Genomic DNA, 85,409 nt, shown 5'->3' with positions numbered 1-85,409 from the left:
TGCCGAACTCAGAAGTGAAATGTCGTAGTGCCGATGGTAGTGTGGAGTTTCTCCATGTGAGAGTAGGAAACTGCCAGGCATTAATTATCTAATACATTAGTTTTGTTTGAAATTTTTATTAAGATAAATTAAGATGAAGATAGTTTTTTAAATCTAAAGGGGTATTTATATTGTAGAAAAGAAATTCATTATCTACAAAATAGACCGGATGTCCACCATAAGATTTAAAGAAATCAATTAAATTATATTGATTAAAATGTTTTGGTTTATTCATATATAGTTCTACTATTTTTTTTTGAATTAATACCATAGTTGGATGATCTCTTTTTTTTGAACGTACCCATAGTATTTGTGAATCATTTTTTTTTTCTAATAGTTTTTTTACATAATTTAATGGTATATTAGGAGTATCACAAGAGCAAAATACTGCCCAATTACTCTTGATTAATAATAATGTACTTAATATACCGCATAATGGACCTAAAACATCTCTAAATGAGTCCTTAATGACTTCATAGCCGCTTAATTTATAAATATTAATATTACGATTAGCACTGATTATTATATTATCTACTTGAGGTTCTAGCTTTTGAATAATATGTTGATACATTGGTTTTCCATGTAATAATATTAAACCTTTATCTTTACCATTCATACGCAAACCCTTTCCACCAGCTAAAATTACTCCAGTTAATGTATGCATAATTTAAAAACAATCATATAAATAATCCTGTATTATACTTGAATTTGCTTTAACTGAAAAATTAACAATATTATATAAATAAATCTAAATCAGGGTATAATTTTTTTGATGATTTGCAAAGGAAAATTTTAGTATGAAAAAATGCTATATTATATTTTTTGGGTTAATTATAACTTTTAATACATATGCTACACAATTTATTGATGGTAAACATTATATTACCTTATCTAAACCAATTTTAAATCAACCTCAAGTTGTAGAGTTTTTTTCTTTTTCTTGTCAGTATTGCTATAAATTCGAAAATCAATTTAGAATTCATCAATTACCAAAAAATATTAAATTAGTTAAATATCATATTGATTTTATAAAAAAAGGTTCTATATTAACTCATGCATGGGCTATTGCAATAGCTTTAGGTGCCGAAAATAAACTAATTAAACCAATTTTCAGTAGTGTTCAAAACATGAAAAATCTTGTTAACAAAAAAATATTAAAAGATATTTTTATAAAAAAATTGAATATTTCTTCTGAAGAATATGAAAAATTATGGACGAGTTTTTCAGTAAAGCTATTGATTGAAAAACAAATAAAAGCAGCTATAGACTTTAATGTCAGTACTATACCTGCTGCATTTGTCAATGGGAAATATATGATAAAAATTGATAATTTAGATATAGAATCACAAGATGCTACCATAAATTATTTTGATATAATTAATTTCCTATCTAAAAAATAATTTTTAGGTAGAAGCATTGTGCTAATTTTTAATGAAACATTTAATTTTAATTGATGGATCATCTGTTCTTTATAGAGCCTATCACGTTTTTCCATCATTAACGAATAGTAAAGGTGAACCAATTGGTGCAATTTTTGGTTTTATTAATGTATTAAAAAGCTTAATAAAAAAATATAATTCAACTCATATAGGTATCGTATTTGATATATCAAAAAAAACATTTAGAAATAAGATATTTGTAAATTATAAATGTAATAGATCACCGATGCCTAGTAATTTAGTTATACAAATTGAACCACTGTATGATATTATATCAGCAATGGGTTTAAGAGTTATTACAGTCACCGATGTTGAAGCAGATGATGTTATCGGAACTTTAGTAGTTAAGTATACTAAATTAGATTTTTCAATATTAATTAGTAGTAACGATAAGGATATGGCACAATTAGTAAGATCAAATGTTAATTTAATTAGTAATACCAAATCAATATTAGGTCCATATGAAATTGAGCAAAAATACGGTGTTTTACCTGAATTGATTGTAGATTTAATAGCTATTATGGGTGATCGATCAGATAATATTCCTGGAATACCAAGAATAGGACAAAAAACAGCAATAAATTTAATAAAAACATTAGGTAACATTAAATCTATATATTCTAATTTGAATAAAATATCATCTCTTTCTTTTCGTGGTGCAAAAAATACTGCTATTAAACTAGAACAATATCGTGACTTAGCTTTCTTGTCATATAATTTAGCAAAAATTAAAACAGATGTTGTAATACATTTAGATTATGAAGATTTAGCCATTAAAGATATAAATATTGTTGCTTTAAAAAAAGCATTTAATCGTTATGAATTTAGAAGTTTTTTGAATTATTTAATATAAAATATAGATTTATTGCTTTTTAAATAATCTTATGAAAATAAGTTGTTTGATTATTTTTACAATATATGCAACTGAATAATATAAATATCCTATTTTATATACTAAATATTTCCATAAATTAAATATTATATTTTACTTAGCAAAGTATTAATCTACAATTAGTATTGTTAGAGTATGAAATTGTATTAATTATTTTTGAAACCATACATTTAATTTTTGATAAATTGTATCAATACCTATACCTTTGATTGATGAAAATAATTCGACTTGAATACTAAATATAAATTTTGATAGAATTTCTCTGGTTGTAACTAATTTTAATTTTTGTTGAGATAAACTTAATTTATCTGCCTTTGTTAATAATATAAGTAAAAAAATATTTCCTTTATTTGCTAAGCGAATTATTTCTTCATCAAAATCATTTATTGAAGTCTTAATATCTACTAGTAATACTAATCCTTTTAAGTTGTTATTATTTTTTATGTATTCTATGAGAATATTTTTCCATATGTTTCTATTTTTTTTAGATGTTTTAGCATAACCATATCCTGGTAAATCTACTAAATATTTGTTATGTATCACTTCAAATAAGTTAATTAGTTTTGTACAACCTGGGTTTTTACTAGTACGTGCTAGATGTTTCTGATTTGTTAATTTATTTAATAAACTAGATTTTCCAGAATTAGAACGACCAATGAACGCTACTTCAGTCGTATTACTATTCAGAGGCAAATATTTTATACTGGGAGCGCTTATAACAAAACGTGTACTATTGTAATTCAAAGTAAATTTCCTTAAAAATTAATATGATAATAAATTATATGTGATATATAGTGAAAAATCATAAATGTTGTAATTCAATAGATTTATCATATTTGTTACTAACACTGCAATAATAATCAAAAAAATCATTTTTGTATATATCGATTTTAATTAATACTTTTATATATTTAATTTAATTTATTAAAATAATTAATATCCTTCAATGTAAATAGTGTTTAACGCTGAATAAGCATACAAAAAATTTATTTTTACGTAAGAATTGATTTTAGTTTAAAGGATGTAATTTATCATTAATATTCAAAAATATTTAAACTATAATTAATATTTTTAATAATTTATTGTAAATAAATTATTTTATTAGTTAAAGAGGTAAAATTGTGATTAATAAATTACGTAATATAGCAATTATCGCTCATGTTGATCACGGAAAGACCACATTAGTTGATAAATTACTTCAACAATCTGGTATTGTTGATGTTAACCATGCAAATATTGATCGTATAATGGACTCAAATGAGCTAGAAAAGGAAAAAGGAATAACAATCACATCAAAACATACTGCTATTAAATGGAATGATTATCGCATTAATATTATTGATACTCCAGGACATGCTGATTTTGGAGGTGAAGTTGAACGCATTTTATCAATGGTAGATGCAGTTTTGTTACTTGTAGATGCTATTGATGGACCCATGCCTCAAACACGTTATGTAACTAAAAAATCATTATTATACAATTTAAAAATTATAGTAGTTATTAATAAGATTGATAGAAATGGTGCACGTCCAACTTGGGTTGTCAACAAAGTATTTGATATGTTTTTTAATCTTGATGCTAACGATGAGCAGTTAGAATTTCCTGTTATCTTTACTTCAGCGTTAAATGGTACTGCAGGATTAGATTATAATAACATGTCCACAAATATGACTCCTTTATATCAAGCAATTGTTAAATATACACCACCACCTACAGGTGAAACAGATGCTCCGTTACAAATGCAAATATCCCAATTAAATAAAGATAATTACCTAGGATTAATGGGTATTGGACGTTTAAAAAATGGTACAATCAAACCAAATCAAAACGTTGTTATAACTAACAACAATGGAAAAATAATGCATGGTAAAATTCATAATATTTTAGGTTATCTTGGATTAAAACAAATCAATATTGATATAGCTAAAGCTGGAGATATAATAACAATTACCGGTTTAAATGAATTAAATATTTCAGATACTATTTGTGATCCAAAACATATTAAATCACTTCCTGATTTAAAAGTTGATGAACCAACAGTTAGTATGTATTTCAGCGTAAATACTTCACCATTTTGTGGTAAGGAAGGTAAATACTTAACTTCACGTAAAATTTTTGAACGTCTGAAAAAAGAATCTACATATAATATAGCCTTACATGTTAAAGAAACTGATAATTCTGATGTTTTTTGTGTGTCTGGTAGAGGAGAATTACATCTTTCTATTCTAATAGAGAATATGCGTCGTGAAGGTTTCGAATTTGCAGTATCTCGTCCAAAAGTAATTTTTCGTGACGTTAATGGTTGTAGGCAAGAACCATTTGAAGAATTGATATTGGATATTGAAGAAATACATCAAGGACCAATAATTCAAGAGATAGGAATACGTAAAGGTCATCTTAAAAATATGGATTTAAATGGTAAAGGACGTATAAGACTCCATTATATAATGCCTAGTCGTAGTTTAATTGGATTTCGTAACAAATTTATGAAAATGACTTCAGGTAGTGGTAATTTATATGCTACTTTTAGTCATTACGATGAGTTATGTACCTGTGATATTAGTCGACGTAAAAATGGTGTTCTAATTTCTAATAGTCAAGGTAAAACAGTTGCCTTTGCACTATACAATCTCCAAAATAGGGGTAATTTATTTGTTAATCAAGGTATAGAAGTATACGAAGGACAAATAATTGGCATTCACAATCGTTCAAATGATCTAACTGTTAATTGTTTAGCTAGTAAAAAATTAACTAATATGCGAGCTTCGGGTAGTGATGATACTATCACTCTTATTCCTCCATTAATAATGACACTAGAACAAGCAATTGAATTTATTGATGATGATGAACTTGTAGAAGTAACTCCTAAATCAATTCGAATTAGGAAAAATTATTTAAAAGAAAGTGAACGAAAAAAAGCCATACGTAATAACTATTAATATGAAAATTTTATTAAAAATTCTATTTTTATAATTTCCATAAAATAACTAGCATATTATTGTTTTTTAATTTTTATTAAAAAATAAATTTAATATCAAATATTAGTATCAATAATTTTTTTTGATATCCAACGTTCAATTATACTATTAGCCTTTTTAGGATGATATTTATGCATATAGCATGCTGCCTGCTGTACTTCAGATATCATCATTTGGTCACGTAAAAGATCTACTATTTTAAAATTAACAGCACCTGTTTGTTTTGTACCAAGTATCTCGCCTGGACCACGAATTTCTAGATCTAGTTGTGCAATCATAAACCCATCATTAATATTTCTTATTGCTTCTAATCTTCTGATAGCAATTTTATTAAGAGGTGGTTTATACAACAAAACACAGTAAGATACTGAAGATCCTCTTCCTACACGACCTCTTAACTGATGCAATTGTGCTAAACCTAAACGTTCTGCATTTTCTATAATCATTAAACTTGCATTAGGCACGTCTACACCAACTTCTATTACAGTTGTAGTGACTAATAATTGCAATTTATTATTTTTAAAATTATTCATAATCACTTGTTTTTCTGATAATTTCATTCTACCATGAATTAATCCAATCTTTATATTAGGCAAGGATTTATTTAACAATTTCCAATTAACTTCTGCTGCTTGCGCTTCTAGCAATTCCGATTCTTCAATAATAGGACATACCCAATAAACTTGACGACCTTCTAAACAAATATTTTTAACACGTTTAATAATTTTATTTCGGCGAATATCTGGCACTACTATGGTTAGTACTGGATGACGACCTGGAGGAATTTCATCAATAATAGAAATATTAAGATCAGCATAAGCAATCATTGCCAAAGTACGTGGAATAGGAGTTGCTGTCATTATTAATTGATGAGGCCTAATATTTTTTGCTTCACCTTTTTTCCATAATGCTAGACGTTGATGAACGCCAAAACGATGTTGTTCGTCTATTATTATTAGTGCTAATCTTTTAAATTGCATATGTTTTTGAAATAATGTATGAGTACCAACTACTATAGCTATATCTCCATTAGCAATCATATCCTTTTGTATTTTTCGTTCTTTATATTTTTGTTTTCCAACTAACCAACCAATTTCAATACCAAGTGGTGAAAACCATTGACGAAAATTATCCGCGTGTTGTTCTGCTAACAATTCAGTTGGCACCATAAAAGCCACTTGTTTACCTTGAGCTATAACATTTAGTGCTGATAGAGCAGCTACTAAAGTTTTTCCAGAACCTACATCACCTTGTAATAAACGTGTCATTGGATAATTTTTAGATAAATCTTGTTCTATTTCTTGTAAAACCTTATTTTGAGCATTTGTTAAAGAAAAAGGAAGAGTAGATAATAATTTATTAATTAACTTATGATTTTTAGGTATTGGCATAGCATTATAACTATGTATAGTATCACGTGCTGCTAGTATTCTAAGATTATGAGCTAATAGTTCTTCAAAAATTAATCTGTAGTTTGCTAACTTAATCTTATTCTCTAGTTTCGCTAGATTTATACCCAATGAAGGATGATGTATGGTATGTAAAGCTTCAGAGAAGCTAACTAAACTTTTATTTATAGTTTTAGGAATTAATTCATCAAGTTTATAATCATTTAATATAATTAATGCCTGGTCTATTAAATTACGTAAAACTAATTGACTTATACCTTCAGTTGTAGAATAAACAGGAGTTAAAACTTTTTTTATTTTTATATTTTTTTCTATTTTGTAAGCAGTGTATTCAGGATGTATAATTTCAATACCATATTTGTGACCTTTAATTTCTCCATAAGCAACAATATAGTAACCTGGAATAAAAATATTTTTTATCTTATTATTAAAATTGAAAAATTTAATTGTTAAAATGCCACTTCCATCTGTGATTTGACATGACATAATACGACGAGAATTATAAATTATTTTTGTTTTTATTACTTTCCCTATAACTGTGGCATACGTGCCAAATACTAGATTTTTAATAGAACATACCTGTGTACGATTTTCATAACGTATAGGGAAATGAAATAATAGATCTTGGACAGTTTGCAAACCCATTTTAGCTAATTTTTTTATTTGCAAAAAATTAACTTTATTTAATGTCTTTATAGATATATGGTTTAAAAAATTTTCGTTCATATTTAATCATTACTTCTATTGTAAATAGGTTTTTATCTATGAAGATTATTTTTCATTTTGATTGAGATTAATCATATATGTTGATATAACGCATAATATTTTATAATACATATTATGTGGTTTATTATTAATCACAAACATAAAATAATGATCTCCTATTCAATTTATTGATATTACAGAAATTAATTTAAATAATTCTATTAGGATAAATGCAACTGTTTTCGTTGTTTTTGATGGTCATATATATTTTTTATAATTATTTAAAAAATATATATATTTTATTAATGAAGACAAGAAGAGATAAATACATATTAAAATTTAGATTTTTATTATTTAAACATCTTAAAAATTTTTAGTTAATTCAGATTATCTACAATATGATAAAGATAATATACGTTTATAAACAACAAAAATATTATTACAATTAGACAACAAACATTACATAAAAATTACTTAATTTTATTAATTTTTTAAGTAGAATCATCTGAAACAACTAATAATTTTTTATTTTTGTTTTTTTTGATGATCACAAATATCTAAAATTTGTTTTGTAATCAAATTTTTTTCTATTTCACGTAGTGCAATCACAGTAGGTTTATCATTTTCCGGTGGAACTAAAGGTTCTTGTCCTCCTATTTGCATTTGACGTGCTCGACGTGCAGCTACCAATACCAAATCAAATCGATTACCAATTTTTTCTACTGCTTTTTGAACTGTTATACGTGCCATTTTAATATTAACTCATTCATAATTATTACGTTATCTAGTATTATATTAAATTATTTAACAAATTACCAATTAAATTACTATAACGTATTGTTTGACTTGATATACTCAAACGTGTAGCATGAATAATTGTTTTAAGGTCATTTAAAGCTATATTAAAGTCATCATTTATTATTAAGTAATCATATTCTTTATAATGACCTATTTCTTCTATTGCTTTTTCTAATCTATGCGTAATTACGTCTTTATTATCCTGACCACGTTTACATAATCTTGTTTTTAATTCATGTTGTGATGGCGGTAAAATAAAAATACTTTTTGTATTAGGTATTTTATTTCGAATTTGTTTAGCTCCTTGCCAATCAATATCTAGCACAACATTAAATCCTTTAGAAAGAATTTGATTGATTTCATTGTAAGAAGTTCCATAATAATTTTCAAATACTTTTGCATATTCGAGAAAATTATTTTCATCAATCATTTTTTTAAATTCATATCTCTTAATGAAGTAATAATGTTTTCCATGAATTTCTCCTGGACGCATATTACGTGTAGTATATGATACTGATAAACGTGTTGAATTCAATAACATATGTGTTTTTAGTGCTGCTTGAATTAAACTAGATTTTCCTGTTCCGCTAGGAGCAGAAACTATATGTAATATACCTTGAGACATTATATTATTAAATATTTTATTTTGTTTTTTGTATAATATTTATATTACTTAATTCTATAATATTAAGTATATATCTATAACGTAAAAATGATTTTTTCTTAAAAATAGAACGGCTAAATTACAAGTTATTTAATTAAAATTCTATCACAAAATTGTAAACAAAAAAACACATTGTAACTATTTATTGTATTATATCAAACTAATTAATATATATTATTAATATTATATTAACATTATTAATGTATTAAAGATAATCTTTAATACATTAATTAATAATGTTCATTTTATAGATAATTATTTAAAAAAATAATAAAACTTATTGATTATCATAATTTTATTGTTTAAATATTTAATATACATCTATTTTATAAAATATATAATATCTGAATAATCCTTAAAAGAAGGATTTGTATCATTAAATTTTTTCAGGAAATATAATACTATGACTAACCCATTACTTAATCCTTTTATATTACCACCTTTTTCTAAAATTCAATATAAGCATATTATGCCTGCTATTATTCAAATTTTAAAAAATCGTCAAATAATAGTAGAAAAAATATTATCTCAACAAATTAATTATAATTGGGATAATATGATGTATCCTATAGAAGAAATAAATGATTGTCTTAATAAAGTATTTTCCTTAATTAGTCATTTAAATACAGTTATAGATAATCCAGAATTACGTGAAATTTATAAACAAATTTGCGCACTAATTCTGCAATCAGATACCTGGATGTTACAAAATAAAAAATTATATGAAGCATATTTATTTTTAAAAGAAAAAAATTATGCATTATTAGATGATATTCAAAAAAAATATATAACAAAAGTATTAAAAAATTTTAAATTATCTGGAATTGATTTAGACAAATATGAACAGGAAAAATATTGTAAGATAGTTAATCGTTTATCAGAAATAGAAATAATTTACAGTAATAATTTATTAGATGCTAGTATGGGCTGGGAAAAGTTAGTTGTAAAAAAGAAAGAATTATCTGGAATATCTAAAAATATATTAACGAAAATACGTGAAAAATCGAATAATAAAGAAGGATGGGTATTAACATTAAATTTTCCAATCTATCTATCAGTATTAACATGTTGTAATAATAGTAAATTACGTAAAGAAATATATTTAGCATATTCAACACGTGCTTCTGATCAAGGACCTAATGCTCATCAATGGGATAATAGTGATATTATTAATGAACAATTATTACTTAGATATAAGTTAGCAAAATTATTAGGTTTTAAATCATTTGCTGATAAATCTCTAGTTGATAAAGCAGCTAAAAAACCAAAGAAAGTAATTAATTTCTTATATATCTTATTAGATAAAATATATAAGAAAGCAAAAGAAGAAATAGCAGAACTAAAATTTTTTATTAAAAAAAAATATGGCGTCCACAAGTTAAATCCATGGGATTTCGCCTATTATAGCCAAAAACAAAAAAAGTATCTTTATAAATTTAAAGATGAAGAATTACGTTCATATTTCCCTGAAACAATTGTTTTATCTGGTTTATTTGAATTAATAAATCGTCTTTACGGAGTAACCGTTATTAAACGTACTAATGCAGATGTATATCATCCTGATATAGTTTTATTTGATATACTCAATAAACAAAAAGATTTATTAGGTAGTTTTTACATTGATATATATGCGCGTAAAAATAAGTGTAGTGGTGCTTGGATGAATACTTGTGTTAATAGAATGCGTAAAATCAATGGAAATATACAAAAACCTGTAGCATATATTATATGCAATTTTAATCATCCAGATCAAAACAAACCAGCACTTTTGACTCATAATGAAGTGATAATTTTATTTCATGAATTTGGTCATTGTCTTCATCATATTTTGACAACAATAGATGTTCCAGGTGTTTCAGGTATAAATGGAGTACCATTAGACATAATTGAATTTCCTAGTCAATTTATGGAAAACTGGTGCTGGGAACCTGAAATCATTTCACTAATTTCAGGACATTATAAAACTGGTAAACCAATACCCAGTAATATTTTAAATAATTTATTAAAAACAAAAAATTATCAAAAAGCTATATTTATTTTACGTCAATTAGAATTTAGTTTATTTGATATTAATATACACTATAATTTTCATCCTCAAAAAAATAAAAATGTTTTAGAGATATTAAAAAATATAAGAAATAGGATTTCAATTCTACCATATGTAAAAGAAGATAGATTTCCTAATTCTTTCAATCATATTTTCAGTGGGTGCTATGCTGCAGGTTATTATAGTTATTTATGGGCTAGCGTTTTAGCTGCAGATGCGTATGCTCGTTTTAAAGAAGATGGTATTTTTAATAAAGAAACCGGTAAATCTTTTTTAGAAAATATATTAATGCGTGGTAGCTCAGAAGATTTTGATAATATGTTCAAACGTTTCCGTGGTCATGAACCAAGTATTCAATCATTATTGAAACAATATGAAATTTCATTATAAAAATTTTTTATTATATCAAAACTATATTCTACCATGGCATGGTTAAAATATAAACATGCCATTAATATTAAATTAGATTAATAATAACTTTAACATAATCCAATATACCAAACCAGATAACAAAACACATATTGGAATAGTTAATATCCATGCCATTAGAATATTTTTAATAGTGCGCCAGTGTAATCCTTTTCCATCTACTAACATGGCGCCTGCTACTGACGAAGAAAGGATATGTGTAGTAGATACTGGCATTCCAGTATAACTTGCAATACCAATAGAAAGTGCTGCTGTTATTTGTGCAGACATTCCTTGAGCATATGTCATACCTTTTTTACCTATCTTATTTCCTATTGTAGCAGCTACACGACGCCAACCAATCATAGTACCAATTCCTATAGCTAAGGCGACTGTGATTATAATCCATAACGGTGCATATTCAATAGTACTTAACAAATCTTTTTTCAATTTGTTAAGTAAGCTTTTATCGTCTATAGATATGTTTGGTAATTTTACTACTTTATCAATAGTGTCAGCCATACATAATAACAAATAACGAATTTGTATCCTTTTATTAACTGACAGTTCACTATAATTCTGCAAATGATTTAATAGTATCTTAGTTTGTTTTATTGTGTTAAATGCATTAATTGAATTACAGTGAAATCTTTTGTAATCCATAGGATAGATATTAGTTGATATTAATTTGCTATATTTATTTAATTGATTTATATCTTCTAAGAAATTTTTATGTTGTTTATAATAATTTTCAAGATTAATAATTGCATCGTGAGTACGTGTAATTTCATAATTTGAAGAATGAATATTTACTACAAATCCTGCAGGTGCAACACTAATTAAAACTAACATAATTAAACCAATTCCTTTTTGTCCATCATTGGAACCATGAGAATAACTTACACCCATAGCTGATATCACTAGAATCACTCTAGTCCAAAATGGAGGTTTTTTCTTTCCATCAATTTTCTTGCGATTAAAAGGAGTCATGTGAATGCGTGCTTGTTTTTTATTATTACTATAGCAATGACGTAAAATAAAAATGAGTCCACCTGAAATTACTAAACCAATAATTGGAGATATTATTAATGAGCTAAAAACATTTATAATACGAGAGATATTTAGCACATTAAATAACGAAGTATTAGTTCTTATTGTATTAGTTAAAGCTATACCAATAATGGTACTTATTAAAGTATGAGAACTGGAAGTGGGTAATCCTAAATACCATGTACTAAGATTCCAAATAATAGCTGTTAGTAACATGGAAAATATCATGATGAGTCCATGAGATGATCCTACATTTAACAGTAAATCTGTAGGAAGTAAATGGACTATTGTATATGCTACGCTTAATCCTCCTAATAAAACACCAAAAAAATTAAATATTCCAGACATAATTACAGCAAGTTGAGCACGCATAGTACGTGTATAAATCACTGTTACAACTGCATTAGCTGTATCATGAAAACCATTAATTGCTTCATAACACAATACAAATATTAAAGCTAAGATCAATAACAATGCAGTATTTATATTCATACCAGTGAATAAATGTAGCATAAATTTTACGCCGTTTTTTAGAAAACATGAACAATATTATATTATCCGTAACAGACTTCTCCATCTGCAAAAAAGACAAAATTAAAATTAATTTAAAGATTAGTTATAACTATTTTAAATATAGATTGTATATAATGCTATTATGTTAATAATACAATAAAAATTAATTAAAAATTTTTAAAATTTAACTAATATTTATTATCAGGATTATAGATCAAATTATTATAATATCATCTAATACAATTCGTTTTTCAAAATTCCTACTTTATCAATTTTTTCCCATGAAAATTTTTCTCGACCGAAATGACCATAAGATGCTGTTTTTTTATAAATTGGATGTAATAGATCAAGCATCTGTATAAGTCCATAGGGACGTAGATCGAATAAATCACGTATTACTAAATTTAGTTTTTTTATAGAAGTTCTTTCGGTGCCAAAGGTATTGATCATAATAGATGTAGGATTAGCAATCCCTATAGCGTAAGATAATTGAATTTCACAACGATCTGCAAGGTCAGCAGCAACTATATTTTTAGCTATATAACGTGCAGCATAAGCTGCTGAACGATCAACTTTTGATGGATCTTTTCCTGAAAAAGAACCACCACCGTGTCTAGCCATACCACCATAAGTATCAACAATAATCTTGCGACCAGTCAAACCACAATCTCCCATAGGACCACCAGTGACAAATCTTCCAGTGGGATTGATATAATATTTGGTATTACTATTTAACCATTTTTGAGGTAATACTGGTTTGATAATGTTTTCCATAACTGAATCTTGTAAATCTACTTGACTAATATCTTTTGCGTGTTGAGTAGATAATACAACATTATCAATTCCAATAATTTTATTATTTTCATATTTAAAAGTAACTTGACTTTTTGCATCCGGACGTAGCCATGACATTGTACCATTTTTTCTTAATTCAGCTTGACGTTTAACTAAAAGGTGTGCATATGTAATAGGTGCTGGCATAAATACGTCAGTTTCATTCGTAGCATAACCAAACATTACGCCTTGATCACCTGCACCTTGATCTAAGGGGTTGTTGCTGTTAATAGCATTATTAATATCTTGAGATTGTTTTCCAATACCATTTATAACAGCACAGGAATTTGCGTCAAAACCCATATCTGAACTTGTATATCCAATCTCACGAATTGTGTTACGAATAATTTCTTCTATATCAACCCAAGCATCAGTAGTAATTTCTCCTCCAACTAAAACCATACCAGTTTTAATATATGTTTCGCATGCTACATGGGATTTATTATCTTTTTCAATAATTGCATCAAGAATTGCATCAGAAATTTGATCAGCAATTTTATCTGGGTGACCTTCTGATACAGATTCAGATGTAAACAGAGTTATAGTCATTTTATTCTTATCTATGCCTTATAAAATAGTTTTCATTTAATCTAATATTTCAAAATAAAATTTAAGTAACTATCAACAAATTTATTTTTTGGTATATTTTTTATATATAACACCACAATAATAATTATTTTCAATTAATTGAGTTCTAAATAAGAATCATTATTAACAAGTAAGCAATAGTATCAATCATATCATATATAATTGTATTTTTCACATTAACAAGTAAAAAATAATTAAGATGTTTAAAATAATTATATTATTAAATTTATATACCTTAATATAAGTTTTTGTTGATTACTAATGTTAAGAAAATAAATTAATTAAGTCTATATTTAATATTTATATATTTTTTATCGCAACAATAATAATATACAAGTTAATTAATAAATAACTATAAATTATTAAAATATATATTATTTAAAGTAGGCAAAACATAGAATATTAGTTAATATTTGTTTTCTAATTTATTATAAATAAAGATAATGCATTATTAACTATGATGAAATACTACATTTTAAATAAAAAATATTTAAAATATAATAAATACAACATATTATTCTTAATAAAAACTTTTATTATTGATGAAAATATTTAATTTATAACACATTTATAATCTTTATCTAAAAATACATAAACATGATTAATGATTACACTAAATTGGAGTATGATATGCCCACTCATAAAGAACTTGCTAATGCTATTAGAGTACTAACAATTGATGCAATACAAAAAGCTAATTCTGGTCATCCTGGTACCCCTATGGGTATGGCAGATATTGCTGAGGTATTATGGAGAAATTATTTCAATCATAATCCAATTAATCCACTTTGGTTTAATCGTGATCGTTTTGTATTGTCTAACGGTCATGGTTCAATGCTAATTTATAGTCTTTTACATCTTACTGGTTATAATCTTTCAATAAATGAATTAAAAAATTTTCGCCAATTAGATTCAAAAACTCCTGGTCATCCTGAATATGGTCATACAGTAGGAATTGATACCACAACTGGTCCATTAGGACAAGGAATTGCAAATGCAGTAGGTTTTGCAATTGCAGAAAAAACCTTAGCAGCACAATTTAATCGTCCTGGTTATGATATTGTAAACCACAATACTTATGTGTTTGCTGGTGATGGCTGTATGATGGAAGGTATATCTCACGAAGTTTGCTCATTAGCTGGAACTTTAAAACTAGGTAAATTATTATTGTTTTATGACGATAATGGTATCTCCATTGATGGCAATACTAAATATTGGTTTACAGATGATACTGCTAAGAGATTTGAAGCTTATAATTGGCATGTAATAAAAGATATTGATGGACATAATTCACATAATATTATGACATCAATAGAAGAAGCTAAAAATATTAAAGACAAACCCTCAATATTAATATGTAAAACTACTATCGGTTTTGGATCACCAAATAAGGGAGGAACACATCATTGTCATGGTGCACCTTTGGGTGACAATGAAATTTTATTAACTAGAAAGTATCTAAATTGGCGACATCCAGCTTTCATAATTCCACCAGAAATATATAGTGCTTGGGATGCAAAAGAAACTGGTCGAAATTTGGAAGAAAAATGGAATGAAAAATTGTCTTCTTATTTAAAGTCATATCCAACAATGGCTAATGAATTTAAACGCCGTTTAAGTAATAATCTTCCAAATAATTGGAATAAGCTAACAAAAAATTGCATAAAATATTTGAAACAAAATCCAGAACATATAGCTACTAGGAAAGCCTCACAAAAAATTATCGAATTATTTGGTAAAGGTATACCAGAATTTATTGGTGGTTCTGCAGACTTAACACCTAGCAATCTTACTACGTGGTCTGCTTCTAATCCAATCAATAAAAATACAGAAGGTAATTATATTCATTATGGTGTAAGAGAATTTGGTATGACTGCAATTGCTAATGGTATTTCATTACATGGTGGTTTTTTACCATATACTGCTACTTTTCTTATCTTTAGTGAGTATACTCGCAATGCCATACGTATGGCAGCATTGATGAAAATTCGTCATATTATGATTTATACGCATGATTCTATTGGGGTAGGAGAAGACGGACCAACCCATCAGCCAATTGAGCAAATATCTAGTTTACGGATTATACCAAATATAAATTTATGGCGTCCTTGTGATCAAATTGAGTGCGCAATAGCATGGAAATTGTCTATAGAAAGAAAAAATGGTCCAAGTATTTTAATATTATCTCGTCAAGATTTAATACAGCAATATAGAACATCTGATCAAATAGGAAATATAGAACGAGGTGGTTACATATTAAAAGATTGTGATACAAAAGAAATAGATCTAATTTTAATTGCTACAGGTTCAGAAGTAGAATTAGCAGTTTCTGCTTACCATAAATTATCTAATAGTTTAAAAGTTCGTGTAGTATCTATGCCATCAACTAATATATTTGATCAACAAACAGAACATTATCGTGAATCAGTTCTTCCAAAGAACATAACAAATAAAATTGCTATAGAAGCTGGTAGTCCTGATTTATGGTTTAAATATGTTGGACACGAAGGTGCAATTGTAGGTATAAATAGTTTTGGTATATCTGGAACAACTGGTAAAATATTTGAGAAATTCGGTTTTACTGTTGATAACATTATATCAGTTGCTAATAAACTATTAACTAAAAAAATAAATAACCATTTATTATAATATTCAGTAAATAGTATTATTTTTAGTAATAGTGAAACATTCATTATAAATAATCTAATTAATATTAATATAATTTTTAATTATTAAAATTATACATTGTGTCTTTCTTTAAAAAGAATATATATCAAATATTCATGAAAATATATTAAACGATACTTAAAATATAATTACCTTTTAAATGTTTATTGGCATAAAATATGATCTATAGAATAGCAATTAATGGTTTTGGTCGTATTGGACGTAATATAATTCGTGCATTATATGAAACTAATCGCCATAATAAAATTCAAATAGTAGCTATTAACGAAATAGCGAATTCAATTGCAATGGCTCACTTATTGAAGTATGATAGCACTCATGGGATTTTTCCTTATGATGTATATCAGAAAAAAGATACAATTTGGGTTAATAAAGAAGCTATAAAAATTTTCCATTACAATGAAATAAGTAAATTACCATGGCGTAAGTTAGATATAGATATTGTATTGGACTGTACTGGAATTTATGGTTCACGTAAAGATGGTGAAGCTCACTTAAAATCAGGCGCTAAAAAAGTGCTTTTTTGTCATCCTGGATTTGATGATCTTGATAATACCATAATATTTGGAATCAATGAAAAAACAATTACATCAAGACATCGCATTGTTTCCAATGGTTCTTGCACTACGAACTGTGTTATTCCTGTTATTAAATTATTAGATGATGAATTAGGAATTAAATTTGGAACGATAACTACAATACATTCATCAATGCATGATCAAAAAGTAACTGATATTTATCATAGTGATTTACGTCTTTCGCGTTCTGCTAATCAATCTATCATTCCAATAAATACATATTTAGAAAAAAGTATTTCTAAAATTTTGCCTAAATTTAATAATTGTTTTAAGGCAATATCTATACGTGTGCCAATTGTTAATGTTACTGCAATTGATCTTAATATATTAGTTAGCAAATCAACTAATTTTACACAAGTGAATACATTACTTAAGCATGCTGCACAAGGATCACTTCGAGGTATTATTGAGTATAATGATTTACCCTTAGTTTCGATAGATTTTAATCATAATTCACACAGCGTTATTATAGATGGAACTCAAACTAAAGTTAGTGGTTGTCATCTTATTAAAAATTTACTTTGGTGTGATAACGAATGGGGTTTTTCAAATAGAATGATAGATACAGCAATTTATATGGCTTTGAGTGGTTTTAGTTAAATTAATTATTTTTTAATTATTATATCATTAAGTATCAGGATATATTTTATTTATGTTAAAAATGAATGAATTAGATCTCAGAAACAAACGTGTTTTAATAAGAGTGGATTTTAATGTACCAATCAAAAAAGAAAAAATAATATCAGATACACGCATTATTGCTTCATTACCTACTATAAAAACAGCTTTAAAGAGAAATGCAAAAGTCATAATTATGTCTCACTTCGGTCGTCCACCTGAAGAATCTTATGATTATAGATTTTCTTTGTTTCCAATAGTTAAATATTTAAAAAATAAATTACCTGATATCCAAATAAACTTAGTAAAAAATTATTTAGGAGGTATTAAGGCAAATATTGGTGAATTAACAGTATTAGAAAATGTTCGATTTAATCAAGGAGAACAGGAAAATGATGAAGTTTTAGCAAAAAAGTATGCTAAGTTATGTGATATATTTGTCATGGATGCATTTGGTATTGCACATCGTTCTCATGCATCTACTTGTGGATTAGCTAAGTTTGCCGAAATTTCCTGTATTGGACCGTTATTTTTTAAAGAATTAGAAGTTTTGACTAGAGTTATGAAAAATCCTAGTCGTCCGTTAGTTGCTATTTTAGGTGGTTCTAAAATTTCTACTAAATTTAATTTATTAAATTCTTTATCAAAGATTGCAGACTCGATAATTGTAGGAGGAGGTATTGCAAATACTTTTTTAGCTATACACAATAATGTTGGTAAATCCTTGCATGAACCAAATTTTGTTAAATCAGCTAATATATTGCTTAATAAACACAATATTCAAATTCCTATTGATGTACGTGTATCAACGGAATTTTCTGAAAATACTGTAGCAAAGATAAAACAAACTAATAATATCTCAGATAATGATTTTATCTTAGATTTTGGTGATAAGACAATAAATTCTCTAATTTTATTATTAAATCAAGCTAAGACCATTTTATGGAATGGTCCAATAGGAGTATTTGAGTTTCCAAATTTTCGTAAAGGTACTGAAATGATTGCGCAAACTATTGCTAATAGCGATGCTTTTTCCATCGCTGGTGGTGGAGATACATTAGCTGCTATTGATTTATTTGGTGTCAAAAACAATATATCTTATATTTCTACTGGTGGAGGTGCATTTTTAAAATTTATTGAAGATAACAATTTACCTATAATTTCTATAATAAAACAGCGAGTTAAATAATGTGTTTTTTATATTGTTAAGAATATAATCCTTTTTACAAAGAACAACTATAAAAATAGTAAGTATTATTATCATAGGGTGCACTAATGTCTAAAATTTTAGATTTTGTCAGTTCTGGTGTTGTTAAAGGTGATGATATAAAAAAGATCTTCAAATTTGCAAAAAAAAATAAATTTGCTTTACCAGCAATAAACTGTATTAATACTGATTCTATAAATGCTGTTTTGGAAGTTGCATCTAATGTTAGATCTCCTGTTATTATTCAAATTTCTAATAATGGTGCAGAATTTTTTTCTGGTAAAGGTTTAATAACTAATAAATCACAAAACAAAGCAATTTGGGGAGCTATTGCTGCAGCTAATTATGTGCATTTTATGGCAGAAAAATACGAAGTACCAGTTATTTTACACACTGATCATTGCACAGAAAATTTATTGCCTTGGATAGATGGATTAATAGAAGCTGGTAAACAACATTATTCAAACACTGGTAAACCATTATTTTCTTCTCATATGATTGATCTTTCAAAAAAACCATTAAAAAAAAATATTGAAATTTGTAGTAATTATTTAATAAAAATGTCAAAAATCAACATGATTTTAGAAATTGAATTAGGTTGCACTGGTGGTGAAGAGGATGGAGTTGATAATAGCAATATATGTATTGCCGAACTTTATACAAACCCCGAAGATGTAAATTATGCATATGAAAAATTAAGTTGTATTAGTGATAAATTCATTATTGCTGCATCATTCGGTAATGTTCATGGTGTTTATAAAAAAGGAAATATTCAATTAAAGCCAACTATATTATACGATTCTCAAAAATTAATTTCTAAAAAACACGGTTTACCTGGTAATACAATAGATTTTGTTTTTCATGGCGGTTCTGGTTCATCAGATAAAGAAATAAGAGAATCCATAAATTATGGTGTAGTTAAAATGAATATAGATACAGATGTTCAATGGGCAACATGGAAAGGTATTCTTCAATACTATAAAAATAATATTGACTATCTTCAAAACCAATTAGGTAATCCGAAAGGAATAAACTTACCTAATAAAAAATATTATGATCCAAGAATATGGTTACGACATACTCAATTATCATTAAATTCTTGTTTAGAAAATTACTTTAAAAAACTTAACTCTATTAATATATTTTAAATCTATTAAATATATTTATATATTTTTTTGATATTATAGCTGATTACTATACATGAGTATGTTGTATTATTATAAGATAATTATTATTAAATTAATTTTCTATTTTTAGAATGAATATATTTCAATTATGATAAATTCATATATACTTAATAAAATCAATGATTTAAACAATTGGATTTCAAACAATCAAATCATTATTTATATTAATGTTTTTAATGCAATTGCAGCTATGGCAATAATTATAGTTGGAGTATTAATTTCTCGTATTCTATCAAACGGAATTAGACATATATTATTAATACGTAATATTGAAATAACTGTTGCAGATTTTATTGCTGGCCTAACAAGATATGGTATTATTGCTTGTGCTATTAGTGCAGCACTAAGTCGAATTGGTATACAAGCTACATCGATAATCACTGTGCTAGGTGCTGCTAGTTTAGCCATAGGTTTAGCTTTACAAGGTTCATTATCTAATTTAGCTGCGGGTATTTTATTAATAACATTTTATCCAGTGCGTTCTGGAGAATTTGTCGATATAGGAGGAATAGCAGGTAATATTATAAATATTCAAGTTTTTTCTACTACATTAAAAAGTGCAGATGGTAAGATTATTATTTTACCTAACAGTAAAATAATAAGTAGTGTTATTATTAATTTTTCAAGAGAACAATTTAGATGTAATGAATTTGTTATTACAGTAGCATACGAAGCGAATGTAGACGAAGTTATTCAACTACTAAAAAATGTTATTGAAATAGATAAACGAGTAATAAAAGATAAAGAAATTCAAATTGGTTTAAATGAAATTAATACATCATCTATTAATTTCATCGTTAGATGTTGGTGTAAAACTAGTGATTTACAAAATGTTTATTGGGATTTATTAAAAAATTTTAAATCAGTATTAGATTCTAAAAAAATTAGTGTTCTTTTTTTAAAAAACACTAAAAATTAATATCGAGTCTTAATATTATTAATAATTTCATGTTAAAATTAATTGATGTGTAATTTTTATAAAATATACAAATATTTTATATTGATATCTTGAATATATTTTAATAATTATTATTTTTAAATTCATTCGGTACATAAATTAAAGTTTTATAATGATTGTTAAATATATTAAATAGTAATACATTCGATTTACTTTAGGTAAGTATTAAATTTTATCATTTATTGGATTTTTAAATACATCATGAATCAGAATAGCTTAAAGAAAGCTGTTAGTCAGGCTGCTATTGATTTTATAAAAACTAATAGTGTTATTGGAATCGGTACTGGATCAACCATTGGGTATTTGATAAATGCATTGGGTTCTATCAAACATCAAATTAAAGGTGTTGTTTCTAGCTCAAAACAATCAACAAAAAAATTAAGAAAAATTGGAATAAATATCTTAGATTTAAATGAAATTGATTACTTACCAATTTATATTGACAGCGCAGATGAAATTGACAGTCAAATGTGTATGATTAAAGGTGGCGGTGCAGCCTTGACACATGAAAAAATTATAGCATCAGTGGCAGATAAATTTATATGTATTATAGATATTTCTAAAAAAGTAAAAACACTTGGAACGTTTCCATTACCTATTGAAGTTATTCCTATAGCTCGTAATTTTGTGACTTATGAGTTAGAGAAAATAGGTGGTATTGCAAAATATCGTCAAAATGTTATAACTGAAAACGGAAATATTATTTTAGATATACATAATCTACTTATTTCAAATCCTATTTTATTGGAACAATATATTAATTCTATACCTGGGGTTGTCACTGTTGGAATTTTTGCATCTCGTAGGGCAGATATTTTATTGGTTGGTAATTACAATGGCATTGACATTATTGTAAAATAATCGTTTAAAATATGCGAAATTATTTTATCAGAAAGATAATTTATTTACTGCAATACTTACCATTTTTAACATAAAATTAATATTAGTTTTATTTTTTATAAAAATTTTAAATAATATGTACTATGAAAAAAGATCACATTAAATTTTTATTATTAGAAAATATATATCAAAATACAGTAAATAATTTACATTCTGCTGGATATTCTAATATTGAATTTTATGATACTGCACTTAATGTTAAAAAGTTAAAAACTTCTTTGAGTAATACTCATTTTATTGGAATTAGATCTAGATCTCAAGTTAATGAAGATATTTTTTAAATATCAAAAAAATTATTAGCTATTGGTTGTTTTTGTATAGGTACTAACCAAGTGCACTTACATCATGCGACTATAAGAGGTATTCCTATTTTTAATGCACCATTTTCTAATACCAGCTCTGTTGCAGAATTGGTAATCGGTGAAATGTTGATAATGTTGCGTGGAGTTCCTAAAGCAAATGCAAAAATGCATTGTAATATTTGGAACAAAATTACAAAAAATTCTTTTGAGGCGCGTGGTAAAAACATTGGAATTATTGGTTATGGTCATATTGGAATGCAATTAGTTATATTAGCTGAATCTTTAGGTATGCATGTTTTTTTTATGATATTCAGAATAAACTTCCTGTAGGTAATGCCATTCAAGTTAGTAATATATATGAATTAATTAAAATAAGTGACATATTAAGTCTACATGTACCAGAAACAACATCTACTTATAATATGATTAGCCTAAAAGAAATTTCTTATATGAAACCAACAGCATTATTAATTAATACTTCCCGTGGCAGTGTAGTCGATCTTACTGCACTATATGATGCTATACTAAATAAAAAGATATCTCGTGCAGCTCTTGATGTATTTCCTTATGAACCAAAAAAATAATATTTCTTTTGTTTCTTCTTTTAGTAAATTTAATAATGTTATTCTTACTCTTTATATTGGTGGTTCTACAGAAGAAGCACAGGAAAATATTGGAATAGAAGTTAGCAGTAAATTAATAAAATATTTTGATAATGGTTCTACATTATCAGTAGTAAATTTTCCAGAAGTAACGCTTCCAGTACATAAAAACAATGATAGTCGCTTTATTCATATACATGAAAACCGTCCAGGAATAATGAAAGATATAAATCAAATTTTTGCAAACGAAAATATTAACATTTCGTCGCAATATCTTCAAACTTCTCCATCTATAGGATATGTAGTAATAGATGTTAATGCTAATAAAAAGGTATTGAAAAAAACTTTAGAATTAATTTGCTCTATTCAAGGAACTATTAGAACTCGTTTGTTATCTTAAACAATAAAATATTATTATATTACCACTGCCATATTTTTGAGGGTGTTATTATAACAGGTAATGGTATATCCCATTTTTCATTTGGCAAATTATTTACTAATTGAAAATCATATGCTATTCCAATAGGTAAAAAATTATTCCTTTTCCAGTTGTTCAAGGTGCGATCATAAAAACCACCTCCTAGACCTAAACGATTACCTTTAATATCAAAAGCTACTAGTGGGACTAACATAATATCAATTTTATTAAGTGATATTGATTTATATATATTTATCTCAGGTTCTAAAATTTTAAATTTATTTAAGACTAAATTAGTTTGTGATTTATATTCTATAAATAATAGATGGCCAGAAATATTAGGATCTAATACTGGAAGAAAAACCATTTTTTTTTGTTTCCAGAAATTATTAATTGCGAGGCTACTATCTATTTCACCATCTACTGATAAAAAAAAAGATATGTTTTTAGCTTTTATCACTGGATGATAATTCATTAAATGTTCCGTTATTTGATTGGCTGATTTTTTTTTTGTTGTTCTGTAATTGAACGTCTTAAATAACGCATTTGTTTTCTAATATACTTACGCTTTAACAATTTATCTTCGAACATATTAATTTCCATTTCTATAAAAAATATTAAAGATATCTTTTAAAAACTTCACATTATCAATAAAGTTATTTAATTGTAAAATTTATTTGCAAAATAATATATTTTTGATTAAATAATTTCTTATATTTTTTTAATGAAAGTTATAATAATATATTATTATTTATTAAATATTAAATTTTTATAAAAATATTATTTTAATTATAAATATAACTGAAATACGTATCGCTTAGAGACTTATATATTATGATTTCAGTAAACATACTAAAGAAACGTCGTGATATACTTATATCAAAAATGGTTGCTAAAAGTGCCATATTAATATTTGCAACACCGGAAAATATTAAAAGGCAAAATGAATACCAATTTCGTCAAAATAAAGATTTTTGGTATTTTACTGGTTTTAATGAACCAAATGCATTATTTATTATAGTAAAAAAAGATGACAAATTTACTCAGAAAATATTATTTAATAAACCAAAAGATCCTGATAATGAAATTTGGTTTGGCAGTAATTTAGGTCAAGATTCTGCTTTAACTAAAATAGATGTTGATTATGCTTTGCCATGGAATGTTATAAATGAAAATATTTATAGGTTTTTAATTGGTTTAAATACAATATATTATGCATGGGGAGAATATGTTGAAGCTGATACATTAGTTTTTGATGCACTTAATAATATTCGCAATGATAAATCGCATAGTTCAATTATTCCTAGTACTATTATTGATTGGCGTCCATTAGTGCACGAGATGCGTTTATTTAAAGGACCAGAAGAAATTGAATTATTGCGTATTGCTGGTAAAATAAGTGCATTAGCACATACTAGAGCAATGAAAGCATGTCATGCTAATATGTTTGAATATCAATTAGAAGGAGAGATTCACCATGAATTTAGTTATCATGGAGTCAAATTTCCATCTTACAATACTATTGTTGGTTCCGGAAATAATGCTTGTATTTTACATTATACAAAAAATAAAAATAAAATGTGTGATGGAGACTTAGTATTAGTTGATGCTGGATGCAGTTTTAAAGAATATGCTAGTGATATTACTCGTACTTTTCCAGTAAATGGAAAATTTAATAAACAACAACGAGAGTTATATAATATTGTATTAACTGCATTAAAATCTGCATTATTAATGCTAAAACCTGGTATTATTATTGATGAAGTGAATAATGTTGTAATAAATATTATTGTAAATAATTTGGTTAAAATAGGAATATTAAAAGGAAAAGTAGATGAATTAATTAGTGAAGGTACATATCAACAATTTTTTATGCATAATTTAAGTCATTGGTTAGGTCTTGATGTTCACGATGTTAGTAGATACGGTAAATCAATGAAAAATCAAATATTACAACCAAATATGGTGCTAACAGTAGAACCAGGATTATATATCTCACCATATGCAAATGTACCTATTGAATATCGTGGTATTGGTATTCGCATAGAAGATAATATTCTTATTACTGAGACGGGTAATGAATGTTTTACTAATGGTGCAGTGAAAGAAATTGAATTAATTGAAGATATAATGAAACTAAAAAAAATAAATTAATATATTTGATAAAGTAAATTTTATTTTAAGGAAAATTAATATTTAAAAATACTATTTAGTATATTCTAATAAATAAGGTAAAGATTTAATCTTTAAATATCCAGTATTATCTTGTTGAGCTCGCAAAACATTACCAACATGAACATTTTTATCTAATACTGCTTGTATCCAACTTAAGTTATTATCTAGTTTTACTGAAGCTAAAACTTTACCAGTACATCGCCAGATATTATTAGCTTTAATTTCCAATTGATCATTTGCTGAAGGTAAATTTTTACATTGTCCTGTTAACCAACACAACCTATATTTATTAATTCCAAGATATTTAGCACGAGCTATTGTTTCCTGTCCTATATAACAACCTTTATTGAAACTAATAGCATTTAACATATGTAAATTGGTTGCTTGTGGTATAAATTTACCACTATTTTTTATATCTATTATAGGAATACCAGATTCAATATCTAATGCTAACCATTGTTGATTATCACTAAATTGCGTTTGATAACACATTAAATGTTTTTTCAGAACGTTAATTTTATTAGAATTAGTAACTATCAAGAAACGTTCAATCGGATTTTTAAACCATAAAATAGCAGTATCATTATTTTGTACTACGGGTATCTTATGATTAGGAACTTTTTCAAATACATGTTTTAATATTTTTTCTGATTTATATCCGGCAAAACCTAACAATAATTTATCACCGTATGAAAATTTTATTTCTGAAAATATTGCATATTTTTTAAGTTCTGTTAATTGAAATTTAAGTAATTCTTTACGTATGATATATGTGAGTGTTTTACCAAAATAAAAAAGACGTAAATTACTTAACATTTTTCCAAAAGAATTACAATGTGCTGCCATATAATGCTGATTTTCATTGATACTTGTTAAATCTAACGTTAACTGACTTTGTAAATATTTAATTGTATCACGACCAGATATTGAAACAGATATCCAATCATCAAGATACATTAAAGTTGATGTTAGATATTTAGATTCTACAGGTTTTTTTATAAACATCTTAGTAGTTAACCTTAATATTTTTTAATATATTCCTTGATTGTAATAATTTATCAATTATATTATTCAATCAAAAATATTTATACTGTTAATTTAAAAAATTTAATATTTTATTTATATTATTTCTGTAATAATATTATTTATTAAATAAGACATTAAAACTAATACAAGTACTTTCTTGAAATATCAATATAAATTAGATATTTTTACTAAAATTTAATAATGATATGGTATGATTAAGAGATATTAATAAAATAAGTTAATAATCATCAAAGTAAATATCTTAACATTCTATTTTTAATAATTTATTAATGTTATTAAAAATAGCATTATGAATATAAATAATTATATAAACAATATTTAAATAATAGTTTTTTATAAAAACATTATGGATATTTTATTTAATAAAAATTTTTTAAATATAGTGAATAAAAAGTGTTAAATTATAAAATTGAATTACGTAGGCGTAAAATCACCGTTAAAGATAGTTTACCAACAGATTTAGCACCATTAATAAAACGTCTTTATTTAAATCGTGGATTATGTTATCCAGAACACTTGGAACGTAGTACAAAATATTTATCTTCATTTAGATCATTATCTGGAATTGATAAAGCAGTTTTGATATTATATAACATGTTAACAAAAGATCGCAAAATCATAGTAGTAGGAGATTTTGATGCCGATGGTGCAACCAGTACTGCATTAACAGTATTAGCTCTAAAAAGTATGGGTAGTAAAAATATACAATATCTAATACCAAATCGGTTTGAAGATGGATATGGTTTAAGTGAAAAAATGGTAAAACATTTATATATGATAGGTGCTGAAATGATACTTACTGTAGATAATGGTATTTCATCTCATGAAGGGATAAAATGTGCAAGAAACTATGGTATACCTGTAATAATTACTGATCATCACCTGCCTCCTGAAAACCTTCCTGATGCTTCAGTGATTATTAACCCTAATATTTCAAATTGTTCTTCTCAATTATGTTCATTAGCAGGGGTAGGTGTTGCTTTTTATTTAATGATCGCTTTAAGAACTTATTTGCGGGATAAAAAATGGTTTAAGCAACAAAACATTGTTGAACCAAATTTAGCTATTTTATTAGATCTAGTTGCTATTGGCACTATTGTTGATGTAGTTCCTCTTGATATAAATAATAGAATTTTAGTATGGCAAGGATTAAAACGTATTCGTTCTGGGATGTGTCGTCCAGGTATTACAGCTCTTTTAGAAAAATCTAAATGTAATAGAAAAGATCTTTCTACAGATGATATTAGTTATGTATTAGGACCTCGTCTTAATGCAGCAGGAAGATTAAATGACATGTCAATTGGAGTTGCATTATTATTAACTGATAATTTAATGCAAGCACGTATTTTAGCTAATGAATTAGACAAATTAAATCAAAATCGTAAAAAAATTGAAAAAGTTATGCAAAATGATGCATTAAAATTATGTAATACACTACAACAAAAAGATAATAACTTACCTTTAGGTCTTACTGTATATCATCCCAAATGGCATCAAGGAATAGTTGGTATTGTAGCATCACGTTTAAAAGAACGTTTTCATCGTCCAGTAATTGCATTTGCACCTACTGGTATAGGAGATGGTATTTTAAAAGGTTCTGGTCGCTCTATTGAAAATTTTCATTTAAGAAATATACTTGCACATCTAAACTTGCTGCAACCACAGTTAATTATAAAATTCGGTGGTCACGCTATGGCTGCTGGTTTATCTATTAAAGAATCACATTATGAAGAATTTAGTCAGCATTTTTCAAATATAGTACAAAAATCATTTAAAGATAATATAATTTCAGATATTGTCTGGTCAGATGGATCTCTGGAACCTTCTGATTTTTCTGTTAAAACAGTAAATTTATTACGTGAAGCAGGACCATGGGGGTCATCTTTTCCTGAACCTACTTTTGATGGTAAATTTGAATTAATTCAACAACGTTTAATAAATAAAAAACATCTACATGTTTTATTAAGGATTGTTAATAACGGTCCATTAATTAATGGGATATTATTTAATGTAGATACAAAAAGTTGGCCAAACAAAAATATCAATAAAGTTGAATTAGTATACAGATTAGATATCAATAAATATAGTAATAAACATTTTGTTCAATTATTAATTGAATGTTTATGGCCTATAAATTGATGCAATACTAAATTTTATTGTAAAATTGTTATATTGTTTACATAATAAATAATTTTAATTGTTTTTTTTCATAAAAAATTAATTATGACCTAAATATAATTATAAGTCTTACATAAGTATGTTAAAATTCTAAATTTTTAATTTTAAATATTAAGAGGTATTGATTTATGACTGAAATACAATTAGTAAGTAATATCATTAGTGATCTTAATGAACGAAATAATCAAGTTAGGAGGTATGTTTGATTATAATAATAAGAAAGATAGAATTAACGAAATCAATATTGAATTAGAAAAATCAAATGTTTGGAATGATCATAAACGTGCACAAAAATTAAGTAAAGAAAGATCTTTTCTAACAATGATTATTAGAGATTTAGATCAAATTTCAGTGAAATTAAATGATATTCAAGATTTATTTGAATTAATTATCAATATTAATGATTATAAAGAAATTAAAGAAATCATAATAGAATTAAAAATTATTGAAAACGATTTAAAAAAATTAGAGTTTAATAGTATGTTTTCCGGTGAAAATGATCAATGTGATTGTTATATTGATCTTCAATCTGGTTCTGGAGGAATAGAATCCCAAGATTGGACAACTATGTTAATGCGTATGTATTTGCGTTGGTTAGAATATAAGGGATTAAAAACTCAAATAATTGAAGAATCCCCAGGGGAAATAACTGGAATAAAATCTGCTACAATTCATGTATCTGGAAATTATGCTTTCGGATGGTTACGTACAGAAACGGGAATTCATAGATTAGTACGCAAAAGTCCTTTCGATTCAGGTCATCGTCGACATACTTCTTTTAGTTCAGTTTTTGTTTATCCTGAAATAAATAATTATATCAATATTGACATTAATATATCAGATTTGCGTATTGATGTATATAGAGCATCAGGTGCTGGTGGTCAACATGTTAATCGTACGGAATCAGCTGTGCGTATTACTCACATTCCTACTGGTATTGTAACTCAATGTCAAAATAATCGTTCTCAGCATAAAAATAAAGAACAAGCAATTAAACAAATGAAAGCAAAATTATATGAAATTGAAATAAAAAAGAAAAACGATGAAAAAAAATCTTTGGAAGATAATAAATCTTGCATAAGTTGGGGTAGCCAAATTCGTTCTTATATACTTGATGATTCTCGTATTAAAGATTTAAGAACTGGTATAGAAATGCGTAATATACAAGAAGTATTAAATGGTAATTTAGATCCATTTATAAAAGAAAGTTTAAAATTAGGTTTATAGGAAGCAAATATGGATGAGAAAAAAAAATATGTTTATAAAAGTAAGTTTAAATCGAATAGCAATCATCATGATGAAATAAAATTACGTAGAGAAAAATTAAAAATATTACGTAATAATGGTATAGCTTTTCCTAATAATTTTAGACGTAATTTCATTTCCGATGACTTACATCGTAAATATGATAGTAGCATGAGTAAAGAGCTAGATCTGTTAAATATTGAAATAAGTGTTGCTGGTCGCATGATTACACGTCGTATATTAGGTAAAGCTTCTTTTGTTACCCTACAAGATTTTGGTGGTCGTATTCAATTATATATAAATTGTCAAAATATATCTTATGATATTTATAACAATAATTTTAAAAGATGGGATATTGGCGATATTATTGGTGCTAGCGGTAAATTATTCAAAACAAAAACTGGAGAGTTATCCATTAATTGTTTTAAGATTTATTTGTTAACTAAATCACTACGTCCTTTACCAGATAAATTTCATGGTCTTAACAATACAGAGTCGCGTTATCGTCAACGTTACTTAGATTTAATTGTAAATAATAGATCTTTTAATATATTTAAGATACGTTCTCAAATAATAAATGTTATTCGTAAATTCATGTTTGAATCTAATTTCATAGAAGTAGAGACTCCTATGATGCAGACTATTCCAGGAGGTGCAATAGCTCGTCCATTTGTTACTCATCATAACACATTAAATATCGATATGTATTTGCGTGTTGCACCAGAATTATATTTAAAACGATTAGTCATAGGAGGATTTGAACGTGTATTTGAGATAAATAGAAACTTTCGTAATGAAGGAATATCAGCACGTCATAATCCAGAATTCACTATGATGGAACTATATATGGCTTATTCTGATTATAAAGATCTAATTAAATTAATAGAAAATTTATTTCGTTTAATTGCTATTAATATTATTGGAGACACTACTATTTCTTACGGTAAAGTGCAATTTGATTTTGGTAAACCATTTGAAATATTGACTATGCATAATGCAATAAAGAAATATTGTTCTGAAATAAATATAAATAATTTAAACAATTATGAAGAAATAAAGACAATTGCTAAATTACTAGATATTAAAATTGAAAATAATTGGGGCATAGGTAGTATAACAAATGAAATATTTGAAAAATATGTTGTACCACATCTAATTCAACCTACTTTCATTACTGAATACCCATCAGAAGTTTCTCCTCTTGCACGTCGAAATGACATAAATTCTGAAATAGCTGATAGATTTGAATTGTTTATTAATAGTTATGAGATTTGCAATGGTTTTTCAGAACTTAATGATCCAGAAGATCAAGCAAAAATATTTATGGAACAATTTATAAATAAAAATAATAACGATAGTTCATCAATATTTTATGATCAAGATTACATTACAGCTTTAGAATACGGTCTACCGCCTACTGCTGGATTAGGCTTGGGTATTGACCGTATTACTATGTTATTTACTAATACTCATAACATTCGAGATGTTATATTATTTCCTACACTTCGACCAAAACAATAAACCATCAGATTTATATAATGATATATTATAGAAAAATTATATTTCACTGATACTAATTTGGTCTTTTAGGCAAGTATTATTCATATTTAACATTTTAAATGTACAGGAGATTAATTATGCCAAATCCTTTAAATAATCTAGATACTGCACTTAATTATAATAATTTATTGCCATTAGCACATCGTTACAAAAGTCCTTTTTGGGCTTACGATGCTCAAATTATAAGATCTCGTATTGCCCAGTTACGTAATTTTGATATTATACGTTTTGCCCAAAAAGCTAATTCAAATATTCATATTTTAAGTTTAATGCGTTCAGAAGGTGTTAAAGTTGATTCGGTTTCTTTAGGCGAAATAGAACGAGCATTAGTAGCTGGATATAAAATTCATAATGATGATATAATATTCACTTCAGATATATTAGATGAAATTACATTGAAACGTATTGTTGAATTGAAATTACAGGTGAATGTTGGATCCATTGATATGTTAAAACAACTTGGTTCTATATCTCCTAGACATGAAATTTGGTTACGTGTAAATCCTGGTTTTGGTCATGGTTTTAATCAGAAAACAAACACTGGAGGGGAAAACAGTAAACATGGCATTTGGTATGAACATTTATTTTTAGCGTTATCATTAATCAGGCAGTATCAATTACGTCTATTAGGTATTCATATACATATAGGTTCTGGAGTAAATTATGATCACTTAAAGTTAGTGTGTAACTCAATGATTCGTATAGTGATGGAATTAAACCACGACTTAGAAAGTATTTCTGCAGGTGGAGGACTGCCCGTTCCTTATCATTATGGTGAAAAAAAAATTGATACTGATCGTTATTTTTATATTTGGAATAAAACTAGGGAATATATTTCCAATTATTTAGGTCACTCAGTTCAATTAGAAATTGAACCTGGTCGTTTTTTGGTTGCTGAATCAGGTGTATTAGTAGCTCAAATACGTGCAATAAAAAATATGGGCAATAAACATTTTATTTTAGTTAATGCTGGTTTTAATGATTTAATACGTCCGTCAATGTATGGTTGTTATCATCATATATCTCTAATGACTCAGGATAATCGTCTTATAGATGAGAAAAATACAACTAATAGTGTAATAGCTGGACCGTTATGTGAATCTGGCGATATATTCACGCAATCAGAAGGATCTATATTACAAACGCGTGTTATTCCTTCAGCACAAGTAGGAGATTATTTAGTATTTCATGATTCTGGTGCATATGGTGCATCCATGTCTTCTAATTATAATAGTCGTCCTTTAATTCCAGAAGTACTATTTGAAAATGGTCAATATAGGGAAATTCGCAAAGCTCAAACTATTCAGGATTTGTTATCTTTAGAGTTAATTTAAAAAAAAATACATTATTAAGAATAATAGTAATTATCATATAATATGATGACTCGACATTATTATTTTTGTAAAAGATCTTTTTAAGTAAAAAGATCTAGTTGTACTTAAAATATTTCTGATTTTACTATCAATATTTTTAATTAACATTTTATTATTATTTTTAGTTTTTATCTGTAATAATGTTCCTTGATATGTAGTAACATATCTCATTTTACCAAAAACAATCATATCTATAATTTCTTCCCAATCTTTACGTAACATTATTTTTTCTTTTATGTTAGGACTCCACAGCAAAGGCTTACCAATTTTACGTATTTTTAAAGGAATACTGACTGTTCCTTCTATGGGAATCCACAATATATTTGATAATTTATTATAAATATTACTATCTTCCCAATTGACAGCAATATTATTAATCGAAGCTGTGCAAATAAAAGTATTTTGTATAGGATGACCAAATGAATCTATTGGTATAGTTTTTAATTCTATTCCAAGATTAATAAAATCTTGTTGTGCTTTATTTTTTGAATTTGCACCTAAATAAAGTTCTATTAATTTCCCTATCCAGCCTTTATTATTTTTTAAATTGTCAGGAACTAACAAACCAGCATTATATGCTAGATTTTCTATTGTAAACCCTGCTAAAGCATGAGCTCTTGCTAATAAAGTAATTATATTTTTTGGTGTATTTGGTAAATATCTCATGATGTAAATTTAAATAGTTATAAATAAATTATAGAATCAATTAATTATTAGATTAGATATTAAATTAACATTTTATTAATTTAATATCATTATATCAGCTTATAAATAAAAAAATAATAAAAATTAATTATTTAGTATTTTTTTAAAATCAACTATATATAAATAAAATACATCTTAAAATTATGAAAGAATTATCTTACATGATTAATTATATAATATTATAATAGTGAAACATGCATAACATAGATGTTTTGCTAAAATAATGTACATTTCAAATGTATAAAAATCATAGAATTTATATTACTAATATTAAATATATAAATTATTAAGCATTTTTAGTTTAATAAAATATCTAAAAATATTATATAAATTAGTAAAAAGAGACTATATCATATAACATATTTTATTTACTATTTTATTTAAGTCTAAAATGAATACAAAATGTATAATTCTACCTAAAATTGATCCTATTATTTTTTCTATTGGTCCGATTTCTTTTCGTTGGTATGGTTTGATGTATCTAATAGGATTGATATTTGCTTTATGGTTAGCTAAGCGTCGTATAAATAATAATAACAATTGGAAAATAACAGAAATAGAAAATTTAATATATTACTGTTTCTTTGGTGCAGTAATAGGCGGTAGAATAGGTTACATGTTATTCTACAATTTGCCATTACTTATAAGACAACCCATATATTTGATTAAAATTTGGGATGGTGGAATGTCTTTTCATGGAGGATTAATAGGTGTTATTTTGACAATCTCTTTCTTTGCTCATAAAAATAAACTCAATTTTTTTAAAATATCAGATTTTATAGCTCCATTAATTCCATTTGGATTAGGTGCAGGTCGTTTAGGTAATTTGATTAATGGTGAATTATGGGGTAGAGTGGATCCAAATTTTCCAATAACAGTATTATTTCCTAATGCATATCAAGAAGATTTAATATTTTCAATGGATCATTTGGAATATTATTCATTATTAAAAACTTATGGTGGCTTACCACGTCATTTTTCTCAATTATATGAGTTTATTCTTGAAGGTGTAGTTTTATTTTTTATACTAAATATATTTATTCAAAAAAATAGACCTATAGGAAGTACATCTGGTTTATTTTTATTATGTTATGGTGCATTTCGTATTTTAGTAGAATTTTTTCGTCAACCAGATATTCAACTAGGACTATTTTATGATAAAATTAGTATGGGACAGATGTTATCTTTACCAATGGTGGTAATAGGTATAATAATTATTATTTGGTCTAATTCTGGGTTAAAGCGTAAGAATTAAATAAATGCAACAGTATTTGAAACTAATGAAATATATTTTAAATAAAGGAACATTAAAACCTGATCGTACTGGTGTTGGCACTATTTCTATTTTTGGTTATCAAATGCGTTTTGATTTAAATAGTGGTTTTCCGTTAATTACTACTAAAAGGTGTCATTTTAGTTCAATAGTACATGAATTATTATGGTTTCTTAAAGGAGATACTAATATAGGATATTTAAATAAAAACAATGTCTCTATTTGGAATGAGTGGGCTGATCAGAAAGGAGATTTAGGTCCAATTTATGGGAAACAATGGCGTAACTGGAATACAAAAAAAGGCAAGATTGATCAAATTAAACAAGTTATTAATCAATTAAAGTTTAATCCACATTCCCGTCGTCTTGTTGTTTCATCTTGGAATGTGGGTGATTTAAGTGATATGGCATTACCACCTTGCCATGTTTTATTTCAATTTTATGTGGTAAATAATAAATTATCTTGTCAATTATATCAACGTTCTTGTGATGTTTTTCTAGGTTTACCTTTTAATATTGCAAGTTATGCTTTGTTAGTTCACATGATAGCACAACAATGTTGTCTAAAAGTAGGGGAATTTATTTGGAGTGGTGGTGATGTTCATTTATATAAAAATCACTTAAATCAAGCTAATTTACAATTAACTCGTATACCACGTGTAATGCCTAATTTAATTATAAAAAGGAAACCAAATAAAATATTTAACTATAATATTAATGATTTTGAAATTAAAGGTTATTATCCTTATCCAATAATTAAAGCTCCCATAGCTATTTAATATTTTTTAGTACAGTAAAATTTGAAAAAAATACATAACTTAATATAAAATAAAAATTTTAGATATCTAATATTTTTATTTTTTACTTCGAAATATAATTATTCGAATATGTATATTTTTAAATTAAAATTAATATTTACATTGTAACAATGCAATAAATTTTAATGTTGTACTAAAGTAAATAACAATCAGGAATTTCATGTTTTATATATATCATTCTAATCAACTTGATGTTCTTAAAACTTTATTAAACTCAGTAATAAATTATAATGCTAACGATAATCCTCTTGAAACAGATTTAATAATTGTAAATAATTTAGATATGGCAAGGTGGTTAAAAATAGGAATAGCCTCAGATTTAGATATTGCTGCAAATATTAAATTTTACATATTTGCTGATTTTATATGGGATATAATTTATAAAATAAAACCAAATATTTCTATTAATAAATTTTTTGATAAAAATATTGTTTGTTGGATGATTATTTCTCGTATGCCAATAATTTTAAAAGATAATAAATTTAATTTTATTTCAAATTATCTTGATAATTGCCAACATGAAAAGAATTTATTTGAATTTAGCTTAAATATTGCAAATATTTTTGAAAAATATTTGATTTACAGGCCAGATTGGCTTGATATTTGGGAATCTGGCAAATTAATTAAGAATATTGGAGATAAACAATTGTGGCAAGCTGCAATTTGGAGAGATTTAATATTTAATTATGGAAATTACTCAGAATCATCTAAATCTAACTTAGATAACTTTTACTCTGTTTTTATTCAAAAAATACATCAAGATAAAAGAGTACTAGCATTTCTACCGTCACGTCTATTTATTTTTGGTATATCTTCCTTTCCTCCATATCATTTACAAGTTTTAAATACGATTAGTAATTATATTGATATTCACTTATTTTTTTTTAACCCTTGCCGTAGTTATTGGGGAGATATTCAAGATCAATCTAATAAATACACATCAGAATATTTTAAAGAAGAATATGATAGTCATCTTAGTAATTCACTTTTAGTATCATGGGGTAAACTAGGTTCCGATAATTTATTAATTTTAAATCAATTAGAACCTAATAACCAAATAGAAGCTTTTATTGATATTAATGAAGATAGTTTACTACATAATATTCAAAATGATATTCTTCATTTAAAAAATAGTGTTCCTATTGAGTTAATTTATAAAAAACCTAAATGCAATATCAAAAAACGCTGTATTGATATTCATGATAAATCTATTTCAATTAATATTTGTTATAGTATTCAGCGAGAAGTTGAAGCATTAAAAGATTATTTGATAAGATTAATGAATGCTGATTTAGAGCTTAAACCAAGCGATATTTTAGTGATGACCACTAATATTGATACTTACATACCATTTATTAAATCAACATTTTCTCATATATCAGATAATTTAGATTTACCTTTTACAATTTCAGATAATTCTTTGAGTAAAGAACATTCGATTATTATTGTTTTTTTTAAACTTTTAGCGATTGATGATAATTGTTCTACTATTGAAGATATACTGGCGTTATTAGATTTAAAGTGTTTAGCAAATCATTTTTTGATTGACTGTAATCAATTGATTTTATTACAAAATTTGATTGATAATACATATTGTTACGAAAAATTAAATGAATTAAAAATATTGTTAAAAAACAAAGAAAATGAAGTTATAATCTGTGAGTTAAAAGCTAATTTATTGGTCTATATATATAAAAATAAAAATAATTTTTTTCCAGATATGTTACAAAAAAAAGAAATAGAAAATATACTAGATAATTTGTTATTAAATTTAAGTAAAATTATAATGAAATTAAATAAATGGAATATAATTTTACAAAAATCTTATTTACTGAAAGATTGGTTACCCATATGCGGAAATATAATTAAAGATTTTTTTAATATAAACAATGAATCTAAAATAATTTTATTTCTATTAGAAGATTATTGGAGTAAAATGATAAAGTCCGGTATAAATATATTTTTTCGTAAGTTATCAATAAAATTAATAAAAAATATTTTTTATGATCGCCTTGCTCAACATCGTATTAGCCAATTTTTTCTCGCTGGAAAAATTAATTTTTGTAATTTAATGGCTATGCGTTCCTTTCCTTTTAAAGTGATATGTTTATTAGGCATGAATAATGATTTATATCCAAGAAAATCAAATCTTCATGAACTAAATTTAATGTATAAACAACCACGTCAAGGAGATTATAATCTCCTTGACGAAGACCGTTATTTGTTTCTTGATACCATAATTGCTGCTCAAAATAAAATATATATAAGTTACATTGGTAAATCTATACATGACAATACAGAATGTCATCCATCTAATTTAATTACAGAATTAATAGAATATATTGGACAAAATTTCTATCTAAAAGGAGATGAAGATACTGAAATCAATGAAAGTCATAAAAATATCAAAAATCATTTATTACAATACCATAGTATAGCACCATTTTCTCAAGAAAATTGCCAATTAAATTATAATAAACAAAGTTTTGCTATAGAATGGCTATCAGTAGTACAAAAAACAGGCAAGGTACAACCTAGTTTTATTAGTATATTAAATGTTCATAAAATACCTTTTATAAATATAAAAGAATTATTACATTTTTGGAGTCATCCAGTACGTGCTTGGTTTAATAATAGGTTAAATATATATTTTCCTATACAACAACTTTCAATAAAAAATAAATATTACCATTGCGATAATTTACAATTATTGCGAATTAAATCTAAATTACTTAACGCATTAATAGAAAATGATGTTGGGTTTATTAATGATATGTATATGTTTCATAAAAAAATAGGTAATTTACCTCCAGGTGTTTTTTCAGAATTATTTTGGTTATCTCAAAAACAGAAAATGCAAGAAATAGCAATAAATGTAGTTAACAATATTAGAAATAATAAACATTGTAAAATTCAATTAAAATTTCATAAATCAACATTAACAGGTTGGTTAACAACAATACAAGAAAATGGTTTATTACGTTGGCATCCAAATGTTCTTACTATTAGAGAAGGATTGTTATTTTGGATAGAACATCTAATATATTGTGCAGTAGGTGGTTCTGGTACTAGTAAGATGTTTGGTTTATCTAAAAGTTATTGGTGTTTCGATAATTTATCTCAAAATAAAGCTATTAATCTTTTAAATAATTATATCAATGGTTATATTCATGGAATGAGCCAACCTATACCATTGTTAAAAAAAAGCGGAAATGCTTGGTTAATGTGTTGTTATGACCAAAGAGATAAAAAATTAATTACTGATCATCATACTATTATGAAAGCAAACAATCGTTTAGTAGCAGCTTGGAATGGACAATATAAAATATCAAGAGGAGAAAATACAGATCCTTATTTACAACGTTTATATAATATTTTGGATGATACAAAAATCAATCAAATTATTAAAGCTGCAAAACGCTGGTATTTGCCAGTTCTTATAGCTAATAAAAAAATGAAATATTAATTAAATATTTAATTTATATTATTTTTTTAAGATTATCTCTATTTATAGTACATATTATTTACTATAAAAACATTAATTAAAGGAATAAGCAATATTCAATGAATAAAATAAATATCAATCCATTGAATCCTATAACAATTCCACTTCAAGGTAGCAAATTAATTGAAGCTTCAGCAGGTACAGGTAAAACTTTTACAATTAGTTTATTATATTTAAGATTAATATTAGGATTAAAAAATGAAAATGCATATTACAAAATTTTATCTATTGAAGAAATTTTAGTAGTAACTTTTACTGAAATTGCTACAATTGAGCTACGCAATCGTATACTTAATGATATACGTCAGTTACGTTTAAGTTGTATACGAGGAAGAAGCGATAATCCTATGCATCAATTATTAATTGAACAAATTGATGACATTAATCAAGCTATTGAAATATTATTATTTGCAGAAAATAATATATGCAATGCGGCTATATATACAATACACGGTTTTTGTAGAAAGGTACTAAAGTTTTTTAATTATGAATTAAATATATTATTTCAAAACAAAATATTATCTGATGAATATACTTTATTTAAAAAAATTACATTGGATTTTTGGCATCGTCGTTGTTTTTTAATGTCATTAGATGTAGCGCGTATCATTTCAAATGAATGGAATAGTGCCGAGGATTTCATATCCACTTTATATCCTTTATTTCAAAAAAAAATGCAATTTATTGATTTTTCATCTTGTTTTAACGAAAATTTAGAACTAAAACATGTTAAAAATATATCTGATATTATTTCAATAAAAAATATGTGGATAATGTTTCATAAAGATATATTTCAAATTATTAATTCTATGAAAATTAATAAACGTATTTATAGTAATAAAAACTTAACAAATTGGATTAATAAAATAACAACATGGTCTAAAAGTGAAACTTTAGATTATCAAATACCAAAAGAACTTACCAGATTCAGATATTCTGTAATTGAGATACATCAAACAGGTGTAATTAATACATTTAAATTATTTGAGGAAATAGAAAAATTTTTAGTTAAACATTTGTCTTTAAGAGATACTTTCATCAAACAAGCAATAATTGAAATTACTGATTCTATAAATAAAGAAAAATATCTACAAGGATTACTAAGTTTTGATGATTTATTATATTATTTGGATAAGGCTTTAAAACAGCCGAATGGTGATTATTTAGCTGAGAATATTAGAAATAATTTTCCAGTGTTATTAATTGACGAATTTCAAGATATAGATCCACAACAATATCGCATTTTTCATAAAATATATATAAATCAACCTAATCAAGCAATAATAATTATTGGTGATCCTAAGCAAGCTATTTATTCATTTCGTGGTGCAGATATATCCACTTATCTTAATATGCGTTATGAAATTAATGATATCTATACTTTACAAACAAATTGGCGTTCATCATCGGAAATGATTGAAAGCGTAAATTGTCTCTTTTCGCAAACAAATTTACCTTTTATATATCCAGAAATTCCCTTTATACCGATTAAATCGGCCATTAACAACAAACAATTAAAATTTATTTTTAATAAAAAAAATTATCCTTCTTTACGTTTTTGGGTACATCCTAGAGATAGAATTAGTCTAATTGATTACAAATACGATATGGCAAAGCAATGTGCTATTGAAATAAATAATTGGTTGATAGCTAGCAAACAACAACAAGCTTTTTTAAGAAGATATGATGAATTTCACATACTACAAGCTTCTGATATAACTATACTAGTTCGTAATCGTAGTGAGGCAAATTTAATACGTAATGCACTTAATGCATTTTATATTTCATCAGTTTATTTATCTGATACTGATAGTGTTTATAATACTGTTGAAGCACGTGAATTATTATATTTGCTAAAAGCAATACACTATCCAACAAAACTAAAATTATTACGTACTGCACTAGCAACTTCTATTTTTTCAATTAATTCAAAAGATATTGATACAATAACAAGTGATAACAGTAAGAAAATAAATTTAATAGATAAGTTTTCAAAATGGAAAGAAATATGGCAAAAATATGGCATATTAACTATGTTACGTACTATCCTATCAAAAGATAGTATAGCAGTAAATATTTTAGCTTCAAAAAATGGTAAGCGTAGATTGACAAATTTGATGCACATTGGGGAACTACTACAAGTAGAATACACATCATTAATTGGTCCCAATGATCTTTTAAATTTTTTTTCAAAACAAATTCTTAAACAAGATAATCAAATTATTGATCAACAAATACGTTTAGAGGATCTAAATGTTATACGTATTATCACCATACATAAATCAAAAGGTTTAGAGTATCCATTAGTATGGATACCTTTTGCTACAGGTTTTGGTGAATATAGTAATATGCCTTATTATAAGGACAATATTTTATCGTGTAATTCAAATGTTAACAATTTAATAAAAATAAATAAAGAAAGATTTAGTGAAGAATTACGTCTTTTTTATGTAGCAGTTACTAGAGCTGTTTATCACTGTAGTATTGGTATTGCAACTTTTATAAAAAATTCAAATAAAAAAGAAAACTCCAATAATTTATATAAAAGCGTACTTGGTTACTTATTGCAATGTAATAAAAATATTAACTTACAAACATTAAAAAATTGCATTAACAAACTAAATGGCATAGATATAAATTATATAGATATTAATGAAAAACAAAATAAAAATAATAAATCACAAAAACAAGTAAAAATTAATACTGCATTAAATATTCTTAAAATTAATCGTATTTTATATGATAGTTGGTTGATTACAAATTATTTGAATATTGAAAATAAAAATGATATGAATATTTTTGATATATCATCTAAAAAAGATTTGTCATTAACAAATAATGAGTTTCCATATACCTTAAAATTTAATAAATTTATAATTGACTTACTTAAATCAATAGATTTTAATAAGTTAAACCAAAAAGAATGGTTAAAATATCAATTAAATATAAATGGATATTCTTTAAATCTATTAAAACCCATATATAAATGGCTGAAAATAATATTATATAAAAAATTGGATTCAAAAGGACTTAATTTAATAGCTATTAAAAATATCAATTATGTAGAAGATATGAAATTTTTTATTCCCATTAGAAATACTTCAGTAATATCAGATTTGAGTGTACTCCTTGATAGTAAAAACATATTATTTATACAAGAAAATCAATTTAGTTGTAATGAAGTAAAAGGAATTATTCGAGGTTATATAGATTTAGTATTTATGTGGAAAAATAAATATTATTTATTATATTACAAAATAGATAGATTAAAAAATTATTATTGTCGTAATATATGTTCTTTAAAAAATAAAAGTTTTCACTTACAATATCAATTGTGTACATTAGCATTTCATCGTTATCTTAAATTAAGAGTTAAAAACTATAGTTATGAAAGATATTTTGGAGGTGTGTTTTATTTATTTTTAAGGAATATTAATGAAAACTCCAATAATGGTATCATGAATGTACTACCTAATAGACATTTAATTGAAAAATTAGACCAGTTTATTGGCAAAAAACCATAAAAAATTTTTTTACATTTACAAAGAATAAATTCAATTATTTAAATCTATCATAAGTACTTTCGATTTTCTTTGATAATTATACATTTCTTTCTTAATTTTTGGTAAGTATTCAATACTTACTGGTTTAAAACCACGTTCTTGAAACCAATGAATACTTCTAGTGGTTAGAACAAATATTTTTTTTAATCCTATTTTACGAGCCTGAATTGATATATTTTGTAATAACACATCACCACGCGATGAATTACGATAATCAGGATGCACTGCTAAACAAGCCATTTCACCTATTTTTTCATTTATAAAAGGATATAGCGCTACACAAGCAATAGTTAAATTATCCCTTTTAATTATTGTAAATTTATCAACTTCTATTTCTAATTGTTCCCGAGATCTCCTAACTAAAATACCTTGTTGTTCAAGAGGATGAATTAAATCTAGAATTCCACCAATATCATTTATATTAGCTTTTCTTATCTGTTCTGCTGATTCCATAACTATCTGTGTACCAACACCATCACGTGAAAATAATTCTTGTAATAAAGCACCATCATCTTGATAACTAATTAAATGACATCGATATACTCCACTACGGCAAGCTGTAATTGCAGCTCGGAGAAAAAGTGTAATTTCTGATAAATAATTATTTTTACTTTCTATCTTATCTATATATAATTGAGCATTTTTTGGAAATAATTCAGAAATAATATTACCTTTATTATCAATAACTCCTTTTCCAGAACAAAAGCCTATTATTTTTTCTGCTTTAAGTTTAATAGCTAATTGTGTAGCTATTTCTTCTGAATTTAAATTAAAACTTTCTCCAGTTACAGAAACTCCTATAGGTCCTAATAAAACAATAGCATTATTATTTAGTTGATAATGAATTGCTTTTATGTCAATACGACGAATTTTACCAGCATGACAATAATCAACTCCATCATCTATACCCAATGGTTGAGCGGTAATAAAGTTGCCGCTGACAACATTTATATTTGCTCCTTGTAAAGGTGTATTATTTAGAGACATAGATAATAAAGAGGTAATATCCAATTGAAGACGACCGGCGACTTGTTTTATAATTTCAAGCGATTTTTTATCAGTAATACGATTAAATTTATGATAGATTGATTTAATATTGTATTCTAATAAGTATTTATCTATTTGTGGACTTGCGCCATAAACTAATACTAAACGAATTCCTAAGCTATGAATTAAACCGATATCGTTAATAATATTATAAAAATTATTATGAGCAATTGATTGGCCACTCAGCATAATAATAAATATTTTGCCTCTATGTGTGTTTATATATGGTACAGCATGTCGAAAACTACGAACCAATGCATTACTGCTTTTCTTCACATATAACCTTTTTTATTAAATGTAATTACAATTAAAACAGAAATGGTTTTAAGTACTATTTGCTAAAATTTAGTAGAAAAGATAACAATGAAAACAAGAGCAAATGATATTACACATGTTTATAGTTATTTTAAAAAAAAGATTTGAAACCATTAATGACAAGGATCATATTTATATATTTATATAAATAGTTAGTAATTTTAAATATCAAAGAAATGGTTGCGGGAGCTGGATTTGAACCAGCGACCTTCGGGTTATGAGCCCGACGAGCTACCAAACTGCTCCACCCCGCGATAAATAGTATTATACTTATTATTAAATTTTATTGCAAATCTTTTAGATATTTTAAATACAAATATTTTTATTTATTTTTTTAATTAATTAGTGATGGCAATATAAAATCTTAAAAAATTTGATGATAATATATATTTTATTTAAAAATAACTATTTACATTTAAATATTATTAATTGATATTTAAATGTAAATATACTACTATCATCTATTATATTTTTAATTTATACTAGTCCAGTTATTATATAAATTAATTTTGATTTAATATATTATTGACGTACTAAACGTAAACATGTTGGCGCAAAAGGTATATTACTACGCCAAGGATTGATATCTATACCTCCTCGACGAGTATATCTTGCATAAACAGTTAATTCTTCTGGATAACAAAAATATGATATATCATTAAATATTCTTTCAACACATTGCTCATGGAATTCGTTATGATTACGAAAAGAAATTAAATAACGTAAAATTGCCTCATAATTTATACTCAATCCTTTATAAGAAATCATAATTGACGCCCAGTCTGGTTGATTGGTAATTGGACAATTTGATTTGAATAAGTGACTAACTAAAGTCTCTTTTACCATTTTATTACTCGCTGCACCACATAAATAATTAGAATTTATGCAATAATCTTTAATTTCTATATCTTGTTCATCAATGCAATAACCATTAAAGTGATTTATAGACTGTACCTTTATTTCATTTAAACGAAATAATGAGACATAAACTTTACTTTCAGTACAAATACTTAAATCATATTCTAAAATCTGACGAATATCACTCCAATTATCGAATTTCATTTTATTAAAGCTATGCAGATATAATTTTAAACTTTTTGATTCTATAATATTTTTACTATCAGCATTAAAGATTACTTTTCCTATGCTAATCTGTGGTAATCCCTTACTATTTAACCAAGATAATTCATATAAAGTCCAAATATCATTACCTAAAAATGGCATTTTTGGAAAAGATAAACCAATAATTTCACGATGAATATTACGTGGTATTACTTTTAATATATTACGATTCCTTTTTTTTGTATAAATTACATTTTTATTTAACATGAAGTTATTTTTTATTTTGTTTTTTTTATTTATAGTCATCACTATTTCCAATCATCATAAATTATATAAAATATATATTTTTATACTATTTTAAATATGATTTAAAAAATATATTATCTGTTTTTTAAATAACATGCACTCAATATTTTTTGAAAAAGAATATATAGTATTTATATTATGAATTATAATTATTTTGTACCAATTAATATATTTTTTTATCGCAATAACTACTCTAAATAGTTTAGAAATTAACTAAAAATTCAAATTTATTAATAACTTTATTTTATTTAAAAAATAAAATATTTCGAAAATAATAAATATTAAATAGCGCTAAACAAAATAGTAATTAATTGTGACTAAAATATATTTGATATATAATATTATCCCGTCTTGGTTATCACACTTTTTTAACTCTAACTTTTAAATATTTATTATGATACAACATTATATTTTTATAACCGGCGGAGTTATTTCTTCTCTAGGTAAAGGTATTACAACAGCATCTATTGCAGCTGTACTTGAAGCTCGTTCTCTTAACGTAACTATAATAAAATTGGATCCATATATTAATGTGAATCCTGGAACTATGAATCCTAATCAGCACGGTGAAGTATTTGTTACAGAAGACGGAGCTGAAACTGATCTAGATCTTGGTCATTATGAACGATTCATTAATAGTAAAATGTCATGTAAAAATAATTTTACTACTGGTCAAATATATTCAGAAGTTTTATTTAAAGAACGTAGAGGAGATTATTTAGGATCTACAATTCAAGTAATTCCTCACATAACTAATACTATTAAAGAAAAGATCATTAATGGAGGAGAAGGTTATGATATTATCTTAGTTGAAATTGGTGGTACTGTAGGTGATATCGAATCTTTACCGTTTTTGGAAGCAATTCGTCAAATGTCAGTAGATATTGGTCGTGAGTGTATTATGTATATACATCTTACTTTAGTACCTTATATATCTACAGCTAATGAACTAAAAACCAAACCAACACAACGTTCTGTTAAAGAATTACTTTCAATTGGTATTCAACCTGATGTTATTATTTGTCGTTCTAATAAGAGAATACCCGAAAATGAACGATCTAAAATTTCTTTGTTTTGTAATGTACCTAAAAAAGCTATTATTTCTTTAGAAGACGTTGATTCTATTTATAAAATACCTGGTATGATAAAATTTCAAGGATTAGATAATTATATATGTAAATTTTTTAAATTAAAAGTACCAGAAGCAAATTTATCAGAATGGGATCGAGTAATTCGTGAAGAATCTAATCCTTTAGGTCAAGTTACAATTGGAATTGTAGGTAAATATGTTGCTTTACCAGATGCTTATAAATCAGTTATCGAAGCACTAAAACATGGCGGATTAAAAAATAAAGTAACTGTTAATGTAAAATTAATTGATTCTAAAGATATTGAATTATATGGTATATCATTGTTAAAAAATTTAGATGCAATTTTAATACCAGGTGGTTTTGGTTATCGTGGAATAAAAGGGAAATTGGTCACTATAAAATATGCACGTGAAAATAATATCCCTTATTTAGGTATTTGTTTAGGTATGCAACTAGCAATCATGGAATTTGCTCGTAATGTTGCTGGCATTAAAGGAGCAAATTCTACAGAATTTGCTCCACATTGCAAATACCCAGTAGTATCAATGATAAAACACTATAATAAAAAAAATAATAATTTTGGTATAAAAAACAGTATATTGGCTGGTAATATGCGACTTGGTAGTAAGCAATGTATATTGCTACCAAATAGTCAAATAAGGCAAATTTATAATTCTGATATTATTTTTGAACGTCACAGACATCGTTATGAAGTAAATAATTTGTTGTTAAGTAAAATTGAAGCAGCAGGTTTACAAATTACTGGACGTTCCAAAAATAATAAACTAGTTGAAGTAATAGAAATTCCGAATCATCCTTGGTTCATTGCATGTCAATTTCATCCTGAATTTCAATCAAATCCACGTTACTGTCATCCATTATTTAAGTATTTTATTAAGGCAGCTTACAAATATCAAAATCAATAAACAATATTATTTTGTTTGTTTTTATCGTTTTAATACTAAGGAATACTATAATGTCTAAAATAATAAAAGTAATCGGTCGTGAAATTATAGATTCACGCGGTAATCCTACTATAGAAGCAGAAGTACATTTAGAAAACGGTTGTTTTGGTTTAGCCTCAGTGCCATCAGGTGCTTCTAAAGGATCAAGAGAAGCTTTAGAATTACGTGATGGTGATGCATCTCGTTTTTTTGGAAAAGGTGTTGTAAAGGCTGTTTCTTTAATTAATAGCGTTATAGGAGGATCGATAAAGCATAAGGATGCTAGAGATCAAGCAAACATTGATAATATTATGATTAGCTTAGATGGTACAGAAAACAAATCCAATCTTGGTGCCAATTCTATTTTAGCAGTTTCATTAGCTACAGCTAAAGCTGCTGCTGCTTCAAAAGGATTATTACTTTATGAATATATTGCTGAATTAAATAATACTCCAAAACAATATTCCATGCCTGTTCCTATGATAAATATAATTAATGGTGGAAAACACTCTGATAATAATATAGATATACAAGAATTTATGATTCAACCTATTGGAGCTAAAAGTATTAAAGAAGCTATTCGTATAGGTGCAGAAATATTTCATAAATTATCTATTGTTCTTAAGAAAAAAGGTATGAGTACGAATGTAGGAGATGAAGGAGGATATGCGCCAAATTTACAGTCTAATAATGAAGCTTTAGAAATTATAATTGAATCAGTAGAAATTACTGGTTATACTTTAGGTAAAGATGTTACTTTAGCTATAGATTGTGCAGCTTCAGAATTTTACAAAGACGGTTTGTATTATTTAAAAGGTGAAAATAAAATATTTGATTCTAATGATTTTACTGGTTTTTTACAGAAACTGACTGAAAAATATCCTATAACTTCAATTGAAGATGGATTAGATGAGTCTGATTGGAAAGGATTTGCTTATCAAACAAAAATTTTAGGCAATAAAATTCAGTTAGTAGGTGATGATATATTTGTAACCAACACTAAAATTCTTAAAGAAGGTATAAATCAGGGAATTGCTAATTCTATATTAATAAAATTCAATCAAATTGGTTCATTGACTGAAACCTTAGCAACTATTAAGATGGCAAAAGATTCTGGTTATAAAACAATAATATCTCATAGATCAGGTGAAACAGAAGACACAACAATTGCTGATTTAGCTGTAGGTACCTCAGCAGGTCAAATCAAAACTGGATCATTAAGTCGTTCAGAACGTATAGCTAAATATAATCAGTTAATTCGTATTGAAGAAAATATAAATAATCATGCTAGCTATAGCTATTAATTGTTATACTTCAAAAAACAAACACTATTTTTGTTATATCAAAGTAAATAATGATTTATTCAATTAACGAAGTATTTCATACTATACAAGGAGAAGGTTTTTATACAGGTATTCCAGCTATTTTTATTCGTTTTCAAGGATGTACTATACATTGTAGATGGTGTGATACTAAATATACCTGGAAAAAGTTAAAAAATAAAACAGGTTTGTTAAAAGATATTTTATTTAAAGATAAAGAAAATAATATTTGGTGTAATGTAGATTGTTTAACTTTAGTACAGACAATAAAACAACAAAAATGGAATACAAATCATATAGTTATTACAGGAGGTGAACCTTCAATTTTTGATCTTCGTCCATTAACAATCGCTTTAGAAAAAGATGGATTTTACTGTCAATTAGAAACTAGTGGTACTTATAAAATTTATTGTTCAAAAAATACTTGGGTGACTGTTTCACCAAAATTAAATACACATAATGGTAATAAAATATTAATGCAAGCAATTAATAGATCTAATGAAATTAAATTTATTATAGAAAGAGAAAGTGATATTAATATTTTAGATACATTATTATCAAATATAAAAAATAATAAAAAGCGGATTATTTCTTTACAACCTGTTAGTTGTAGTAATACAGCAACTAATATTTGCATACAATATTGTCTAATACGCAATTGGCATCTATCCATTCAAGTACATAAGTACCTGAATGTTAAATGATATTTAGAACTATTCGATCAAATATAACACTTATAATCTAAATAAATTATAAGTGTTATAAAGTATTAAATAATTACAATATAATTTTATTATTAAAATTATATTGTATGTTTATTATGATTAAAACCTTTTAGATATATTAAAATTAAATATAAATTTATAAATTAATCTCTTTTTAATAAAAGGATAATATCATGATATTATCCTCTATATATACATCCTGATGTACATGTTTCTTTTATTATAACTGCACTTAAAATAGGGAAATTTGGTTTTGTTTTATTCCAAATCCATTTTGCTAATATTTCACTCGTAGGATTTTCTAATCCTGGTATTTCATTGAGATAATGATGATCGAGGATTTTTAAAATTGGCTGAAACACATTTTTTATTTCAGAAAAATCTACTACCCATCCTGTATTCTTGTTTATTTCTCCAGTAATTTCTAATTTTACTACAAATGAATGTCCATGTATCCTGCTACATTTATGTTCAATAGGAACATAAGGTAGAGAATGTGCTGCTTCAAATTTGAATTGTTTAAATAATGTTATTGACATGTATGATACTTATCTTGTTAATAGTAATTGATGCTAAATATAATTATTATATGTTAAAAATTTAATTGCATAATATATAATTAAATATCTGTGAATACAATTATTCAGATAATTAATAGTAAATTATTTTATTAACATTTTAGTTATTTAATATATTTAAGGCTTATTTAAATATTAAATTTTAATTTGCTAATTTTAATTTTATTATATCAAACTTTGCAATTAAATTTAATAAATAGTGAAGCTTTTAATTCAATGAATAATAAATCACTAACTTCAAATATTACAACTCCAATTAACTTAGAACAATTAAATCAATTAAATTCAATTATAAAAGATTTATCAGATAACCAGCTACTATGGGTTTCAGGTTACTTATGGGGTGTAGTTAATCAAAATATAAATAAAAAAACAAATATAATTATACAACAAGAAATATCAACTATAACAATTCTATCCGCATCACAAACTGGTAATGCTAGAAAAATATCAGAATGGCTTTATAAAGAACTTCAATTAAATACATTTAATGTAAATTTGATTAATGCAGGTAATTATAAGTTTAAAAAGATTAATCAAGAAAAAATATTATTGCTTATAATCTCTACTCAAGGTGCAGGTGAACCTCCAGAAGAAGCAGCGGCATTATATAAATTTTTAATGTCAAAAAGAGCTCCAAAAATGAACAGTACTTATTTCGCAGTATTTGGTTTAGGAGATAGTTCTTATGAATTTTTTAGTCAAGCAGGAAAAGATTTTGATCATAGGTTTGCAATATTAGGTGCAAAACGTTTAATTGATAGAGTTGATGCTGATATTGACTACGAAGATAAAATAAAAATATGGTTTAATTTGTTAAAAAAAAATCTTAAGAACAAAATAAAAAACAACTGTTTAGATCAAAAAAAAGAAAATTTAATAAACCAACAAAAAATACATATTAATAATTACAACAGAAAAAATCCTTTCAATGCTTTTTGTTTATTAAATCAAAAAATTACAGGCCGCAATTCAGATAAAGATGTTCGTCATATTGAAATTGATATAAATAATTCCAAAATGGTTTATCATCCAGGTGATTCAATCGGTATATGGTATGAAAATGATGATAATTTGATTACAGAAATATTAAATTTTATTTGTTTAAAGGGTGAAGAAACTGTTAAAGTTAATGATAATATTATATCGATTAAAGAAGCTTTAAAAAATCATTACGATTTAACAAAAAATAGCAGTAAAATAGTTGAAAGATACGCTATTTTAACACATGATAAAAATTTATTGTCTATCATACATGATAGACATAAATTACATAAATATGTAAGTAATTATCCAATTGTAGATATGATGCGTTTAACACCTGTTAAATTAACAGCAGAACAGTTAACCAAAATATTACGTCCTCTAACCCCCAGACTATATTCTATTGCTTCTGCACAATCTGAAGTTGAAAACGAAATACATATTACCGTTAATATAGTTAATTTTAAAATTGATGATTATATTCGCGGTGGTGGTGCATCTACTTGGCTATCTAATCGCATAGAAGAAGATAATATGAGGGTTTTTATTGAAAGCAACAACAATTTTCGATTGCCACTAGATAAAACAGTACCAATAATCATGATTTGTACTGGTACTGGTATTGCTCCCTTTCGTGCATTTATGCAACAACGTGCATATGATAATGCTTCTGGTAAAAATTGGTTGTTTTTTGGTAATCCTCGTTTTACAGAAGATTTTCTATATCAAATAGAATGGCAAGAGTATGTAAAAAAAGGTTTTTTAAATAAAATCAATCTAGCATGGTCACGTGATCAATCTGAAAAAATTTATATACAAGATAAAATTCGTATTAACGGTATGGATATATGGTATTGGATTAAAGAAGGTGCATATATTTATGTTTGTGGAAATGCTAATAATATGGCGAAAGATGTTGAAAAAGTGTTATTAGAACTTATTGTTAATTATGGTAAAATGAGCATTGAAAAAGCTGAACATTTCTTAAGTGAATTACGTATTCAACACCGTTATCAACGAGACATTTACTAATGACTGCAAATTTTTTAGAAAATCCTTTAATTATTAAGGGAAAATTAGAAGACGCGGAACGCGTAAAAGAACAAAGTAATTACTTACGTGGTACTATTGTACAAGATCTTGAAAACGAAATAACTGGTGGTTTTAGTGGAGATAATTTTCTATTAATTCGTTTTCATGGTATGTATCAACAAGATAATAGAGATATTAGAACTGAACGTATAAAACAAAAATTAGAACCATTACATTCTGTAATGCTTCGTTGTCGATTACCTGGGGGAATTATTTCATCACAACAATGGCTAGCTATTGATGCATTCGCTAATGATAAAACTATTTACGGCAGCATTCGTTTAACGAATCGTCAAACGTTTCAATTGCATGGCATTCTTAAAAAGAATATTAAACTAAGTCATAAAATATTGCATCAAATAGGTCTAGATTCATTAGCTACCGCTAACGATGTGAATCGTAATGTACTCTGTACTTCAAATCCTCTTGAATCAAAATTGCATCAAAAAGTTTATAATTTAGCAAAAAAACTTTCTGAACATTTATTACCTCGTACTAAAGCTTATGCAGAAATTTGGTTAGATAATAAAATGATAGATACAACAGATGTAGAACCTATCTTAGGTAAAACATATTTACCTAGAAAATTTAAAACTACAATAGTCATTCCTCCCTATAACGATGTTGATTTACATGCAAATGACCTTAATTTTATAACTATTATACAACATGGTAAATTAATTGGTTTTAATGTATTGATAGGAGGTGGTTTATCGATAGAACATGGTAATAAAGATACTTATCCTCGTACCGCTACTGATTTTGGTTACATTTCAGTTGACAATATACTAGAAGTAGCTACTGCAGTTGTTACCATTCAACGTGATTGGGGTAATAGAAGTAATCGCAAAAATGCCAGAACAAAATATACGTTAGATCGTGTAGGTATTGAAAAGTTTAAAAAAGAGATAGAAATACGTGCTAATATGGAGTTTAAACCAAGTTACCCTTATAAAATAATTAGTCGTGGTGATAGAATTGGTTGGATCAAAGGTATAGATAACAAATGGCACTTAACTGTATTTATTGAAAATGGGCGTATCCTTGATTATCCAGGATATCATTTAAAAACAGGTATTAATGAAATAGCAAAATTTCATAACGGTAATTTTCTTTTAACTGCCAATCAAAATCTAATTATCACTGGTATATCAGAAGACAAAAAACAGAAAATAGAATCAATTGCATACAGATATGGATTAATAAATAATATATCTTTGCAGAGAAAAAATTCAATGGCTTGTGTATCATTTCCTACATGTCCTTTAGCTATGGCAGAAGCTGAACGTTTTCTGCCAAGTTTTGTAACGAAAATTGAAAATATCATGCAATCTTATGGTGTAGGAGATAAATATATAATATTACGTGTTACTGGTTGTCCTAATGGTTGTGGACGTGCTATGTTGGCTGAAATTGGTTTAGTAGGAAAAGCAATCGGTCGCTATAATTTACATATTGGAGGTAACAGGATAGGTACAAGAATTGCACGAATGTATCGTGAAAATATCAATGAAACTGAAATCATTGCTACTATTTCTGAATTAATAGAACAATGGTCTAAAGAAAGCTATCATGAAGAAGATTTTGGTGATTTTGTAATAAGAGTTGGAATAATAAAACCAGTATTAAATCCAGCAAATGATTTTTGGGAATAAAATAAATGCTTCAATTAGATCTTTCAGTGTTTAATAAAATACCACAAGCAGAGTGTAAAAAAAAATTAGATGATATTAATATACAATTAGAAACTATTGTAGCGAAAGATCGTATTATTTGGGCGTTAGAAAATTTACCAGGTACATATGCATTGTCTTCTAGTTTTGGTATTCAATCTGCTGTTTCTTTACATTTAATTACAAGTTTAAAACCTAATATTCCAATAGTACTAATAGATACTGGATATTTATTTCCGGAAACATATCAATTTATTGATGAATTGGTTGATAAACTTAATTTAAATTTACATATTTTTCGATCTGAAATTTCACCAGCTTGGCAAGAAATGCGTTATGGTAAATTATGGACACAAGGTATAAAAGGTATTAATAAATATAATCTGATAAACAAAATAAAACCTATGAATTATGCTATTAAATCTTTAGGTATAAAAACTTGGTTTTCCGGATTAAGGCGTACTCAATCCATTAGTAGATCAGATTTATCTATATTACAAATTCAACGTGGTATTTTTAAAGTATTGCCTATTATAGACTGGGATAATCGACAAGTTCATAAATATTTGAAAAAGTATAACCTGAAATATCATCCTTTGTGGGATAGAGGTTACTTATCAGTAGGTGATGTACATATGACACAACCTTGGAAACCAGGTATGAAAGAAGAAGAAACACGTTTTTTTGGAATAAAGCGTGAATGCGGGATTCACGAAGATTAAAATCCTATTTATTAATAATGTATTAGGATTATTTGAATTAAAGTATCTCATCAATTTAGGATATTCCCATTTATTCTCTTCAGTAACTACTAATGCTAATTCATCATTTAATTTCAATAAATACATATAAGTATAATTTAAATTAACAAAATATTTTAATATTAAGGTTAAAGTGAATTATTTACCTATTTTTGTTAATTTAAATTGTCGTCCAGTCTTAGTAATTGGTGGAGGAATTATTGCTAAAAGAAAAATTGAACAATTACATCGTGCTGGTGCACATATAAAAATAGTTGCTAGTAATATTTGTAATGAACTAAGAAAATTAATAACAATATATAACATCGAATGGATATCTACTAAATTTGATCCTATACAAATAGATAAAGTATTTTTAGTAATAGCAGCAACTAATGATAACGTTCTTAATAAAAAAATTTATCAAGAGGCTAATATTAGATATAAATTAGTTAATATAGTAGATGATAAATCTAATTGTAATTTTATATTTCCTGCTATTGTCAATCGTTCTCCAATATTAATAGCAATATCTTCAAGTGCAACATCTCCTGTACTTGCAAGAATATTACGTGAAAAATTAGAAGCCTTATTACCTAAAAATATTAGCGAAATAGCATTAATAGCAGGTCAATATAGAAAAAAAATTAAAGAACGTTTTACCTATTTATCAGACAGACGTCGTTTTTGGGAACGTATGTTTAATGGAGCATTTATTTATCAAATATCGCAAGGCAATTTAAATAAAGCAAAATTTATTTTACATAATGAATTACAAAACAAATTAGATAATCAAGGAAAAATTGCCCTGGTAGGTGCTGGACCCGGAGATAGTAGTTTATTAACTTTACGTGCATTACAGATAATCCAATTAGCTGATGTAGTACTATATGATAATTTAGTTAGTAAAGAAGTATTAGAATTAGTACGTAGAGATGCTGATCTTATCAGTGTAGGCAAAAGTTTCGGTGCCCATATTGTGTCACAACAAGAAATTAATGTAATGTTAGTAAAGTTAGCATTGCAAGGTAAATATGTAGTTAGATTAAAAGGTGGAGATCCATTTATTTTCGGTAGAGGGGGTGAAGAACTTCAAGCTGCAAAAAAAGCTGGTATTCCATTTCAAGTTGTTCCTGGAATAACAGCAGCTATAGGTGCTACTGTTTATGCGGGCATTCCTTTAACTCATCGTGATTATGCACATAGTGTAGTATTTATTACAGGTCATTGTAATTTAAAGAAAAATATTATTAATATTGATTACTCCATGCAAAAACGACAAACATTAGTAATTTATATGGGTACTATAAAAGCAAGCGAAATTAGTAGTGTTTTAATCGACAAAGGTTTTGTCAAATCTACTCCTGTGGCTGTTATTAGTAAAGGAACAAGCAATGATCAGCAAGTGTTAATTGGTACTCTAGAACAATTAGGATCATTAGCAGCATCTGCATTTACTCCGGCGCTCATAGTAATTGGAGATGTAGTTAGTCTTCATAAACAGTTAGCTTGGTTTGATGGCATCGTTCAATATAAACTTCGTGAATCTTCTATTATTAATTTATCATGAGGCAATAGCATGGATTTTAAGAAACTAAATCATATATATCAATTAGAAGCAGAAAGCATATATATAATTCGAGAAGTGATAGCAGAATTTGTAAATCCGGTAATGATGTATTCTATCGGTAAAGATTCTTCTGTGATGTTACATTTAGCACAAAAAGCTTTTTATCCCTCGACTATTCCGTTTCCTTTATTGCATATAGATACTGGTTGGAAATTTAATGAAATGTATGATTTTCGTGATCGTACTACAAATTCAATAGGAGCTGAGTTAATAGTATATCGCAATATAAAAGGTGTGGAAATGGGTATAAATCCTTTTATACATGGTAGTACAAAATATACTGATATTATGAAAACAGATGCACTAAAACAAGCATTAAATAAGTATAAATTTGATGCAGCATTTGGGGGTGCACGCCGTGATGAAGAAATGTCTAGAGCAAAAGAGCGTATTTATTCTTTTAGGGATAGATTTCATCGTTGGGATCCAAAAAATCAGCGACCTGAAATGTGGAATAATTATAATGGACAAATTAATAAAGGTGAAAATATTAGAGTATTCCCTTTGTCTAATTGGACTGAGTTAGATATTTGGCAATATATTCTTTTAGAAAAAATTGAAATTGTACCACTTTATTTTTCTGCATTACGTCCTGTAATTAAAAGAGATAATATGCTTATTGTAATAAATGATAATAGAATTAATCTTAAAGAACATGAATTAATAGAAAAAATTATGGTACGTTTCCGTACACTAGGATGTTGGCCTGTAACTGGAGCTATTGAATCTAAAGCACAAACATTAGAAGATATTATAGAAGAGATATTGTTATATAAAACTAGTGAACGTAAAGATCGTTTAATTGACATAGATCAATCAAATTCAATGGAACAGAAAAAAAAACAAGGTTATTTTTAAGGAATATTATATGAGCACTATAGTTGAAGATACAAAGCAGATAATTAAAAAAGATAGCATAAAAGCTTGGTTATTTTCACAACAAAGTAAAGATTTATTACGTTTTCTTACATGTGGTAGTGTAGATGATGGTAAAAGTACTTTGATTGGTCGTTTATTACATGATTGTTGTTATATATATGAAGATCAATTATCATTACTTTATACTGATAGTAAACGTTATAATATTCAAGGTGAACAACTTAACTTAGCATTACTTGTTGATGGATTACAAGCTGAACGTGAACAAGGAATTACAATTGATGTAGCATATAGGTATTTTTCTACAGTAAAACGTAATTTTATTATTGCGGATACACCAGGACATGATCAATATACACGCAATATGGTAACAGGTGCATCAAATTGTCAACTAGCAATTATATTGGTAGACGCACGTAAAGGAATAATAGATCAAACTCGTCGTCATAGTTTCATATCTACTCTATTGAATATCAAACACTTAATAGTAGCTATTAATAAAATGGATTTAGTTAATTATAATTCAGACATATTTGATAATATCACACAAGAATATCTAAATTTTGCAAAAAAAATATCACAAAATTTAGATATAAATTTTGTTCCAATTTCAGCTCTTAGAGGTGATAATATAGTAGTTAAGAGTGAAAAAATGTCTTGGTATAATGGTTTTTCTTTGTTGGATATATTAGAAAATATCAATATAAATAATTGTATGAAAAACCAATCTATGCGTTTTCCAGTTCAATATGTGAATTATGTTAGAGCAGGTTTTCGTGGTTATTCTGGTACTTTAGCATCTGGAATTATAAAAGCTGGACAAAGTATTAGAGTACTTCCATCTGGTATTAAATCAACTATAGAACGCATTGTAACTTTTGATGGTGATTTAAAAGAAGCTACCGCAGGTAAAGCAATTACTTTAATTTTAAAAAAAGAAATTGATATTAGTAGAGGAGATTTAATTGTAGATGTTAATACTAATATCATGTCAGCAAAGTCTGCTATTGTTAATGTTGTGTGGATGTCAGAAAAATGTATGAAAGAACAGCAAAGTTATTACATTAAAATAGCTGGTAAAAAAGTCGTTATTCATGTAGAAAATATAATACATAAAATCGATATAAATTCTTTAGAAACATACAAAGTTAATAGCTTATCATTAAATAGTATTGGTTTAGTGAAAATACTTTTTGAGGAACCAATAGTTATAGACAGATATGATCAAAATCCAATAACTGGAGGTTTAATTTTTATAGACCGTATCAGTAATGCTACTACGGGTGCAGGAATGATTATCGAACCTAAATATGATTTGAATAATTACAAAGATAAATATAGCAATTTTGAAATAGAATTAAACTCTTTGGTGCGTAGCCATTTTCCACATTGGCATGTACGTGATTTATTGGCGAAATAAACATAATGCAACAAAATAAAAATACATTTTGGCGCCAGTATATTATTACTAGAGAATTAAGAGAAAAGAAAAATGGACATAAAGGAATATTATTATGGTTTACTGGACTATCTGGATCAGGCAAATCTACTATTGCATGTTATTTAGAACAAAAATTATACCAAATTGGTATTAACACTTATTTATTAGATGGCGACAACTTACGTCATGGATTATGCAGTGATCTTGGTTTTAATAATTTTGATCGTAAAGAAAACATACGTCGTGTAGGTGAAGTTGCAAAATTAATGGTAGATGCTGGTTTATTAGTTCTTGCTGCTTTTATTTCTCCTTGTCGGAAACAACGTAGAATTGTAAGAAATTTATTCAATAAAAATCAGTTTATTGAAATTTTTGTAAATACTCCTCTATCTATTTGTGAATCTAGAGATCCCAAAAAGTTATACAAACTAGCTCGTTCTGGAAAATTATTAAATTTTACTGGTATTGATAGTAGTTATGAAATTCCAGAGAAACCAGAAATTCAATTAAACGGTGAAGTACCAGTTAGCACATTAGTTGATAAGTTAATAAAATTCCTTAATAGTCGTAATATTATTTAATTTTAAATAAAATATATAAAAACTATTATAATAATATTTGATATTTCAGTATTAATTAATACAAACTTTTTTAATTAAACAATTTTATTAAAAGATATTGTTAAATTTAATGTTTGAAAAATCATTTGTTAACTATCAAAATAAAAATTACTACTATTGAAAAAATGAAAAATTTATTTAGTAAAAAAGATATTGTAGCTATAGTACCGGCTGCTGGTATTGGTAAACGTATGAAAATCAAATATCCAAAACAATATGTAATTATTGGTCAATATACTATTATTGAACACTGTATTCTTAACTTGCTTGCTAATCCTCATATTAAACAAATTATTGTTGTCTTAAATTATAATGATCAATATTTTTATAAACTACCTTTATCTCATAATAATCAAATAATATGTGTTATAGGCGGTAAAACTAGAGCTCAATCGGTATTATCAGGACTAAAGGCTGCATATGGTACTACAAATTGGGTATTAGTACATGATGCATCAAGACCTTGCTTACATATAAATGATCTAACTAATTTAATACAAATACGTGAAAAAAGTAATATTGGCGGTATTTTAGCTACACCTGTAGTTGATACACTAAAACTTAGTCAACATAATAAAAATATTATTAACAAAACAGTAAAACGCAAAAATTTATGGCGCGCTTTAACACCACAATTATTTTCTTATTCATTATTAAAATTTTGTTTAACAAAAACTTTAAAAGAAGGTATAAATGTTAACGATGAATCTTCTGCATTAGAATATTGCGGTTATTACCCTATGTTAATTCAAGGACGTAACGATAACATAAAAGTAACTTATCCAGAAGATATATTATTAGCAGAGTTTTATATTAATAAAAATTTTTCACAGGATATTAAATAATGCGTGTTGGTCATGGTTTTGATGTTCATGCTTTTGGTGGTGTTAAACCCCTTATTCTTGGAGGGGTAAATATAAATTTTAAATATGGCTTGATAGCACATTCTGATGGTGATGTTGTTTTACATTCACTAATCGATGCTCTTTTAGGAGCTTCTTCTATGGGAGATATAGGAAATTTATTTCCAGATGATAACTTACGTTTTAAAGGAATTAATAGTTGTTATTTATTGCGTGAAACTTGGAAATATATTGTTTTAAAAGGTTATTTTATAGGAAATATAGATTTAACAATAATAGCACAGGTTCCAAAACTTTTACCTTATATTAATCAAATGTGCATTAATATTTCAAAAAACCTTAATTGTCAAATAGATAAAGTGAATATTAAAGCTACTACAACTGAAAAATTAGGTTTTATAGGTCGTGGTGAAGGAATTGCATGTGAGGCAATAGTTTTGTTATTAAATAATTGATATCAATAAAAAATATTTTTATTATATTGTTTATCACTAGTTTTTTTCAGCTAATAATTTTTTATACGTCTTAATAATATATCATCTTTTTTATCAATGTAAATTTATTTATCATTTCAGACAAGCAGATTTTAAATACTATCTAATTAGTATTTTAATAATTTTTATATAAATTTATTAAAAAATTTATATAAAAAATCATATAAATTTTAATTCCAATAAAGTCTAACGATAACTATAATTAATAATTTAATAGTTATAGAATATTAATCACGATTACTTGTATTTAAAAAAAAATAATTATAAAATGAACTGGCGTATCATTTTATATAGATATAAATTATTAAACAAATTTAATCATAATTAACAGTCTAAATATTATAAAACATGTAAAATTTACATTAATAAAATAAAAAAAGCTTGTATTTAATTTTATTAAATACATTTGTTAGAATTTTATTAATTTAAAATATTTTTATTACAAAATGGATTGTTTAATACAATTAATTTTTTCTTAAAATATTGATGTAGATAAATTATATAGATAATTGATGTTGTAAAAATAAAATTATTAAATCGGTATTGTAAATTATTTATTTAATAAAGGATAATGTATTTATATTATGAATAATATTATGTTTACATAGTATCCTAAAAATTATTTGATGAATTATTGATAACCCTTAATCTTCTTTTAAGAATTATTAACAATAATATGGGTTAGAAAAATATAAAAATTAAGTTCTATAAGGATATTGCTATTATGAATAATTTAGTTAAAAGCCTAAAAGGAAAAATCCGTAAATCGTTGTTTTAATTATTACAGCGTTAATCGGGCAAAAATAGTTTTTTGCCTTACCACGGGTAGGACCTAGTTATGAGTCAGGATATACTTAAATTAAATAAAATACATGAACATCATGAACATATAGAGATTGAAGAAGTAATCAAAAGTGAAATTTTTGATGATAATAATTTTATTGAAACTGAATCAGGAGATGAAGAAATTCTTGAAGAAGAAATATTACCAGGAACTACTCAACGTATTTTAGATGCAACACAGCTATACCTTGGTGAAATAGGTTATTCTCCTTTGTTAACTGCAGAGGAAGAAATTTTATTTGCACGTCGTGCAATAAAGGGTGATGTTCCTTCTCGTCGTCGCATGATTGAAAGTAATTTGCGCTTAGTAGTTAAGATTGCTCGTCGTTATAGCAATAGAGGAATGGCATTACTAGACTTAATTGAAGAAGGTAATCTCGGTTTAATTCGTGCTGTGGAAAAATTTGATCCAGAACGTGGTTTTCGCTTTTCAACATATTCTACTTGGTGGATTCGTCAAACTATAGAAAGAGCAATTATGAACCAAACTCGTACTATTCGTTTACCTATTCATATTATGAAAGAACTAAATGTTTATTTACGTACCGCACGTGAACTTTCTCATCAGCTTGATCATGAACCAAGCGCAGAAGAAATTGCAGAGAAATTAGATAAACCAGTTGATGATGTAAATCGGATGTTAAAACTAAATGAACATATTACTTCAGTTGATATGCCTTTAGGTATAGATTCTGAAAAAGCATTGTTAGATGTTTTAGCAGATGAAAAGGATAATGGTCCTGAAAATGCTACTCAGGATGATGACATGAAGCAAAGTATTATTAAATGGTTATTTGAACTGAGTATTAAACAAAGAGAAGTGCTATCACGTCGTTTTGGTTTATTAGGATATGATGCATCGACTCTTGAAGATGTTGGTCGTGAAATTGGCTTAACTCGAGAAAGAGTTCGCCAAATTCAAGTCGAAGGGTTACGTCGTCTTCGTGAAATATTGCAATCTCATGGTCTTAATATTGAATCTTTATTTAGAACATAATATATTTAATTATTTTAATAACATATACATTATTGCATATATTATTTAAGTATTAACAATATAAGTATATAAGTCAAATTATTGATTTTAAAATATAAATCAAATCAAGAGCTTCATGTGGCGTTAAATTATCTGGATTTATTTGTTTTATTATATTTGTGATTGATGTACTTTTTTCTACTGTTTGTTTTTGAAGGTTACTAGTTGTTGAGTTAGAGTGAAAATGATAATTTTCCATCTCTAACTCATTTAATTTATCTTTTGCCAACTTAATAAGTTCCTTAGGAATACCAGCTAATAAAGCAACAGAAAAACCATAACTTTTATTCATGCTTCCCTTTTTAACAGTATGCATAAATGCTATATTATCTTCATATTCTATAGCATCAAAGTATACATTGATTACTCCTTGCATGTTATTTTTTAAAAATGTAAGTTCAAAATAATGTGTTGCAAACAATGTAATAGATTTAATTTTATTTACTATATAATGAGCACATGACCAAGCAAGAGATAATCCATCATAAGTTGAAGTACCCCTGCCAATCTCGTCCATAAGAACTAAACTGTTATTAGTTGCATTATGTAAAATATTTGCTGTTTCTGTCATTTCAACCATAAAAGTTGATCTTCCAGAGGCTAAGTCGTCTGATGCTCCAATTCTTGTAAAAATACGATCAAAATTTCCTATTAATGATTTTTTAGCTGGTACAAAACTTCCAATCCAAGCCATTAATACTATCAAAGCAGTCTGACGCATATACGTACTTTTGCCACCCATGTTTGGTCCAGTAATAATTAACATTCTATTTTCTGTTGATAACAATAGTGAATTAGGAATAAATGGTTCTGTTGATACACTTTCTATAACTGGATGACGACCATCTGTAATATTTATTATAGGATTTTGTTGTAATTTAGGTCTATGATAATTAAGATTCCAAGCACGTTCTGCGAGATTTGTTAAAACATCAAGTTCAGCTAATGATTGAATACTAAGCTGTAGTAGTTCAATATAAGGTATAAAATAATCAAATATTGATTCATATAAATATTTTTCTAAAATTAAGCATTTTTCTTTAGAAATTATTATCTTATTTTCATATGTTTTTAATTCAGGAATGATATAACGATTAATATTTTTTAATGTTTGACGTAGTATGTAATGTTTTGGAATTTTATTAATATGGTTTCTATTGATCTGAATATAATAACCATATATAGAATTATACCCTATTTTTAATGAATCTAATCCTAATATTTTGCGTTCTTTTATTTCTAATTGCTCTAAATAATCTTTTGCACCATTTGCTAAATCACGCCATTTATCAAGCTCTTCATTATAACCTTTAGCAATAACACCTCCATCTCGAATAAGTATAGGAGGAAATTCTACTATCGCTATTTCCAATAAATTACATAATTTTTTAAATTCTCCTATCTGTTTGAATATTGCGTTTAATTTTTCTGTTTTAAAATTAGATGAAATTTTTTTTAAATGAGGTAATTGTCGGAAAGCGGTACGTATTCTAACGAAATCACGAGGTTTTGCATTACGAAGGGATATGCGTGCTAGTATACGTTCTATATCTCCTATTTGTTGTAAAATAGGTTGGATTGTTTTATATGAGTTTTGTAATTCTAAAATGGATTCCTGACGATGATTAATAATTGCAATATTACGGACTGGTTTTTGCAACCATCTTTTTAACATCCTATTACCCATAGAAGTTGATGTTTTATTTAATAATTCATACAATGTATTTTTTGTTCCACCGTCTAAATTGCTTATAATTTCTAGATTACGACATGTATCATAGTCAATTATGATGTGATCTTTTGGGTGTTCTAATGTTATTGATTTTATATGAGGTAATAATTCAGTACATTGAGTATTTTTTACATATTGTAATAGACAACCAGCTGCTCTTAAAGCTAAACAAGCTTGTTCAACACCAAAACATTTTAATTCTTTAGTACCAAATTGTAAAGTTAATTGTTGGTATGCAGTGTCAATTTCAAATTCCCATAATGGACGACTTCTTAAACCACGAAAATTTTTAATTAAATGAAAATTTTTAAAATTTTCAGGATATAATAATTCCGAAGGGTTAGTTTTACATAATTCTATAGCTAAAATATCAAAATTAACTAATTCTTTGATACGAAAATTACCAGAACTAATCTCTAAATTAGCATAACCATAATTACATTGATCTTCTATAATACATGCTATTATATTTTCATTTTGTTCTTGTAATAGACATTCATCACTAATAGTGCCAGGTGTAATAATACGAACAACTTTACGCTCAACTAATCCGCTATTCTGTGAAGAACTAGCAAGTTGCTCACAAATTGCTGCAGATTCACCAAATTGTATCAATTTGGCTAAATAGTTATCAATATTATAATAAGGTACACCTGCCATAGGAATTGGTTTACCAGCTGATTTTCCACGTTTAGTTAAAGATATTTCTAGGAGTTGAGATGCGCGTTCGGCATCATCATAAAATAATTCATAGAAATCACCCATTCGATAAAATAGTAGCATATTGGGATATTTAGCTTTAATTTTTAAGTATTGTTGAATCATAGGAGTATGTATACAATCATTCATTATCTTTCTCTTTTTGATTAAATTTTAAAAATTTATGTTAAAATAGTACAATGATATTATATTAATTTTTAAAATTTTTTTGATATATAGAATATAATCAATTAATCATCATTATTATGATGTAATCTATTTTTTTATTTATTAAATATTTATTTTTGAATCAATAAAGATTGCGATGTTTTTTATATTATTATGAAATTTTATAAAATTATTATTTACGTTAGCAATGAAAACATAGATAAGGAATTATATTTTGCATAAATCACTGCTAATTAGCAAACAAATTGGTATAAAACTAAAAATAAAATCAGCAACTGTTTCATGTGCTGAATCTTGTACAGGTGGTTGGATTTCCAAAATTTTTACTGACACAGTGGGTAGTTCTAGTTGGTTTGAATTTGGTTTTATAACTTATAGTAATAAAGCTAAGGAGAAATTACTAGGAATAGATAATACTTTATTGATAAAATTTGGTGGAGTAAGTGAAGTAATTGTACGTGAAATGGCTTTAGGAGCCCAACGAAAATCAGGGTCTTCTTATTCTATTGCAGTTAGTGGTATAGCTGGTCCCAACAGCGTAAATTTTGAAAATCCAGTTGGTAAAGTATGGTTTGGTTTTGTTAGACCAGATAATAAAGTTTTTACCATTTACCATCTTTTTAAAGGTAATCGTGAATTAATTCGCCGTCAGTCTGTATATTGGGCATTACAAATATTTTATAATGAATTTCTGGCAAATATAATTACTAAGTAATTAGTTAATAAAAAAAGGAGATTAAATGGCAATTGATGAGAATAAAGAGAAAACACTAGCCGCTGTACTATCTCATATTGAAAAACAATTTGGTAAAGGCTCTATAATGCGTTTAGGAGAAGACCGTTCAATGAATGTAGAAACTATATCGACAGGTTCTTTATCATTAGATATTGCATTAGGTGCAGGAGGTCTTCCTTTAGGTCGTATTGTAGAAATATATGGTCCTGAATCATCTGGTAAAACTACATTAACGCTTCAAGTTATTGCAGCCGCTCAACTTAAAGGAAAAACTTGTGCTTTTATTGATGCTGAGCATGCTTTAGATCCAACTTATGCTAAAAAACTTGGTGTTGATATTGATAATTTATTATGTTCGCAACCAGATACTGGCGAACAAGCATTAGAAATTTGTGATGTTTTAGCACGTTCAGGTGCTGTAGATGTTATAGTTGTTGATTCTGTAGCCGCATTAACTCCTAAAGCGGAAATTGAAGGTGAAATAGGTGCATCCCATATGGGACTTGCAGCACGTATGATGAGTCAAGCAATGCGTAAGTTAGCTGGTAACCTTAAACAATCTAATACTTTATTAATATTTATAAATCAAATTCGTATGAAAATAGGTGTTATATTTGGTAATCCAGAAACTACTACTGGTGGTAATGCGCTAAAATTTTATGCTTCTATTCGTCTTGATATTCGTAGAATTGGTGTAATTAAAGAAGGAGATAATGTTATTGGTAGTGAAACTCGTGTTAAAGTAGTAAAAAATAAAATAGCAGTTCCATTTAAGCAAGCTGATTTTCAAATTATGTACGGAGCAGGTATCAATATTTTTGGTGAATTAATAGATTTAGGTGTAAAACATGGAGTAGTTGATAAATCAGGTTCTTGGTATAGTTATAAAGAACACAAAATTGGTCAAGGTAAATTAAATGCTAGTGAATTTTTAAAAAATCACACGACAATAGCGAATAAAATAGATACAGAATTGCGTGAAATGCTATTAAACACTAATCTTAATAAATTAATTGAATCTTCTAATAATAAACAGCTTGAAAATTCGTTTAATAAAAATAATGAGGTTTTGTAATATCATTTTTCTATGTAAAAATATTCAATTCTACCTTTCTAGACGATATTTCAATATTTCATAATTAACAATACTAATTTTAATTTATTTTTAATATTTGGATATAAAATATATATTTTTTAGTAAAAAAATAAAAATTTTATTATTAACTCTATATAACAGGATATGAATGACTATATGATTAAAAGTACTAATGAGGTCCGTCAAATGTTTCTCGATTTTTTTCGTAGTAAAGGGCATAAAGTTTTAGATAGTAGCTCATTAGTACCTGATAATGATCAAACTTTACTATTCACAAACGCTGGAATGAATCAATTTAAGAATGTATTTCTTTCTATAGAACAACCTTATTATAAACGTGTTGTAACTTCTCAACGTTGTATTAGAGCTGGTGGAAAACATAATGATTTAGAAAATGTAGGATATACTGCAAGACATCATACTTTTTTTGAAATGCTTGGTAATTTTAGTTTTGGTGATTATTTTAAAAAAGAAGCTATTTTATTTGCATGGGAATTGCTAACACACAATGATTGGTTTAATATTCCTGAAAATCGTTTATTAGTGACTGTTTATGAATCAGATCATGAAACTTACGATATTTGGACCAATGAAATTGGTATACCACATAATAGAATTATTAGAATTGGCAACGAACAAGGTATATCATATTTATCAGATAATTTTTGGCAAATGGGAGATACTGGTCCTTGCGGTCCTTGTAGTGAAATTTTATATCATTATAATGATCATGATTCAGAACATACAGTAAATTGTGATTTAAAATCAAATGATAATAATTATCTTGAATTATGGAATATAGTTTTTTTACAATTTGATCGTCAATCAGATGGAACAATGTTGCCATTGTTAAAGCCTTTTATTGATACTGGTATGGGTCTTGAACGTATAACTTCCGTAATTCAAAATGTTCAATCTAATTATGAAATTGATTTTTTTAAAAAATTGATTGAAAAAATAGCGCAAATAATTGGTACTAAAGATATTAATAATAATTCTCTTAAAGTCATTGCTGATCATATACGTTCTTCTGTATTCTTAATTGCAGATGGCGTTTTTCCTTCTAATGAAAATCGTGGATATGTTTTACGTCGTATTATTCGACGTGCGATACGACATGGATATATGATGGGATCTAAAAAAAATTTTTTTCATTTATTAGTTAAACCTTTAATTGAAATTTTAAATGAAAAAAACAACCATTTAAATATACAACAAATTAAAATAGAAAATATATTAAAAATCGAAGAAGAACAATTTACTAAGACGTTAAAATTCGGTCTATCAATACTAAATAAAGAGATACTAAATTTAAAAAATAATAGTTTAGATGGAAAAACTATATTTCGTCTTCATGATACTTTTGGTTTTCCAATTGATTTAACTAAAGATATATGTAAAGAACGTAATATAAAAGTAGATGAAATAGGTTTTACAAAACAAATGAAATTACAGCAAATGCGTGCCCGCGAGTTTAATAAATTTGAACCAAATAATAATGATATCATAAAATCTAATATTAAATCTTATTTTAAAGGTTATAAACAACTTAATTTACTGAGTTTTATAAAATCAATTTACGTTTTAGGAAAAGAAGTAAGCTATATTTCAAATTTAGGACAAGATGCTATAGTTATTTTAGATAAAACTCCTTTTTATGGTGAATCTGGTGGTCAAATTGGGGATATAGGTATTTTAAAAACAAATAAAACTACATTTTTAGTAAAAGATACAAAGAAATATGGTAATACGATTTTTCATATAGGTATCTTATTATCAGGTATGTTATCTATTGGTGATTGTTGTAAAGCTGAAGTTAATTCAATAAATCGTAAACTTATTTCTATAAATCATTCATCAACTCATTTACTTCATTCTGCTTTGTATCAAGTTTTAGGTAGTCATATAGTTCAGAAAGGGTCATTAATAAATGATAGATACTTACGTTTTGATTTTCTACATTACAAACCTCTTACAAAGGACGAAATTAATAAAATTGAAGCAATAGTAAATAAACAAATTTTTTGTAACTTACCTATTACAACTAAAATTATGCGTCTTGATGAAGCAAAACTTCAAGGAGCAAAAATGTTATTTAAGGAAAAATACAGTCAAAATGTTAGGGTTGTTAAAATAGAAAACATTTCAATAGAATTATGTGGTGGTACACATGCATTACATACCAGTGAAATTGGTTTATTTTGTATTAAATCTGAGTGTGGAATTGCTTCAGGTATTCGTCGTATTGAAGCAGTAACTAGTAAAAATGCTTTTATTTATATAAATGAATTTAAAAAACAATTGTATAATATATCAAATTTAATGAATGTCAACATTAGTAATGTAGGTGAAAAAATTTACAGTGTAATAAATCATACAAAAACACTTGAAAAAGAAATAAAAATATTAAACGACAAACAAGCTAATCAATTAATTGATTTATTAATTGATAATGTTATTGAAATAAAAAATATTAAAATTTTAGTAAATAAAATTGATAATATTAATCCTCAAACATTAAATAATATAGTAATTAGACTAAGAAATAAATTAAATTCTTCGATTATAGTATTAGCTACAATAATTGACAATAAAATTTTATTAATAGTAAATATCACTCAAGATTTAACAAATCGTTTTAAAGCAAATGAGTTAATTAATTATTTAGCAAAGCAAATTGATGGCAAAGGAGGGGGTAGATCAGATTTTGCAAAAGGAGGTGGTAAAAAAATAACAGCATTAGAAAATACATTATTAAGTGTTAAACCATGGGTTACCAATCGATGCTAATGATATAGAAAAGAATGTCAGAAAAGATTCTTAGAGTTCTTTTCTATAATTAAAATTAATCTTTAATAAACCTAAATTAAAACAGTGTTCTTGAATACTAATATAAAGTGTATTGTATCATAGTATATTTATATACATCAATTTTATATAATTCATGATTACTATTTAATGTTCAATAACGAGTTATAAACAAAATGAATCCTTCATGTAAGTCCGATTCTTTTCATTTTTTAAGGAGCAAATAATGCTTATTCTAACTCGTCGAGTTGGTGAAACACTAATAATTGGCAATGAAGTAACTGTAACAGTATTAGGAGTTAAGGGTAATCAAGTTCGTATTGGTGTAACAGCTCCTAAAGAAATATCTGTACATCGTGAAGAAATTTATCAGCGTATTCGAACTGAAATTCAAACAAATATTTAATTAGAAAATTATTTGCCTCGCTAAAAACAAAGCGAGGCAAATAATTTTAAATAAATTATTTATTATTTTTTATTATAGTCTTTTAATTAATTTCATATAGAGACTATAATTAAATTAAAAAATATTTGACTTATTCTGATAGAAAAGTGATATAATCAATTTGATTAAAGCTCAATAAAAGCTCTAATAGGTGAGATGGCCGAGAGGCTGAAGGCGCTCCCCTGCTAAGGGAGTATGTAGTTAAAAACTACTCGAGGGTTCGAATCCCTCTCTCACCGTCGTCCTATTAATGCATCCGTAGCTCAGTTGGATAGAGTACTCGGCTACGAACCGAGCGGTCGGAGGTTCGAATCCTCCCGGATGCGATTACCTGATAAACAACAATAATTTGTATTTTTGTTTTCTTTTAATTGAATAATTTTCTTTATTTTAGAAAAATTTTATTTAAAATAAATGTTAAATTTATTCAATTTGCATTTTTTAACTAGTAATGTTATCAATTAATAATGATATTCCTTAAAAATCAATTAATTTTAAGCCGGAGGTTAATATGCTCCCGGATATATCTAATGCACTATCTTGGTTAGAAAATCATTCATATGTTTTAAAAAATATTAATCGTGGTATTGAACGTGAAACATTACGAGTGAAAAAAAATGGTAGCATTGCAACTAGTAAACATCCTAAAGCTTTAGGTTCAGCTCTTAAAAATGAATGGATAACAACAGATTTTGCTGAATCTTTATTAGAATTTATTACACCAGTAGATAACAGAATAGATTATATGTTATCTTTTTTAACTGATATTCATTGTTATGTTGCTCGAATATTAAGCAATGAACTTATGTGGCCATTGAGTATGCCTTGCAATATTAAAGATATAAGTACGATTAAATTGGCTAATTATGGAAAATCTAATATCGGTCTTATGAAAACTCTATATCGTAAGGGTTTAAAAAATAGATATGGTGCCATGATGCAAATCATATCTGGTATTCATTATAATTTTTCTTTACCAATTGCATTTTGGCAAGAATGGGCTAATTTACAAAATCTAAAAAATTGTAAAGAAACCATATCAACAGGATATTTAATATTGATTCGTAATTATTATCGCTTTGGATGGATTATACCGTATCTTTTTGGCGCTTCTCCAGCAATTTGTTCTAATTTTATAAAAAATAACAGTACAATTTTAAATTTCGAAACAAATAATAAAGATACTCTTTGGCTACCATATGCAACATCATTACGTTTAAGTAATATAGGTTATGATAATAATGCTCAAAATATATTAAAGATAACTTTTAATTCACTTAAAGAATATTCTAATACAATAAAACATGCATTAAATACACCATTAAATAAATTTGTAGAATTAGGAATAAATGATAAAAATGGAAAAAGAACTCAACTTAATACTAATATTCTTCAAATTGAAAATGAACTTTATTCACCAATACGTCCTAAATGTATTAATCGTTTTAATGAATCATATTCAAATGCACTTATAAAAAATGGAATTGAATATATAGAAATCCGATCTCTTGATATAAATCCATTTTCATCTATAGGTATTGATAAAATACAAGTTGATTTTCTTGATTTGTTTCTGATTTGGTGTATTTTATCGGATATATCTGAAATGAGTATTGAAGAACTTAAATATAATAGAGAAAACTGGAACATTGTAACATTAGAAGGAAGAAAACCAAATCAAAAAATTAATATAGGATGCAATAATCATAAATATCCTTTAGTAGATATAGGTAAAAAAATTTTCAGTGATCTATATAAATTAGCAGAAATTTTAGATAAAAATGAAAAAAATATGAAATATCAAAAAATTTGTGAACAGCTATTTTTATATTTTGAAAATCCAGATTTAACTTATTCAGCACGTATTCTAGATATTATAAAACAAAATGGTATGATTAAAACTGGTATTTCTTTATCAAAAAAATATCATAATTTACTCTGTTTAGAACCGCTAAATTTGATAACAGAAGAAGATTTTAAAATTAAAGCAAAACAATCTATTTTTGAACAGAAAAATATTGAAAATAATGATTTATTAAATTTTGAAAATTATATAAACAATTTACGTATTAGGAATAGTATTTAATTTTTTATAAAATAATTATTTTGCAAAACAATATTATTAAGTAATACATAATAATGAAATTATTAGATAGTTTTAGAGTTGATCATATAGTGATGAATGTAATATCAGTTTGTTTATTTAAGGTATTAAAAATACTTAACAAAGATTTAATTATTGTTTTCGATTTAAGATTCTGTAAAACAAATACAAATATGCTTACAAAATGTTAAATAAGTATTTTTGAATATATTCTTGCAAAAATTTATGCGTAATTACATTAATGATAATAAAATAATTATGGATATTTTCCAATTAGATATAATACTAGCTTTATATTATTTTTAATGAGCAATATTTAGCATTAAAGATAATTAAATAAATTACTAATTGTACATGATCAAACAAAAAATTAGTTATAACTTTGTGTTATAATTAAATAAATAGATTTAAACTCCATACTAATTAATTTTTAAGTGAGATACAATTGTTTGACAATCTAACTGATCGCTTATCAAAAACTTTAAAGAATATCAGTGGCAAAGGTAGATTAACAGAAGAAAATATACGACAAACTCTTCATGAAGTTCGCATAGCATTATTAGAAGCTGATGTTTCTTTACCTGTAGTTCGCAGCTTTACTAAAGCTGTAGAAGAAAAAGCAATAGGTCAAGAAGTAAATAAACGAATGACGCCAGGACAAGAATTTATTAAGATTGTTAGGAATGAACTAATTATAGCTATGGGTGAAAAGAATAACAATATTAATCTATCAGTTGCACCACCAGCTATTATATTATTAGTTGGTTTACAAGGTACTGGCAAAACTACTAGTGTTGCTAAAATTGCTAATTTCTTGCATGAAAAATTTAAAAAAAAAGTGTTAACAGTTTCTACTGATATTTATCGTGCAGCAGCGATAAAACAACTAGAAACATTATCAAGTCAAATTAATGTAGATTTTTATCCATCAAATTTTAACCAAAAACCAATTGATATTGTGCAGAATGCTTTAAAAGAAGCAAAGATTAAGTGTTATGATGTTTTGTTGATAGATACAGCTGGTCGTCTACATATCAATGATTATATGATGGATGAGATCCAACAAATACATAAATTAATTAATCCTATAGAAACTTTATTTGTAGTTGACGCTATGATGGGTCAAGATATTGCTAATGCGGCAAAAATTTTTGATAAAAAGTTATCTCTTACTGGAATAATTTTGACTAAAGCAGATAGTGATGCAAGAGGAGGATCAGCATTATCAGTTCGTCACATAACTGGGAAACCAATTAAATTTATGGGTGTAGGTGAAAAAATAGAAGCATTAGAGCAGTTTTATCCAGAACGCATAGTTTCTCGTATTCTTGGCATGGGAGATATTTTATCATTAATAGAAGATATAGAAAATAAATTAGATGTTGAACAAGTAGAAAATTTAACTAAGAAAATGAAAAAAGGAGATAAATTTGATCTTAGTGATTTTTTTCAACAATTAAAACAAATACGTAAAATAGGAAATATATCTGATTTAGTAAAAAAAATACCAGGTTTAGGAAAATTATCAAATAATATTAAACCAGAAATAAATGATAAAATATTAATTAATATGGAAGCAATAATTAATTCTATGACAATTAAAGAACGTGAAAATCCAGAAATTATTAAAGGTTCACGTAAACGTCGTATAGCTAATGGTGCTGGAGTGAAAGTACAAGATGTTAATCGCCTCATGAAGCAATTTACTGATATGCAAAATATAGTAAAGAAAATGAAAAAAAGCAGTATACATAAAATATCAAAATATATAAAAAATATGGTTCCACAAAATTTTTATAAAAATTAAATTACTAAATAAAAATTACATAATAACCTATTATAGGTTGATTTTTTATATTAATATAAGTAAAATGCGAGTTCTTTAATATGAAACACCCGATTCCATAGTGTATCAATTTAATTGATACACTATGGAATCGGGTGTTTCATTAAAAAAACAAGGAAAAATTATGGTTATAATTAGATTAGCAAGACATGGAGCAAAAAAACGTCCTTTTTATCAAGTCGTTGTTGCTGATAGTCGTAAAGCTCGTAATGGTTGTTTTATTGAAAAAGTCGGTTTTTTTAACCCAGTATATTGTGGTCAAGAAAAAAACCTAAATTTAAATTTAAAACGCATAGAATATTGGATAACTAAAGGCGCACAATTGTCAAATAAAGTTTATACATTAATTAAACAAGCAAAAATTTTCAAAAATACTAAGATAAAACAAGATGCACAAACAACTAATTAAAAAAACTATTAATGATCCTGTAATTATAGGTAAAATAGGAAGTGTATATGGTATTTTGGGATGGGTTAAAATATTCTCTTTTACCGAAAAACTAGAAAATATTTTTTACTACCAACCATGGTTTATTAAGATTAAAGATAAATGGCACATATTAAAAGTAAGTAATTGGAAATATCATAATAAATATATAATAACAAAACTAAAAAATATAGATAATAGAAACACTGCTGATAAATTAACTAACCATGATATTATAGTTGATTATACACAGTTGCCACCATTAAAAAATGGTGATTATTATTTGAAAGATTTAATAGGATGTAAGGTAATTAACATGGGAGGATATGACATAGGTACTATTATTGATTTTATAGAAAATAAAGCGAATTATATAATTGTTATTAAAAAAAAACAGATAGCAAATGCAATAAAAAAGAGCTTTTAATTCCGTTGATAAAGGAAAAAATAATTAAAAAAATAGATCTAAATACAAAAGTAGTTGAAGTAGATTGGGATATTTTCGTTTAATATCTAAAAAATAATTTTTCTATTTAATTATGTATTGTGAAATGCAAATTGGTATTATTAGTTTATTTCCAGATATATTTAAAATCATTACTAATTATGGAGTTATTGGTAGAGCTGTAAAAAAAGGATTAATAAAAATCCAAATTTGGAATCCTCGTGATTTTACATATGGAAAACATCATACAGTAGATGATCATCCTTATGGTGGTGGATCTGGAATGATAATGATGATGCAACCTTTAATTGATACTATTTACGTAGCAAAAACAAAAATAGGATGTAATGCAAAAGTAATTTACTTATCACCTCAAGGTCATAAGCTTAATCAAAAAAAAATTTGTGAATTAGCAAAACAAAAAGAATTAATTTTGGTATGTGGCCGTTACAAAGGTATAGATGAAAGAATAATTGAGTCTAAAATTGATGAAGAATTATCAATAGGTGATTATGTACTTAGTGGTGGAGAGCTACCGGCAATGATAGTCTCTGATGCAATTGCAAGATTAATTCCTGGAGTAGTAGGTAAATATGAATGTGTTAAACAAGATTCGTTTTTTAATGGATTATTAGATTGCCCTCATTATACTAGGCCTAAAATTTTACTAGGGAAAAAAGTTCCAGAAATATTATTATCTGGGAAACACTTTGAAATTTATCGTTGGAGGTTAAAACAATCGTTAGGCAGAACATGGTTAAGAAGACCTGAACTTTTAGAAAAATTAGTTCTTACTAAAGAAGAATTAAAATTATTAAATGAATTTAAAATAGAGATAAATAAAAAAACATAGTTTTAAAATATTGTATAAGAGATTTAATTATGAGTGAAATTATCAAGAAGTTAGAACAAGAACAAATGAATAAAAACATACCATATTTTCGTCCAGGTGATTCAGTAGAAGTGAGGGTGTGGGTAGTTGAAAGTTCTAAAAAACGTATTCAGTCATTCGAAGGAATTGTGATAGCTATAAAAAATCGTGGTTTAAATTCTTCTTTTACTATTCGAAAAATCTCTAATGGAGAAGGTATTGAACGTGTTTTTCAAACCTATTCTCCTGCCATTGATAGCATCTTGGTTAAACGTCATGGCGATGTCCGCAAAGCTAAACTATATTATTTACGTAAATTATCTGGAAAAGCTGCTCGTATTAAAGAACGTCTTAAATAAAAAGATATTGATTTATTAAATATGAAAGCTATTATAAGTAAGTAATTTTTTCATGATATGATGTTAATAATTATTCAAATTTATGATAAATAAATTAGCTAAATTTAACATTTATATGACATAATTATTTTAGTTTACTTTTAATTAAATATGTTTAATCATATAGACTAGTAAGTAAAGTAAAATGTATAAAAAACCAGTTAATATTTACATATGCTATTTTAATATTAAAATTACATTTGATTATAGTATTTAATTGCGCATATTACTAGTAGACGATTATTAAATAATTATTTTTATATTAAAAATACTATTTGAAATAAGACAATAATTTTAAAACTAGTGACAATATGGAGTACGCAATTATGCGAAGAGATGTACTGAATAATGTACATATTACTGATGAACAAATATTAATCACACCAGAAGAGCTTAAGTCAAAATTTCCTTTAACATCTCATCAAGAAACACAAATTGCCTCTTCTAGAAAGATAATTTCTGATATAATTTCGGGTAGAGATTTAAGATTATTAATAGTATGTGGTCCTTGTTCTATTCATGATATAGAAGCAGCAACTGATTACGCCAATAGATTGTATTCTATTACTAAAAAATTTCAGGATCAACTATATCTTGTTATGCGTGTATATTTTGAGAAACCTCGTACAACAGTTGGATGGAAAGGATTAATTAATGATCCTTACATGGATAATTCTTTTGATGTGGAAGCAGGATTATGTATAGCACGCAAATTATTGTTATCTTTGGTAGAAGTAGGATTGCCACTAGCAACAGAAGCATTAGATCCTAATAGTCCTCAATATCTTGGTGATTTATTTAGTTGGTCAGCGATAGGAGCTCGTACTACAGAATCACAAACTCATCGTGAAATGGCTTCTGGTCTTTCAATGCCAGTAGGCTTTAAAAATGGTACAGACGGTAGTTTAGATACAGCAATTAATGCTATGAGAGCTGCTTCAATGTCTCATCGCTTTGTCGGTATTAACCAATCTGGACAAGTATCTTTATTGCAAACTAAAGGTAATCCAGACAGTCATATTATTTTACGTGGAGGAAAATTACCTAATTATAGTCCTAATGATGTTGCTAAATGTGAAAAAGAAATGATTAAAGCAGGATTACATCCAGCTTTAATGATAGATTGTAGTCATGGTAACTCTAATAAAAATTACAAAAGACAAGCTTTGGTAGCTGAATCAGTAGTTACTCAAATTATAGATGGAAATCGTTCAATTATCGGTATTATGTTAGAAAGTCATATTAATGAAGGAAATCAACCATCTGAACAACACCGTAATGAAATGAAATATGGAGTTTCTGTAACTGATCCTTGTCTGAGTTGGGCATCAACAGAAAATATATTATATAATTTACAAAGAAATTTACGGGGAGTGCTATCAAAACGTTAAGGGAGTAATTATAATAAATGGTAGTGAATAGATTAGCAGGATTGCTTAGTAAAATTGATAAAATAGATAAAGATTTATTGAATTTGCTAGCTGATAGACTTGACTTAGTTAAAAAAGTTAGCAAATTAGATAGATTATGCAATTTATCTATTAATATGCCAGAAGAAGAAATTATAATATCCAATTTACGTAAAAAAGCCATAACAATTGGTATTTCACCTGATTTAATAGAAGATATATTACGTAGAATAATACAAGAATCTTACAGTAATAAAGAACATTTCAAAAAAATATGCCCTAACATGCGATCAATAGTAATAATTGGTGGCAATGGGAAAATGGGTAGTGTATTTAAAAGAATGCTAGTATTATCTGGTTATAACGTTAAAATACTAGAAAAAAACGACTGGAATCAAGCAAGCGATTTACTTTTTGATGCTGGTATGGTGATTATAAGCGTACCTATTCATGCAAGTTATGCAATCATTTCAAAACTAACATCATTGCCTAAAGACTGTATCTTAGTGGATATTATATCAGTAAAAATTGGTCCATTAAGAGCTATGCTTTCAGTACATAATGGGCCAGTATTAGGTTTACATCCAATGTTTAGTGCAGATAATTCTAATTTAGTAAAACGTTTAATAATTTGGTGTGATGGACGTCAATCAGAAGATTATCAGTGGTTTTTAGAACAAATTAAATCTTGGGGTATACGTATATATCGCATTGATGCAAAAGTACATGATTATAATATGTCTTTTATTCAAGCTCTACGTTATTTCACAACTTTTATGCATGGGTTTCATTTAAACAAAGAAAAAGTTGATTTACATCAACTTTTAACACTATCATCACCTATATATAAGTTAGAACTTTCATTAGTCAATAGATTTTTTACTCAAAATCCTCAGCTTTATCTTGATATTATTCTGTCATCAGAAAATAATATAAAATTAGTTAAACGTTATCATAAAATATTTGGAGAAACTATCTCTCTTTTAGAGAAAGGAGATAAAAAAAATTTTATCAAAAAATTTAATCGGATTAAACGCTGGTTTAGTAATAACACAAAGAATTTTTTTAAAAAAAATAACTTGTTATATTAAATAAAAAATATTAATTTAATTAATACCTGTCATTAACAAATGACTTTCACTAGGATAACTTCCTAAAACTTTTAAAGAATATGTAATATTCTTTAAATCTTTAAGTACATATTGCATGTTTTCTGATTTTACATTACCTTTAACATCTATATAAAATATTTCTTCCCATGGATTTCCATTAATAGGCCGTGATTCAAGTTTATTAATAACTAAATTATATTTACGAAAAACTAACAGTACATCAACCAAAGACCCTACATGCTGACCAGTTGCAATAATCAGAGTTGTTTTGGCAGGTATATAATCAAGAATGTCAATAGGATTACGTGATAATACAATAAATCTTGTTTGGTTATGCTGTTGATTTGCTAAATTGCATTTTAATACTTCTAAATTATATATTAATCCCCCATCTTCACTACCTAATGCTGCTATTTTAGATGAATTTAATAATGCTACTTTTTTCATTGCAACTGCTGTGCTTTCTGTATACTTAATATTCCAATTAGGAAATAGACTAATAAAATTACTACATTGTTGAAGTGGTTGTGGATGACTATAAATTGTAGTAATTTTTGTTAAATCACTTCCTTTTTTAGATAATATACAGTGATCTATGCATATAATTATTTCATTAATAATTGACAAATTTGTGTATTGAAGTAAATCATATACTTCATTAATAGATCCTGAGTTAGTATTTTCAATAGGCAATACAGCATAATCTGCAATTCCTTTTTCAACATTTTTAATAGTGTCATAAAAATTTAAACAGCTACATTCGATTACATTATCAAAGTATCTTGAAGAATATGTTTTAACAGCTATATGTGAATATGAACCATTCGGTCCAAGAAAAGTAATTTTAACTGAACTTGGGTAAAGATAGTTAGATTTTTTTTGTATAATAGATTGTTGAACGCAAACAGAATCTTCAATTATCAATTGAAATAATTGTGTAATAAAATACGAATTTAATTTGTATTTATTTCCTAATGATATTAGGCGTTTTATAATTAAATTTTCACGTTCTATAACACGAATTGGAATATTATTTTTTAATTTGGTTTCAGCAATTTCAATGGACAACAATCGACGTTTAGATAACAATATTAAAATTTTTTCATCAATTTCATTGATTCTATTACGTAACAATGTTAATGATGACTTGGTATTATTCATACAGGTACCTATCAGGAATAAAATAAAAAACTTTTTGTAGATGATATTATGTAATAAATATAATTATATTACTTTCACAAATTTTAAATAAAATTAAAAAATTCTTTTTAAATTTAAATTACCATACAGAATAATACAATAATATTTTTAAAATTATTTATATTTGATCGATATTAAAAAATTAATTATTTTTAATATTTATAGGCATTGATACAATTTAAAATTGTTATTCATTTTTTTTAAGTATTTTCAAATATGATAACATTATATACCATTAACTATAATGGTACATAATTTATCAATTTACTATTAATAAATAGTCAATTATCTGTTTTTTTTAAATCTAAAATATTATCAGTTATTAATTATTAAAATAACATCTAAGTTCTACATATTAATAATATGTTTTATTATTTAATTTTTATAAATTAATATTTTATTATATTAATTTAATTGCAAAAGTATGTAGTAAAGTCATCTTATAACTAGCCATTAAAAATATTCTTGATATGTTAATGGTTTAAATCAATAATTTTAAAAATTTTATCTGCTTCATCATTAATATTTAATTTTCGATAAGCTTCTGCCATTAAAAGTAATGCGTTATGAGTCGCTTTTGTATCGGGATAGTATATCATCATTTTTTTGACACGATTAATTACTGAAACGTAAGCTCTATGTTTATGGTAAAATAATGCCACAGATAATTCATATTTAGCTAGCCTGTTTTTTAAAAAAATTAAACGATTATAAGCATCATTAACATATATACTCTTAGGATAATACTTTATTAATTGTACGAAATTACTAAATGCATTATAAGCATATTCTGGATCACGACTAGAATTATCAAAATGAAAAAACTTCATTGTTGCTGGATTATCCATTGACATTCCTATTAAACCTTTCATATAAAGTAAATAATCTACATTAGGATGATTTGGATAAACATTCATAAAATGATTAATTGCATTTTCCGAAGATTCTAGATCCATATTTTTGTAATAAGCATATATTAAATCGAGTTGTATTTGTTGTGTATGTTGTCTAAATAAATCTATATTTTTTATACTTTCTAGGTATTTAATTGCTGATATAAAATTTCCTTCCTGCATTTTTTTTTGAGCAGTTTTATATATTTTATATAGTGAATCATATGATAGTTCTGTTTGGTTACATATAGAACAACTCATCATCATTATTACTAAAAAAATAGTTAATAAATATTTTATTTTTTTCATGATACAATTACTATCCTTTTATAAAATTATATTAATTTAATAAAAATAATAATATTTTACTAAAGAGAATATTGCTATAAAAATTAATTCTTATAAAGAAATTACTATTATGATAAAAAAAAATCAACATACTTTAATTTTACCTAAAACTAATATTAAAAAGAGATTGGATCTAATTATAAAACAGCATTTTCCTAATTATTCACGTTCTTGCATAAAAAAATGGATTTCAAATAAATTAGTTATACTTGATGATATTATAATCAAGAAACCGAAAAAAATATCAGGTGGTAAATTAATAATTATTCATGATAATAATCCAAATATATTACATCCAGAACCACAAAATTTACCATTAGATATTTTATATGAAGATCAATATATTTTAGTCATAAATAAACAAAAAAATTTAGTAGTACATCCAGGAACTAATAATTTAAATGGTACTTTACTAAATGCATTGTTATATAAATATCCTATTTTAGTTAGCATACCACGTGCAGGTATAGTACATAGATTAGACAAGGATACTACTGGACTTATGCTTATAGCAAAAACCATAAATGCACAATTAAAATTAATTGATATGATAAAAAGACATGAAATTATTCGTGAATATGAAGCAATAGTAGTTGGTATTGTACCATCAAATGGTACAATTGATGCACCTATTGGTCGTCATTCAACTAAAAAAACACAAATGACAGTAAGTTTACAAGGAAAAAATGCTATAACTCATTATAATGTAATAGAATATTTTCGTAATCATTCTCGAATAAACATACGTTTAGAAACAGGTCGTACTCATCAAATTCGTGTTCACATGGCATATATTAACCATCCATTATTAGGAGATCAAGTTTACGGTAAACATGTTTCTGTAGTACAAAAAAACAAACATATAACAATGAATGAAATGTTTCATTTTAATCGTCAAGCATTACATGCAATAAAGTTAATTTTTACCCATCCTATTACTAATGCTAGAATGGTAATTGATGCGCCAATTCCTGTAGATATAAATAATCTTATTAATTCTCTTAAAAAAGATCATCGCATTATAAAATTTTAAATTCAATAAATAATATAAGAACTATAAATTTTGTTAATTATATCAATTAAATATATTATTATATTTTAAATACATTTAATCTTTAATTTATTTGTATATTATGAATTATTACACATAATTTGAATTGTATTTTATTAAAATTTAAGTTTAATGATTATTTTTATTATAAATTTTATGAATTTATTTAAAAATAATATAAACAAATAATCTATTCATTGAATATTAGATGAATACATAATAATTTAAATTAAGATATAAAAATTTTTTTAGTTTTTATTTTACTTGTTAATTAGAAATATATTATTAAGATTATTAGCATAATTCATGAGGGTAGAATGAAGTGAATAACAAAGAATTAAATGATAAAAATCAAATTTTACATAGATTTACTGTAAATATAACAGAACTTGCTGAAAATAATAAATTAGACCCAGTAATTGGACGTGATGAAGAAATTCGTCGAACAATACAAGTTTTACAACGTAGAACTAAAAATAACCCAGTATTAATTGGTGAACCTGGAGTAGGTAAAACTGCAATCATTGAAGGTCTTGCTCAACGTATTATTAATGATGAAATACCAGATGGATTAAAAAAAAGTCAAATATTATCTCTTGATATAGGTGCATTAATAGCAGGTGCTAAATATCGTGGTGAATTTGAAGAACGTTTAAAAGAAATACTAAAAAATTTAGCTAAACATGAAGGTAATATCATATTATTTATTGATGAATTACATAATATAGTTGCAGCAGGACAAGGTGATGGATCAATAAACGCAAGTAATCTTTTAAAGCCTGCGTTAGCTCGAGGAGAACTTCATTGTGTAGGGGCAACAACTTTAGATGAATATCGTTATTATATTGAAAAAGATAGAGCTTTAGAACGTCGTTTTCAAAAAATTTATATATCAGAACCAAACGTTGAGGATACCATAGCTATCCTTAGAGGACTTAAAGAACGTTATGAAATACATCATCATGTTCAAATTACTGATCCGGCTATTGTTGCTGCAGCAAGTTTATCAAATAGATATATTTCTCAACGTCAATTACCAGATAAAGCAATTGACTTAATTGATGAAGCTGCTTCTAGTATTCGTTTACAAATAGACTCAAAACCTGAATTACTTGATAGAATTGAAAGACGTATTATACAATTAAAATTAGAGCAACAGACATTACAAAAAGAATCTGATCAAGCAAGTATTAAGCGTTTTGAAATATTAAAAAAAGAACTTAATAAAAAAGAAACTGAATACAATAATTTTATAAAAAAATGGAAAACAGAAAAAAAATCTCTTTTAGACACACAAAATATTAAAACTAATCTTGAAAAAGCTCGTTTATCTTTAGAACAAGCGCGTCGTTCTGTAGATTTAGCAAAAATGTCTGAATTACAATATGGTATTATTCCAGATCTTGAAAAAAAACTTGTTAAAGCAACTACTTCTGAAGAAAATAATATGACATTATTGCGTAATTGCGTTAATGATATAGAGATTGCTAATATCGTTTCTCGTTGGACTGGTATCCCAGTAGCTCAAATGATGGAAAATGAACGTGAAAAGCTTATTCGTATAGAACAAGAGTTACATAAAAAAGTAATTGGTCAAAATGAAGCAGTTAAAATAATATCAAATGCTATTCGTCGTAACCGAGCAGGTTTATCCGATGCAAATCGCCCAATAGGTTCATTTTTATTTTTAGGACCTAGTGGAATAGGTAAAACAGAATTATCTAAATCACTAGCACATTTCTTATTTGATAGTGATAATGCAATTATAAGAATTGATATGTCTGAATTTATGGAAAAACATTCAGTTTCTAAATTAATAGGAGCACCTCCAGGATATATAGGATATGAGCAAGGAGGATATATAACAGAAGCTATACGTATTCATCCCTATTCAGTAATTTTATTAGATGAAATTGAAAAAGCGCATACTGATATTTTTAATATTTTATTACAAGTATTAGATGAAGGACGTTTAACAGATAGTAAAGGAAGAACCATTAATTTTTGTAATACAGTTATTATCATGACTTCTAATTTAGGTTCTGATTTAATTCAAAAACATTTTAGTACCCTTAATTATAACAAAATGAAAGATCTAATAATGAATACAGTTAATCGATATTTCAAACCTGAATTTATTAATCGTATCGATGAAGTGGTTGTATTCCACCCTCTTAACGAACAACATATGCATTCTATTGCACAAATTCAACTAAAATACTTACGTAATCGTCTAGAAGAACAGGGATATAAGTTATATATTCACAAAGAAGTATTTAATTTGTTAAGTAAAAATACTTACGATCCACTACATGGTGCACGTCCACTTAAAAGAGCTATTCAACAACAGATAGAAAATTTGTTAGCACAAAAAATACTTTCTGGAGAATTAACACCTGAAAACACTATAGAAATCAATATTAAGAATAACATGATATCAATTAAATAAATTTCGTATAAACATTATTCATTAACTATTTTAAATATTTACATTATAATCTATGACTATAATCAATATAATAAAAAATCAATTATCTAACAAAGGAAGAAAGATGTCATTAAAAACTTGACTAACAGACATAACAAAGTTAAGATAGCACTGCTGTTGTTCTTTAACAATTTATCAGACAACCTGTGTAGGTATTCGTAGAA

62 protein-coding genes, 3 tRNA genes and 2 pseudogenes are annotated in these 85,409 nt (G+C 26.1%); 50 read left to right on the top strand and 17 right to left on the bottom strand.

Annotated features, from left to right (window positions below; translation table 11 throughout):
* Nucleotides 1-118: 118 nt before the first annotated feature.
* Complete coding sequence (mobA, locus tag CRV12_RS03200) at nt 119-703, bottom strand: molybdenum cofactor guanylyltransferase MobA (protein ID WP_136131199.1); 585 nt, start codon at nt 701-703, stop codon at nt 119-121.
* Between the two features lie 133 nt (nt 704-836).
* On the opposite strand from mobA, the gene CRV12_RS03195 reads away from it, so the two are divergent.
* The gene (locus tag CRV12_RS03195) at nt 837-1,439 is read left to right on the top strand and encodes a DsbA family protein (RefSeq protein ID WP_136131198.1); all 603 of its coding nucleotides are present in this window, start codon (nt 837-839) and stop codon (nt 1,437-1,439) included.
* 31 nt (nt 1,440-1,470) lie between these two features.
* Entirely contained in the window at nt 1,471-2,331 is an 861-nt protein-coding gene (locus CRV12_RS03190) for a 5'-3' exonuclease (RefSeq protein WP_136131197.1), read from the top strand.
* A gap of 189 nt (nt 2,332-2,520) precedes the next feature.
* Here CRV12_RS03190 and yihA read toward each other — a convergent pair whose 3' ends face one another.
* On the bottom strand, nt 2,521-3,114 hold the full coding sequence (yihA, locus tag CRV12_RS03185) for a ribosome biogenesis GTP-binding protein YihA/YsxC (protein ID WP_136131196.1): 594 nt from the start codon (nt 3,112-3,114) through the stop codon (nt 2,521-2,523).
* Between the two features lie 377 nt (nt 3,115-3,491).
* Between yihA and typA the strand changes: the two genes are divergently transcribed.
* Complete coding sequence (typA, locus tag CRV12_RS03180; protein ID WP_136131195.1) at nt 3,492-5,309, top strand: translational GTPase TypA; 1,818 nt, start codon at nt 3,492-3,494, stop codon at nt 5,307-5,309.
* Nucleotides 5,310-5,404: 95 nt separating this feature from the next.
* Here the strand turns inward: typA and recG are convergent, their stop codons facing one another.
* The 3 genes from recG to gmk form a co-directional block, all read right to left on the bottom strand.
* Entirely contained in the window at nt 5,405-7,483 is a 2,079-nt protein-coding gene (recG, locus tag CRV12_RS03175) for an ATP-dependent DNA helicase RecG (RefSeq protein ID WP_136131194.1), read from the bottom strand.
* A 504-nt stretch (nt 7,484-7,987) separates the two neighbouring features.
* A complete protein-coding gene (gene rpoZ, locus CRV12_RS03170; protein WP_136131193.1) occupies nt 7,988-8,212 on the bottom strand; it encodes a DNA-directed RNA polymerase subunit omega in 225 nt (74 codons plus the stop codon).
* Nucleotides 8,213-8,252: 40 nt separating this feature from the next.
* The gene (gene gmk, locus CRV12_RS03165; protein ID WP_136131192.1) at nt 8,253-8,885 is read right to left on the bottom strand and encodes a guanylate kinase; all 633 of its coding nucleotides are present in this window, start codon (nt 8,883-8,885) and stop codon (nt 8,253-8,255) included.
* A 442-nt stretch (nt 8,886-9,327) separates the two neighbouring features.
* Between gmk and prlC the strand changes: the two genes are divergently transcribed.
* A complete protein-coding gene (gene prlC / locus CRV12_RS03160; RefSeq protein ID WP_136131191.1) occupies nt 9,328-11,361 on the top strand; it encodes an oligopeptidase A in 2,034 nt (677 codons plus the stop codon).
* A gap of 72 nt (nt 11,362-11,433) precedes the next feature.
* Here prlC and pitA read toward each other — a convergent pair whose 3' ends face one another.
* Nucleotides 11,434-12,942: an inorganic phosphate transporter PitA gene (gene pitA, locus CRV12_RS03155; protein ID WP_136131190.1), complete on the bottom strand. Its 1,509-nt coding sequence runs from the start codon at nt 12,940-12,942 to the stop codon at nt 11,434-11,436.
* A gap of 234 nt (nt 12,943-13,176) precedes the next feature.
* Nucleotides 13,177-14,325, bottom strand: coding sequence for a methionine adenosyltransferase (metK, locus tag CRV12_RS03150; RefSeq protein WP_136131189.1), 1,149 nt, complete (start codon nt 14,323-14,325; stop codon nt 13,177-13,179).
* 669 nt (nt 14,326-14,994) lie between these two features.
* Between metK and tkt the strand changes: the two genes are divergently transcribed.
* From tkt to serA, 7 genes and pseudogenes are all read left to right on the top strand, one after another.
* Nucleotides 14,995-17,013, top strand: a complete 2,019-nt coding sequence (tkt, locus tag CRV12_RS03145) for a transketolase (protein ID WP_136131188.1) — start codon at nt 14,995-14,997, stop codon at nt 17,011-17,013.
* A gap of 197 nt (nt 17,014-17,210) precedes the next feature.
* Nucleotides 17,211-18,230 carry an erythrose-4-phosphate dehydrogenase gene (gene epd, locus CRV12_RS03140; RefSeq protein ID WP_136131187.1) on the top strand — a complete coding sequence of 340 codons (1,020 nt, stop codon included), beginning with the start codon at nt 17,211-17,213 and terminating at the stop codon, nt 18,228-18,230.
* Nucleotides 18,231-18,291: 61 nt separating this feature from the next.
* Nucleotides 18,292-19,437 carry a phosphoglycerate kinase gene (locus CRV12_RS03135; RefSeq protein WP_136131202.1) on the top strand — a complete coding sequence of 382 codons (1,146 nt, stop codon included), beginning with the start codon at nt 18,292-18,294 and terminating at the stop codon, nt 19,435-19,437.
* 86 nt (nt 19,438-19,523) lie between these two features.
* Nucleotides 19,524-20,603: a class II fructose-bisphosphate aldolase gene (gene fbaA, locus CRV12_RS03130; RefSeq protein ID WP_136131186.1), complete on the top strand. Its 1,080-nt coding sequence runs from the start codon at nt 19,524-19,526 to the stop codon at nt 20,601-20,603.
* Nucleotides 20,604-20,730: 127 nt separating this feature from the next.
* Nucleotides 20,731-21,561: a small-conductance mechanosensitive channel MscS gene (gene mscS / locus CRV12_RS03125; RefSeq protein WP_136131185.1), complete on the top strand. Its 831-nt coding sequence runs from the start codon at nt 20,731-20,733 to the stop codon at nt 21,559-21,561.
* A 240-nt stretch (nt 21,562-21,801) separates the two neighbouring features.
* A complete protein-coding gene (gene rpiA, locus CRV12_RS03120; protein ID WP_136131184.1) occupies nt 21,802-22,461 on the top strand; it encodes a ribose-5-phosphate isomerase RpiA in 660 nt (219 codons plus the stop codon).
* Nucleotides 22,462-22,583: 122 nt separating this feature from the next.
* A pseudogene (gene serA, locus CRV12_RS03880) lies at nt 22,584-23,804 on the top strand (phosphoglycerate dehydrogenase).
* A gap of 19 nt (nt 23,805-23,823) precedes the next feature.
* Here serA and CRV12_RS03110 read toward each other — a convergent pair.
* A complete protein-coding gene (locus CRV12_RS03110) occupies nt 23,824-24,297 on the bottom strand; it encodes a 5-formyltetrahydrofolate cyclo-ligase (RefSeq protein ID WP_337250216.1) in 474 nt (157 codons plus the stop codon).
* Nucleotides 24,298-24,656: 359 nt separating this feature from the next.
* On the opposite strand from CRV12_RS03110, the gene pepP reads away from it, so the two are divergent.
* Complete coding sequence (gene pepP, locus CRV12_RS03105) at nt 24,657-25,976, top strand: Xaa-Pro aminopeptidase (protein ID WP_136131183.1); 1,320 nt, start codon at nt 24,657-24,659, stop codon at nt 25,974-25,976.
* A 51-nt stretch (nt 25,977-26,027) separates the two neighbouring features.
* Here the strand turns inward: pepP and ygfZ are convergent, their stop codons facing one another.
* Complete coding sequence (ygfZ, locus tag CRV12_RS03100) at nt 26,028-27,002, bottom strand: tRNA-modifying protein YgfZ (RefSeq protein ID WP_136131182.1); 975 nt, start codon at nt 27,000-27,002, stop codon at nt 26,028-26,030.
* Nucleotides 27,003-27,437: 435 nt separating this feature from the next.
* Here ygfZ and recJ point away from each other — a divergent pair, with 435 nt between their 5' ends.
* The 4 genes from recJ to lysA all read left to right on the top strand — a co-directional run bounded on the left by recJ (nt 27,438) and on the right by lysA (nt 33,361).
* A complete protein-coding gene (gene recJ / locus CRV12_RS03095; protein ID WP_136131181.1) occupies nt 27,438-29,183 on the top strand; it encodes a single-stranded-DNA-specific exonuclease RecJ in 1,746 nt (581 codons plus the stop codon).
* Between the two features lie 167 nt (nt 29,184-29,350).
* A protein-coding gene (gene prfB / locus CRV12_RS03090; RefSeq protein WP_136131180.1) for a peptide chain release factor 2 occupies nt 29,351-30,449 on the top strand; the annotation gives its coding sequence in 2 pieces (ribosomal slippage) (nt 29,351-29,425 and nt 29,427-30,449; 1,098 coding nt in all).
* Between the two features lie 9 nt (nt 30,450-30,458).
* Nucleotides 30,459-31,988, top strand: a complete 1,530-nt coding sequence (gene lysS, locus CRV12_RS03085; protein ID WP_136131179.1) for a lysine--tRNA ligase — start codon at nt 30,459-30,461, stop codon at nt 31,986-31,988.
* Nucleotides 31,989-32,104: 116 nt separating this feature from the next.
* A complete protein-coding gene (lysA, locus tag CRV12_RS03080; protein ID WP_136131178.1) occupies nt 32,105-33,361 on the top strand; it encodes a diaminopimelate decarboxylase in 1,257 nt (418 codons plus the stop codon).
* Nucleotides 33,362-33,394: 33 nt separating this feature from the next.
* On the opposite strand, the gene mutH is transcribed toward lysA, so the two are convergent.
* The gene (gene mutH, locus CRV12_RS03075; RefSeq protein WP_136131177.1) at nt 33,395-34,066 is read right to left on the bottom strand and encodes a DNA mismatch repair endonuclease MutH; all 672 of its coding nucleotides are present in this window, start codon (nt 34,064-34,066) and stop codon (nt 33,395-33,397) included.
* Between the two features lie 430 nt (nt 34,067-34,496).
* On the opposite strand from mutH, the gene lgt reads away from it, so the two are divergent.
* From lgt to recB, 4 genes are all read left to right on the top strand, one after another.
* The gene (gene lgt / locus CRV12_RS03070; protein ID WP_136131176.1) at nt 34,497-35,360 is read left to right on the top strand and encodes a prolipoprotein diacylglyceryl transferase; all 864 of its coding nucleotides are present in this window, start codon (nt 34,497-34,499) and stop codon (nt 35,358-35,360) included.
* Nucleotides 35,361-35,364: 4 nt separating this feature from the next.
* Nucleotides 35,365-36,156 carry a thymidylate synthase gene (gene thyA / locus CRV12_RS03065; RefSeq protein WP_136131175.1) on the top strand — a complete coding sequence of 264 codons (792 nt, stop codon included), beginning with the start codon at nt 35,365-35,367 and terminating at the stop codon, nt 36,154-36,156.
* A gap of 199 nt (nt 36,157-36,355) precedes the next feature.
* Nucleotides 36,356-39,661 carry an exodeoxyribonuclease V subunit gamma gene (gene recC / locus CRV12_RS03060; RefSeq protein WP_136131174.1) on the top strand — a complete coding sequence of 1,102 codons (3,306 nt, stop codon included), beginning with the start codon at nt 36,356-36,358 and terminating at the stop codon, nt 39,659-39,661.
* 98 nt (nt 39,662-39,759) lie between these two features.
* Complete coding sequence (gene recB / locus CRV12_RS03055; protein WP_136131173.1) at nt 39,760-43,224, top strand: exodeoxyribonuclease V subunit beta; 3,465 nt, start codon at nt 39,760-39,762, stop codon at nt 43,222-43,224.
* A gap of 30 nt (nt 43,225-43,254) precedes the next feature.
* Here recB and argA read toward each other — a convergent pair whose 3' ends face one another.
* The 3 genes from argA to queF form a co-directional block, all read right to left on the bottom strand.
* The gene (gene argA / locus CRV12_RS03050; RefSeq protein ID WP_136131172.1) at nt 43,255-44,586 is read right to left on the bottom strand and encodes an amino-acid N-acetyltransferase; all 1,332 of its coding nucleotides are present in this window, start codon (nt 44,584-44,586) and stop codon (nt 43,255-43,257) included.
* A gap of 216 nt (nt 44,587-44,802) precedes the next feature.
* A tRNA-Met gene (locus tag CRV12_RS03045) sits at nt 44,803-44,879 on the bottom strand.
* A 268-nt stretch (nt 44,880-45,147) separates the two neighbouring features.
* Nucleotides 45,148-45,993: an NADPH-dependent 7-cyano-7-deazaguanine reductase QueF gene (gene queF, locus CRV12_RS03040; protein WP_136131171.1), complete on the bottom strand. Its 846-nt coding sequence runs from the start codon at nt 45,991-45,993 to the stop codon at nt 45,148-45,150.
* A 394-nt stretch (nt 45,994-46,387) separates the two neighbouring features.
* Here queF and CRV12_RS03035 point away from each other — a divergent pair, with 394 nt between their 5' ends.
* Genes CRV12_RS03035 through queE form a run of 3 tightly spaced genes read left to right on the top strand, consistent with a single transcriptional unit; the run spans nt 46,388 to nt 50,054 of the window.
* Nucleotides 46,388-48,010 carry a CTP synthase gene (locus CRV12_RS03035; protein ID WP_136131170.1) on the top strand — a complete coding sequence of 541 codons (1,623 nt, stop codon included), beginning with the start codon at nt 46,388-46,390 and terminating at the stop codon, nt 48,008-48,010.
* 50 nt (nt 48,011-48,060) lie between these two features.
* The gene (gene eno / locus CRV12_RS03030; RefSeq protein WP_136131169.1) at nt 48,061-49,332 is read left to right on the top strand and encodes a phosphopyruvate hydratase; all 1,272 of its coding nucleotides are present in this window, start codon (nt 48,061-48,063) and stop codon (nt 49,330-49,332) included.
* Between the two features lie 50 nt (nt 49,333-49,382).
* Nucleotides 49,383-50,054: a 7-carboxy-7-deazaguanine synthase QueE gene (queE, locus tag CRV12_RS03025; protein WP_136131168.1), complete on the top strand. Its 672-nt coding sequence runs from the start codon at nt 49,383-49,385 to the stop codon at nt 50,052-50,054.
* A gap of 200 nt (nt 50,055-50,254) precedes the next feature.
* On the opposite strand, the gene queD is transcribed toward queE, so the two are convergent.
* Nucleotides 50,255-50,614: a 6-carboxytetrahydropterin synthase QueD gene (gene queD, locus CRV12_RS03020; protein WP_136131167.1), complete on the bottom strand. Its 360-nt coding sequence runs from the start codon at nt 50,612-50,614 to the stop codon at nt 50,255-50,257.
* 255 nt (nt 50,615-50,869) lie between these two features.
* On the opposite strand from queD, the gene cysJ reads away from it, so the two are divergent.
* From cysJ to rpoS, 10 genes are all read left to right on the top strand, one after another.
* A complete protein-coding gene (cysJ, locus tag CRV12_RS03015; RefSeq protein ID WP_136131166.1) occupies nt 50,870-52,669 on the top strand; it encodes an NADPH-dependent assimilatory sulfite reductase flavoprotein subunit in 1,800 nt (599 codons plus the stop codon).
* Complete coding sequence (gene cysI / locus CRV12_RS03010; protein ID WP_136131165.1) at nt 52,669-54,384, top strand: assimilatory sulfite reductase (NADPH) hemoprotein subunit; 1,716 nt, start codon at nt 52,669-52,671, stop codon at nt 54,382-54,384. The genes cysJ and cysI overlap by 1 nt, the downstream gene beginning before the upstream one ends.
* 5 nt (nt 54,385-54,389) lie before the next feature.
* Nucleotides 54,390-55,124: a phosphoadenosine phosphosulfate reductase gene (gene cysH / locus CRV12_RS03005; protein ID WP_136131164.1), complete on the top strand. Its 735-nt coding sequence runs from the start codon at nt 54,390-54,392 to the stop codon at nt 55,122-55,124.
* 172 nt (nt 55,125-55,296) lie between these two features.
* The gene (cysG, locus tag CRV12_RS03000) at nt 55,297-56,712 is read left to right on the top strand and encodes a siroheme synthase CysG (protein ID WP_136131163.1); all 1,416 of its coding nucleotides are present in this window, start codon (nt 55,297-55,299) and stop codon (nt 56,710-56,712) included.
* 9 nt (nt 56,713-56,721) lie between these two features.
* The gene (gene cysD, locus CRV12_RS02995) at nt 56,722-57,630 is read left to right on the top strand and encodes a sulfate adenylyltransferase subunit CysD (protein ID WP_136131162.1); all 909 of its coding nucleotides are present in this window, start codon (nt 56,722-56,724) and stop codon (nt 57,628-57,630) included.
* Nucleotides 57,631-57,640: 10 nt separating this feature from the next.
* Nucleotides 57,641-59,071, top strand: a complete 1,431-nt coding sequence (gene cysN, locus CRV12_RS02990; RefSeq protein WP_136131161.1) for a sulfate adenylyltransferase subunit CysN — start codon at nt 57,641-57,643, stop codon at nt 59,069-59,071.
* Between the two features lie 2 nt (nt 59,072-59,073).
* On the top strand, nt 59,074-59,673 hold the full coding sequence (gene cysC, locus CRV12_RS02985; RefSeq protein WP_420022063.1) for an adenylyl-sulfate kinase: 600 nt from the start codon (nt 59,074-59,076) through the stop codon (nt 59,671-59,673).
* 164 nt (nt 59,674-59,837) lie between these two features.
* Nucleotides 59,838-60,557, top strand: coding sequence for a 2-C-methyl-D-erythritol 4-phosphate cytidylyltransferase (gene ispD / locus CRV12_RS02980; RefSeq protein WP_136131201.1), 720 nt, complete (start codon nt 59,838-59,840; stop codon nt 60,555-60,557).
* Nucleotides 60,557-61,030 carry a 2-C-methyl-D-erythritol 2,4-cyclodiphosphate synthase gene (gene ispF / locus CRV12_RS02975; protein WP_136131159.1) on the top strand — a complete coding sequence of 158 codons (474 nt, stop codon included), beginning with the start codon at nt 60,557-60,559 and terminating at the stop codon, nt 61,028-61,030. Before ispD ends, ispF begins: the two co-directional genes overlap by 1 nt.
* Nucleotides 61,031-61,907: 877 nt before the next feature.
* Complete coding sequence (gene rpoS, locus CRV12_RS02970) at nt 61,908-62,909, top strand: RNA polymerase sigma factor RpoS (protein WP_136131158.1); 1,002 nt, start codon at nt 61,908-61,910, stop codon at nt 62,907-62,909.
* A gap of 73 nt (nt 62,910-62,982) precedes the next feature.
* On the opposite strand, the gene mutS is transcribed toward rpoS, so the two are convergent.
* The gene (gene mutS / locus CRV12_RS02965) at nt 62,983-65,529 is read right to left on the bottom strand and encodes a DNA mismatch repair protein MutS (RefSeq protein WP_136131157.1); all 2,547 of its coding nucleotides are present in this window, start codon (nt 65,527-65,529) and stop codon (nt 62,983-62,985) included.
* Nucleotides 65,530-65,782: 253 nt separating this feature from the next.
* Between mutS and CRV12_RS02960 the strand changes: the two genes are divergently transcribed.
* The 15 genes from CRV12_RS02960 (at nt 65,783) to tyrA (ending at nt 79,244) form a co-directional block, all read left to right on the top strand.
* Nucleotides 65,783-66,283 (top strand): nicotinamide-nucleotide amidohydrolase family protein, encoded by a 501-nt coding sequence (locus tag CRV12_RS02960; protein ID WP_136131156.1) that lies wholly within the window; start codon nt 65,783-65,785, stop codon nt 66,281-66,283.
* Nucleotides 66,284-66,308: 25 nt separating this feature from the next.
* Entirely contained in the window at nt 66,309-67,379 is a 1,071-nt protein-coding gene (gene recA / locus CRV12_RS02955; protein WP_136131155.1) for a recombinase RecA, read from the top strand.
* Between the two features lie 177 nt (nt 67,380-67,556).
* Nucleotides 67,557-70,190, top strand: coding sequence for an alanine--tRNA ligase (gene alaS, locus CRV12_RS02950; protein ID WP_136131154.1), 2,634 nt, complete (start codon nt 67,557-67,559; stop codon nt 70,188-70,190).
* Nucleotides 70,191-70,434: 244 nt separating this feature from the next.
* Nucleotides 70,435-70,614 (top strand): carbon storage regulator CsrA, encoded by a 180-nt coding sequence (gene csrA, locus CRV12_RS02945; RefSeq protein ID WP_136131153.1) that lies wholly within the window; start codon nt 70,435-70,437, stop codon nt 70,612-70,614.
* A gap of 189 nt (nt 70,615-70,803) precedes the next feature.
* Nucleotides 70,804-70,892, top strand: a tRNA-Ser gene (locus CRV12_RS02940).
* Between the two features lie 13 nt (nt 70,893-70,905).
* A tRNA-Arg gene (locus tag CRV12_RS02935) sits at nt 70,906-70,979 on the top strand.
* A 185-nt stretch (nt 70,980-71,164) separates the two neighbouring features.
* Complete coding sequence (gene gshA / locus CRV12_RS02930) at nt 71,165-72,739, top strand: glutamate--cysteine ligase (RefSeq protein ID WP_136131152.1); 1,575 nt, start codon at nt 71,165-71,167, stop codon at nt 72,737-72,739.
* 53 nt (nt 72,740-72,792) lie between these two features.
* Complete coding sequence (locus CRV12_RS03950; RefSeq protein WP_136131151.1) at nt 72,793-72,948, top strand: S-ribosylhomocysteine lyase; 156 nt, start codon at nt 72,793-72,795, stop codon at nt 72,946-72,948.
* Nucleotides 72,949-73,202: 254 nt separating this feature from the next.
* Nucleotides 73,203-74,564 (top strand): signal recognition particle protein, encoded by a 1,362-nt coding sequence (ffh, locus tag CRV12_RS02920; RefSeq protein WP_136131150.1) that lies wholly within the window; start codon nt 73,203-73,205, stop codon nt 74,562-74,564.
* A 163-nt stretch (nt 74,565-74,727) separates the two neighbouring features.
* Nucleotides 74,728-75,012, top strand: a complete 285-nt coding sequence (rpsP, locus tag CRV12_RS02915; protein WP_136131200.1) for a 30S ribosomal protein S16 — start codon at nt 74,728-74,730, stop codon at nt 75,010-75,012.
* On the top strand, nt 74,993-75,457 hold the full coding sequence (gene rimM / locus CRV12_RS02910; protein WP_241973771.1) for a ribosome maturation factor RimM: 465 nt from the start codon (nt 74,993-74,995) through the stop codon (nt 75,455-75,457). Before rpsP ends, rimM begins: the two co-directional genes overlap by 20 nt.
* A 124-nt stretch (nt 75,458-75,581) precedes the next feature.
* Nucleotides 75,582-76,328: a tRNA (guanosine(37)-N1)-methyltransferase TrmD gene (trmD, locus tag CRV12_RS02905; protein WP_136131149.1), complete on the top strand. Its 747-nt coding sequence runs from the start codon at nt 75,582-75,584 to the stop codon at nt 76,326-76,328.
* 29 nt (nt 76,329-76,357) lie between these two features.
* The gene (gene rplS, locus CRV12_RS02900; RefSeq protein WP_136131148.1) at nt 76,358-76,705 is read left to right on the top strand and encodes a 50S ribosomal protein L19; all 348 of its coding nucleotides are present in this window, start codon (nt 76,358-76,360) and stop codon (nt 76,703-76,705) included.
* Between the two features lie 365 nt (nt 76,706-77,070).
* Nucleotides 77,071-78,135, top strand: coding sequence for a 3-deoxy-7-phosphoheptulonate synthase (locus tag CRV12_RS02895; RefSeq protein ID WP_136131147.1), 1,065 nt, complete (start codon nt 77,071-77,073; stop codon nt 78,133-78,135).
* A gap of 17 nt (nt 78,136-78,152) precedes the next feature.
* The gene (gene tyrA, locus CRV12_RS02890) at nt 78,153-79,244 is read left to right on the top strand and encodes a bifunctional chorismate mutase/prephenate dehydrogenase (RefSeq protein WP_136131146.1); all 1,092 of its coding nucleotides are present in this window, start codon (nt 78,153-78,155) and stop codon (nt 79,242-79,244) included.
* A gap of 15 nt (nt 79,245-79,259) precedes the next feature.
* Here the strand turns inward: tyrA and CRV12_RS02885 are convergent, their stop codons facing one another.
* Both CRV12_RS02885 and bamD read right to left on the bottom strand, forming a co-directional pair.
* Nucleotides 79,260-80,426 carry a chorismate mutase gene (locus tag CRV12_RS02885; RefSeq protein ID WP_136131145.1) on the bottom strand — a complete coding sequence of 389 codons (1,167 nt, stop codon included), beginning with the start codon at nt 80,424-80,426 and terminating at the stop codon, nt 79,260-79,262.
* A 512-nt stretch (nt 80,427-80,938) separates the two neighbouring features.
* The gene (gene bamD / locus CRV12_RS02880; RefSeq protein WP_136131144.1) at nt 80,939-81,667 is read right to left on the bottom strand and encodes an outer membrane protein assembly factor BamD; all 729 of its coding nucleotides are present in this window, start codon (nt 81,665-81,667) and stop codon (nt 80,939-80,941) included.
* Nucleotides 81,668-81,776: 109 nt separating this feature from the next.
* Here bamD and rluD point away from each other — a divergent pair, with 109 nt between their 5' ends.
* The gene (gene rluD, locus CRV12_RS02875; protein WP_136131143.1) at nt 81,777-82,739 is read left to right on the top strand and encodes a 23S rRNA pseudouridine(1911/1915/1917) synthase RluD; all 963 of its coding nucleotides are present in this window, start codon (nt 81,777-81,779) and stop codon (nt 82,737-82,739) included.
* Between the two features lie 376 nt (nt 82,740-83,115).
* Nucleotides 83,116-85,206: pseudogene (locus CRV12_RS02870) on the top strand (AAA family ATPase); the annotation flags it as partial.
* Between the last annotated feature and the right edge of the window lie 203 nt (nt 85,207-85,409).

Origin of the sequence: Candidatus Pantoea edessiphila (genome assembly GCF_002933315.1) — a bacterium.
Taxonomy (GTDB): Bacteria; Pseudomonadota; Gammaproteobacteria; order Enterobacterales; family Enterobacteriaceae; genus Pantoea_C.
This window is presented reverse-complemented; position numbering and strand designations above follow the sequence as displayed.

Coding starts and splice junctions, on each gene's coding strand:
- recG (WP_136131194.1), bottom strand. CDS start 7,483: ATGAACGAAAATTTTTTAAACCATATATCTATAAAGACATTAAATAAA.
- rpoS (WP_136131158.1), top strand. CDS start 61,908: ATGAGTCAGGATATACTTAAATTAAATAAAATACATGAACATCATGAA.
- rpiA (WP_136131184.1), top strand. CDS start 21,802: ATGAATCAGAATAGCTTAAAGAAAGCTGTTAGTCAGGCTGCTATTGAT.
- ispF (WP_136131159.1), top strand. CDS start 60,557: ATGCGTGTTGGTCATGGTTTTGATGTTCATGCTTTTGGTGGTGTTAAA.
- queF (WP_136131171.1), bottom strand. CDS start 45,993: ATGACTATAAATAAAAAAAACAAAATAAAAAATAACTTCATGTTAAAT.
- cysJ (WP_136131166.1), top strand. CDS start 50,870: ATGAATAATAAATCACTAACTTCAAATATTACAACTCCAATTAACTTA.
- alaS (WP_136131154.1), top strand. CDS start 67,557: ATGATTAAAAGTACTAATGAGGTCCGTCAAATGTTTCTCGATTTTTTT.
- pepP (WP_136131183.1), top strand. CDS start 24,657: ATGATTTCAGTAAACATACTAAAGAAACGTCGTGATATACTTATATCA.
- cysI (WP_136131165.1), top strand. CDS start 52,669: ATGACTGCAAATTTTTTAGAAAATCCTTTAATTATTAAGGGAAAATTA.
- lysA (WP_136131178.1), top strand. CDS start 32,105: ATGCCAAATCCTTTAAATAATCTAGATACTGCACTTAATTATAATAAT.
- CRV12_RS03950 (WP_136131151.1), top strand. CDS start 72,793: ATGAAATTATTAGATAGTTTTAGAGTTGATCATATAGTGATGAATGTA.
- CRV12_RS03135 (WP_136131202.1), top strand. CDS start 18,292: ATGAATGAATTAGATCTCAGAAACAAACGTGTTTTAATAAGAGTGGAT.
- cysN (WP_136131161.1), top strand. CDS start 57,641: ATGAGCACTATAGTTGAAGATACAAAGCAGATAATTAAAAAAGATAGC.
- gshA (WP_136131152.1), top strand. CDS start 71,165: ATGCTCCCGGATATATCTAATGCACTATCTTGGTTAGAAAATCATTCA.
- queD (WP_136131167.1), bottom strand. CDS start 50,614: ATGTCAATAACATTATTTAAACAATTCAAATTTGAAGCAGCACATTCT.
- prlC (WP_136131191.1), top strand. CDS start 9,328: ATGACTAACCCATTACTTAATCCTTTTATATTACCACCTTTTTCTAAA.
- bamD (WP_136131144.1), bottom strand. CDS start 81,667: ATGAAAAAAATAAAATATTTATTAACTATTTTTTTAGTAATAATGATG.
- epd (WP_136131187.1), top strand. CDS start 17,211: ATGATCTATAGAATAGCAATTAATGGTTTTGGTCGTATTGGACGTAAT.
- mobA (WP_136131199.1), bottom strand. CDS start 703: ATGCATACATTAACTGGAGTAATTTTAGCTGGTGGAAAGGGTTTGCGT.
- CRV12_RS03110 (WP_337250216.1), bottom strand. CDS start 24,297: ATGAATTATCATCCAGTGATAAAAGCTAAAAACATATCTTTTTTTTTA.
- csrA (WP_136131153.1), top strand. CDS start 70,435: ATGCTTATTCTAACTCGTCGAGTTGGTGAAACACTAATAATTGGCAAT.
- thyA (WP_136131175.1), top strand. CDS start 35,365: ATGCAACAGTATTTGAAACTAATGAAATATATTTTAAATAAAGGAACA.
- rplS (WP_136131148.1), top strand. CDS start 76,358: ATGAGTGAAATTATCAAGAAGTTAGAACAAGAACAAATGAATAAAAAC.
- trmD (WP_136131149.1), top strand. CDS start 75,582: ATGCAAATTGGTATTATTAGTTTATTTCCAGATATATTTAAAATCATT.
- lgt (WP_136131176.1), top strand. CDS start 34,497: ATGAATACAAAATGTATAATTCTACCTAAAATTGATCCTATTATTTTT.
- recB (WP_136131173.1), top strand. CDS start 39,760: ATGAATAAAATAAATATCAATCCATTGAATCCTATAACAATTCCACTT.
- mutH (WP_136131177.1), bottom strand. CDS start 34,066: ATGAGATATTTACCAAATACACCAAAAAATATAATTACTTTATTAGCA.
- pitA (WP_136131190.1), bottom strand. CDS start 12,942: ATGCTACATTTATTCACTGGTATGAATATAAATACTGCATTGTTATTG.
- mscS (WP_136131185.1), top strand. CDS start 20,731: ATGATAAATTCATATATACTTAATAAAATCAATGATTTAAACAATTGG.
- eno (WP_136131169.1), top strand. CDS start 48,061: ATGTCTAAAATAATAAAAGTAATCGGTCGTGAAATTATAGATTCACGC.
- tkt (WP_136131188.1), top strand. CDS start 14,995: ATGCCCACTCATAAAGAACTTGCTAATGCTATTAGAGTACTAACAATT.
- CRV12_RS03195 (WP_136131198.1), top strand. CDS start 837: ATGAAAAAATGCTATATTATATTTTTTGGGTTAATTATAACTTTTAAT.
- recC (WP_136131174.1), top strand. CDS start 36,356: ATGTTTTATATATATCATTCTAATCAACTTGATGTTCTTAAAACTTTA.
- rpsP (WP_136131200.1), top strand. CDS start 74,728: ATGGTTATAATTAGATTAGCAAGACATGGAGCAAAAAAACGTCCTTTT.
- CRV12_RS03035 (WP_136131170.1), top strand. CDS start 46,388: ATGATACAACATTATATTTTTATAACCGGCGGAGTTATTTCTTCTCTA.
- mutS (WP_136131157.1), bottom strand. CDS start 65,529: ATGAATGATTGTATACATACTCCTATGATTCAACAATACTTAAAAATT.
- cysH (WP_136131164.1), top strand. CDS start 54,390: ATGCTTCAATTAGATCTTTCAGTGTTTAATAAAATACCACAAGCAGAG.
- rpoZ (WP_136131193.1), bottom strand. CDS start 8,212: ATGGCACGTATAACAGTTCAAAAAGCAGTAGAAAAAATTGGTAATCGA.
- ygfZ (WP_136131182.1), bottom strand. CDS start 27,002: ATGTTTATAAAAAAACCTGTAGAATCTAAATATCTAACATCAACTTTA.
- rluD (WP_136131143.1), top strand. CDS start 81,777: ATGATAAAAAAAAATCAACATACTTTAATTTTACCTAAAACTAATATT.
- recA (WP_136131155.1), top strand. CDS start 66,309: ATGGCAATTGATGAGAATAAAGAGAAAACACTAGCCGCTGTACTATCT.
- cysD (WP_136131162.1), top strand. CDS start 56,722: ATGGATTTTAAGAAACTAAATCATATATATCAATTAGAAGCAGAAAGC.
- metK (WP_136131189.1), bottom strand. CDS start 14,325: ATGACTATAACTCTGTTTACATCTGAATCTGTATCAGAAGGTCACCCA.
- queE (WP_136131168.1), top strand. CDS start 49,383: ATGATTTATTCAATTAACGAAGTATTTCATACTATACAAGGAGAAGGT.
- tyrA (WP_136131146.1), top strand. CDS start 78,153: ATGGTAGTGAATAGATTAGCAGGATTGCTTAGTAAAATTGATAAAATA.
- gmk (WP_136131192.1), bottom strand. CDS start 8,885: ATGTCTCAAGGTATATTACATATAGTTTCTGCTCCTAGCGGAACAGGA.
- ispD (WP_136131201.1), top strand. CDS start 59,838: ATGAAAAATTTATTTAGTAAAAAAGATATTGTAGCTATAGTACCGGCT.
- CRV12_RS02885 (WP_136131145.1), bottom strand. CDS start 80,426: ATGAATAATACCAAGTCATCATTAACATTGTTACGTAATAGAATCAAT.
- rimM (WP_241973771.1), top strand. CDS start 74,993: ATGCACAAACAACTAATTAAAAAAACTATTAATGATCCTGTAATTATA.
- CRV12_RS02895 (WP_136131147.1), top strand. CDS start 77,071: ATGCGAAGAGATGTACTGAATAATGTACATATTACTGATGAACAAATA.
- CRV12_RS03190 (WP_136131197.1), top strand. CDS start 1,471: ATGAAACATTTAATTTTAATTGATGGATCATCTGTTCTTTATAGAGCC.
- fbaA (WP_136131186.1), top strand. CDS start 19,524: ATGTCTAAAATTTTAGATTTTGTCAGTTCTGGTGTTGTTAAAGGTGAT.
- lysS (WP_136131179.1), top strand. CDS start 30,459: ATGGATGAGAAAAAAAAATATGTTTATAAAAGTAAGTTTAAATCGAAT.